General features: G+C 40.8%; 94 protein-coding genes (1 of these 94 running past the window's edge). 69 read left to right on the top strand and 25 right to left on the bottom strand.

What is annotated here, in order from left to right:
* Positions 1 to 471 precede the first annotated feature (471 nt).
* Positions 472 to 1,368, bottom strand: coding sequence for a diacylglycerol/lipid kinase family protein (locus A33I_RS07625; RefSeq protein WP_022627903.1), 897 nt, complete (start codon positions 1,366 to 1,368; stop codon positions 472 to 474).
* A gap of 172 nt (positions 1,369 to 1,540) precedes the next feature.
* Between A33I_RS07625 and A33I_RS07620 the strand changes: the two genes are divergently transcribed.
* Together A33I_RS07620 and A33I_RS07615 are read left to right on the top strand one after the other, a co-directional pair.
* Positions 1,541 to 2,596, top strand: a complete 1,056-nt coding sequence (locus tag A33I_RS07620; RefSeq protein WP_022627902.1) for a DUF3900 domain-containing protein — start codon at positions 1,541 to 1,543, stop codon at positions 2,594 to 2,596.
* Between the two features lie 164 nt (positions 2,597 to 2,760).
* Entirely contained in the window at positions 2,761 to 2,976 is a 216-nt protein-coding gene (locus A33I_RS07615; RefSeq protein ID WP_022627901.1) for a hypothetical protein, read from the top strand.
* 76 nt (positions 2,977 to 3,052) lie between these two features.
* On the opposite strand, the gene ymzB is transcribed toward A33I_RS07615, so the two are convergent.
* The 5 genes from ymzB to A33I_RS07590 form a co-directional block, all read right to left on the bottom strand.
* Positions 3,053 to 3,412, bottom strand: a complete 360-nt coding sequence (gene ymzB, locus A33I_RS07610) for a protein YmzB (protein WP_022627900.1) — start codon at positions 3,410 to 3,412, stop codon at positions 3,053 to 3,055.
* A gap of 198 nt (positions 3,413 to 3,610) precedes the next feature.
* The gene (locus A33I_RS07605; RefSeq protein ID WP_022627899.1) at positions 3,611 to 4,876 is read right to left on the bottom strand and encodes a glutamate-5-semialdehyde dehydrogenase; all 1,266 of its coding nucleotides are present in this window, start codon (positions 4,874 to 4,876) and stop codon (positions 3,611 to 3,613) included.
* Positions 4,877 to 4,900: 24 nt separating this feature from the next.
* Positions 4,901 to 6,028, bottom strand: coding sequence for a glutamate 5-kinase (gene proB, locus A33I_RS07600; RefSeq protein WP_022627898.1), 1,128 nt, complete (start codon positions 6,026 to 6,028; stop codon positions 4,901 to 4,903).
* Positions 6,029 to 6,055: 27 nt separating this feature from the next.
* A complete protein-coding gene (gene proC, locus A33I_RS07595; RefSeq protein ID WP_022627897.1) occupies positions 6,056 to 6,901 on the bottom strand; it encodes a pyrroline-5-carboxylate reductase in 846 nt (281 codons plus the stop codon).
* A 390-nt stretch (positions 6,902 to 7,291) separates the two neighbouring features.
* The gene (locus A33I_RS07590) at positions 7,292 to 7,774 is read right to left on the bottom strand and encodes a hypothetical protein (RefSeq protein ID WP_022627896.1); all 483 of its coding nucleotides are present in this window, start codon (positions 7,772 to 7,774) and stop codon (positions 7,292 to 7,294) included.
* A gap of 280 nt (positions 7,775 to 8,054) precedes the next feature.
* Between A33I_RS07590 and A33I_RS07585 the strand changes: the two genes are divergently transcribed.
* The 4 genes from A33I_RS07585 (at position 8,055) to wrbA (ending at position 12,310) form a co-directional block, all read left to right on the top strand.
* Entirely contained in the window at positions 8,055 to 9,077 is a 1,023-nt protein-coding gene (locus A33I_RS07585; protein ID WP_022627895.1) for an alanyl-tRNA editing protein, read from the top strand.
* Between the two features lie 6 nt (positions 9,078 to 9,083).
* Entirely contained in the window at positions 9,084 to 9,251 is a 168-nt protein-coding gene (locus A33I_RS21275; RefSeq protein WP_022627894.1) for a DHHA1 domain-containing protein, read from the top strand.
* Between the two features lie 157 nt (positions 9,252 to 9,408).
* Positions 9,409 to 11,334, top strand: coding sequence for an ATP-dependent DNA helicase (locus tag A33I_RS07580; RefSeq protein WP_022627893.1), 1,926 nt, complete (start codon positions 9,409 to 9,411; stop codon positions 11,332 to 11,334).
* Positions 11,335 to 11,644: 310 nt separating this feature from the next.
* Positions 11,645 to 12,310 carry an NAD(P)H:quinone oxidoreductase gene (gene wrbA, locus A33I_RS07575; RefSeq protein ID WP_022627892.1) on the top strand — a complete coding sequence of 222 codons (666 nt, stop codon included), beginning with the start codon at positions 11,645 to 11,647 and terminating at the stop codon, positions 12,308 to 12,310.
* Positions 12,311 to 12,588: 278 nt separating this feature from the next.
* On the opposite strand, the gene A33I_RS07570 is transcribed toward wrbA, so the two are convergent.
* On the bottom strand, positions 12,589 to 13,653 hold the full coding sequence (locus A33I_RS07570; RefSeq protein WP_022627891.1) for a M14 family zinc carboxypeptidase: 1,065 nt from the start codon (positions 13,651 to 13,653) through the stop codon (positions 12,589 to 12,591).
* Between the two features lie 376 nt (positions 13,654 to 14,029).
* Here A33I_RS07570 and A33I_RS07565 point away from each other — a divergent pair, with 376 nt between their 5' ends.
* The 9 genes from A33I_RS07565 to A33I_RS07525 all read left to right on the top strand — a co-directional run bounded on the left by A33I_RS07565 (position 14,030) and on the right by A33I_RS07525 (position 23,158).
* A complete protein-coding gene (locus A33I_RS07565) occupies positions 14,030 to 15,451 on the top strand; it encodes a sigma-54 interaction domain-containing protein (protein ID WP_022627890.1) in 1,422 nt (473 codons plus the stop codon).
* Positions 15,448 to 16,287 (top strand): putative beta-lysine N-acetyltransferase, encoded by an 840-nt coding sequence (gene ablB, locus A33I_RS07560; RefSeq protein ID WP_022627889.1) that lies wholly within the window; start codon positions 15,448 to 15,450, stop codon positions 16,285 to 16,287. Before A33I_RS07565 ends, ablB begins: the two co-directional genes overlap by 4 nt.
* 258 nt (positions 16,288 to 16,545) lie before the next feature.
* Positions 16,546 to 17,982, top strand: coding sequence for a lysine 2,3-aminomutase (gene kamA, locus A33I_RS07555; RefSeq protein ID WP_022627888.1), 1,437 nt, complete (start codon positions 16,546 to 16,548; stop codon positions 17,980 to 17,982).
* 4 nt (positions 17,983 to 17,986) lie between these two features.
* Positions 17,987 to 18,259, top strand: coding sequence for a YokU family protein (locus A33I_RS07550; RefSeq protein ID WP_022627887.1), 273 nt, complete (start codon positions 17,987 to 17,989; stop codon positions 18,257 to 18,259).
* A gap of 41 nt (positions 18,260 to 18,300) precedes the next feature.
* Positions 18,301 to 19,647: an aspartate aminotransferase family protein gene (locus tag A33I_RS07545; protein ID WP_022627886.1), complete on the top strand. Its 1,347-nt coding sequence runs from the start codon at positions 18,301 to 18,303 to the stop codon at positions 19,645 to 19,647.
* A gap of 21 nt (positions 19,648 to 19,668) precedes the next feature.
* A complete protein-coding gene (locus tag A33I_RS07540) occupies positions 19,669 to 20,364 on the top strand; it encodes a CoA transferase subunit A (RefSeq protein ID WP_022627885.1) in 696 nt (231 codons plus the stop codon).
* Positions 20,349 to 21,032: a 3-oxoacid CoA-transferase subunit B gene (locus tag A33I_RS07535; protein WP_022627884.1), complete on the top strand. Its 684-nt coding sequence runs from the start codon at positions 20,349 to 20,351 to the stop codon at positions 21,030 to 21,032. The genes A33I_RS07540 and A33I_RS07535 overlap by 16 nt, the downstream gene beginning before the upstream one ends.
* Entirely contained in the window at positions 21,029 to 22,309 is a 1,281-nt protein-coding gene (locus A33I_RS07530; protein ID WP_022627883.1) for a peptidase, read from the top strand. Before A33I_RS07535 ends, A33I_RS07530 begins: the two co-directional genes overlap by 4 nt.
* A gap of 93 nt (positions 22,310 to 22,402) precedes the next feature.
* The gene (locus A33I_RS07525; protein WP_022627882.1) at positions 22,403 to 23,158 is read left to right on the top strand and encodes an exodeoxyribonuclease III; all 756 of its coding nucleotides are present in this window, start codon (positions 22,403 to 22,405) and stop codon (positions 23,156 to 23,158) included.
* Positions 23,159 to 23,190: 32 nt separating this feature from the next.
* Here the strand turns inward: A33I_RS07525 and A33I_RS07520 are convergent, their stop codons facing one another.
* Together A33I_RS07520 and A33I_RS07515 are read right to left on the bottom strand one after the other, a co-directional pair.
* Positions 23,191 to 23,910: a YebC/PmpR family DNA-binding transcriptional regulator gene (locus tag A33I_RS07520; RefSeq protein WP_022627881.1), complete on the bottom strand. Its 720-nt coding sequence runs from the start codon at positions 23,908 to 23,910 to the stop codon at positions 23,191 to 23,193.
* A gap of 165 nt (positions 23,911 to 24,075) precedes the next feature.
* Positions 24,076 to 24,909: a Cof-type HAD-IIB family hydrolase gene (locus A33I_RS07515; protein ID WP_022627880.1), complete on the bottom strand. Its 834-nt coding sequence runs from the start codon at positions 24,907 to 24,909 to the stop codon at positions 24,076 to 24,078.
* 192 nt (positions 24,910 to 25,101) lie between these two features.
* Here A33I_RS07515 and A33I_RS07510 point away from each other — a divergent pair, with 192 nt between their 5' ends.
* Entirely contained in the window at positions 25,102 to 26,253 is a 1,152-nt protein-coding gene (locus A33I_RS07510; protein ID WP_022627879.1) for a GNAT family N-acetyltransferase, read from the top strand.
* A gap of 539 nt (positions 26,254 to 26,792) precedes the next feature.
* Here A33I_RS07510 and A33I_RS07505 read toward each other — a convergent pair.
* From A33I_RS07505 to A33I_RS07495, 3 genes are all read right to left on the bottom strand, one after another.
* Entirely contained in the window at positions 26,793 to 26,999 is a 207-nt protein-coding gene (locus A33I_RS07505; RefSeq protein WP_022627878.1) for a hypothetical protein, read from the bottom strand.
* A gap of 89 nt (positions 27,000 to 27,088) precedes the next feature.
* The gene (locus A33I_RS07500) at positions 27,089 to 27,904 is read right to left on the bottom strand and encodes a hypothetical protein (RefSeq protein ID WP_022627877.1); all 816 of its coding nucleotides are present in this window, start codon (positions 27,902 to 27,904) and stop codon (positions 27,089 to 27,091) included.
* Between the two features lie 106 nt (positions 27,905 to 28,010).
* The gene (locus tag A33I_RS07495) at positions 28,011 to 28,316 is read right to left on the bottom strand and encodes a hypothetical protein (RefSeq protein ID WP_012959113.1); all 306 of its coding nucleotides are present in this window, start codon (positions 28,314 to 28,316) and stop codon (positions 28,011 to 28,013) included.
* Between the two features lie 145 nt (positions 28,317 to 28,461).
* Between A33I_RS07495 and A33I_RS07490 the strand changes: the two genes are divergently transcribed.
* A complete protein-coding gene (locus A33I_RS07490) occupies positions 28,462 to 28,950 on the top strand; it encodes a GNAT family N-acetyltransferase (protein ID WP_012959112.1) in 489 nt (162 codons plus the stop codon).
* Positions 28,951 to 28,969: 19 nt separating this feature from the next.
* Here the strand turns inward: A33I_RS07490 and A33I_RS07485 are convergent, their stop codons facing one another.
* Positions 28,970 to 30,115 carry a glycosyltransferase family 2 protein gene (locus tag A33I_RS07485; RefSeq protein WP_022627876.1) on the bottom strand — a complete coding sequence of 382 codons (1,146 nt, stop codon included), beginning with the start codon at positions 30,113 to 30,115 and terminating at the stop codon, positions 28,970 to 28,972.
* Positions 30,116 to 30,210: 95 nt separating this feature from the next.
* A complete protein-coding gene (gene safA / locus A33I_RS07480) occupies positions 30,211 to 30,837 on the bottom strand; it encodes a SafA/ExsA family spore coat assembly protein (protein ID WP_081457657.1) in 627 nt (208 codons plus the stop codon).
* 152 nt (positions 30,838 to 30,989) lie between these two features.
* Here safA and A33I_RS07475 point away from each other — a divergent pair, with 152 nt between their 5' ends.
* The 8 genes from A33I_RS07475 (at position 30,990) to A33I_RS07440 (ending at position 40,502) form a co-directional block, all read left to right on the top strand.
* The gene (locus tag A33I_RS07475; protein ID WP_022627875.1) at positions 30,990 to 31,649 is read left to right on the top strand and encodes a hypothetical protein; all 660 of its coding nucleotides are present in this window, start codon (positions 30,990 to 30,992) and stop codon (positions 31,647 to 31,649) included.
* Between the two features lie 198 nt (positions 31,650 to 31,847).
* Positions 31,848 to 32,996: an acyl-CoA dehydrogenase family protein gene (locus A33I_RS07470; protein ID WP_012959108.1), complete on the top strand. Its 1,149-nt coding sequence runs from the start codon at positions 31,848 to 31,850 to the stop codon at positions 32,994 to 32,996.
* A 2-nt stretch (positions 32,997 to 32,998) separates the two neighbouring features.
* Positions 32,999 to 34,075, top strand: coding sequence for a CaiB/BaiF CoA transferase family protein (locus A33I_RS07465; RefSeq protein ID WP_022627874.1), 1,077 nt, complete (start codon positions 32,999 to 33,001; stop codon positions 34,073 to 34,075).
* Positions 34,072 to 35,226 carry a thiolase family protein gene (locus A33I_RS07460; protein ID WP_022627873.1) on the top strand — a complete coding sequence of 385 codons (1,155 nt, stop codon included), beginning with the start codon at positions 34,072 to 34,074 and terminating at the stop codon, positions 35,224 to 35,226. Before A33I_RS07465 ends, A33I_RS07460 begins: the two co-directional genes overlap by 4 nt.
* 51 nt (positions 35,227 to 35,277) lie before the next feature.
* Positions 35,278 to 36,045: a 3-hydroxyacyl-CoA dehydrogenase gene (locus tag A33I_RS07455; protein WP_012959105.1), complete on the top strand. Its 768-nt coding sequence runs from the start codon at positions 35,278 to 35,280 to the stop codon at positions 36,043 to 36,045.
* Between the two features lie 788 nt (positions 36,046 to 36,833).
* A complete protein-coding gene (locus A33I_RS07450; protein WP_012959104.1) occupies positions 36,834 to 38,138 on the top strand; it encodes a globin-coupled sensor protein in 1,305 nt (434 codons plus the stop codon).
* Between the two features lie 106 nt (positions 38,139 to 38,244).
* Positions 38,245 to 39,588 carry a cell wall-binding repeat-containing protein gene (locus A33I_RS07445; protein WP_022627871.1) on the top strand — a complete coding sequence of 448 codons (1,344 nt, stop codon included), beginning with the start codon at positions 38,245 to 38,247 and terminating at the stop codon, positions 39,586 to 39,588.
* Between the two features lie 17 nt (positions 39,589 to 39,605).
* The gene (locus tag A33I_RS07440) at positions 39,606 to 40,502 is read left to right on the top strand and encodes a F510_1955 family glycosylhydrolase (protein WP_022627870.1); all 897 of its coding nucleotides are present in this window, start codon (positions 39,606 to 39,608) and stop codon (positions 40,500 to 40,502) included.
* Between the two features lie 17 nt (positions 40,503 to 40,519).
* Here A33I_RS07440 and A33I_RS07435 read toward each other — a convergent pair whose 3' ends face one another.
* Positions 40,520 to 41,107: a hypothetical protein gene (locus tag A33I_RS07435; RefSeq protein ID WP_022627869.1), complete on the bottom strand. Its 588-nt coding sequence runs from the start codon at positions 41,105 to 41,107 to the stop codon at positions 40,520 to 40,522.
* Positions 41,108 to 41,257: 150 nt separating this feature from the next.
* Here A33I_RS07435 and A33I_RS07430 point away from each other — a divergent pair, with 150 nt between their 5' ends.
* From A33I_RS07430 to cobT, 3 genes are all read left to right on the top strand, one after another.
* Positions 41,258 to 41,950 carry a response regulator transcription factor gene (locus A33I_RS07430; RefSeq protein WP_022627868.1) on the top strand — a complete coding sequence of 231 codons (693 nt, stop codon included), beginning with the start codon at positions 41,258 to 41,260 and terminating at the stop codon, positions 41,948 to 41,950.
* The gene (locus A33I_RS07425) at positions 41,951 to 43,336 is read left to right on the top strand and encodes a sensor histidine kinase (RefSeq protein WP_022627867.1); all 1,386 of its coding nucleotides are present in this window, start codon (positions 41,951 to 41,953) and stop codon (positions 43,334 to 43,336) included.
* 61 nt (positions 43,337 to 43,397) lie between these two features.
* A complete protein-coding gene (gene cobT, locus A33I_RS07420) occupies positions 43,398 to 44,438 on the top strand; it encodes a nicotinate-nucleotide--dimethylbenzimidazole phosphoribosyltransferase (RefSeq protein WP_022627866.1) in 1,041 nt (346 codons plus the stop codon).
* Positions 44,439 to 44,518: 80 nt separating this feature from the next.
* Here the strand turns inward: cobT and A33I_RS07415 are convergent, their stop codons facing one another.
* Entirely contained in the window at positions 44,519 to 45,928 is a 1,410-nt protein-coding gene (locus A33I_RS07415) for an LVIVD repeat-containing protein (RefSeq protein ID WP_031311500.1), read from the bottom strand.
* Positions 45,929 to 46,217: 289 nt separating this feature from the next.
* Here A33I_RS07415 and A33I_RS07410 point away from each other — a divergent pair, with 289 nt between their 5' ends.
* The 5 genes from A33I_RS07410 to A33I_RS07390 all read left to right on the top strand — a co-directional run bounded on the left by A33I_RS07410 (position 46,218) and on the right by A33I_RS07390 (position 53,616).
* On the top strand, positions 46,218 to 47,588 hold the full coding sequence (locus A33I_RS07410) for a hypothetical protein (RefSeq protein ID WP_022627864.1): 1,371 nt from the start codon (positions 46,218 to 46,220) through the stop codon (positions 47,586 to 47,588).
* 366 nt (positions 47,589 to 47,954) lie between these two features.
* Positions 47,955 to 49,418 (top strand): DEAD/DEAH box helicase, encoded by a 1,464-nt coding sequence (locus tag A33I_RS07405; RefSeq protein ID WP_022627863.1) that lies wholly within the window; start codon positions 47,955 to 47,957, stop codon positions 49,416 to 49,418.
* 171 nt (positions 49,419 to 49,589) lie between these two features.
* Entirely contained in the window at positions 49,590 to 51,323 is a 1,734-nt protein-coding gene (gene cydD, locus A33I_RS07400) for a thiol reductant ABC exporter subunit CydD (RefSeq protein WP_022627862.1), read from the top strand.
* The gene (cydC, locus tag A33I_RS07395; protein ID WP_022627861.1) at positions 51,320 to 53,029 is read left to right on the top strand and encodes a thiol reductant ABC exporter subunit CydC; all 1,710 of its coding nucleotides are present in this window, start codon (positions 51,320 to 51,322) and stop codon (positions 53,027 to 53,029) included. Before cydD ends, cydC begins: the two co-directional genes overlap by 4 nt.
* 128 nt (positions 53,030 to 53,157) lie before the next feature.
* Positions 53,158 to 53,616, top strand: a complete 459-nt coding sequence (locus tag A33I_RS07390) for a 2-thiouracil desulfurase family protein (protein WP_022627860.1) — start codon at positions 53,158 to 53,160, stop codon at positions 53,614 to 53,616.
* A 350-nt stretch (positions 53,617 to 53,966) separates the two neighbouring features.
* On the opposite strand, the gene A33I_RS07385 is transcribed toward A33I_RS07390, so the two are convergent.
* Entirely contained in the window at positions 53,967 to 55,784 is a 1,818-nt protein-coding gene (locus A33I_RS07385) for a DNA ligase D (RefSeq protein WP_083477610.1), read from the bottom strand.
* A gap of 130 nt (positions 55,785 to 55,914) precedes the next feature.
* Between A33I_RS07385 and ku the strand changes: the two genes are divergently transcribed.
* A complete protein-coding gene (gene ku, locus A33I_RS07380; protein WP_022627858.1) occupies positions 55,915 to 56,745 on the top strand; it encodes a non-homologous end joining protein Ku in 831 nt (276 codons plus the stop codon).
* 253 nt (positions 56,746 to 56,998) lie between these two features.
* Here the strand turns inward: ku and A33I_RS07375 are convergent, their stop codons facing one another.
* Both A33I_RS07375 and A33I_RS07370 read right to left on the bottom strand, forming a co-directional pair.
* A complete protein-coding gene (locus tag A33I_RS07375) occupies positions 56,999 to 57,403 on the bottom strand; it encodes a secondary thiamine-phosphate synthase enzyme YjbQ (protein ID WP_022627857.1) in 405 nt (134 codons plus the stop codon).
* 122 nt (positions 57,404 to 57,525) lie between these two features.
* Positions 57,526 to 58,038 carry a hypothetical protein gene (locus A33I_RS07370; RefSeq protein ID WP_022627856.1) on the bottom strand — a complete coding sequence of 171 codons (513 nt, stop codon included), beginning with the start codon at positions 58,036 to 58,038 and terminating at the stop codon, positions 57,526 to 57,528.
* Positions 58,039 to 58,215: 177 nt separating this feature from the next.
* On the opposite strand from A33I_RS07370, the gene A33I_RS07365 reads away from it, so the two are divergent.
* Together A33I_RS07365 and A33I_RS07360 are read left to right on the top strand one after the other, a co-directional pair.
* Complete coding sequence (locus A33I_RS07365; RefSeq protein WP_022627855.1) at positions 58,216 to 59,505, top strand: glycoside hydrolase family 18 protein; 1,290 nt, start codon at positions 58,216 to 58,218, stop codon at positions 59,503 to 59,505.
* Between the two features lie 145 nt (positions 59,506 to 59,650).
* The gene (locus tag A33I_RS07360; RefSeq protein WP_022627854.1) at positions 59,651 to 60,739 is read left to right on the top strand and encodes a hypothetical protein; all 1,089 of its coding nucleotides are present in this window, start codon (positions 59,651 to 59,653) and stop codon (positions 60,737 to 60,739) included.
* A gap of 18 nt (positions 60,740 to 60,757) precedes the next feature.
* Here the strand turns inward: A33I_RS07360 and A33I_RS07355 are convergent, their stop codons facing one another.
* Positions 60,758 to 61,264: a DUF2798 domain-containing protein gene (locus A33I_RS07355; protein ID WP_041203430.1), complete on the bottom strand. Its 507-nt coding sequence runs from the start codon at positions 61,262 to 61,264 to the stop codon at positions 60,758 to 60,760.
* A gap of 172 nt (positions 61,265 to 61,436) precedes the next feature.
* Positions 61,437 to 62,345: a VanW family protein gene (locus tag A33I_RS07350; RefSeq protein WP_022627852.1), complete on the bottom strand. Its 909-nt coding sequence runs from the start codon at positions 62,343 to 62,345 to the stop codon at positions 61,437 to 61,439.
* A gap of 137 nt (positions 62,346 to 62,482) precedes the next feature.
* Here A33I_RS07350 and A33I_RS07345 point away from each other — a divergent pair, with 137 nt between their 5' ends.
* The 14 genes from A33I_RS07345 (at position 62,483) to A33I_RS07280 (ending at position 77,872) form a co-directional block, all read left to right on the top strand.
* Positions 62,483 to 62,791: a YhdT family protein gene (locus tag A33I_RS07345; protein ID WP_022627851.1), complete on the top strand. Its 309-nt coding sequence runs from the start codon at positions 62,483 to 62,485 to the stop codon at positions 62,789 to 62,791.
* Complete coding sequence (panF, locus tag A33I_RS07340; RefSeq protein WP_022627850.1) at positions 62,788 to 64,224, top strand: sodium/pantothenate symporter; 1,437 nt, start codon at positions 62,788 to 62,790, stop codon at positions 64,222 to 64,224. Before A33I_RS07345 ends, panF (A33I_RS07340) begins: the two co-directional genes overlap by 4 nt.
* A 157-nt stretch (positions 64,225 to 64,381) precedes the next feature.
* The gene (gene purT / locus A33I_RS07335) at positions 64,382 to 65,581 is read left to right on the top strand and encodes a formate-dependent phosphoribosylglycinamide formyltransferase (RefSeq protein WP_022627849.1); all 1,200 of its coding nucleotides are present in this window, start codon (positions 64,382 to 64,384) and stop codon (positions 65,579 to 65,581) included.
* A 117-nt stretch (positions 65,582 to 65,698) separates the two neighbouring features.
* Positions 65,699 to 66,004 carry a hypothetical protein gene (locus A33I_RS07330; protein ID WP_022627848.1) on the top strand — a complete coding sequence of 102 codons (306 nt, stop codon included), beginning with the start codon at positions 65,699 to 65,701 and terminating at the stop codon, positions 66,002 to 66,004.
* Positions 66,005 to 66,131: 127 nt separating this feature from the next.
* Positions 66,132 to 67,928 carry a sigma-54 interaction domain-containing protein gene (locus tag A33I_RS07325; RefSeq protein WP_022627847.1) on the top strand — a complete coding sequence of 599 codons (1,797 nt, stop codon included), beginning with the start codon at positions 66,132 to 66,134 and terminating at the stop codon, positions 67,926 to 67,928.
* A 152-nt stretch (positions 67,929 to 68,080) separates the two neighbouring features.
* Complete coding sequence (locus A33I_RS07320; protein WP_022627846.1) at positions 68,081 to 69,535, top strand: aldehyde dehydrogenase family protein; 1,455 nt, start codon at positions 68,081 to 68,083, stop codon at positions 69,533 to 69,535.
* A gap of 39 nt (positions 69,536 to 69,574) precedes the next feature.
* Positions 69,575 to 70,657, top strand: a complete 1,083-nt coding sequence (locus tag A33I_RS07315) for a tartrate dehydrogenase (protein ID WP_022627845.1) — start codon at positions 69,575 to 69,577, stop codon at positions 70,655 to 70,657.
* A 22-nt stretch (positions 70,658 to 70,679) separates the two neighbouring features.
* A complete protein-coding gene (locus tag A33I_RS07310) occupies positions 70,680 to 71,441 on the top strand; it encodes an SDR family oxidoreductase (protein ID WP_022627844.1) in 762 nt (253 codons plus the stop codon).
* A gap of 115 nt (positions 71,442 to 71,556) precedes the next feature.
* The gene (locus A33I_RS07305) at positions 71,557 to 71,847 is read left to right on the top strand and encodes a YhdT family protein (protein ID WP_022627843.1); all 291 of its coding nucleotides are present in this window, start codon (positions 71,557 to 71,559) and stop codon (positions 71,845 to 71,847) included.
* Positions 71,844 to 73,295, top strand: a complete 1,452-nt coding sequence (gene panF, locus A33I_RS07300; RefSeq protein ID WP_022627842.1) for a sodium/pantothenate symporter — start codon at positions 71,844 to 71,846, stop codon at positions 73,293 to 73,295. Before A33I_RS07305 ends, panF (A33I_RS07300) begins: the two co-directional genes overlap by 4 nt.
* Positions 73,296 to 73,321: 26 nt before the next feature.
* On the top strand, positions 73,322 to 74,545 hold the full coding sequence (locus A33I_RS07295; protein WP_022627841.1) for a M20 family metallopeptidase: 1,224 nt from the start codon (positions 73,322 to 73,324) through the stop codon (positions 74,543 to 74,545).
* A 131-nt stretch (positions 74,546 to 74,676) separates the two neighbouring features.
* Positions 74,677 to 74,973 carry a hypothetical protein gene (locus A33I_RS07290; protein ID WP_022627840.1) on the top strand — a complete coding sequence of 99 codons (297 nt, stop codon included), beginning with the start codon at positions 74,677 to 74,679 and terminating at the stop codon, positions 74,971 to 74,973.
* A gap of 35 nt (positions 74,974 to 75,008) precedes the next feature.
* Positions 75,009 to 75,968: an SDR family NAD(P)-dependent oxidoreductase gene (locus tag A33I_RS07285; RefSeq protein WP_022627839.1), complete on the top strand. Its 960-nt coding sequence runs from the start codon at positions 75,009 to 75,011 to the stop codon at positions 75,966 to 75,968.
* A gap of 83 nt (positions 75,969 to 76,051) precedes the next feature.
* The gene (locus A33I_RS07280) at positions 76,052 to 77,872 is read left to right on the top strand and encodes a UbiD family decarboxylase (RefSeq protein WP_022627838.1); all 1,821 of its coding nucleotides are present in this window, start codon (positions 76,052 to 76,054) and stop codon (positions 77,870 to 77,872) included.
* 261 nt (positions 77,873 to 78,133) lie between these two features.
* Here the strand turns inward: A33I_RS07280 and A33I_RS07275 are convergent, their stop codons facing one another.
* Positions 78,134 to 78,631, bottom strand: a complete 498-nt coding sequence (locus tag A33I_RS07275; RefSeq protein WP_022627837.1) for a GNAT family N-acetyltransferase — start codon at positions 78,629 to 78,631, stop codon at positions 78,134 to 78,136.
* 335 nt (positions 78,632 to 78,966) lie between these two features.
* Positions 78,967 to 80,349: an N-acetylglucosamine-specific PTS transporter subunit IIBC gene (nagE, locus tag A33I_RS07270; protein ID WP_022627836.1), complete on the bottom strand. Its 1,383-nt coding sequence runs from the start codon at positions 80,347 to 80,349 to the stop codon at positions 78,967 to 78,969.
* 172 nt (positions 80,350 to 80,521) lie between these two features.
* Here nagE and nagA point away from each other — a divergent pair, with 172 nt between their 5' ends.
* The 6 genes from nagA to A33I_RS07240 all read left to right on the top strand — a co-directional run bounded on the left by nagA (position 80,522) and on the right by A33I_RS07240 (position 85,349).
* Positions 80,522 to 81,733, top strand: a complete 1,212-nt coding sequence (gene nagA / locus A33I_RS07265) for an N-acetylglucosamine-6-phosphate deacetylase (RefSeq protein ID WP_022627835.1) — start codon at positions 80,522 to 80,524, stop codon at positions 81,731 to 81,733.
* Entirely contained in the window at positions 81,730 to 82,467 is a 738-nt protein-coding gene (gene nagB / locus A33I_RS07260) for a glucosamine-6-phosphate deaminase (RefSeq protein WP_022627834.1), read from the top strand. The genes nagA and nagB overlap by 4 nt, the downstream gene beginning before the upstream one ends.
* 25 nt (positions 82,468 to 82,492) lie before the next feature.
* Entirely contained in the window at positions 82,493 to 83,215 is a 723-nt protein-coding gene (locus tag A33I_RS07255) for a GntR family transcriptional regulator (RefSeq protein WP_022627833.1), read from the top strand.
* A 13-nt stretch (positions 83,216 to 83,228) separates the two neighbouring features.
* Positions 83,229 to 83,951 (top strand): SIS domain-containing protein, encoded by a 723-nt coding sequence (locus A33I_RS07250; protein ID WP_022627832.1) that lies wholly within the window; start codon positions 83,229 to 83,231, stop codon positions 83,949 to 83,951.
* Positions 83,952 to 84,164: 213 nt separating this feature from the next.
* Positions 84,165 to 84,782: an FMN-binding negative transcriptional regulator gene (locus tag A33I_RS07245; RefSeq protein ID WP_022627831.1), complete on the top strand. Its 618-nt coding sequence runs from the start codon at positions 84,165 to 84,167 to the stop codon at positions 84,780 to 84,782.
* A gap of 12 nt (positions 84,783 to 84,794) precedes the next feature.
* The gene (locus A33I_RS07240) at positions 84,795 to 85,349 is read left to right on the top strand and encodes a GNAT family N-acetyltransferase (protein ID WP_022627830.1); all 555 of its coding nucleotides are present in this window, start codon (positions 84,795 to 84,797) and stop codon (positions 85,347 to 85,349) included.
* Positions 85,350 to 86,091: 742 nt separating this feature from the next.
* Here A33I_RS07240 and A33I_RS07235 read toward each other — a convergent pair.
* Positions 86,092 to 86,391, bottom strand: coding sequence for a TIGR04104 family putative zinc finger protein (locus A33I_RS07235; RefSeq protein WP_022627829.1), 300 nt, complete (start codon positions 86,389 to 86,391; stop codon positions 86,092 to 86,094).
* A 15-nt stretch (positions 86,392 to 86,406) separates the two neighbouring features.
* A complete protein-coding gene (locus A33I_RS20825) occupies positions 86,407 to 86,580 on the bottom strand; it encodes a hypothetical protein (RefSeq protein ID WP_022627828.1) in 174 nt (57 codons plus the stop codon).
* 156 nt (positions 86,581 to 86,736) lie between these two features.
* Between A33I_RS20825 and A33I_RS07230 the strand changes: the two genes are divergently transcribed.
* From A33I_RS07230 to A33I_RS07170, 13 genes are all read left to right on the top strand, one after another.
* Positions 86,737 to 86,997, top strand: a complete 261-nt coding sequence (locus tag A33I_RS07230; protein WP_022627827.1) for a hypothetical protein — start codon at positions 86,737 to 86,739, stop codon at positions 86,995 to 86,997.
* 81 nt (positions 86,998 to 87,078) lie between these two features.
* On the top strand, positions 87,079 to 87,273 hold the full coding sequence (locus tag A33I_RS07225) for a DUF3953 domain-containing protein (RefSeq protein ID WP_022627826.1): 195 nt from the start codon (positions 87,079 to 87,081) through the stop codon (positions 87,271 to 87,273).
* A 28-nt stretch (positions 87,274 to 87,301) separates the two neighbouring features.
* The gene (locus tag A33I_RS07220; RefSeq protein WP_022627825.1) at positions 87,302 to 87,715 is read left to right on the top strand and encodes a DUF4181 domain-containing protein; all 414 of its coding nucleotides are present in this window, start codon (positions 87,302 to 87,304) and stop codon (positions 87,713 to 87,715) included.
* Positions 87,716 to 87,783: 68 nt separating this feature from the next.
* Entirely contained in the window at positions 87,784 to 88,209 is a 426-nt protein-coding gene (locus A33I_RS07215) for a DUF4181 domain-containing protein (RefSeq protein WP_022627824.1), read from the top strand.
* Positions 88,210 to 88,224: 15 nt separating this feature from the next.
* Positions 88,225 to 88,527, top strand: a complete 303-nt coding sequence (locus A33I_RS07210) for a hypothetical protein (RefSeq protein ID WP_022627823.1) — start codon at positions 88,225 to 88,227, stop codon at positions 88,525 to 88,527.
* Positions 88,528 to 88,539: 12 nt separating this feature from the next.
* The gene (locus A33I_RS20820) at positions 88,540 to 88,692 is read left to right on the top strand and encodes a hypothetical protein (protein ID WP_022627822.1); all 153 of its coding nucleotides are present in this window, start codon (positions 88,540 to 88,542) and stop codon (positions 88,690 to 88,692) included.
* 130 nt (positions 88,693 to 88,822) lie between these two features.
* Entirely contained in the window at positions 88,823 to 89,530 is a 708-nt protein-coding gene (locus A33I_RS07205; RefSeq protein ID WP_022627821.1) for a cytochrome c biogenesis CcdA family protein, read from the top strand.
* Between the two features lie 29 nt (positions 89,531 to 89,559).
* The gene (locus tag A33I_RS07200) at positions 89,560 to 90,291 is read left to right on the top strand and encodes an AAA family ATPase (RefSeq protein WP_022627820.1); all 732 of its coding nucleotides are present in this window, start codon (positions 89,560 to 89,562) and stop codon (positions 90,289 to 90,291) included.
* Positions 90,292 to 90,307: 16 nt separating this feature from the next.
* A complete protein-coding gene (locus A33I_RS07195; protein WP_022627819.1) occupies positions 90,308 to 90,595 on the top strand; it encodes a hypothetical protein in 288 nt (95 codons plus the stop codon).
* A gap of 13 nt (positions 90,596 to 90,608) precedes the next feature.
* The gene (locus tag A33I_RS07190) at positions 90,609 to 91,064 is read left to right on the top strand and encodes a DUF4064 domain-containing protein (RefSeq protein WP_022627818.1); all 456 of its coding nucleotides are present in this window, start codon (positions 90,609 to 90,611) and stop codon (positions 91,062 to 91,064) included.
* A gap of 277 nt (positions 91,065 to 91,341) precedes the next feature.
* The gene (locus A33I_RS07180; RefSeq protein WP_022627816.1) at positions 91,342 to 91,797 is read left to right on the top strand and encodes a hypothetical protein; all 456 of its coding nucleotides are present in this window, start codon (positions 91,342 to 91,344) and stop codon (positions 91,795 to 91,797) included.
* A gap of 29 nt (positions 91,798 to 91,826) precedes the next feature.
* Positions 91,827 to 92,366: a DUF1572 family protein gene (locus A33I_RS07175; protein WP_022627815.1), complete on the top strand. Its 540-nt coding sequence runs from the start codon at positions 91,827 to 91,829 to the stop codon at positions 92,364 to 92,366.
* 16 nt (positions 92,367 to 92,382) lie between these two features.
* Positions 92,383 to 92,533: the beginning of a GNAT family N-acetyltransferase gene (locus A33I_RS07170; RefSeq protein ID WP_022627814.1), read on the top strand. The gene runs 638 nt beyond the window's last position; the window shows 151 of its 789 coding nt (coding positions 1-151); its start codon is at positions 92,383 to 92,385; its stop codon lies off the right edge, out of view.

Raw genomic sequence — 92,533 nt, 5'->3', positions numbered from 1 at the left:
CTGAAATATGCTTCGCTTTTCGTGGGGAGCCAGTGAGCTTCCTCGGGCTAAGCCCTGTGGGATCTCACTCCTGCTCTAGGTCCCACAGAAGTCTTCACATATTTCATCCGCTTGGTTGCTTGCATTTTGTACTTATTACGTGGAGTGAGGTATTTATGTCTCAGTTAAAATGATAAACCCTAGCTTTCGTTTGTTTAAATCATTGAACTGCTTCTTATAGTTAGGGAGCATCTTCAATATCTTTTCTCCGTTGATTGGAGCGGAAGGTGGGGGAATTCAGCGAGATGTGAGTGAACAGGGGGACCCCACAGGGCGAAAGTCCGAGGAGGCTCTCGGTCCGCTCGCGGAAAGCGTGTACCTGCAGTAGAAATCAATTAGTACTGTAGGATGTACGTTTCAGTTTAATATCACTTGCTAGTTAGCGCTTCGTTAGTAAAATTTTTAGTTATGTCTCAGCCTTCCTAAAAAACCTTATTGGTATATTGGGAAAGATAAAAATGGTAATGTTTTTTGATCTATACGAACGATAGCTGGTGTTTCTAAATAAATTTCCCCGTCTATATCAACTTCTTCTTTTCGTTTAATTTCTAATTCGAACGAGCTTGTCTGGATATAGTCTATTCCCTCCATTTCATCAGGGAATGTTGGGGAAGTAACCTTATTAAACAAATTTTTTAACAAAGATAATCCCGCTTCTCTTATAAGATAGATATCTAACAAGCCATCTGTCAGGCTGGATTTTTCGTGATATAAACTGGTGGTACCTAGAGAATGACCGTTCATAGCAAGGATCATTACAGCTTCATCGTTTTCTATACCTTCCTTTGTTTTGAGTGTATAGGAAAAGGGAGCTGCCTGTTGCATCGACTGCAGTGCGCTGACAAAGTAGCTGAACTTTCCTATGCTTTGTTTAAGATCAGCATTTGTCCCTTCAGATGCTTTCGTAATTAATCCTACCCCAAAGAAATTGGAGAAGGCACGGCTATTTACTGTACCTATGTCTGATTGGATCATTTTTGTCTCTTCAAAAGCTTCACATGCTGCATCTATTTTAAGTGGAATGTTCAAGGATCTAGCAAAGTCATTGCATGTGCCTGTTGGAAGAATAAAAATAGGCGGGGATTCCTTAAGTTTGATTAGTCCATTTACACATTCGTGTACCGTTCCGTCACCGCCCATAATGATAATAAGATCAAATTGAGATGCACGCTCTAAACAAAAGGTTTCCGCATCTCCTTTTTTTAGTGTTTTCATTAAGGTTAATTCATTGATATAAGACTCAAGTCCTTCGACTGCTTCAGCCAGGGAGGCTTTAATATCATTGCTTCCGGCAGAGCCGTTATAGATCAGCATCGCTTTGTTATACATTTCCATCCCTCATTTCTATACTGTGTATAGTACCCCTTATTCCCTCATTAAATGAGTTCAACACATAGGATCCGTCCTTTTTTAAATGATCGGATTTAGTATGACATTGTCTAAAATGGTTTGTTATAATACGGAAGAATACTTGGTCAGTTGACGTGAAGGAGTTTACCTAATGGATTTTACGATACAGTACTTATCATTTTTTGTGATCAATGTGGAAGGGCAAGGAGAGCAAGCTAACAAGACATATAAGCATTATCAGACACTCGATCATACATCTTATGAAGGCCATGCGTTAAAAGATTTCTTAGATGGGGAATTAATGAAAGTGGCGAAGCGAAAAGTAGAACAAAATCCGAAATCAGAGCAGGTGCCGACTAAAATTGGACGCTTTGTCGTAGAACCGGGTTATGATCTAGATACTAATCCTAATTACAACCAATTTAATCGAATTCGTTTAGCCGAGACATCTGAGGATTTTAAACGCCATAGTGAGCAGCTCGTTCATGCTTATATGGATACGAGTGCGATTCGCGGCGGTGCTTTGCTTGTCATTAGAGCTAAATTGAATAAATACATGGATGACCCTTTTGTCTTTGTTTTAAAATGTGATTTTGAACAGAAGGTAGCAAGCATTACAGATGAGAAAACGTTGATCCATCATGTTAATCGTGCGATTACTACAAAGAATATGAAGTCTATTCAATACCCGTATATGCCGGAAGAAGGGATGGTGGTGGAGTGGGAGCTTAAGGTTCATCAATCCTCACATGCAAGGTATTTCGAAGATTTCTTAAAATTTGTTGAGTACAATAAATCGATGCCTGAACTTGTGAAGCATCAAATGATTGAAATGGCCCAGCAGCATATTGCCGAAACGTATCAAGAAGCAAGCCCTGAGAGGGAGCAGGAAGAAGAGTTTATTGAAGCTTGGTCCAATACTCCCGTTCGTGAAATGCAGGAGAAGTGGACGCCCGATCAGGTGGTAGAAGCTTCTGCACCGATTATTGAGCATCAACCAGAGATTGAATTGAAGCTAAAGCTAGACCATATCGATGTGAAGGCGATGTTATCAGATTTCGGTGAATGTCTGCATATTGCTAAAGTAAACGGTAAATACATTATTGTTATAGAAGGAGATTCCTTTACATTTGAAAAAGGCGTGTCGCCAGTAGAATTTTTGAAGCCGGATGATTTAGAGGAAGTGTTGAAGAGGGTAAGGAGATAGTTTTATATAATTAATACGTAAGCATAGAGGCCATTGATCGTGTGGCTCTATGCTTTTTTATGATGTGAAAAAAACCATTTTTACGCCCCTTTAAATAGAAGGAGGACAAGAGTCTTTGCACTAACAAATTTTTAACATATGGTGGAAATAAAGGGGGTGTAAAAATGTCAATCAGCAGAAAAAAGTTACGCAAAGCATTAAGAGTTGTAGCCAGCCTGCCTTTAATTCCTCTGTATCAGCCGCCGGCAGAAGGGAGCTCTGGCAGCTGCTCAAACTTCTGTTCTAACGTGTGCAGGACGCTTTATCCGTTTCAGTTTAACCAATGTTTTAATGACTGCATCAACTGCCAACAAGGCCCCGCAGAAACAGAAGAGGACTAATTAAGAGAAGAGAAGCAGGAAAAAGTTGAGGCTGACATGCCTCAACTTTTTTTCATTTCCTATCATTAATTTCGTATCAATTAGTGCTTATTCGGTAAAGTGCTTTTTCTGTCTCTACTTTGATCTCGTTTCCATCTGAATGAAATTTGAATGATTCATCAAGAGGAATTTCAAAGTGATTTTCAGGGAGCGGGGTGCGAGTATCATCTCCATGTATGTAGCCTTCGCCGTATAAAATCACTTCTTCGCTAGGAAGGTAATCATCTATAGTGTCTTGATTGGCAGAACGGACCACAGCAGATTGTAATTCTAGAGAAATTAAATCGATATCGAGCACATCTTTGCTTCCTGTTTCGTGTTCGCCTTTTTGAATGGAAAGGGTTTGACCCTTATGTTCATCAAGCCATTGGGTGAATTGATCGACATTTGTGTTCATACATATCAGCTCCTTACTTTAGTGTGTGCAACTTAGTATGGTTAAGAACCCTTTACTTTATAAGGGGTGAAATCACTTTATAACAAAAAGCCATGAAAGAAAGAGCCTTTCATGGCTTAATTAACCTAAATTTTATGGTTTTAAACCTAAACAAAGAGATAGAAGCAATTTTCAGCTTCTATCTCTTTTAACTCTCTTTTATCTCACTTGTCCTGAACCTGAAATTTTAAGCTTTGTGGTTGTTAGTGCAGGGAGTCCCATAGGTCCTCGTGCGTGAAGCTTTTGAGTGGAAATTCCAATTTCCGCACCATATCCTATTGCGCTTCCATCCGTAAATCGTGTAGAAGCATTATGGTAAACCGCTGCTGCATCCACTTGATTTTGGAAGAGATCAGCTGCCGCTTGGTCCTCTGTCACAATAGCCTCTGAATGTTTGGTTCCATATTGCTCAATGTGATTGACGGCTCCTGTTATGTCATCGACGATTTTCAGCGCAATATCGAGGCTTAAATATTCTTCAGCCCAATCCTTTTCTTCTGCAAGAACAGCGCCAGGAATCGTATCAACGACCTCTTGTTCGCCGTGGACCGTAATGCCGTATTCCTTAAACGTTGAAATAAGTGTGTCTTTGTGAGCTGTAAACCACTCACGGTCTACAATCACTGTTTCAAGGGCATTACACACAGCAGGGCGGTCTGTTTTCGCATTGATAATGATATCAAGGGCTTTTTTAAGGTCCGCTTGTTTATCAACATACACATGCACGTTTCCAACACCTGTCTCAAGCACCGGAATCGTTGCCTTACGTACAACCGTATCAATTAATGAACCGCCGCCACGAGGGATAAGCACATCTATATGCTCTTTCATCGTAAATAACTGCTCGGTTGCCTCACGGTTTGTGCTCGCGATAAATTGAACAGCATCAACGGGAATGCTTGTTTTTTCAAGTGCTCGATGAATAACGGAAATAATCCCTTTATTTGAATGTAGGGCAGATGAACCGCCTTTTAACACGATCGCATTCCCTGATTTTAGGGCAAGTCCTGTTGCATCCACCGTTACATTCGGACGAGCTTCATAGATCATTCCGATTACACCCAGCGGAACACGCTCATTTTTAACATTCAGCCCGTTCTCAAGCGTCCATTCAGAAACGGTTTCACCTACAGGATCTTTAAGTTTAACAAGCTCTCTCAGGCCGTTTGCGAAATCTTCAATTCGTTCTTTTGTTAAGAGCAGGCGATCCATGAAGGCTTGCTCATAGCCTTTGTCACGGCCAAGCGTTAAATCTTTCTCATTCTCTTCTAAGATAAATTCATAGTTGGCTTCAAGTTCATCGGCTATAACTAAGAGTGCGTCATCTTTTTGCTTTGTTGAAAGAGCAGCAAGTGATTTGCTCGATTTTTGAGCCTTTTGTGCTTGTTCTCTCACATTTATAGTCGGTTTTGTGATCGTAGTCAATTCGATCCTCTCCTTATATCGGTTTTAGGACATTGTTACGCTTGGAACACAAACAAATTCATCTTGACGAATTGCTTCACTTTTCGTCACTTTTATATCAGCAGGTATATCATTAAGCTTCAGTCGTTTAATTTTACGTAATTGTTCAGCCGAATAGTTAATGACGCCGCGGCCTACTTCCTCGCCATTCAGGTGACGTATAACGACGACATCCCCGCAGTCAAAGTCTCCATTTACTTCACGTACGCCTTGAGGAAGGAGGTGGCTTTGTTTTTCAGTAATCGCAACGCGTGCACCATCATCAATGATGACTTCCCCTTTAGAGCCTGAGTTAAATGCGATCCAGTGCTGAGTGACATCAAGCCCCTCTTCTTTTTCATCCGGTTTAAAATAGGTGCCTCTGGCTGAATGGTGGACAGCATCAGAGAGGATATTCGACTTGTTCGCATCACCGATAAACGTTTCAATGCCTGCAGCTAAAGAGATCTTCACTGCATCGATCTTAGAGCTCATGCCACCTGTACCTACATCACTGTTGGAATCTCCGGCAGCGGCCTCAATTTCAGGAGTGATTTCACGCACTTCTTCTAATAGGGTAGCTTTAGGATTAGTCTTAGGATTGTCATCATATAAACCGTCAATATCAGATAGAATGATTAGCTCATCCGCTTCGACAAGACCGGCTACTTTTGCTGATAAAGTATCGTTATCGCCGAATTTCAGCTGTTTAATGGTAATCGTATCATTTTCATTAACAATTGGAACGACACCTCGTTCAAGCAAGACCTGAATCGTGTTGCGTGCGTTCATGTAACGCATTTGATCAGAGAAATCACTGCGCGTAATTAATATTTGCGAGGCGATATACCCGTGAGAGATAAAACGTTCAGAGTATGCCTCCATTAATAGACATTGGCCGATTGAAGCGGCTGCTTGTTTTTCTGCAAGCTTGGTAGGGCGCTCAATTAAGCCAAGCTTCCTGTAACCTGCTGCAACAGCCCCTGAAGAAACTAATACGACCTCATGACCCTCTTCTTTAATAAGCGCGATTTCATCGACTAACCGATCAAGCTTACGTAAGCTGATCTCTCCGTTACGGCTAGTCAATGAACTGCTTCCGATTTTTACCACGATACGTTTTGTGTCTGTCAATTTCTTCACTCCAGTATATCTATAAAATTAGCTAAGTGTTTTCTCAGGTATAGTTGATAATTCTTTCGTAATATCACGAGAGCGTTTAGCTGCTCCTTTAATACACTCGATAATAATGTCTTGATAATCATGGTCTTCTAGAACATTTAATCCGGCTTCTGTTGTACCGCCTGGGCTTTTTACATTTTGATAGAGTTCACGAGGAGACTTATCTGTTGATTTCATTAAATCAATTGCCCCTTGCATCATCTGTAAAATGACTTCTTCTCCTAAATCTTGATCAAGGTTAAGCTCCTCTAAAGATTGCTGCATTCCTTCAACAAGATAGTACATATAAGCAGGACCGCTGCCTGCGATCGCAGTAAGGCTGTCAATATCATGTTCAGGCACTGTTTTAACCATGCCGACCGATTTAAATAATCCTTCTGCAATTGTCAGTTGATGCTTTGTCACGCCATCGCCCGCTGCAATCATTGTTGCAGATGAACCAACAGCAGCTGAAGTGTTTGGCATAATTCGAATAACTGGCGCATCGTGACCTAGCAATTCTGAAATATATTCAGTTGTTATACCTGCAAGTACCGATAAGAAAAGTTGGTTTTCTGAACTGAATGAACGAATTTCTTCTAATGAATCCTTCACACCCACAGGTTTCATCGCAAGAATAACAACATCTGCCATCTTTAATATTTCTTCTTTATTCGTACTCGTTTGTACACCATACGTTTCTTTTAAGTGGTTCAGGCGATCAAGATTTGAGCGGTTTGTTACATAGATATTTTCCGCTGCGACCATTTTTTGTTTAATCAATCCTGCAAAGATCGCTTCTGCCATCGATCCTGCACCAATAAATGCAACATTCTTTTGTATCACGTAGTATCATCTCCACAATTCGTTTTTGGCCGTTAACCATTTGATATCTTTGTTTTCATGTAAAGCTTACATTTGGTCAAAATCGCTTAAATAAGCTGATGAATGAATCTCACAAGTAATAATGCTAAAGGAATTATTTGTTCGATTCAACTCGCGTAAGGGTTCATTATATGTATTGACGCATTCTAACAAAGATTGTGAAAAAACTGAGGAAGGGTAAGGTTACATATACGGCATTATGTGAGCTTATGCTCTTCTTAACGAAGAGTAGATAATCATTTTCTTAATTCTTCCATATAATAGTGATGAAAATATAAAAAGGAACTATCAGATGAGATAGTTCCTCAGAGTGACTCAATCACTATTGAGCCACCAATAAGAGATATTCTTTTAGAACATCATCATACCATTAGCAACGGGTGCAAAGCTGCTAACCTTCTCACAATCAACAATTCTAGTGAAAGGAGCTCCACCAGGGAATAACTCTTCAATAGTTAGACCTAGTAAAGCTAATAGTGCTCCTAAAAGGCCTAAAATTGCAGCTGGAATTGTCGTTCCTAAAAGTGGTGTAAATTGGAATGTTACACAGCAATTATTTTTCTTAGGACAGCCCACTAACTGAATGCTGCCTACTAACACTCTAGTACCTAAAAGGTGAGCAATGATATTCTCTAAAGTGATATCAGTTGTATACTCAGTCCCGTCGATAGTCACACTGCTAAAGCTAGCCATTTTTGCTTTTCTTGCAAATTTACAAAAACATCCTTCACATTGAGCTGCTTCTTTCTTCTTCTTCTCAGGTTTTGTGAAACCAGTTCCTGCTACTGGGCCGCATCCACAATGAGAAGATGGTTGAACTCTAAAATATCCCATTCTAAATTCCTCCTAATATAGTTGAATTCCCTTTTCATCAGGGTTACTATACTCTATGTAGGTGGGATAAAATGGTATAGGTGAGTGGCTAGTACAAGCAAAAACAGGCTAATAGACTCTATGCTTTGCCTAGAATTGATAGACTATTAGAAAGGGAATTTTTAAACATAACAGGATCAGACAAAAAAGATGCAGATACCGTCTGCTTCCGTCGAAATATGCGCTTACCCGGGAAATTTATATTTTCCCCATGGAAATAGGGGAATGAAAGGAGTCTATCATGACAACAAAACTCTATTATGAATCAGCTTATTTAACTCATTTCGAAGCAAGTATTATCAAGGTAGATACCGACGAACTGGGGGATTACCTCGTATTAAACCAAACCGCTTTCTATACTACGGGAGGGGGCCAGCCTTGTGATAGGGGACTGCTAGATGATGTGAAAATAACATTAGTAGAAGAAGTAGAGGGAGAAATAAGACATTATGTACAATCGCCTTTACTAGTAACTGGTCAAGCGGTTCATGGGCAAATAGATTGGAGTAGAAGACTTGACCATATGCAGCAACATGCAGGGCAGCATATCCTATCAGCCGCTTTTGCTGAACTGTTTGGGTATCAAACAGTGGGATTTCATTTAGGCACAGATGAAGTCACGATTGATTTAGAGGTTCCCCTGCTGACAATAGAAGAGGCGGAGAAAGCAGTCCGCTATGCAAATGAAATCATCCAAGAAAACCGAGCGATCGAGGTAAGATGGGTGAGTGAGGAAGAGGCTAATCGTTATCCGCTCCGCAAAGCACTCTCAGTTAAAGGGGATATCAGACTTGTGATCATTCCTGAGTTTGATTATAACGGCTGCGGCGGTACCCATCCGAAACAGACGCTTGAGGTGCAGGGCCTATCGATTACCGGCTGGGAAAAGCAGCGAAATAATATCCGAATTAGCTTTTTGTGCGGTAATCGGGTGTTTAAGCAGTTCGCTCGGCACAATCAAATTCTTCAGCAACTGTCCCAAACGCTAAATGCTCAGTACATTAAATTACCTGAAAAAGCATCAAGTCTTATCATGAAACAAAAAGAGTTGGATAAAGAGCTGGAGCAGTTAAAGGGTGATTTATTAAAATATGAAGCAATCAAATTACTGGATAGCTGTGAAGTGGTGAGCAATCAATCACGATTATTTATACGCTTCGAAGACCGTTCAATCAAGGAACTACAGCAGCTTGCGAAAGATGTTGTCGAAGAAAATGATCAGGCTGTGGTCTTTTTTGTATCGGAAACAGCTGAAAAAACTTAACTCGTTATGGCTGTCGGAAAGGCAGTAGAATCTGTTCAAGCGAATATGATGATCAAAAAGGTGCTGCCTTATATAGATGGAAGAGGCGGTGGAAATCAACATTTTGCTCAAGGCGGAGGAAATAAAGGGGAGGACGTCGAATCATTATTTGAGCTTGTTAAAGAGTTATTATAAAGAGGGACGAGAGAGGCTGCAGCTGTAGTCTCTTTATTATGTAAAAGTTCACATTACATATCGCATCAGAAGGTATGTTCTGCTATGATAAGGAGTGGACTTTTACAGAAAGCCTACTAGATAAGGCTGATAGACTGTATAGTAAGGAGATTATGATTTGATTAAACCATTACCATTTACCATATCAAAAACAGAAAATTTCTTTGATCAATTAGGCGATTATGTCGGTGATGTCTTTTATGACATATTGCCTGAAAAGGGCTATGAGCTGCGTGATGAGCAGATATTTATGGCTTTTCAGGTGGAGCAGGCATTTAAACAGAAGAAAACGATCTTTGCAGAGGCTGGAGTAGGGACTGGAAAGACGTTTGTTTACCTGCTTTATGCGATTTGTTACGCACGCTATATGCGTAAGCCTGCGATTATTTCCTGTGCGGATGAGACGTTGATCGAGCAGTTAGTGAAAGAAGGCGGAGACATCGAGAAGCTGCAAAAGGCGTTAGGACTTCAAGTAGATGTTCGCCTAGCAAAAGCGCGTGAGCAATATGTCTGTATGAAGAAGCTCGATCCGCTTTCTAACCAAACTGATGATGAAGATATTTTGCGTGTGCATGATGAGATTCCTAACTTTGTGTATGATCAGTCAACCTCAATGAATGCGTTTAGAAGCTATGGTGACCGTAAAGAGTATCCGTGGGTGCCAAACGATAAATGGGAGCAGATTGCATGGGATCCCCTGCAGCAATGTTCCACCTGTGATTGGCGTCATCGCTGCGGCCAGACGTTAAATCGTGAATATTACCGTCATGCTGGTGATTTGATCATTTGTTCACATGATTTTTATATGGAACATGTGTGGACGAAGGAGTCAAGAAAACGTGAAGGACAGCTGCCGCTTTTGCCTGAGGCGAGCTGTGTTGTGTTTGATGAAGGTCATTTATTAGAATTTGCGGCTCAAAAAGCACTAACGTACCGCTTCCATTCTGAGACGTTAACAACTGTACTTACCGGTTACATGAGCCAAGATGTACGCGAGGAATCATTATTTGCGATTGAAGAGCTCCTTGCTCTTCATGATGAATGGTTTGATGTGCTTAGAGATACGGCTAAGCAGGTAGAAGGCTCACAAAGACGTGAGGTACCGCGTACAAAAGAAATGCAAGCTCTAGCTTCTCAAATGGATAAGCAGGTGCAGATTATTTTAGAGCAGCTTGTTTTTGATTCTGAGTTATTTGTGCTTGAAGATTATCACATTAAAATGATTGAAGAGTACTTAGAGTTCTTCTCTTACGGATTATCGATCTTGTTAAAAGAAGACGAGGGGATTTTCTGGCTTGAAGAGAATGCCACAGAGACCTCCTTTGTTATCATGCCGCGGCTGGTTGAAGATATCTTGAAAAAAGAAGTCTTTACTCAAAACATCCCGTTCGTTTTCTCTTCTGCGACATTATCGCGTAATAAAGATTTTTCATATATGTCTAACAGTCTGGGAATTGACGAGTCTCTTTCGTTCTCTGTCGAATCACCATTTGATTACGTGGAACAGATGAACATCTATGGCCATATTGACCAAGATGAAGAAAAGAAATGGGAAGAGATCGGCAGTAAGCTTGTTGAAAATGACGGCCGCTCGCTCATCCTATTTTCTTCTGTAGAAGAAATGAACCGATTTAGAAGCTTTACAGAACAACAAAACTGGTCGTTTAAGATGATCTATGAAGGTGACGGAGAAATAAGTGAAGCGGTGAAAGAGTTTCAATTCAATGAAACAGCTGTCTTATGCTCGTATCATTTGTGGGAGGGACTTGATGTTCCTGGGCAGTCACTAACACAAGTATTGATCTCATCGCTGCCATTCCCGCCGCAAGACCCAGTATTTAAAGCAAAGCGAATGCATGCGCTAGATCCTGTTGAAGAAGTAGATGCACCATACATGCTGCTGCGCCTTCGTCAAGGTATCGGCCGTTTGATTCGCAGCAGTGAAGACAAGGGAGCTGTGCATATTTGGATGAATCGAGCTCAGAAAGAAAAACATGAAGCAAGTATTCAAGAAGTGTTTCCTGTATCACTGAACTGGCAATAAACCATATTGGAAGCCGTGCGTAAATAATCGCACGGTTTTTTCACAAAACAGTTGACAGCGAATACAATAGCGAGTAAGATTATCTTAAATTCAAGACAATCGCACCGACAGACAAAGTCGGTTAATTATTCAACTAATATCTTAAATCCAAAACACTTTGTATTAAGATATTTTATTTTAGAATAATATCTTGAATTTAAGATAGTGTGTAAGATGAATGGAAAATGGTAACAGTAAAGCAAGAGAATGTTGCTTATCTCAGTTTACCGACTGATCACATAAACAAACAACATATGCTGAGGTGAGATGGATGGGATTTTTAGAAAAATTATTCGGGAAACCAACCCAAAAGGAGAATGAAACGATGTCAAACGTAAAAGTAGCAATCATTTATTACAGTTCAACAGGTACTAACTACAAGATGGCGAAGTGGGCAGAAGAGGGTGCAAAAGCACAAGGAGCAGAAGTAAAACTAGTTAAAATTCCTGAGCTTGCTCCACAAGCAGCGATCGATTCAAATCCAGCGTGGAAAGCTCATGTTGAGGAAACAAAGGACGTACCTGAAGTAACGCTTGATGACCTAGAGTGGGCAGATGCATTTATCTTCAGCGTACCTACACGCTTCGGTAACATTCCTGGCCAAGTAAAACAATTCCTTGATACAACGGGCGGACTTTGGTTTAACGGGAAGCTTGTTAATAAAGTAGCAAGTGCGATGAGTTCGGCTCAAAATGCACATGGTGGTCAAGAGGCGACGATCTTAGCACTTTATACTACGATGCATCACTGGGGAACGATTGTGGCATCACCAGGTTACTCAGATCCAGTAACATTCGCATCAGGCGGGAATCCATACGGTACAAGTGTAACTGTTGACCAAGATGGAAACATGAAAGAAGACGTAGAAGAAGCAGTAAAATACCAAGCAAAACGTACAATCGACATTGCTTCACGTATTAAAAGAGGAAATGAGTAAGATTCGTTTCAATCGTTAAAAAGCAGCTGCCCCTCGGGACAGCTGCTTTTTTAATAGGGTTGAAGGAAGTGACGCAATTTTCTTTTCAAATAGTACAAATTCTCTAATTCATGACGCATATGTGAGTTGAATAGACGCAATTGAGTGAGATAAGCGCAATTGTGCTCCCAACTGACGCAATACTTCTAAACAAAAGCGCAATCAACCTGCAAAGAAACTCATACATCGCTTGAAAAGATACAATCAACATCCTCTACAACAGCCCAGAATAAAAAAAACTATTCTTCACTAGATGGTCTAGTCGTTTGGAAAGGAAGTGTTTCCCAGAAGCTAGTGTCGACCGTATCAATGGAACCATCAGCAATTGCTTTTACTGTTGAATCAAGTGTATTAACTGTTTGTCTGATTAAGTAGCCGTTACTTTTTTGACCAAGAACAGCTGTCGGATTCGTATGATCGCTCATCCCGCGCATTTCAAATAATAGTGTAGCGATGTCATAACGCAGGGCGATTCCGTTACGGCCGATATTGTCGCCGCTGCCACCATTATACTTGCCAAGATGTCCCCAGCCTTTTGATTCAATTTCATGGAAGACAACCGCGCCTAGTTTTTTAGAATCCTCCACAATAGCAGGATCTACATTTGGATTTGTAGGATAAAGAATAGACCCTGATACAAGCTTTCCATCACGCTCGCTTTGAGTGCCTTGGTGGTGAAGGTCAATTAAGTAATCGATTTCATATTTTTCAAATACGTTTTCATAGAGAGCGCGAGCTTCTGGCTCCATTTCATCGATTGGCTTGTTATGCTCACGGTTTAAATCCACATTATTTGCATTTGCACGTGTTAAGTTGCGGCCTCCGCTTGCAATATAGTCATCGGTTGAGAAGTTTACATCACCCATTGCTCCATCTGCATTTAACATTGGAATGATTAAGATGTTTACGTTATCTAAAACAGAGCTTGTCTTGCCTGTCCCTAGATGTTTAATGAACTCCATTGCGCCCTCAGTCGTCAACTGCTCATTTCCATGCTGCTGTGTTAAGAATAGGATGGTAGGATTTTCTTCATTCGAAATATATTTAGCCATATAAATGTCACGGCCTTTAACTGTTTCACCAATAACTTCAAGCTCCATTGCTTGTTGTCTTTGTTCTTGCTTCTCTAAGTAATCGACTAATTCTTCATATGTAGTAAGGATGGAAGTTTGAATGGATTCATTCCCATTATAGTTTGGACCATTTCCCACCGCTCCAACAGGAAGGCCTGCCGTTGTGAGTGCACCAAACGTCATAACACCTGATAAGGATAATGCTAGCATTGTCTTTGTGATCTTTTTCATTCATTTTCCTCCTCTAAAGAAATATGGGTAACTTACTAAAAATAACTATATTTTAATAATAAAGAAAAGTGAATAATCTGTGAATAAGGAAGAAAGACTGTTTTGGGACTCGAAATATTAGGGAGGATAGAACTATTAGTATGAGGTGGTCTATCAAGGTTTGATTCAAAAGTTTGGGATAAGTAGATAAAAGATTCCTATATTATGAGTATACTAATATATTTATGATGAAGGCAGGTGGGAAAGGGCTTTCTCCAATGAAAAGAACTAGAATCTATTGTTTCCAATAAAGACCAGCGCTGTAGAAGAGGTTTTTTTGTCATCACTCGTGAATATAGTAGATACATAAGAAAACAACCTAAAAGTGGTGATGCTCATGTTTATTGAAACCATAAAACGACCAGAATTACTAGAAGCCATTATTCATAGCATTGATGAAGCCATTCATGTGGTAGATGCAAGTGGGATCACGATTTTTTATAATGACAGGGCTGCCCAGAATGATGGAATCTCCATACATGATGCCCTCGGAAAACATGTGCTTGATATTTTTCCTTCGTTAAATAAAGAAAATAGCACCTTACTCAAGGTCATTGAAAGCGGCCAGCCTATCTATCAGCAGCATCAATCGTTCACAAACATACGGGGGAAGCTTATAGATACCGTGAATACAACGGTCCCGATCTATTCTGGAACAAAATTAATTGGTGCGGTCGAGATTGCCAAAGACCTGTCTACAGTTAAACAGCTCTCACAAAAATTAATCGACCTGCAGTCAAGTGTGGTGAGTCAGCAAAAACCAAGTCTAACAACAGGTGCCACCTATACATGGGATGATCTTATTACACAAGATGCACAGATGTTGAAACTGATTGAGCGAGCCAAAAAAGCGGCAGCCACTTCTTCACCTATTATGGTCTATGGTGAAACAGGGACAGGGAAAGAGCTGGTTGTCCATTCCATTCATCAATCTTCAAAAAGAGCCAAGGAATCACTGATCGCTCAAAACTGCGCTTCACTGCCATCCACGCTTTTAGAGAGTATGTTATTTGGAACGAAGAAGGGGTCGTACACAGGAGCAGTGGACCGGGCGGGTTTAATTGAACTAGCACATGGTGGCACCTTATTTCTAGATGAATTAAATACGATGCCGCTTGATTTTCAAAGTAAATTATTGCGTGTATTAGAAGATGGAGTGATTAGAAGACTCGGAGGCTCACAAAGCTATCAAACGGACGTACGCTTTGTTGTAGCGCTGAATGAGCATCCTCATGTATGTATGGAAAAAGGGATCCTTAGACGGGATCTTTATTACAGACTGAATGTATGCTTGCTTGAGATTCCACCTTTACGCGAGAGAAAAGCTGATATACCCTTGTTAATGGAGCATTTTAGAAAGAAATATAATTATACGTTTCAAAAGCTTGTTACTCAAATTGACGAAGATGTATTAGAGCTTTCTAGCAGGTACTACTGGCCCGGAAATGTGCGAGAACTTGAGCATGTTGTTGAATACGCGATGATGATGACAGAAGGAGATGCGATTCATCTAGACCATCTCCCAGCTTATCTAAAACAAGAGTTGATGAATCATTCAAGCGTAAAACGAGAGCAGCCAGAGCGAAAGCGTTCATTGCGTAAAACGCTTGAGGAGACAGAGCGAACGTTAATTAAAGAAGCGATTCAAGAAGCAAAAGGAAATGTCTTGCAAGCAGCCAAACGGCTTGAGATACCAAGACAAACACTTCAATACAAGCTGCAAAAATTACACATTACGTACGAGGAGGGCAGAACATGACAGAAACTGTGCAAAAACCTTCATTTACAATGGAGCTTACAAAAGATGATTTTAATAAGCGGCTTAGAGTGGAATCGTTTAGAGGCAATGTAGATGATATCGCAGCCTTTCTTTTAACAGTGGCCAAATCAGGTAACTATGAAAAGGTGATTGTTCAATCTGCCGCTAGCCAATGGCAGGCATTTATCAGGCAGGGGTTTGAATTAGAAGGTGTGCTAGAAGGATTTTTTAATGGAAGCGATGCGCATGTGATGACTTTTTATACAACAGATGCAAGGAGAACAAGTGCAGCATGGCAAGAAGAGCAAGATATTTTAAAAGCGGTTCAACAGAAATATGTAAAGCCCCATCTAAATGATCTTCCACTATTATACCAATTGCGAAAAGCGACAGAAGTGGATGCAGAAGCATTGGCCCATCTATATAAAACGGTGTTTCCTGTATATCCTACGCCGATGGATCAGCCAGAGTATGTCCGCAAAATGATGGCAGGCGGCAGTCTTTTCTGTGTGACCGAGTATGAAGGAACGATTATCAGTGCCGCGTCGGCTGATGTAAATAAAACCTTTCATCATGCTGAACTTACGGATTGTGCAACCTTGCCAGAGCATAGAGCACATGGATTGATGAAGCATCTACTCATGAAGCTAGAAGAAGAGCTTAAAGATAAAGGTATTTACTGTGCCTTCTCTCTTGCGCGAGCGAAATCATTTGGGATGAATGATGCCTTTTTCCAATTAGGCTATGCATATGGAGGTCGGCTGACAAATAATTGCTACATTTTCGAGGATCTGGAGGATATGAATATTTGGGTGAAAGATTTATCACAAAATTAATACCTGCTACAAAACGAGCTGCCAATAATTAGTCGAGTGCTGATTATTAGGCAGCTCTTTTTTGGTTGGTTCTCCTGCTCGAGTGCCGGAAAATTGGCAGATGTTTTCATTCAAGTAAGACCCAGCCCAGTTGTTTTACGTCTCGGCATAACCAAAAACATTGATAAACCAGCCTTGGGTGCCCAATTTAGGTAAGAGAGGAACAATTGGCACGTTCCTTGCTTTTACTATTAGGGAGTAGATAAAGGGGGAGATCATATGTGGATGGACTTATACAAACCTGATCGTCATTGGAAAGAGATTTCTTTATGGAAAGATGTCACTGATGAGCAATGGAACGATTGGATTTGGCAGCTCACCAATACCATTCGTACGTTAGATGACTTAAAACAGGTGATCAATCTGACACCAGAAGAAGAAGAGGGCGTGCGGATTTCAACAAAAACGATTCCGCTAAATATTACTCCTTACTATGCTTCATTAATGAATCCAGATGACCCGAGATGTCCGATTCGGATGCAGTCGGTGCCGATTGGAGAAGAGATTTACAAAACGAAATACGATATGGAAGATCCATTAGAAGAAGATGAAGACTCTCCAGTTGCGGGCCTGACGCACCGCTACCCTGATCGTGTGTTATTCCTTGTAACCAATCAATGCTCGATGTATTGCCGCTACTGTACACGTCGCCGGTTTTCAGGACAAATCGGCATGGGGGTTCCAAAAAAGCAATTAGATGGGGCAATTGATTATATCAAAAATACGCCGGAGGTTCGTGATGTCTTAATTTCTGGCGGGGACGGTTTATTAATTAATGACACGATCCTTGAATATATTTTAAAGAATTTACGCGCTATTCCGCATGTAGAAATCATTCGCATCGGTACTCGTGCGCCGGTTGTATTCCCGCAGCGAATAACTGAAAATTTGTGCAATATTTTAAAGAAATACCATCCAGTTTGGCTGAACACGCATTTTAATACGTCGATTGAGATTACTGAGGAATCAAAGAAAGCCTGTGAAATGCTTGTCAATTCAGGTGTGCCTGTTGGAAATCAAGCTGTTATTCTTGCTGGTATTAATGATAGCGTACCGATTATGAAAAAGCTATGTCAGGACCTTGTGAAAATTAGAGTAAGGCCGTATTACATTTATCAGTGTGACTTATCAGAGGGGATCGGACATTTCAGAGCCCCGGTATCAAAAGGACTTGAAATTATTGAAGGCTTAAGGGGGCATACCTCTGGCTACAGTGTACCAACCTTTGTTGTCGATGCTCCGCATGGCGGGGGGAAAATCACCTTGCAGCCAAATTATATGATCTCACAAAGTCCAGAAAAAGTGGTCCTCCGAAACTTTGAAGGCGTAATTACAACCTATCCAGAGCCGGAAAATTATACAGCAGGTACAGCTGATGAGTACTTTAACGGCGTTTATCCAGATACGGCTCTAAAGCATACAGATGTAGGCATTGCTTCTCTCTTAAACGACAGTCAGCCAACATTAACACCGAAATCATTAAAGCGTCATGAGCGTCGCGTGGCATATCAGTCTACCGCTGAACATACAACTTTAAAAGATAAACGTGAAAAGCGTGACCAGCTGAAAGAAAAGAAGTACCAAGCAGAATTAAAAAAGAACACGCCGAAAGAGGAGCAGCCAGAACAACCAGATAGTAAAGAGAAGGAGGCGTAACAGAATGCAATGTGTTTGGTGCGAGGAGGAGAGTGCAAAAGAAACGACGTCCAGTGTGTATTGGGAGCTTCCAGATGGCACAAGGGCGATTGAAATAACTGATACTCCGACCATTGAGTGTACGGAGTGCGGGATGATGTATCAGGATGATCAATTAATTGAAGAAGTTGAAGACCACCTTGTATTAATTAATATCAAAAATGTACCGAACTGTATCTCTTATGATGCACTAATGGCAGAGCCAAAATTGTTAAAGCGCAATTACTTCCGTTTTTAAATCGGCAGCAGCAACGAGTGTGCGGAGGGGTGGGGAGGTTTGTGAAAAAAGATCAGTCGCTTGTCATTAAACCGCTGTTAGATGGAAATTATCCAGTCATTTCACATGGTGAGGGCATCTATTTATATGATAAGGACGGAAAAGCTTATATCGATGCCGCCTCAGGTGCTGTGACTGCAAGCATTGGACACGGCAACGCGGAGATTATTGAAGCGATGAATGAGCAGGCAAAGAAAGTCTCTTTTGTGTACCGGTCTCAATTTACCTCAGATGCTGTAGAGGAGCTTGCGCGTGAGTTGAATGAATGGGCAGGTGGAGACGAGGATTATTATACTTTTTTTGTTAACAGCGGCTCAGAGGCAACAGAAACAGCGATGAAAATAGCGATTCAGCATTTTCAAGAGAGAGGGCTGCCTCAAAAAAATATAATTATCTCCCGCTGGACCAGTTACCATGGAATTACGATCGGAGCACTGTCAATGTCTGGTCATAAAAAGCGGCGAGAGCGGTTTCACAGCTTATTAGCCGATTATCCAGTCGTCGCCCCTCCCGCGTGCTACAGGTGTCCATTCGGTGAAACGTATCCTGCTTGTCATTTAAAATGTGCAGAGGATCTTATTACTGCAATTGAAAAAAACGGTGCAGAGCATATCGCTGCTTTTATCGCTGAGCCGATTATCGGAGCGGCTGGGGCAGCGATTGTTCCGCCTCCGGGCTATTACGAGCGCATCATGGAAATTTGCCGGGAGCATGACATTTTGTTTATCGCAGATGAAGTGATGACCGGGATTGCGAGATGCGGTACACCGCTTGGAATCAATCATTGGAACGTATTGCCTGACATTATTGCATTAGGGAAGGGGTTAAGTGCTGGCTACACCCCGATGGCTGCGGCCTTATGTACGGAGACGGTTCTCGAGCCCATTAAAAACGGCTCCAATTTCATCATGAGCGGACACACATATAGTGCCAATCCGCAATCTGCCGCAACGGCCTTAGCAGTTTTGCGCTATGTAAGGAAGCATGGTCTGATTGAGAGATCAAAAGAAAATGGGACATATTTGAAAAAAAAGTTAAAGTCGCTGTTTAACCACTTCGCATGTATTGGCGATGTACGTGGTGCGGGAATGATGGTCGGCATTGAATTTGTGCGGCACCGTTCATCAAAAAAGCCGTATGACAGCCTATTAGGATTTACGCAAAAGCTGGTTAAAGCCGCACAGAACAATGGATTATTAATATATCCCGCTGGCACAGCACGGACAAAAGGCGACGGTGATGCTGTAATCATTGCCCCTCCTTTAATTACTACTGAAGAAGAAATAGATGAGATTGTTCACCGGTTAAAACAATCGATAGATGAGGTTCTACTAGAAATGCCTAGCTGAGAAAAGATGGGAGGAGTGGAGATGGAGGCGAAAAGGTCGTTAAATAAAATAGGCACCTTATCAGATGCCCTGTCTGTGATTCACGATGGCTCAACTGTGATGTTTGGCGGATTTGGAGGAATCGGTAATCCGCCGACCATTATTCGCGGGATGTTAGAAAAAGGCGTGAAAGATCTTACCTTAATAGGAAATGATTCGGCCTTTCCGCATATTGGAATCGGACAAATTATTAAAAATAAACAAGCAAAAAAGTTGATTGCTTCCCATATTGGCTCCAATCCAGTGGCAGGTCAGTTGATGACAGAAGGCGAATTAGAAGTAGAATTCTCTCCACAAGGAACGTTAGCTGAACGCATCAGAGCCGGCGGTGTCGGCATTCCAGCATTTTTAACGGATGTGGGTCTTGGCAGCATGATTGAAGAAGGAAAAGAGAAAGTCATCTTAAATAATAAAGAATACTTACTTGAAACAGCCTTAACAGCAGATGTTTCCATTGTATATGCCAAAAAAGCAGATACATTTGGCAACCTTATTTATGAAACGAGTGCCCGCAACACAAATCCGCTCGTCGCAATGGCTGGTACATTTACAATAGCCGAAGTAGAGGAGATTGTAGAACCAGGAGAGCTGGCGCCAGAGGAAATTACAACTCCTGGTATTTTTGTGGACCTCATTATTAAGACCGAGGGGGTCGATTGGAAGTGGGTATGGGAGTAGATATCAGAAATCAAATGGCCAATCGTGCGTCTAAAGAAATACAATCAGGCATGATCGTTAACCTTGGCATCGGCATCCCTTCGCTCATTCCAAATCATATTTCAAAGGAAGTAGAGGTTCTATTTCATGCAGAGAACGGGGTGCTTGGGATGGGGCCATCACCGAGAAAAGGAGAAGAAGATCCTACTTTATGTAATGCGGCAGGCTATCCGGTAACGACGGTTCGCGGAGCTTCTTATTTTGACAGCGCGATTGCTTTTGGAATTATTCGTTCAGGCTATCTCGATATGACCTTCCTTGGCGGCCTTGAAGTCAGCGAAGAGGGAGACCTTGCCAATTGGATTGTTCCCGGTAAACGAGTGCCAGGAATTGGCGGAGCGATGGAGCTTGCGCAAAAAGCAAAAAAAGTTGTTGTGTTGATGAATCATTTGAATAAGGACGGTGAGCCGAAAATTGTGAAGCAATGCTCCTTCCCTCTTACCGCAAGGCGATGTGTATCATTGATTATTACTGATATGGCAGTGATTGAAGTGACGTCTTCTGGACTACTATTAAAAGAGGTGATCGCTCCCCACACGATAGAGGATGTGATCGCTGCAACAGGCGCAGAGCTTACGATCGCTGAATCCGTTAAAGTCCTTGACCCGAGGAAGGAGGAACATTCATGAAATCGTCTGTCAATAAGGCTCAAGTGATTAAACAAAGTATTGATTCAAAGAAGAACGAGATTATTCATTTGCTTAGAGTTTTTGTTCAAGCAGAAAGTACTCAAGGGAATGAACGAGGGGCTCAAAGTCTCGTCATTGAAACCCTGCAGCAGATGGGACTTGAAGTAGATGTGTGGGAACCTGATGCAAAGGAAATTACCAGCCATCGTTATTTTGCCTCATCTAGAACAGAGTTCAGGGGCAGCCCGAATGTAGTCGGGGTGTTGAAGGGAACGGGGGGCGGCAGGTCAATTATCCTTAATGGACATATTGATGTAGTTCCTGCAGGTGATGTCACGCAATGGAGGGATCACCCTTACAGCGGGGTTGTGAAAGACGGGAAGATGTATGGCCGTGGTGTGACGGATATGAAAGGCGGCAATGTTGCCCTCCTCCTAGCCATTCAGGCGATCCAAGAAGCGAATATCGCTTTGAAAGGGGATGTCATTTTTCAAAGTGTCATAGAAGAAGAGAGTGGAGGGACGGGGACACTTGCTGCTCTTTTGCGCGGCTACAAAGCAGATGCAGCAATTATTCCGGAACCTACCAATATGAAGTTTTTCCCTAAGCAGCAAGGCTCGATGTGGTTTAAGCTGCATGTAAAAGGCTTATCTGCCCACGGCGGCACGAGGTATGAAGGAGTCAGCGCGATTGAAAAAAGCATGACCGTTATTAATCATATAAAAGAGCTGGAGAAGATTCGAAACGATAGTATTACGGACCCGTTATATCAAACGATTCCGATTCCGATTCCAATCAATATAGGCAAAATTCATGGAGGTGACTGGCCGTCTTCTGTACCTGATCTAGTGACGGTGGAAGGCAGATTTGGAGTGTCGCCTGAGGAGACGATTGAGGAGGCGAAAGAAGAAATGAAGCAATGGATCCGAAGGCTTGCCGAGAAAGATCCTTGGTTCGAAGAGTTTCCTGTAACCCTTGAGTGGTTCGGGGCCAGATGGCTTCCTGGCTCACTTGATCCAAATCATTCATTTATGCAGTTACTCGGGGATAAATATAAAGAAGTAATCGGGGCACCACCTGTGATTGAGGCCTCACCATGGGGCACAGATGGAGGTCTTTTAACTGAAATTGGCAGCATTCCAACAGTTGTATTTGGTCCAGGTGTAACAGAGAAAGCACATTTCCCTAACGAATATATTGAACTTGAGAAAGTTTTCTCTTGTGCTGAAGTGATTGCGCACACAATTATTGATTGGTGCGGCGACGAGAAAGGATGAGCAAGTCACTCTCATTCTATTCGGTCTTAAAATATGCTAGGATTTAAAAGGTAGATTTATTCGATCGCATAGAAAGGGAGATTGTGAGTAGGAATGAAGTTGATTTCATGGAACGTAAATGGCCTGCGAGCTTGTGTGAAAAAAGGATTTCTTGATTTTTTTCATGAGCAGAATGCAGATATCTTCTGCCTGCAAGAGACGAAGCTGCAGGAGGGACAGATTGAATTAGAGCTTGACGGCTATCATCAATTTTGGAATTATGCATTGAAGAAGGGGTATTCCGGCACGGCTGTATTCACGAAACAAAAGCCGATCTCCGTCAGGTACGGAGTAGGTGAGCTAGAATCAGAGGATGAGGGCCGCATTATCACTTTGGAGTTTGATTCGTTTTATTTAGTTAATGTGTATACGATTAATGCAAAACGTGATTTATCTCGTTTGCCAGAAAGGCTGGAATGGGAGGATGCATTAAAAGAGTATCTTCTAGATCTCGATCGGCATAAACCCGTTGTCTACTGCGGAGACTTAAATGTTGCCCATGCCGAGGTTGACTTGAAAAATGCCAGATCAAATCACGGCAATTCTGGGTTTACTCTAGAAGAGCGAGGAAAGATGACGACTCTCTTAGAATCTGGTTTTATTGATAGTTTCCGTTATTTATACCCTGAGCGGACAGATGCGTTTACATGGTGGTCTTATATGAGAGATGTCCGTGCAAGAAATATTGGCTGGCGGATCGACTATTTCATTGTCTCTAATCAGCTTAAAGAACAGATTAACGAAGCATCGATCTATGCTGAGGTTTTAGGAAGCGACCACTGTCCAATTGGCTTAGAACTTAATATATAAGGAAAACCACGCAGCCGCGTGGTTTTTTATCCTTATTCACCTAAATCCACATTATGGTGGACATGCTGTACATCTTCTAAATCTTCTAATGTGTCAATAATCTTTTCAAATTGAACTAGATCATCACCAGTCAATTCAACTTCACTTTGTGGAAGCATCGTAATCTCAGTGACAGTAAAGTCTTCAACTCCTGCTTGCTTGAACGCTTCAAGTACAGTGTGGAATTGATCAGGTGCTGCATATGTAATGACTGACTCGTCTTCTTCAATGATGTCACGAACATCTACATCTGCTTCCATTAGTAGTTCAAGTGCTTCATCAGCCGTTTTACCTTCTAAACCAATAACAGCTGTTTCATCAAACATATACGCAACCGAGCCGCTTACACCCATGTTTCCGCTGTTTTTACTGAAAGCTGCACGAACTTCCGCCACGGTGCGGTTTACATTATTCGTCAAGGCATCAACGATAATCATAGAACCGCTCGGACCGAAGCCTTCATAACGAAGCTCATCATAGTTTTCTTCTGTTCCGCCTTTTGCTTTTTCGATCGCGCGTTCAATAATATGTTTTGGAACATTGTACGTTTTAGCACGCTCAAGAACAAATTTTAATGCCTGATTTAATTCAGGGTCAGGCTCGCCTTGTCTAGCTACCACATAAATTTCACGGCCGAATTTTGCATAGATTCGGCTCGTATTTTTATCTTTTGCCGCTTTTTTTTCTTTAATATTGTTCCATTTACGACCCATCGTGAACACTCACTTTCCGAAATAAGTTTCTTCTTCTTAATACGTCCTCTATTATACATCATCCTTTTATGAAGGAAACAAGGAATGTCTAATTTTAGGTGAAAGGACGTGAATGAAGAGGCCGGCCGCATGATTTGTGGCAGCCTCTAAAATCTCAAAACCTATTTATTTGGTAACTTTATTAAGTACAAACTCTTCAACCACTTTGGCTACACCGTCATTCATATTCGTGTCTGTTACATAATCGGCAATCTCTTTAATGTCATCTGGGGCGTTGCCCATTGCGACACCAAGTCCTGCAAACTCAATCATCGTCTGATCATTGTAGCTGTCGCCCATTGCGATAACCTCTTCTTTCTTAATTCCAAGCTTTGTGATCAAGCTGTGTAAGCTCGCTCCTTTTGTCACACCATCTTCTGTAAATTCAAGAAAATAAGGCTTTGAGCGCATCACACTAAGCTGGCCGCGAAACTCTTCTTGAAGCTTCTTTTCTACCTCTACTAAACGATCGGGATGACCGACCATTAATGCTTTTACACAAGGTTCATCAACGGCATCAACAAAACGCTCGACTTCAATTACTGGCATTCCTGTAATTTCGCCTTCAATCATCGTATATTCGTTATTAGCCTCCGTAACAATGTCATTTTCCATATATGTGTGGATCCCGACATTTTCACGCTGGCTGACATGATACAACTCATGGAGCTGTTCGGGAGATAATGTGCTGCTATACATTTCTTCATTCGTTTTGGAGTTAATGATTTTAGCTCCGTTAAACGATAGAATAAAGCTTCCGTAATCAGCAAGTTTTAATTCGTTAGCAATAGGAACCATCCCGTATGTTGGTCTGCCTGAAGCAAGTACGACTTTTACCCCGTTTTTCTGTGCCTCCATTAATGCTTCTTTCGTACGGCTGGAGATCGTGTGGTCGTCTCTAAGCAACGTATCATCTAAATCTAGGACAATCATTTTATACTCTTTATTTATATCAGTCATGATGAAAAATCCTTTCGTCCTTTACTATTATGCTACTTTAGTATTATGCTACTTTACTTTCTGTGCTAGTTTACTATAACGGAATGTTGTCTATTCTTGCAAGGGCAGGACTTGGTAAAGCTAAGAGGAGTTGTGAGGCTGTATCTAGAATTAGTAAGGGTACGGCATAATTTAACCAGCGGAGGATTTAGAATGAACATTAAGATTTTACAAAGTGAGCAATATATAGAAGCTATTAATTTATCAGAATATGCATTTCAATACAAAGTATCAAAGGAAAGAATAGAGGAACTAAAGCAAAGGATGAACCATCATCATATTGTATATGGAATCAATGAGGACGAAAAACTGGCATCAAAGCTTCATCTTCTTCCGCATCATATCTATTTGCAAGGTAACAAGTGGAAGATGGGAGGGGTAGCTGGGGTTGCGACTTATCCTGAATATCGTAGAAGCGGTCATGTGAAGGCGCTGTTACTTCATTCGCTAAAAGAAATGAGAGAAAAAGGCATGACGATCTCGATGCTTCATCCGTTTTCGGTCCCGTTTTACCGGTCTTACGGGTGGGAACTTTTCACAAACCGTCTAATGACCACCCTCAAAAAGAGTGATCTCAAAAGGATCGGCAATACTGCTGGGAGCATCAAACGATTCACTACAGAGGAAGAGCATCCCGACCTAACACAAGTGTACAATACCTATGCGAGCCAATTCTCAGGCATGCTGATCCGAGAGGCGTACTGGTGGAAAACGGTTGTAAAGGATATGAATATCGCTATGTATTTCGATAAAGCAAAAAGCCCAAAAGGTTATCTTCTTTATACAGTGAAGGACTCAAAGATGGACGTTGAAGAATTTATCGCTCTTGATGCGGAAGCAAGAACGGGGTTATGGAATTTTATATGCCAGCATGATTCGATGGTAGAGGAAGTGAGCCTCACTACTCATGAGAAGGAACCGCTCTTTTTTGCTATAGACGAACCAAGAGTAAAAGCTGAAGTGAAGCCTTACTTTATGGTGAGAATTGTTGATGTAGAAGCATTCACCAAAAACTATGAGTGGGATCACACTAATTTAGCAGAGCCGCTCACTATCCATGTGACAGATTCATTTGCCGAGTGGAATTATCAATCATTTCTATTCAATAAAAAAGGCGTTAAATCACAAAAGCCGAATAAAGAGGGTGTCACGTTAACGGTTCAATCGCTGGCAGCGCTTTGCTTTGGATACAAGAGCCCCGCTGAGTTAAAAGCATGCGGTCTGCTTGATGCAACAGACGAACAGCTAAATCAGCTAGAGCTACTCATCCCACAAACAACACCTTACTTTTATGATTTCTTTTAACGCTTAGAGGATTAGCTGAGAGAAAATAAGCATTTTAAGACGAGCTCGGGAGCAGGTATTCTAACTTATATGGGATCAACACATTATAGAAGTGTCTAGACACGCCGCTCCTGAAATATACTTCGCTTTTCGCGGGGAGCTGGTGAGCTTCCTCGGGCTATGCCCTGTGGGATCTCACTCCTGCTCTACTCCCTGCAGAAGTCTACGTATATTTCATCCGCTGTTTTTCTGCTTTTTCCAGGAATGAAGTGAATAATGTAGGTAATGGGCTCAGTGCTAAAATATACTTTTACATTCATCTCCCGCTCCGATTTTAAGGTCCCTAAAAAGCTAATTATAAAGAGGGAGGACCTTCACAACATCCTTCCTCTGTTGATTGGAGAGGAAGGCACCGACTCCAGCGGGATGTGCGTGGCCAGGGAAGACCCCACAGGAGCGTAGCGACGAGGAGGCTTCCGGACCGCCCGCGGAAAGCGTGTGCCTGCAGCGGAAATCAACTACTACTATAGGAAGAGGATGTATCTTTTCCAGCTACGTCTTTACTCATTATTCTCTTGGAGGGTTTTGATGAGTTCTTCAAAATTCTCGTTGAATCTATTTAATTCATAATAATATGTGTCATTGCCTGTGTAGTTTGGTTGAGTGTCTCTAATTGCACTTGATATATTACATGAAGAAAATATTATCGTAATACTTAATAAAACGATTGCGCCTGTCAAAGACAATCTTGGTTTTTTCTCCTCCAAAAATACTTCCCCCTAGCAAATTTTTTTATTGTATATCACACCGTATTTTACATTTGATTACAATTGATCCACTGAATAGTCCAGGTGCTTCAATCATAAAAATGGTCAAATTCATAGTCTTCATACGGATATATCATACGTGTATGTTTTTTGCCATTTCCGTACGTAACCTCTAATTTAATTTCTCTTATTTGCAACCCGCTAATTTGAAGTTTCCATTCTTCTAAGTTTCCATTCTTATTCTTAGTAAGCGGCACCTTAGAAATCTCACCACCTTTATCGGTCACAATGGCCTGGGCTTTGGTTGCTTTAAAATAGTCTGGCTGATTAGCAGGTAAAGAGAACGCAGCCTCGTAAGCTGAGATGATATCATTATTTGTATGAGTATAAGAGCTAAACTCCATGGTTAACGGCTGTGGTCGATAAAGGTCAGTAGGCACATAGTCAATATCAGAACTTCTGGTCATGGCTCCCTTTGATACAACTTGGTATTCATATTCTAGGTTAGGCAGGACATCAAAGCTTGCTTTATAAAAGAGCTCATCTGACTGGATTGCATCTACTGTGTGCCATTCGGACTCACCAACGGCTCTGCTTCTTAAAAAGACCGAGGACTCAGATTCATTTTCTGAAAAAGACCAGCTTATCGTAATCGTAACCGGAGGCCCATATGTTTCAGGGTAGGCTGCTGTAAAGTCCGTGTACGACAGCCATTTAGTTTCTTCTCTTATTGTGTAGAGTTCGGAATGTAAATACGACAGTTCTGACTGAGTGTTTTGCAGCTCATTTTGAACATGGTACAGTGCCGCTTTGACTGAGGTTACGACATACATTTGATACAGAGAGAAGATGAGTAAGCAGGTGATAAGGAGGATGTTTACATAGAGAAGGCGTTTGAGCTTCATGGATTTAGTCCCCTTCACTTGAAGTAATGGTGTTTTCTTCCTTATTATATTCCGAGGAAGAGGATGGAGGCATGTCATTCACTCGACAAAAAACGCAAATAGCTGTCTATTTGCGTTTCTTTAAGTTATTCATTTCTTCCGTAACGACAAAGGCTAAATCATCATTACCGAATAAAGAGAGTACTCCAAGCAAGGTCTGATCATTTATTTCACCTGCTTCTTCTTTAGGTACTGTTAATTCTAAGGCATGCTTAAGGGCTGGATTATCTCCTTGATTGGGGTAAGCACGCTTATAAAGGTCAGCAGGGTCTAGGTCGTGATTGACACACCACTGTGCAAAGACGAGGATCATCATGCTTTCTTCTTGTTGATATTGTCCAATAATCTTATCTTCTATCTCTTTTTTGTTCATCTTAATGACTCCTTTTTTAAAGGTATATGTTGCTAGTATAACGAACATAGCATGAAAATCCTATAAAAGACTATGAAAACAGCAGCTTACATAGTAAAATGTAAGAATTTAGAAAGAGTAAATGTGTAAGGGGAGCAGATAGAACATGAGTGTAGACATCAAGGAATACGAAGAAAAGATTAAAGAACAAATTATAAATTTAATCCTGCCGATCCAGCAAGATGAATACGGGGTTTCAATTACCGCGGCTGACCAGCCAGATTTATTAGATATCCATAGCCACTACATCAAAAAAGGCGGGAATTTTTGGACGGCTGCTATTGAAGATGAAGTGGTAGGGACGGTCAGTTTTCTTAAAGTAGAAGAAGGAGTGTTGGCCCTTAGAAAAATGTTTGTAAAAAAAGAATATAGAGGATCTCGTTACAACATTGCAGCCAGGCTTTTAGAGTATGCGCTTGAATGGGCAAAAGCGAACGAATTTGACGTAATCTATCTTGGAACGACAAACGAATTTAAGGCGGCACATCGTTTCTATGAGAAGAATCATTTTCAAGAGATCACAAAGTCAGACTTGCCCTCGTCATTTCCGATTGTGCATGTCGATCGAAAGTTTTATAGACGTAAATTAAACTAGCCATGCGTTACTCGCACGGCTAGTTTTTTTGACGAAGCTCTTTGATCGAATAGAACGTTCCTCTCCATACAATCCCGCCGCGATAGGCAGTAAGAAAGGCAGCACGGGCAATACAGTAAATAAAAAGAAGAGCAGTAACCGGGAGGACGGGAAGAGACTTAAGGGCCCCTTTAGTCATCTTATGAACGGTCTGCATGTACACACCAGCAATCAACACGATACTAAGAATAGATAACATACGGACGAGTTCAGAGTTTGAAAATAAGGTCAAGAATGGGAGAACATGGGTGATAAACACACCGCTTACTGCAAGAGCGACCATGGAATATCGATAATAGAGTCCTGCTAATGTGTTTTTCTCAAGGCCTACAAATGCCTCTTTTAAAGTCGCATACCATTCTACTTCGAGGTGATTGAGTGCCGTGACCATCCTCTGCTTATATCCTTTTTGTTTCAAAAGGACCCCAAGCATCAAATCATCGTCAGGCCGCTCTTTTATTGCTTGATGACCACCGATTGATTCGTAAGCCTTCTTTGAAACTAAATTAAAGGCACCAATCCCGATGGCGGATTTACTTGAATCAACATTGGCCATCCACGGTCTTTTAAAGAAGGAAAATCCAAATAAGAAAAACGAAATAAACGCCTTAGGCCAAAATCGTTTCACATTCATGTTGGGTGCGAGCGTGAGATGATCGATATCGTTTTTCTTCACGTAGTTCATCGCCTTTTCAATCGTATCAGGCTGATAGATAATATCCGCATCCGTAAATAAAAGATAGTCTCCTTTTGCTTTTTTGTACCCCTGATACAGCGCATGATTTTTACCAAGCCAGCCTTGCGGAAGCTCCTTTATATGGATAGAGGTTATTCTCGCATCTTTTTTACGAATAGATTCAATATGCTCGCGGGTACGGTCAGTAGAACGGTCATTCACGACGATCCATTCTAGTGCGGGGTAGCTTTGTTTTATCTGTGAATAGAGACTCGCAGATATACCTGTTTCTTCATTTCTAGCAGCAATAATAATGGATATAAGGGGAGCGTCATCGAACATTTCCACACTTACATCTTCTAATCGATCAATCTTTCTCATTCCAATCACTGCATCTATTAAAATGATCAGCCAAAAAAGGCAAGTAAATAGAAGAAGCCACATAATCATATAGTAATCACTCCTTACCTATGATCTTAGCCTTTTTTTGTTTCGATGAGAAGCGAGATGTTCAAACAAAAAAAGCGAGGGAAATCCCCTCACTTTTAGCGGCCAATGAACATTTGTGTCCAATAGTGACCGTACGAACCTCCTTTTGCATAACCTACACCAATGTGCGTATAGTTAGAAGAAAGAATATTCTGACGGTGGCCTGTGCTGTTCATCCAAGCATTGAACACAGCCTGTGCAGAAGTTTGACCAGCAGCGATGTTTTCACCTGAAGCGCGGTATGTAATCCCGAAATTACGGATCATTTGATGCGGACTTCCGTATGTTGGTGATGTATGGCTGAAGTAGTTTTTATCACGCATATCCTCTGACTTGAATCTAGCAACACGTGATAATTCCCAGTTGCTTTGTAGTGGATTTAAGCCGTGTTTCGCACGTTCTTGGTTCACAAGACGAATGACTTCTTCTTCCATTGATACAAAGCTTGATGCGCTAGGGATCGTTAGGCGCTGGCCAGGATAGATCACATTAGGATTAGATACTTGCGGGTTTGCTTGGATAATTTCTGTCACACCCACTTGATAGCGGACAGCAATTTTCCACATTGTATCTCCTTGTGAAACAGTGTGTGTGGTAGACGCTTCGGCATCTGTTCCACCAAAACCAAAGACTAAGGCAACGGACAATAAAAAGAGTGAGGTAAATCGTTTGAAATGTCTCATAAATCTATAATAAAAAGGTTTACTATGTAAGTATAGCGGTAATTGCTGCCTCTAAAGGGTAGTAATTGGCTCGTTTACTAGTGTTAGGAAGTTTAGTAGGTCCATCGTTTTTATATGAAAAAATGAACTAAGGCGAATGGAGGGATCTAGTAATGAAAATGTTGCTGCTTATTGGGATGTTGTTACTAGTTTTGGCCGCATGTCAAAATTCTGCAAATGAAAGGGAGGATTTACTACAAGAGGAAGTACCTGGTGAAAATGTAGAGACTGATCCAGAAGAAGCAGAGGGTGATGCAGAGCTCACGGAAAAAGAAAAACTGCTGAAAAAAGCAGATACTGCGCTTCTTACACTTTCAAAGCAAGATTGGCAAAGCCTCTCTAAAATGACTCATCCCAAAAAAGGCTTAACATTTTCCTTTTATGCCGCTATCGGAACAGATGAAGATAATGATGTAACCTTTACAAAAGAAGAGGCAGCCAACCTCGGTAATGACACGGAGTATATATGGGGATATGATCACGGCGATCAGCAATTTATAATGACAGCCCATAATTGGGTGACAAATTACCTCCTTATGCATCAAGGAGTATCGTCCGTTGATTACACTGAAGTGACCTATAACGACTCCATTGTAGAAAGTGGGGGAATGATAAATACGATTGCTGATGAGTATCCTGAAGCAAAGTATGTAGAGTATTACTCACCACCTTCTGACATTGAGTTCGATTGGCAGGCGCTTCGGTTTGTATTTGAAGAAAAAGAGGGCGAGTGGTATCTAGTTGCCATTGTTCGTGATGTCTATTCGCCATAAAGACCTTTAACCCCCATGAATGAATTATCATTCATAGGGGATTTTTGTTGAATAAGCAGGAAAAACCTGTTTACTAGACGAATGTAAAAGTATAGTAGTAAGAATATTATGTTAATGAGAATGGTGAGCGTTGCATAAAGTAATAGCGATAAGATAGTTAATAAAGTAGAAATGAAAGCGTTTTAAAGGGGGATATGCATGGGTACAGCATCTTTTTTAAAAGAAGAGCATATGATTTTTCGTAAAGCGGTTCGGAGTTTTCTAGAAAAAGAGATTAAACCTCATTATGAAAAATGGGAGAAGGATGGACTCATTCCTAGGGATATTTGGTACAAGCTTGGAGGTGAAGGACTTTTATGTCCGTGGCTTCCTGAAGAGTACGGCGGAATGGGAGCTGATTTTGGCTACTCCTTTGTCCTGATCGAAGAACTAGAACGCATTGGTTCAAGTCTAGTAGGAGTTCCATTGCATAATGATGTGGTTGTTCCTTATTTATGGCACTATGGTAATGAAGAACAAAAGGGTCGGTGGCTTCCTAAATGTGCTACAGGGGAGGCAGTGACAGCCGTTGCGATGACAGAACCAGGGACAGGTTCTGACCTGCAGGCAATTAAAACAACGGCAATATTAGATGGCGATTCCTATGTATTAAATGGCTCTAAAACGTTTATTTCAAATGGCCTTCACGGGGATCTGTTTGTCGTCGTTTGTAAAACAGATCCAAGAGCAGAGCCAGCTAGAGCAGGAATCAGTCTTTTAGTCGTAGATGGAAATTCTGAAGGATTCATTAAAGGGAAAAAACTCGATAAGGTCGGACTCAGATCTCAAGACACGCTTGAACTCACATTTGAAGATGTCCGTGTACCAAAGGAAAATCTATTAGGAGAGGCCGGGAAGGGTTTCTACTACTTAATGGAGCAGCTGCAGCAGGAGAGGCTGATCGTAGCGATCGCAGCTGTTACAGCAGCAGAAGTGACGCTTGATTCTACTCTTACGTATGTAAAGGAAAGAAAAGCATTTGGAAAACCGGTCGGATCGTTTCAACATAATCAATTTACTTTAGTTGAACTAGCAACAAAAGGGGAAATTGGCCGTACCTTCCTTCACTCCTTAGTAGAGCGGCATATGAGAGGCGAGGATGTGGTTAAAGAAGTGTCTATGGCAAAGTGGTGGCTCACTGATCTTGCGAAAGAGACAGTCAGTACGTGTGTCCAGCTGCACGGAGGGTATGGATACATGGAAGAGTATGAAGTAGCAAGACGTTCTAGAGATATTCCTGTATCAGCAATTTATGCAGGGACAAATGAAATCATGAAAACGATCATTGCGAAAAAAATGGGGTTATAGAGATGATTCTGGCTAAACAAGGAATGCTTGATTCAATAAAAATCATTGATTTCACAAATTATCTCCCTGGTCCTTTTGCTTCTTTACGACTTGGAAACATGGGGGCACAAGTAATTAAAGTAGAACCTCCGCATGGTGATCCTGCCCGGCACCTGTCCACGATGCATGAAGGCGTGGGAGTTATTTATGCCGCAACGAACTGGAATAAACAATCGATTCACCTTAATTTAAAGGACCCCGCAGATCAAGAAAGAGCCCTGCAGCTCATTAAGAATGCGGATGTTGTCATTGAGTCATTCAGGCCTGGTGTGATGGAGAAATTCGGCCTTCATTACGAACGGCTGAAAAAAATGAATCCTGGCTTAATATATTGTTCAATCTCTGGCTACGGGCAGCATACAGATCATCAAAGCGGATTTGGCAGCCATGATATTAATTACATGGCAGAGAGCGGGATATTATCTTTGTTATCTGATGAAAATGGGAAGCCTGTTCATCCCCATATTCAATTTGCCGATTATATGGGCGGAATGTATGCTTCTGAGCAAATTCTTGCGGCCCTAGTCAGCCGCGGTGTGAATGGATACGGGCAATATGTAGATATCAGTCTTGTCGATGCCTTATTTTCAATGCTTGGTGCCTATGAGTTAATTTACAGGGAAACTGGACGTACTGCCGGAGTAGATGAACTGAACGGTCAGTATGTATGTTATTCCATTTATGAGACGAAGGACGAGCGCTATATGGCAATAGGGGCGCTTGAGGAGAAATTTTGGAGTAACTTTTGTACAGCTGTTCACCAGCCGCACTGGAGACATAGAGGACAAGACCGGCGGGATGAGGTGCATTCAATTGCAAGTGAAGTCACTGCTCTGTTTAAAAGCAGGACGTTAGATGAATGGACGCAATTTGCTAAGAAAGTCGATTGCTGCTTGTCCCCAGTCCTGACCATAAACGAGGCAGTTTCTTCTCCGCTTATACATGAACGAGGGCTGATTGAGATGCTTACAGATGAGAGAGCAAGAATTCGCACATTACCAGCTAACCAACCTAACAAAAGAAAGGAACGATCAATATGAGAGAAGTAGTCATTGTAGAAGCAGTAAGAACTCCGCTAGGAAAGAGAAAAGGTGCCTTATCAAACCTCCGTGCAGATGAACTATTGGCGCTGCCTTTAAAAGAGCTTGTTGAGCGGACGAACATTGATCCCGCAGATATTGAAGATGTAATTGCCGGCTGTGTCTCGCAAGTAGGAGAGCAGGCACCAGATATTGCACGGCTCGCAGCGCTTATTGCAGGCTATCCCATTGAAGTACCTGGTGTGACGATCGACCGTCAATGCGGCTCAAGCCAGCAAGCCGTTCATTTTGCTGCGCAAGCGATTGCTAGCGGTGATATGGATGTCGTCGTTGCAGCCGGAGTTGAGCATATGACGCGGGTTCCAATGTTTTCAAATGTTCAAGGAAGCTCTTACAGTAAAAAGCTAAGCGACAAATATGAACTCCTGCATCAGGGAGTATCATGTGAACGGATGGTCGAAAAATGGGAATTAACAAAAGAAGAATTGGATCAGTTCTCGTTAAACAGTCATAAAAAAGCAGTAAGTGCTTGGGAAGCTGGACATTTCGACCGTGAAGTGATGCCGATTCATTGTACGGCAGAAGACGGATCAGTTATTGAGCTGACAAAAGATGAAGGTCCAAGAGCAGATACAACATTAGAAGCTTTGCAATCTTTAAAAACAGTGTTCAAAGAAGAGGGTGGCACCATTACGGCGGGAAATGCAAGTCAAATGAGCGACGGGGCGGCAGCAATTCTACTTATGTCACGTGATAAAGCAGACGCTTTAGGTCTTAAACCCCGCTGTAAAATTACAGCACGGAGCGTAGTCGGCTCTGATCCAACACTTATGCTGACCGGACCAATCCCAGCTACGCATAAAGTATTAAAGAAAGCCGGCTTAACGATTGAGGACATGGACCTTTATGAAGTAAATGAAGCGTTCGCTCCCGTTCCGCTTATTTGGGCGAAGGAAGTAGGGGCGGACTTAAATAAACTAAACCCTAACGGTGGTGCGATAGCTCTTGGCCACCCGCTTGGAGCAAGCGGGGCACGTGTGATGACGACTTTGCTCCATGAGATTGAACGTACAGGAGGACGCTACGGCCTTCAAGCTATATGTGAAGGTTTTGGCATGGCGAATGCGACGATTATTGAACGACTAGACTGATCTTTTCGATGGATTAACTCGATTGATTAACTTAGAGGGGGGCGTGAGAAAATGAGAGTAAAGAACAAAACGTTTCTAGTGTCAGGAGGCGCATCAGGCCTAGGCGAGGCGACGGTACGGATGATCGTTTTAAATGGAGGTCAAGCGGTGATTGCTGACCTAGATTCGACGAAAGGCGAAGACTTAGTAGCTGAACTAGGAGAAGCAGTCACATTTGTCAAAACAGATGTGACAAACGATGAAGATGCAAAAAGTGCAGTCGCTCATGCTGTTTCCCATTTTCAAACGTTGCACGGTCTCATCAATTGCGCAGGCGTAGGAATCGCCAAAAAAGTGCTAGGTAAGAGAGGGCTTCACGGGGTCGAAACATTCCAAAAGGTCATGCAGGTGAATTTAATCGGTACTTTTTCAATGATTCAACATGCAGCAGAAGTGATGAAAGAGAATGAGCCGAACCGTGAAGGAGAGCGGGGAGTCATTATTAATACAGCATCTGTTGCTGCTTTTGACGGACAAATTGGGCAAGCTGCCTATGCTGCCTCAAAAGGTGGAGTAGTCAGCATGACATTGCCGCTAGCTAGAGAGCTTAGCGCATTTGGCATCCGAGTGATGTCGGTAGCACCAGGAATATTTGAAACGCCGATGTTTGCTACGCTTCCAGAGGCCGCTAAGCAATCACTAGGTCAAATGACCCCATTCCCCAATAGACTCGGTCATCCGAAAGAGTATGCCGATCTCGTTCAGCATATTATCACAAACCCGATGTTAAATGGGGAAGTGATCAGGCTGGACGGGGCCATTCGAATGCAGATGAAATAATGTCTTGAAAGCCGCTAAAACAAAACTCATGACTAGGTCCAGTCAACGCACTTGATGTTCTAAAATTCCTTTCTGCATTAGTTGTTGATTTCCGCTGCAGGCACACGCTTTCCGCGGGCGGCCCGGGAGCTTCCTTGTCGTCACACTCCAGCGGGATCTCCCCTGGCCACGCACATCCCGCAGGATTCGGTGCCTTCCGCTATAATCAACGGAGGAAGGATGTTTTATAATGCTCCCATTTTATTAAGTAGCTGTTAAGTAATCCTTACAATCAACTCAAGGATGTCTGCTTTAATATAATTTGAACTTCTCCATAACTAAATCTCTCCACACAATAATTACATAAAGCAACACCCCAGCGGATGAAATATGCGTAGACTTCTGCGGTGCCTAGAGCAGGGCTGAGATCCCACAGGGGTATAGCCCGAGGAAGCACAGCAGCTCACCGCGAAAAGCGAAGCATATTTCAGGAGCGAAAACTATGCTAAAAACCGTGTTTAAGGCACTTAAAGTTTTGAAGCTATAACCACATCACTTTGCATAATAATTACACATCAATAACCCGGCACACTTTCTGTTAGGGCAGTTAATCCCTTCTAACCCCCTTTAGTTAACCCTGCTCTATCCAAATACTCTATTAATCCGCAAATAATAAAAAGACTTATTTCCAAATGGATAAGAATGGTGTAAGATGAATGAAGTTTAGGTCTAATGTATTGTGAAAAATGTCTGTTATATGTTTATGAGGGTATGTATATAAAAAAGGGTGATAAGGGGAGAGAATGACGTTGAAGCTGTTATTTAAACAACGTAAAAAGCAATCTGAATTATTAGAAGAAATGGATACACTTACCTATGATGATGTAGTGCTAGATGTATCACCAGAAGTGGCACTCCAATTAAAAATGATTCATTTAACAAAAGAAGATTTAGTTCGAATTAAAGCAATCCAACCGCTTATTCATGAGCATATTGAAGAGATTGTCGATAATTTTTATAAAAATCTCTATCAAAATCCTGCACTTACAACGATTATTGAAGATCACAGTTCAGTAGACCGGTTAAAGAAAACATTGAACAGACATATTGAGGAAATGTTCGCTGGGAAAATGGATGCAGCGTATGTAGAGCAGCGAAATCGAATTGCTCATGTTCACGTTAAGATTGGTTTAGAACCAAAATGGTATATGTGTGCATTTCAAGATTTGTATACATCGATTGCAGTGATGATCAAAGAGCATGCGGTGGATACTTCTGAATGTCTGGATGCAATGCTCTCTGTATCCAAAATTTTAAATATTGAGCAGCAGCTCGTACTTGAGGCTTATGAAAATGAAAATGAGCGTAACCGTCAGAAAGATCTTGAAGAACGCCACGAGCTTCAGTTGAAAGTGAATACGACTGCTGAAGAGCTTGCAGCGATCTCAGAGGAAACGAGTGCGTCGATTGACGAGTTGAAAGCAAAGTCAGAGGATGTGCATCGTTACAGCACGGAGGGGACAGCTGCCTCATCTCAAGTGGAGAGCCTATCTAAAGAAGGAAAGGATAAGCTTCAAGAACAGTATTTAAAAGTAAAAGAAGTCGATCAATACATGGAGAAAATTTCATCTGAAATGGAATTATTAAAAGACGTTTCAGAAAAAATTAATGATATTGTAGGGCTTGTCCAATCGATTGCTGATCAAACGAATTTGCTTGCACTAAATGCAGCGATTGAGGCAGCACGTGCAGGAGAAATGGGTAAAGGCTTTTCAGTTGTAGCAAGTGAAGTCAGAAAGCTTGCTGAGCAGACAAAAGCATCCGTAAGTGAAGTGTCTGGCTTAATCGTCTCTACAAAAGAACGGATAGGTTCTGTATCGTCCTATATGTCGACCATTGATGAACTTGTTAAAAATAGTGCCAATGGTTTATCTAGTACGAATGAATTTTTCGACCGTATTGTCACTCAAACAGAAACGACGAAAGAACAGAACAGGAATGTCGATCAAGAAATTAAGAAGATCGCTCATGTTATTGAAGAGATTAATGATGCAGCCTATCAGCTTGCAACAACTGCTAATGAATTGAATATGATTACGCATCATCTTGACTAACAGAACGCACCTGAAGTGAAAAACTTCAGGTGTTTTTTTCGTTCTTAATTAAATTTTAATATTTATCTTGTACATTATAATCAACTACTTAGAGAGGATGAAAATAATGAAAAAAGCAACTTTTCTAGCATCTGCCTTATTAGGTGCTTCCATATTTGTAGCAGGCTGCAGCGAGGAAACGCATACGGACCATGAGCCTGCTATGGAACAAGAGATGGATGAGAATATGAACGAAGAAATGGAAAATGAGGGAATGGATCACGATGATATGGATCATGATCAAATGGACAGTGACGACTCCACTGAAGATGCCCATCAAAGTCATAATAATCAAGGTGGAAAAACGGATTATGCAGACGAACCCCATTCATTTAACGAGGCTGCAACCGAACAGTTACTCGTATCAAACACAAAAAATATTACAAGGTTAAATGAAGATAATCCGATAACATTGTCTATTCATGTATCTCAGATGATCTGGCCTTCTACACATGAGGAAAATCAACCGGGCACCGTTATTTTAGCTCCAGTTAATAATTGGCAGTATTCTTTAGCTGCTTTAACTTTAGTACATCATCCAAATGACGGCCCTATTCTTTATTATGATGAGGAAATAAATGATGATGTATTAGATGAATTAAACCGTCTAAATCCAAAAGGTAATAATGAAGGAATTGAAGTATTAGCTGTCGGGGAGCTTAGCGAGTCTGAACGAAGTAAATTAACTGCATTTGAAGTGAAAACGATTAACGAGAACAACCCAGCGGCGTTCGCACAAATGGTAGAAGAAGAGTTTTCAAAAACAATTGATACTGTAGAAGAGGCAGTAATCATTGGTTCGATGGAAGACTCTGCAAAAGAATATACGCTCACTGCAGCGAATTGGATTTCTCATATGAATGAATCACTTTTGTATGTGAATAGCGACACGATTCCAGAAGAAACAAAAGAAGCCTTAGCACAAAGAGAAGGTTCGGCAAAAATATATGTGTTAGGACCCGAAAAAGTTATTAATCAAACTGTAGTAAGCGAACTAGAAGAGTATGGTGATGTTGTACGTATAGAAGGTGAGAATGCGGTCAGTCAATCAATTGAAATGGCTTCTTTTAAAGACACGGAGACTGGTTTTGGGTGGGGGATCACAGAACCAGGACACGGTTTAGTGTTTGCATCGACTGCCTCACCAGAGCTCGCCATTGCAGCGGCACCATTTGCCCATTTAGGCAAACATGCTCCAATGATCTGGCTCGATGAAGGAGAACTTACTCAAGATCTTTTCAATTATTTGGCTCAAATAAAGCCTGAATTTCAGGAAGATCCAACAGAAGGACCTTATAATCATGGATATCTGATAGGTACCTTTGATACAATATCATTTAATACACAAGGAATATTAGATGAAAAATTAGAGATTGTCTCAGCTGATGGAGACGGTCATGGTCAACACTAAGCAAAAGGAGAAATAAAATGAAAAAATGGTTGTTACTAGGAGCGGGTTTTGTAAGTATCCTTGCCGGATGTCAAACTGCAGGAAGTGAAGTAGAAGAGTTTTCTCACCTCCATGGTCTCGAGTTTGCTCACAATGAAGATGCTTTTTATGTTGCTACTCACCACGGGTTAATTAAGCATGCAGATGGGGAGTGGATAGATGTAAATAAAGAAGCAGAGAAACATGATTTTATGGGTCTTGCAATTCTGGATGAGAATACAATGCTCTCAAGTGGTCACCCGAGTCACTCGTCAGATTTAGAAGATCCTCTTGGGGTGATGAAAAGTACCGATCAAGGAGAAACGTGGGAACCGATTGCTCTTTATCCAGAAGTGGATTTTCATCTTCTTCATGCAAATAAAGGAGACTCAAACCAAGTTTATGCTATAGATGCGTACAACTCTCACTTTTATCACTCGGAAGATGGTGGTTATTCATGGGAACAGGTTGAAACAGAAGGGTTGCCAGAGCCAATTGGTCACACGTACAGTTTAACGTCACATCCTCAGTTTCCTAGTCATGTACTTGCTGGTACTGAAGAGGGAGTGTATATGTCATTAGATAACGGTCAGACCTGGGAAGAAATGGAGAGCAATTCTACAGCGACTGCACTTGAATCATTAAACGGGGAGAACGAAGAATTAATGGCCTACTTTGTAGGTGAATTAGAAGGGTTATATTTTAGTAAAGATTTTGGACAAACATGGGAGTCCCTCGATTTCACTTTAGAAAATGATATGATTTCTTATATTAGTCAACATCCAGGCCAAGATAATGAAATCATCTTAGGTTCCATGCAAGAGGCGATCTATCATACAAGTGATTTTGGAGACACTTGGACGCAATTAGCGGAAAATGGAAAATTTCTTCCGTAGAACATTAAGCTGACCATTTAGAAGATATCTAAATGGTCAGTTGTTTTTATAGCATGATGATGATTGGAATGGGGATCTTCATTTGGAGCGATACTTGGAGCTTCGATAAAATGAATACAGATAAAGCTTGCACAAATGAATAAGAAATACCAGATAGTCTTGAGAGATAAGGTCTTTTGGGTGTTGTTTTTTATTTCTTGAGCCAGTGCTAAATAAAGAATAAACAGGGTGCCGACTAAAAGCAGCAGCATGACTTGAGTGAGTGGCAAATGATGCTGTACTGGGACCATCACAGCAAGCATAGTGCCCATCATACCTCCCATTAAACCTGAGATAAATCCGTCCATTACAGCAATAAGTGAGAATGGATAGCCAAATAAAACGCCTATTAAAGCGCCGATAAACATGCTGATGATGGTCGTCTCAAAAAAGGCATCTGAAAATAATATTCCAAGGACAACACCCGATGAAAGTCCTATCATCATACCAATTGCCATAGCTGCGCACATTCCGAGCATATTTGATAAATAAGATTTATAAACAAAGACAATAAAACCAATGATGGCCAGTAAAAGGACGAGGAGACATAGTAAATACCACTGCATGACGAATTCTCCCTTCTATTTCAAAATGTACATTTATGGACTATGTAAATACAACGATTAACCCTTTATTCAAAAGGTAGTTTGTACACTAGTATTAGTTTGTCTTAATAAATATGTCTAAAAACGAAAAGAAGAGATTGGTGAGAATAGATGAAGAAAATAATAATTATTGATGATGAGAGGGAAATGCAAAAGTTACTTGAACTCTGCATTCAATCAAGCAGCTATGATATTAGAACGTTATCAAGCGCCATTGAGGCAGAGTTTTATTTAAACAAGGAGGATATCCACCTCATCTTATTAGATATTATGATGCCAGAGATGACGGGTTTTGAATTTTTGAAGCTCATAAATGAATTACAAAAAGAAATTCCGGTCATTTTAATTACCGCTATGGATGATACAGAAGCTGTTGTTAAGGGTCTTGAGCTTGGCGCTTATGACTTTATCACAAAACCGTTTGAGCCTAGAGAATTAAAGGCTAGAGTTCAATCAGTTATCAAAAGAACAGAACACTTATTTGAGAAAGATACAATTATTAGCAGGTTCGGAATTAATAGGAACCCATCTCAAAGAATTTTCACATATAATGAACAAGTCATCCCGTTTACAAACAAAGAATATCAATTATTCTCTAGGTTCTTTCAATATCCAGGAAGAGTATATACCAGAGATCAACTCCTAACACTTGAATGGGAAGAGGAAGAAGAACGCTTCAACCGAAATGTAGATGTCCATATCAAGCATATTCGAGACAAGTTAGTACAAGCTGGCATAGAAAGACCCTTAATTGAAACCGTGTGGGGTGTGGGGTATAAAATGCCATTAGAGGAGCTGGACTAGGTGAAGCTGGCTACAAAATTATTAATAGCTATTTTCTTCTCTATTGTTTTTGTCATCATCGTAATGAGTCTATCTTTTTATCATTTTTCTAAGTCCTATTATAAACATCAACTTCAAGAAGACGTGGAAAACCGGCTGCTTTCTCATGCCGAAATAATAGGCGCGCACTCTGATGAGACAACCTTAGCGCATGTCATGATGATGGAGGCAGGGCAAGAAGAAAATACATTCATTATTTTTGATGAATCACTACAAGTCATCAACAGTTCGAGGTATTTTTCTGATGAGGTCTTAGCTAATTACCAATTATGGATATCAAAGAAGATTCATCAGAACAGCAAAACTGAATTTATCGACACAATGGAAGAACATATCCCTCATGCTTGGTCTTACACTTCCTTTGCGACAATAGATGGAGAAAGAGGGTATTTGTTTATTGATCAAGATACTGGAAGCTTCGAGAAGACGAGAAAACATATCTTCTTATTAACATTAGGCATAGGTTTCCTTGCCATGTGTTTAGCTGTCATCGTAAGTTTCTATTTATCAAAGCGGCTGACCAATCCTATTATGAAGGCTCAAGAACTAACTAGAGAGATTGCCTCGGGTCGATTAGATGTAGACGTACCTATATCGACTAGTAAAGATGAGGTCTCCATATTGCTTTCCGATATTTCAATTATGGCTATAAGTTTAAAAGAGTATCGAGATGAAAGGCAGCAATTTTTAACGAATATCTCTCATGATCTTAGAACCCCCTTAACTTACATAAAGGGCTATTCCGCGTTATTAAAAGATCAGCAGCTTGAACCACCTGTAGTCAAAGAGCAATCAAACATTATTTATCAAGAAGCCTCCCGGATGGAGCATTTAGTTCAAGATCTCTTTCATTTAATGAAATATGAAGAGGGTTCATTCCATTTGGATGTTGAAAGAACGGATCTGAAAGGTTTTTTTGATCAAATACAAACAAAATTGAAGCTTGACATCCAATCAAAACAGCTAAATTTAAAGGTTCATGCAGCTAATGATGATATGTATGTAGCTATTGACAGAGGACAGTTTGAGAGGGCGGTAATGAATCTTGTATCTAATGCGATTCGTCATACTCAACCTGGGGGAGAAATTAATGTTGCTCTAACTCGGGAAAGTCAGAGGTGTATGATTGAAATACGCGATAATGGCACAGGCATACCTGAAAAAGATCTTGATCGCATTTGGGAAAGGTTTTACCGAGTAGATTCTTCTCGTTCTACTAAACTTGGCGGCAGCGGTTTAGGTCTTGCCATTACGAAAGAGATCATTCATCTCCACCACGGGTTGATCTCCGTTTCTAGTAAAATGGGGGAGGGGACAACGTTTATAATCGAAATTCCTGCTGAATAGAACGCTTTTATGATATATTTCAATTATATGAGTCTTTTATACAATTGGAGAGGGGCATATCATGAATACAATACATCCAACAACAATCCCAGCACTAAATAAAGAATTAGGCGAGCAGGTTTCAGGTTATATTAACACTTTAACGAAACCGCCAGGAAGCTTAGGAAGATTAGAAGAATTAGCGATTCAGTTAGCCGAAATGAAAAATAATCCATTTCCTAAAGTATCCCCTGCGGGCGTTCTAGTGTTTGCGGCTGACCATGGAATAGCCGCTGAGGGGGTCTCTGCATTCCCGCAAGAAGTGACCGAGCAAATGGTCATGAATTTTCTTAACGGCGGAGCTGCGATTAATGTATTTTCAAGACAAATTGGTGCTGCATTGAAGGTTGTAGATATTGGTGTAGCAGGAGAGATCGAGCATGAGGCGTTAATTGTGGATAAGGTACGAAACGGCACTCGTAATTTCTTTGAAGAAGATGCGATGACATACGACGAAGCAGTTGAAGCCATTGCGGTCGGAAGAAGGCAGGCTGAAAAACTCATTGAAGAAGGCATTGAGAGCATCATTCTTGGAGAAATGGGAATTGCCAACACAACATCAAGCAGTGCGCTCCTAGCTGTATTGACTGGCAAGCCCGTTAAAGATTTAGTTGGATATGGGACGGGTATCACAAATGAACGCCTGCAGCATAAAATAGAGATTATTAATCAGTCAATCGAGAATAGAAAAGCGGATGCAGCAGATCCGATTGATATTTTGAGGAAGCTAGGGGGTCTTGAGATTGCAGGCATGACAGGAGCTATGCTGTTTGCGGCTGAACGTCGCGTTCCGATTATTTTAGATGGGTTTATTTCCACGGTCGCAGCACTGATTGCTGTCCGTATGGCACCAGTATGTGCAGAGTACATGATTGTCGGGCATCAGTCGGTTGAGCCAGGACACTTAACAGCAGTGGAAGCCCTCGAAAAGAAACCGCTAGTTAATTTGGGATTAAGGCTTGGTGAAGGTTCTGGTGCTGCGGTAGCTTTTTCAATTATTGAATCTGCATGTAGAATGGTGAGTGAAATGGCTACCTTTGAATCGGCTGGTATCTCGAAATAATTATCACACAAAAATGATCTCGCCATAAAAAATCCCGGTAGACACAGCTAGTCGCTGTCCACCGGGATTTATTTTTACAGTTATTCAGTACGTGTATTACCGCCATTATTCTGCCCATTTCCACGAACTAGAACTTTTAATCCTTGTCCCATATCAGAAGCTAGTACGTAATTTCGGTCAACGAATACGCCCCATACATCGCCTTGATCTGGTACATACTGACCGATTTGCTCTGGGTTAGCTGGGTCTGAAATATCTACCATGTACACGCCGCCAGCATAGTGGCTTAAGTAAAGCGTATTTCCTTGGACTTTAGGGTCATGAACAGTATTAGCAAATGTCGTACCATCTTCTACTTTTTCCGTTAAGTCCGTTTTGAACTCACTTAAAAGCTTTGGATTGGACTTATCCTTCACATCGAAAATACGAGTATAACCATAAGACTCTTCATAGCCCGCGCGTACAGGAACATACACTTCTCTTGTTTCAATTAAGACGTTGCCGCCACGAGCAAGTGCAGCGGAGTGAGCAGAACCTTGCTGCTCAGAAGAGAAGTCTGTGCGCCCAAGGTATACAGGGTTTTCAGGGTCACGTACATCGAAAATGACCGTTCCTAAATCCCACATAGACACATATGCATATTGTGTATTATTGTCTGTAATGACTGAATGATTAAATACTGCTCTAGTTTTACCGTCCGGCGCGTTCCAGTGGTATCCATTAAAGGAATCGTCTACTTCAGCAAGATCACGAGGGTCAAACTCCCACAACTTTTCAGGGTTTGCAGGATCAGTGACATCAATAATTTGGAAGTCTTTTTCTTCACCCCCACTATAGTAGTCAGCATACGGGTTTGAAGTGAATACTAGGGCGCGATTTCCTTGAGTCGCTAAATAAAGCTCATGTGTACCTGCTGTATTATCATACACTTCATAGAATCCAAGTTTTTCTGGGCTGTATGGATCGGTTACATCATAAAGCAAGAATCCTCCTGCAGTGTCGGCATTGCGGTTCCGCTGCTGAACACTTACAACCGCAAGATCTCCTTTGAATTCTGGTGTATTCACTGATTTAACAATCACTTTCTCCTGCCATGTACCAGGGACGTCATCGTGAGCAAATGCAGCTACTTCAACAGGGTTGGAAGGATCTTTCATATCAAAAACACGAACCCCGCCGTTCGCACCGCCAGCTGTATGTGTTCCTAAATAAGCAAATCCTTTATGGGCATACACATCAGCGGTATTGTTTTGAGCATCTCCGTTAATTTTCTCGATTTGTACAGATGCTGCTTCTTGTAAGCTTGACACTTTGCCTGTCCCTTCATTTTTCGCCTCACCTAGCGTGGCTAACTCTTCATTTGAGAAGACGATACGCTCACCCTTTTGAAGTCCAGACTCATCTAGTGCATCATGTGCAAGTACTGCAGGTGCTGCAGCCGATAATACTAAAGCGCCTGCTAATGTAGATTTAAGAACAACATGTCTCATTTTTTTCAATCGAATAACCTCCAATAATTTTTAGATTATTTCACCTTTTCACAATTCAATATACTAAAGCAGAAACCTTTATTAGTATACTAATTATTTCGGTTATTGAAATAATTAATGCTATTTTCCTAACGAGCAGTAGGTATGTAGTTGGATATTTTTTCTAGGATGATAGCTGCTGAATAAAAAAGAACTAGAATAGTTCTACATGCGAAACATTCTCATTGCTTCTATTATTAAATAGGAGTAAAGTGGAGGAATGGAAAAAAGAGAGTAAGAGGGGAAACCAATGAATCATTTTTTGAAGCAACATTTATATGTTGTTTATTCTGTCATTTTACTTATGTATATAGCCAATACGTTTATAGGCAGTGAACCAATTCATTATGTAATCGGAATCCTTGCCATTCCGATGCTTCTCATATCCTTTTTAGGGGCGAGTAAACTATTTCGTATTTTAGGCAGTATTTTTATTACTGTCGGTACGGGGATGTATATCTATTCTGGACTGCCGCTCTATCAAGTCCCGCTGTATTTTACATCCACTATGCCGTTACTCGCCTTTTTAACCGTGTTACCTTGGATGAACAGCATCGTTCGTGCAGGACGTTTTGACCGTCGTATTAATGAATTAATGAAAGCAAATGTGTCAGACTTAGGGAAGCTGTATGTCAGAAGCTCGTTTACGACGTACACTTTATGTTCGTTCATTAATTTATCCGCCTTATCGATTTCTCAAGAAGTGCTCCTAGAGAATATGGCTAAAATGAAGAAAAAAATCAAGGATTCTTTTATAAGTCAAACGACGCTGCGAGCATTTGCCGTTGCACTCTGCTGGAGTCCGATGGAGATTATGGTGGCGATGACAGTGGATGCGACAGGTGTCAGCTATCTAGCTTATCTTCCTTGGCTCATTCTTTGTTCATTCATTGTGTTAATGGTGGATTGGTTATGGGGGTCCAGGCGATTCAAGCCGGTACCTTATGAAGCAGCTGTCTACCATCCCGAACGAACGATTGAACCTGGCATCATTGCATGGAAAATCACCAAACTGGTAATTGCATTAACTGCTTTTTTGCTCATTGTGGTGACATTAGGGAATGCCTACAACTTAAACTTTATTTTATCTGTTACGCTTGTCATCTTGCCATTTAGTTTCTGCTGGGCTCTTGTTATGAACAGGATGCGGAGTTTTCTTGCGATTGGATGGGGGACTTGGAAATTTCGAACAAATCACATGCAAAATTTTGTTGTGTTGTTCTTATCACTTGCTTTTTTCTCTTCTAGTTTAAACGAAACACCTTTTCTAGGAATGATCCAGCAGCCGTTTTTAGCTGCCTCTGAGACACCTTTAGTCATTTTACTGCTAATTCAAGGTACTTACTTATTGATGAGTATGATCGGAGTCCATCCTGTAGCTACAATCGGCATACTAGCTGAGGTAATGCAGCCTTTATATTCAGTCATTAATCCAATGAGCGTCGGAATGGTATTAATTACAGGTGCACTAGCAACAGCTACAGTTGGAGCTTACGGGATCACTGTCACGATGACCTCGATGAACACGATGCAAAACCCTTATCGCATTACGTTGCGGAATATGCCATTTGCTATATTGTACGGAGGGGTTGGCACGTTAATCGGATATTTGCTTTTATAAATTAAAAAAGGAGATGACCAGCGCATTGGCGGTCATCTCCTTTTACCTTACCCTAACAACTTACAATCTGGGGTCGTAACGATTATTATCTGCCACAGACACCTCATTTCATTCTTGTTAAAAACAATCTTGAAATTTCTGGTTACTGTACAATGCAATCACCTCATAAAAGGGATAATCGAAAAACATCCAATTTGTATAGCTAACATCATGTTAAAATGATGGGGTATGGTTGTTGAGAGCACTGCTGCCCTCAAAACTTATTATAGCCAGAGGATTATTTTCTATACAAAAAAATAAAAAACATTTAGGTGCCTACAAAAGTGCAACCTAATCATATGGACAAAAGAAAAGATGAGGGATGTTATGGAGAATCGAATAAGCAAGGGAATTCAAATAAACAATGAAATTCAAATAAGTAAAGAAGTTCAAAAAGCGCTTGACCTCTTGAATTATAAAAAGCTGACGAACGTTCAGGAAAAAGTTGTACCGGTCGCTATAGCTGAAAAAGATGTCATCGTTAAAGCACAAACAGGAAGCGGAAAGACAGCTGCTTATGCCATTCCTTTATGTGAGAAGGTCATTTGGGAGGAGAATAAACCGCAAGCATTAGTATTAACACCGACAAGAGAATTAGCGGCCCAAGTGAAAGAAGAAATCATCAATATCGGCCGATTTAAAAGGGTGAAAGCAGCAGCGGTTTATGGAAAGCAATCCTATGAAAGACAAAAAATAGAGCTGAAGCAGAAAATTCATATTGTCACAGGCACTCCAGGACGAGTTCTTGACCATATCGAGAAGAATTCACTGGATACAACAAATATTCGATTTTTGGTTATTGATGAAGCAGATCAGATGCTGAATATGGGATTTATTGATCAAGTGGAGGCCATAATCGCACGGATACCAGCTAATCGAGTGACAATGTTATTTTCAGCTACGTTTCCTTATGGAGTAGAGGAGCTTTCTAAGCGCCATATGAGTCTGCCTGAATATATCGAAATTAACTCAACGGAAGCAAGCCGGCCAAATATTAACCACGCTTTAATTGAAGTAGAGGCTGATGAGAAAACAGACGTTTTAAAAAAGGTATTAATTACAGAAAATCCTGATAGCTGCATCATTTTCTGCCAAACGCAAGTAGAGGTAGATAAGCTTGAAAAATCCCTTTTAAGAAGCCAATATCCTGTAGAAAAATTACACGGGGGAATGAAGCAGGAAGACCGTTTTGATGTAATGGATCGGTTTAAAGAAGGTGCTTTTCGTTATTTAGTCGCAACAGGGGTAGCGGGCAGAGGGATTGATGTCGCTGATATAGACCTTGTCATTAACTATGATGTACCTGCCGAAAAAGAAAATTATGTGCACCGAATTGGGCGGACAGGCCGGGCAGGAAAAAAAGGAATAGCGAGAACCCTTGTTACTCCGAGAGAACATGGATACATTGATGATATTGAGGATTTTATTGGTGAGCAAATTACACGAGTACCACGTCCTGGAAAAGAAGAAGTAAAGAAAGCTATGAAGGCGTTTCAGATTAAATTGAAAAAGAAACCTCAACTAAAAGAAAATAAGGCAAAAAAACTGAATCAAGATATTATGAAATTGTATTTTAATGGGGGAAAGAAAAAGAAATTACGTGCGGTTGACTTTGTAGGAACTCTCTCTTCCATAAATGGCATACAGTCAGATGATATCGGGATTATTACCATTCAAGAAAGAGAAACCTATGTTGAAGTTTTAAATGGAAAAGGCCCGCTCGTTCTTGAAGAAATGAAACATCGTACGATTAAAGGCAAGCAATTAAAAGTTCACCCGGCGAAAAAATAAGCGAACTGCCAGTCTAGTACTGGCAGTTTTTTCTATAAAAATGTTCACGTTTCGTTCAATCAGATTAAGTGCATTTTACTAATAGATTGTTTATAATAGACATCAATAAAGATATTGTGAATCATTTCACTAACTCCAGCTATACAAGTTAAAAAACAGGGGAATGAAACGATGACTGAACTTAAGCAAATCGCAAAATCATATAAAATGACTAGGCTTGCTCTTATTATCACAGCGATTTTAACTGGTGCAACAGTGATTGCCCAAGCCTATTTCATTGTCACGATTGTCGATGAAGTATTTGTACAGGGCAGCGCATTTACAGAACTCATCCCACTATTCGGCTGGCTTCTTGCGGCACTTATTGGGAGAGTGGTCCTGACTCATATAAACGGATTACTTGGTGTTAAAATGGCTGCATCAGCTAAAGCCAAGCTTAGAAAAACATTAATTGACAGGCTGGCAGCGAATCCGCTTCAAGCATCGATGAAAGGACAGTCTGGAAGAAAAGTCAGTGTGCTGATGGATTCAGTGGATGAGGTGGATAGTTATTTCAGCAAGTATATCCCGCAGGTCATCCAGACCTCTGTTATTCCGCTGATGATTTTGATTGCCGTTTTTCAAGCGCATATCTATACCGCGCTGATCATGATTATAACAGCACCATTTATTCCATTGTTCTATGTGATCATTGGGTTAAAAACAAAGCAAAAATCAGAAGAACAAATGGATAAGCTTGCTGCATTTTCCGGACGTTTTTTAGATACACTCCAAGGGTTGACGACATTAAAATTATTTGGTCAGGCTAAAAAACAAAAAGAGACGATTCGAGAGAGCAGTACGGGGTTTCGCGAAGCGACAATGGATGTATTAAAAATTGCTTTCATCTCCTCATTAATGCTCGAATTTATCTCCATGCTGGGGATTGGCTTGATCGCGCTTGAAGTAGGATTACGTTTGATCATTTTTGAGAGCATCACGTTTCATGCAGCCTTCTTTGTTCTCGTATTGGCACCGGAATTTTATATGTCGCTAAAAGACCTCGGCAGTGCCTTTCATACAGGGCGAGGCAGTCTAGGGGCTGCTAAAAAAATTACCGATGAACTAAAGGAAGAAAGCGGGAAAGTAAACTGGGGTGACGCCCAAATGAAGAGTGATGAAGTGCCGCCTCAAATTGAGCTGCAACAGCTCGAGGTCACATATGGTGATGGAGAATTCACTTTACAGAACATTAATACAACAATTAAACCATATGAAAAAGTAGCCATTATTGGACGCAGCGGATCGGGCAAAACCACACTCCTCCATGCTATTGCAGGACTGTTGCCACGCACTGCGGGAGAGATCATGATCGACGGTTTGCCTCAATCAAAATATAAGGAGTCAGAATGGTTTGATCAGGTTTCCTATATTTCTCAGAATCCTTATTTGTTTGCTGGCACTATTGCTGAGAATATTGCGATTGGAACAAGTGCTGAGGTGACTCGCAATGATATTGTTGAGGCATGTGATAAGGCAGGCTTAACTGAGTTAATCAACGAGTTAGAAAATGGCTATGATACAGAAGTCGGTGAAGCCGGACGAGGACTTTCTGGCGGTGAGAAGCAGCGTCTCGCAATCGCTCGTGCGTTCTTAAAGCAGCCTAAAATTATTCTGTTTGATGAGCCTACGACTGGCTTGGATCTGAAAACAGAAAGAATCCTGCAAGCGTCAATCGAGGAGCTTTCTAAAACATCAACGGTAATTACTGTAGCTCACCGTCTTCATACGATACGCCATGCAGATCGCATTATTCTCTTAGAAAAGGGTGGAAAGATCGCAGAAGGTCGTCATGAGGAGTTATTACAAACGTCTCGCGAGTACCGTGAGATGGTTCAGATTCAACGAGGAGGGGAGACTCGATGAAAGAATTAGCGAATGTGGCGGCTTTATTGCTTTCACAAAAAAGAGACCTTGTCTATTCAGTTCTTTTAGGTTTTTTAGCGGGTCTTGCTGCCATAGGGTTATTTTCTGCAAGTGGATATTTAATCTCAAAAGCAGCCCTCGCCCCTCCGCTTTATGCATTATCCATCATGATTGCGTTATTGAAGTTGTTCAGTATATCAAGAGCAGCAGCCAGATACGGCGAGCGGCTGTTCTCACACCGAGCAACATTTACTATGCTAGGGGATTTGAGAGTTTCCTTTTATGAGAAACTTGAACCGCATGCTCCGAATTTATTTACTAAATACCGGAGCGGAGACCTGCTTGCGCGAGTTGTAGGTGATGTGGAAAGCCTGCAGAACTTTTTCTTACGAGTGTTCTATCCACCGCTTGTGCTTGTGCTCGTTTTTTTAGCTACAATTATGTTTTCCATGTTCTACTCATTTTACATTGCTTTATTGCTTCTGTTTGGCTTGCTGTTAACGGGCATTATTCTCCCTGCTCTTTTTGCAGTCAGCTTGAAGAAAAAGAAACATGCCGTAAGAGAAGAGCGCGCAAAACTATCAACCGATGCGACAGAATTCATACATGGGTACCGCGACTTGAAAATTTATCAAAAGCTTGATGAGAAACAAGGTCTGCTTGAGAAATCAGCTGCCTCCTATGTAAGAGAACAACAGACAGAAGGCAATGTGGCAATGGTCAATCAAACGATTCATCAAGCTGCCTCTCTTATGATTTCATGGGGTGTCCTCCTATTAGGAGCCTTTCTTGTAAGCGGCGGACAGTTAGATGGAGTGTTTCTTGCGATGCTCGTGATGATTTCATTAACAGCATTTGAAAATGCAGCTCCAATGGCCGTTTTTCCGAACCATTACGAGGAAAGCCGTAAAGCTAGCAGCAGATTAAATGAAGTGGTGAAGGATGAGGCGCAAGAAAGGTCAATAAAGCCATTGTCACTTTCTAGCCCACCATCCATTGAAGTGAAAAGTCTACAATTTTCATTTGAGGGAGATTTTAGACCGGTATTAAGAAACATTTCAGCGGTCTTTCCAAGAGGATCCAAAACAGCGATTGTCGGTGCAAGCGGCTCTGGAAAATCAGCCTTGATGCAGCTTTTACTAAAGGTACAAAAAGCAGACTCAGGTGATGTTGCTTTTAACGAAACATCGATTAATGATGTATCAGATGAGAGTATATGGACACATGCAAATGTTGTTCTTCAAGAAAATCATTTCTTTTACGGCACAATTAAAGATAATCTATTAATCGCTAAAGATGATGCATCAGATAAAGAGCTGATTGAAGTCTTGCGCAAAGTGGAACTAAGCGGGTTTCAGCTAAAGGATCAGGTATATGAAAAAGGAGAAAACTTATCTGGCGGTGAGAAGCAGCGTCTGGCCATTGCAAGAGCGATGTTAAAAGGGGAGCACTTGTGGCTGTTAGATGAGCCGACCTCTTCACTCGATGCTCTAACAGAAAAGAACATCTATAGCCAGCTATTTCAACAAGCAAAAGACGATACGATGATATTCATCACACACCGCCTGACAGGTCTTGAACACATGGATCAAATTATTGTGATGGACCATGGGGAAATCGTGGAATCAGGAAGCTATGAAGAGCTTATGGCGAAAAAGGGTTACTTCTATGAGATGAAGCAAGTGGAAAGAGAGATGGTTGGATAAACCTATATAAATAAACCGAGTGAAGGATGCTCGGTTTATTTTTTTATGATCGTCTTTGGGATTGAGTGGTATAATTAGCTATTCGAACATACGATGTCATTTAAATTTCTTTTTGAGGGGTGACGTTCATGATCTTGGTTAGCTCTTGTTTGGCTGGGTTAGAAGTGAGATATAACAGCAAACATAGTTTAGATAATAGAATAAGAAAATTAGTTGCGGAGAATCAAGCTATTACTATTTGCCCTGAACTGCTTGGTGGATTTTCAACACCTAGAGAACCAGCCGAAATATTAGGAGGCGACGGTGAAGATGTGCTTGATGGAAAAGCTAAGGTGATCAATAGATGTGGTGAAGATGTAACAAGTCTTTACCTAAAAGGAGCTTATGCCACTTTAGAAACAGCTAAAGATATCAATGCAACATTAGTGGTTCTTAAAGAAAACAGCCCTTCCTGTGGTAGTACAAAGATATATAACGGTGAATTTAAAGGTGAAAAAATTCCAGGAAATGGGGTTACCTCAGCTTTACTTAAAAGAAATGGTTTACGAGTGATTTCTGAAGAACAATTTGTTGAAAATATACTGTAGTTTTTCAAAATGTTGTGATTGCTTATTATTCAGAGATAAGGTTTCGAGCCGTTTGTGGGAGAAGAACAGAGATTTATATTTATTGTATCTTTCGCTCATGAGAATGACCTAACCAGTATAAAAGAACCTCTAGTACTAAACGGAAAATAAACTAGCGGATGAAAAATCCGGAGACTCCAATGGGAACTAAAGCAAAGCTGAGACCCCACAGGGCATAAGCCCGAGGAGGCTCAGCAGCTTCCCATGGAAAACGTAGCATATTTCAGTAGCGGTATCCACGGGCCGCATCTGTAATGCTTAGTTACTATTAGAGTGAAATACTGTTCCCAGCCTCTTTTATTAAATACTTATTATTTCTTCCCCAGCTTCTTCAACTCTCTAAGCACTGCCGCAAACGCTTCTCCTTGCTCATCAAGATTTTCACGCATGTTGCGGAATGGATCACCTTCCGAACGTAACCGCTCGATTACTCGTGGAATCGTAAAGTCATCAGGTGTAAGTTTGTCACCAACCTCCTCCCAATAAAGTGGAGTAGCCACAAGTCCCCGTCCATGCCCTCTGGTTGAGTATGGAGCAATGATTGTTTTGCCAGCATCATGCTGAATGTAATCAATGTATAAACGACCGCCACGATTTTTCTTCAGCCGTTCAATTGTAAATGTCTCAGGGTTTTGTTCGCATAAATAAATACTGACAAACTCACTAAATGCTCTAGTTTGCTTATATGAAAACGCTTCTACTGGCAGCGGGAGATAAAGCTGAAGTCCTTTATTCCCTGACGTTTTCACATAAGAGGTGAGATGAAACTGATCAAAAATCTCCTTCATCTGTAAGGCTGCTTGAACAGCTAGTTCAAATTCATCTACACTGGGCGGATCAAGATCAAATACTAATTCTGCAGGCTTGGTTTGATGAATCGTCTGATACGGGATGTGAAACTCAAGTGCTAATTGATTACCAAGCCACATTAAGCTTTTAAGGTCATTGCAAAGTATATATTCAATATCCTCATCGACTGCCGTTTGAATAAACGATGGGGCATAATCAGGAGTGTTTTTCTGGTAAAATGACTCATCATCTGCTCCGTGTGGAAACCGGATAACAGTTAACAGTCTGTCTTGTAAAAAGGGCAGTAAGAATGGAGCTGCCTTTTGCAAATACAAAAGATAATCATCTTTCACTAGATGAATAGATGGCCAAACTGGCTTGTCAGGATGAGTGATTTCAACTTGTTTAGGGATAGGGTGGAGCTGTCTTTGTAGAGAATTCCATGTGCAATCATCCGGTTCTGCCTCCATCAAAAATGAATTAAACTTAGGTTCACGAAGCTGTTTTCCATCAAAGCCGATACAAGCTATACTCACCACGATAGAAGGAGTCAGGGTCCACGTTTCTTTCCCTCTCTTTTCGCCATTCTGCTTAAATAATGCAGTTAGAGTTGTGTACTCCTCATCTTTCATTCCGTGTTTAAAATGAGTTACAGCAGTCAATTCACCATCTTTTAAAACGCTGCCTTCAAAATATCCGTTTCTTTTATCATAGGCGGTTACTATTAATTGAACATAGCGCCAGTTTTTAATTTTCAACCAGTCTTTTGAGCGGGTAGAACGGTACGTACTCGTCTTTTTCTTTGCTACAAGACCCTCGCCATTATGATCTGTAACAAAGCCAAACAGTTCCTCTCCTTTCTTAAATGTTTCGATGATCTGCAGGGGAGACGTATCTGTTGTTATGCCTAATGCTTTGCATAGCATATCTAACTGTTTTTTTCGAGTGGAAAGTGGATTCTCCATAAGAGATGTGCCGCTGATTTTTAGGAGGTCAAATATGATAAAATTCATCGGGTGAATCCTGCTGTGCCGGGTGATGGTTTCTTTTGTTCGAAATTTCCCCCGCTGCTGCACTAATGTGAATTCACTTTTAAAAGGGTTCAAAAGGTGTACCAACTCGCCGTCTAACATAAGAGGGAGATATTCTTTTACTTGCTCATATATAGTGCGGCACCATTCAATGACTTCTGGAAAGTTTGCAGTTAATTCTTTTTCGTTCCTGCTATAAAGCCGCGGTGTTTCATTTTCCCAAACCAACAGGCAGCGATAACCATCGTACTTTGCTTCGTAGAGCCATTGGCTGCCTCGGGGTATGGTTGGATTAGAGTGAAGAAGCATCGGTTTCAAGTGTAAAACCTGCCTTTTCTTTTTGATTAGGATCGTTTGATAGTATCGTTTGATAAATGCATTCTTCTATACATAATTCGAGACAAACTTCTGCATAGTAAGAAAAAAAGCAGGTGAGAAGATGCATACAGTATGGAAAGGCAGCATTAGTTTTGGACTTGTCAATATACCAGTGAAACTGCATACAGCAACTGAAAACAAAGATATCAAATTAAGACAGCTCCATAAAAAATGTCACACACCGATCAATTACCAAAAAAGGTGCCCCGATTGTGAAGAGGAAGTAGCTCAAGAGGATATCGTCAAAGCTTATGAATATGCCAAAAATAAATTTGTCGTCCTTGACGCAGAGGATCTTGAGCAATTAAAAAAAGAACAGGAAGAAAAAGCGGTAGAAATTATTGACTTTGTGAAGTTAGAGGAAATAGATCCGATTTATTTTGAAAAAAGTTATTTCATGGCACCCGATGCAGGCGGGGCAAAAGCGTATAGTCTTCTAAAAGAAGCATTAAATGAATCAGGAAAAATTGGCATCGCCAAGATTATCATACGTTCTAAAGAGCAGCTAGCTGTTGTGCGTGTATACAAAGAGGGTCTGATTATGGAGACCATTCATTTTCCAGATGAGGTCCGAAAAATAGAAGATGTACCGAATTTGCCTGAGGGGCAGAAGATTGTGAAGAAGGAATTAGACACGGCCTTGTTGTTAGTTGAACAGCTGACGACCACGTTTGACCCTGAAAAATACCACGATGAGTACAGAACCGCATTGATGGATCTTATAGAAGAGAAGAAAACGGGCAAGAAGACCGTTACAGCAACAGATAAAAAGCCGAAAGAATCGAATGTCACTGACTTAATGTCGGCGCTGCAAGCATCGATTGATAAGACGAAAAAGAAAAAGCCTGCTGCAAAGAAGCGGACAACGGCTAAAGCTAAGAAAAACGCATAAGGTTGGTGCTGGCAAGGTAGGGGCTAGGGAACAATTGTATAGATTCAGACGATTTATGCGTCAGTGTCTGCGCTGATTGCGCGGGTGTTATAGATATTTGTATTCGTACACCATATTATTACGTCGCTTCAAGTGTATTGCGCCTGTTCAGCCAGGATATGCGTCAGTGATAAGCCTAATTGTATCCATTCACCTTATGATTGCGTCACTTCCAACATCAAAAAGAGAGCTGCGAAAATGCAGCTCTCTTTCCTTATGAAGAAATAACTTTAAGATGTATTTTCCTGTTTTTCCTCGGGCCGTCAAATTCACAGAAATATACACCTTGCCATGTACCAAGAACAAGCTCTCCATTTGAGATAATGAGAGTTTGTGCGTGGCCGACAGTGCTTGTCTTTAAGTGAGCGGCCGTATTTCCTTCTGCATGACGATCAAGTTCATGCTCCCACGGATACACTTCATCTAGTCTTCTTAGGAAATCTGTTTTCACATCAGGGTCCGCATTCTCATTTACCGTAATTCCTGCTGTTGTGTGAAGAGATGAAGCGATCACAATCCCGTCACCTACTCCAACATCTTTTAACCAATGTTCAATTTGCGAGGTGATATCAATCATCTGATCTCGGCTGTTCGTATCGATATGTAAGGTTTTCTCCATTGCTACCCTTCCTTTCTTCTCCTTTAACGCATCATTATCGTATCATTCATATCGTACCCTTACTACAGAAGACAGAAACATGAATAGAAAAAAGCCGCTGCACGAGGCTGCGGCTTTCTCTATTAATAAAAGTAAGGGAAGAATAGACTGCTTAATAAGAAGAAGGGAACGAATTGACGTCTGAAGCGGCGGAATCTTCTAGGGTATCGGCCATAGTAGCCAAATTGACGCTGATTATTTTGCATGTTGTTATCATAATCATCATTATCGCCGTCAGGCATCAGCATTGTGACACCTTCTTGATTTACATCTTCAATGATTCCATCGTACACATTTCCATCATTGGTACCAAATTGGACAAAGTACTGCATGAATTGAGTACAGAAGTTATACATTTCTTCTTGAGAAGGTTGCTCCATCTGTCCATTTCCATTCATCATTTCAGGCGGCATTTGCCCATTCATGCCCGGCATCTGCATCTGTCCATTTCCATTCATCATCTCAGGCGGCATTTGCCCATTCATACCTGGCATCTGCATCTGGCCAGTACCATTCATCATACCTGGCATCATCTGTCCATTCATACCGTTTTGCATATGGTGATCTCTCATTGTGTTTCTGTTCATGTGTAACATAGTTAATTTAACCTCCTTGTTTTGCTCTCATCGTTAGCCTATTCAAGACCTAGTCAAATGACACAAAAAATTGCAAGAGATATTTAGAGTGTCCAGGCATTAAATTTCATTTTATGAATACCGTTGTAGAGGAGCAAAGCACGGCACAGAAAAGATAAGATAAGAGGGGGCGGGATTTTGCAAATTCATGTGGTGGTATCGGGAGATTCGGTCTGGTCAATTGCTAGACAATATGAGATCCCTTATCAGATGATTGTAGATGCAAACCAGCTTGAAAATGCCGATCAGCTTGTTGTAGGGCAAGCGTTGGTCATACCATCAGTTGGGAGATTTCACTGGCTGCAGCCTGGTGAGAATATTTGGGAAGTGAGTCAACGGTATCACATTCCGCCAGAGCTGATAACTCAAGTTAATCAAATTCATTCTACTCGGGATGTGCATGTGTGGAAGAGGTTGTATATTCCGACCGAATACCGGCAAAAGCCTGCTATTGATGTCGGTGGTTATATTGATTTAAATATTACAGGGGAAGATTCTGCAAATGTTGTAGGGGATAAGGCCCGCTATTTAACATTTGTGATGGTATTTAGTTACGAAATGAACTACGATGGAACGCTTCGTCCGATTGATGATCAAGCGATTATAAATACTGCATACAGTCAAAATGCGATTCCGCTTATGGTTATTACAAATATAGAAGATGGCGGGTTCAGCACCGAACTTGCTACAGCTATTTTGCAAGACGAACAGCTGCAGGACCGGCTGCTCGACGAAGCGATCGCAATCATGGAAGAAAAGGGCTACTTAGGACTTGATTTTGATTTGGAGTATTTAGGATCAGAAAATCGAGAAGCCTATAACAACCTTATGAGAAAAGCGAAAGAAAGACTTGATGAAAAAGGGTTTTACTTATCAAGCGCGCTAGCACCTCAAGTGGAAGAGGGGATGGAAGGGGTCTTATATGAAGGGCATGATTACCGGACGCATGGTGAGATCGCTGATTTTGTCTTTTTAATGACGTATGAATGGGGCTGGACAGGAGGACCTCCTCGTGCCGTTGCGCCAATTGACCAGGTAAGGCGAGTGATTGAGTTTGCCGCGTCCCAAATGCCTAATGATAAAATTATGATGGGCATTCCGTTGTACGGCTATGATTGGACTCTGCCATTTGTCGCAGGTCAATCACGTGCGAGGGCCATTGACCATCAAGAAGCGATCAGGCTTGCTGCCACATACAATGCAGCCATTGAATATGACCAAACCGCTCAATCCCCATATTTCAGGTACGTGGACGAACAAGGCCGCCAGCACGAAGTATGGTTTGATGATGCGAGAAGCATTCAGGCTAAATTCGATCTTGTCAAAGAATTTGGGCTGCGTGGTTTATTTTACTGGGTGCTTGGCTGGGATTTTCCACAAAACTGGCTCTTGCTTGAAGACAATTTTACGATTAATAAACGAGTGTAAGTATTTGACCTCTAAGTCTTCTGGTTTAGAGGTTTTTTGATTTCCAACAACACCCTGATTGATGGGGGGCTGTTTTGCAAATAGTTAAAGAATGCAAGTTAAACTTAAATAGCAAGTTAAACTTCAATAAAGGATGGGAAAGAAAATGACACGACTTTTAGTAAGTGTACTACTATTCATGGCCATTATGATGCCCCATTCTGCCTTAGCAAAAGAGGAAGCAGCGCCAATCATGCTTGTGGTCAAGTCATCGAGTGATGCTGTTCATCAAACAGAGCTTGAGATTCGGTCTTCTCTTGTCAATCGAGCACTGCAAAACATAAAACCCATTCAAAAGGTTCAAGAAATCCCTTTCTCTACCCGAGCGATTTTAGTTGATCAAGGGTATCGTGTACAAGCTTTTACAATTGATGAAAGAGGGTATTTGTATGACCCCTCAACTATGACCAAATATCAATTTGAAAAAGAGGAGATATGGGAAAAGCTAAGTACGTTCTTTAACGGGCTAGAAGAAGAGCATTTTGGTGAATTGATGGAATGGGAAGAAGTGGATAAGCTCATCCCAAGGTACACGAGTTTTACGATTTTAGACCTTGAAACAGGACTAAGCTTTCGAGGACAACGCAGAGCAGGAGCGAATCATGCGGATGTGCAGCCTTTAACATTAGAAGACACAAAAATCATGAAAGAGATATATGGCGGAAAATGGAGCTGGGCGCGTCGAGCGATTCTTATCCAACATGACGGCCGTGAAATCGCTGCCTCTATGCATGGCATGCCGCATGGAGGCGGGGCCCTTGCAAATGGGTTTCCTGGGCACTTTTGTATTCATTTTGCAGGGAGTGTAACACATAAAACGAAGAATTTAGACTTGTCTCATCAAGTGATGATACACAAGGCTGCAGGGTTAGTTGTTCCTTTTGTAAAGCAGCAAACACCTGAAAATATCGTACATTTATTAGCAACAGCCTATAACCATAATGATACAGACTTGGCCAAATTAATTCATATACCAAAAACCGACATCCAAACGGAAGAATTAAAACAGATAGAGATTATGCGAATCACAAAAGAGTACACACCTAGCTTAGATAACCTTCTGTACCGGGAAATACCATTTACGTACAGGTTGTCTGAGAGAGGGAAAAAGGAAAGAGAACTCACAACCACATTCCGCCTACAAAGAGAATCTCCTCTAAGTGAGTGGAGAATGATTAGAACCGCAATCAACTGACATTGCGGTTCTTTGGCATTACTTTACTCTTAGAAGTAGTGGCTCAATGGGCTCATTGACTGGAGTTTTAACAAATTTAGTAAACAAACGGCGGACAGTCGGACCGACAATGAAAAGTTGGAGCGGGAGGGCAAACAGATAATTCATTAGAACGATCGAGAAATAGCTTTCGATTAAAGCTTTATCACCCAATCCAGTAAAATAGTACGCTGTTCCTAGCCCAAATAACGACATCACTAGAACCATTCCTGTTACCATAAAAAACGCTAAGGATAGGATTGAATATAGCTTCTTTGATTTATCATAAGGCAGAGCGAAAGCAAGCTTGTGAGCAGCTGGTCCGACAATAAAAGATTCTACGATAAATGCAAGGATAAATCCTGCAGCAAGCTGCAATACGATCGCTGATAAAGGTATTTTGCCTAGCATGTCATGGATAATCAAATTGTAAAATGTCATGAATATCACCATGCCCGTACACATCATTAATCCAAAATATAATTTTTCTTTTTTAGTTGTTGGCACTTTCATCATCCCTTCTTTTTAACACTTCGTCATTATAGCGAGGGAGAGCGATGCCGCATAAGTGAACAATTTGTGAACAAAAAAAGCTGCCGTTAATACGAAGCAGCTTAAGGTGTGATAAGAGACGAGGGCGCAATTATTTATTCAAAGGAGATGATACACAATTCCGTGGTCATTCGTCTACATTGACTTCAGGCGGCAATTTATTAGGAGCCCGAGGAACATCGCGCGGTGTATAATCAATTTCCTCAGATGAGAAGACTTTTACAAGCAAGGTTCCGTGATACGTTTTAGCGAGGATCAAAATCGGCTGATTATGCCTGTTAGTAAAGGCAAAGTCAGGGCCATACCAGCTGACTGTTGCATCTCTTCCTGGCGGCACGTACGTCAAACGTTTTGAATGCGTATAACGCTCAATGATGTTCATGCCGGCTTTATCTACGGCATTAAACAAGGTCGATGAAACCTGACAAATGCCGCCGCCGATCCCTTCCGTTAATTCACCGCGCACGATGACTGGTGCGGGAAGGTAACCTCGCTCAGCTGTCCTCTTGCCAACCGCTTTATTAAAGGAAAATCGTTCATTTGGAAAGACAACATAATTATTAATCGCTTCAGCTGCGAGGGTAATATTATGGGCACGTTCTTTGTTGTGCGAATTAAAATATGTAACATAGGCACCCATCTGAACAGCGCGGATCTCTTTTAACAGTTCTTTATCTACTTTTGCAAATAGAGTAAAGGTCGGCACGTCAGCTGAGACCCGCTTGTTTCCGTAAAAATACTCAAAAAATAACTCTCTAAACGCTCTGCGGTCTATGGTTATCCCAGTTTCTTCAGGGATAATCTGTCCAATTTCATCAAGCTTTGCATTTACAGGCTCCACGTACACCTGTGTGGCAATGGTGTTCTCAAGCTCTGCGTATTTATCCTCATCTACAGCAGCTTTGCCAAGAATGCCATCTGCAAATTCAGTGCGATGAATGGTAATGAGTGTTTCACCGTCATGGGTTAACGTTAGAGTTTCTTCACTTGGCATAAAAGAAAATAAAAGTATGATGGATAGTAGTGCACTTGACATTTTAATGGTAATCACCCCTCAAACTAGTATGAGTCTGGGTCTAGATTTTCATTCGAAAAAAATCGACAGTGCCGGGGTGTTCCGTTGTATAATGGACTGATGCAGAATACGAACAAGCAAAGAAAGGAGAGTAAGCGATGAAAGGTTCGTTTGAGCAAAAAAATAAGCCGGACATTGATCCAAAAGATCCACGATTTAAAATCGCTCATCGTGAGGCGTTGATTGGAGTCATTTTAGTCCTCATAAACTTCGGATGGTGGTACGGCTTTGCTTATGGACTTGGCTCTAAGCCAGTGAGTGAATATACATATATATTTGGACTGCCTGCATGGTTTTTCTACAGCTGTGTAGTTGGATTTCTCGTTATGGTTGTGCTCGTCATTATTGCTGTAAAGGGATTCTTCAAAGAGGTTCCGTTTGAGGATGAGGAGGGGGAGTCTAAATGAACTGGCCCGTCATCATTCCACTGATTATTTTTTTAGCTTCGATTTTTGTCGTTGGTTTTTGGTCTTCGAAGTTTTTAAAGCGGTCTGACTCCTTTTTACAAGAATATTTCCTAGGGAGCCGGGAGCTTGGCGGCTTTATATTAGCGATGACTATGATTGCTACATACGGCAGTGCAAGCAGCTTTATCGGCGGACCTGGAATCGCTTATACCCAAGGATTAGGCTGGGTATTACTTGCAATGGCGCAAGTGGCGACAGGTTATTTTGTCTTAATGGTGCTTGGGAAAAAGTTTGCGATCTACGCGAGAAAATACAAAGCGATTACGCTTGTTGACTTTTTAAAGCAGAGGTATCAAAGCAAGTGGGTCGTGCTGTTTTCTGCCTTCAGCATTATTATCTTTCTATTTTCAGCGATGACTGCCCAGTGGGTTGGCGGTGCTCGATTAATTGAGTCGCTAACTGGGTTAAGTTATACATCGGCTTTATTTATTTTTGCTGTTGCGGTCTTATTTTACGTTATTATCGGGGGCTTTAGAGCTGTTGCTTTAACAGATACGATTCAAGGTGTGGTCATGGTATTTGGAACATTGATCATATTAATTGGGACGATTATTGCAGGGGGCGGGATTACGAACATTATGCAGGATCTCGTCGCTGAAAATCCGAATTTGGTTACCCCTTTTGGGCATGACGGCGGATTGACGCCTGCTTATGTCTCCTCTTTTTGGATTTTAGTCGGGGTGGGAGTTGTAGCTCTGCCGCAAGTAACTGTTCGTGCGATGTCTTATAAAAATGCCAAAGCGATGCACCGCGCTTTAATTACCGGGACGATTGTTGTCGGTTTTATTATGCTTGGAATGCATTTGATCGGTGTATTTGCACGTCCGATTCTTCCAGGCATTGAAGTGGCTGACAGCGTCATGCCGCTTATTACATTAGAGGTGCTGCCGCCATGGCTTGCCGGTATTGTACTCGCAGCACCAATGGCAGCGATCATGTCAACGGTGGATTCCCTGCTTCTTTTAGTCAGCTCCACTGTTGTTAAGGATGTCTATTTAAATTACATTAAGCCCGATGCAGCGGATAAAGAGGTAAAGAAAATCACCATAGGAACAACCTCAGCTCTCGGTATTTTAGTGTTTATGCTCGCGTTAAGCCCGCCTGATTTGCTTATTTGGTTAAATTTATTTGCATTCGGAGGACTTGAAGCGGCCTTTATATGGCCTGTTATTATGGGACTGTATTGGCAGAGAGGGAACAAACATGGGGCTCTCGCTTCGATGATTGTCGGAGTAGCATCCTATATTCTTATTCATACCTTTGCTCCGAATTTACTCGGATTGCATACCGTGGTTTTCCCAATTGTATTATCCTTTATTTTCTTTGTGGTCGTCAGTTTACTAACAAAGTCTGCGAATGAAGCTGTCCTGTAGAGGACAGCTTTTTTATTTATCCAGCAAGTTGTAAAAGCGAATTATTTATGAACTTATATATATAAATGTTCGTAAATGATGCAAAATACCTTGATTATATCATCTGATTCGCGTTATTATTGTTAAAACCAATCATTTGATAAAGGGGTCGTTACATATGTATGGTGTGCCAAATACAGTAAATGCCAAAAAAATGCTGCTATTAGGATCAGGTGAATTAGGAAAAGAAATGATCATTGAGGCTCAAAGACTCGGAGTTGAAACTATTGCTGTTGACCGTTATGCGGGGGCACCAGCGATGCAGGTTGCTCACAGATGTCATGTGGTGAATATGCTTGATGCAGAGGAACTGCGCAAAGTAATTGAATTAGAAAAGCCAGATCTCATTGTTCCAGAAGTAGAGGCCATTGCAACAGATGCTTTGGTTGAGCTTGAAGGAGAAGGCTTTAACGTTGTTCCTACTGCAAGAGCCACGAAGCTTACAATGGACCGTGAAGGAATCAGACGTTTGGCAAGAGAAGAGCTAGGGCTGCCAACAGCTAATTATGCGTTTGCTGACTCTCTTGAAGAATTAAAAAAAGCGATTACTGAAATTGGTACACCATGCGTGATTAAGCCGCTTATGAGTTCTTCAGGAAAAGGACAAACACTTTGCAAAACATTTGATGATGTTGAATCCTCATGGAATGAAGCGATTGAAGGCGGCCGCGGGAAGAGCACGCGAGTCATTGTTGAGGAATTCATTCACTTTGATTCAGAAATTACCTTGTTGACTGTCCGCTCTGTATCAGGGACTTCTTATTGCGCACCAATCGGCCATGTGCAAAAGGGCGGAGATTACATACAATCATGGCAGCCGCACCAAATGTCAGCTGCTCAAATCGAGGAATCACAGCAAATTGCTAAAAAGATTACTGATGAACTAGGCGGATATGGATTGTTTGGCGTTGAATTATTCTTAACAAAGGATAAAGTATACTTCAGTGAAGTATCACCGCGACCTCATGATACAGGCCTTGTTACATTAGTCACGCAGAACCTTTCTGAATTTGCTCTTCATGTTCGTGCGATTTTAGGGCTGCCTATTACCGAAATTGGCCTTCACTCAAACGGCGCAAGCCATGCGATTAAAGCAACAGAAGCAAGTAACACGTATCAAATGACAGGAATGGAAGACGCTCTAAGGGTTCCTAACACACAATTACGGATCTTTGGTAAACCGAATGCTCTCAATGGAAGACGTCTTGCTGTCAGCTTAAGTACGGCTGATACAGTGGATGCGGCATGTGAAAAATCAAAGAAGGCTGCAGAGAAAATTGGCATTATTTATGAGAAAGAAGTCCAACCGATTAATTAATAATCATTCCATTGTTTGAAAGCTGGAAAACATTGAATCTACTCCCTTTATTCATCCATAGATGTCACTTAACATCTCACCTATAATGAGGGGAGCGAATAATAAAGGATGATCGGTATGGATAAAGAACAAGCGATTTCATTATGTGAGGACCTTTTGAGGAATGAAGAGGAAGTTTCAGAAGTGACCTATCTCTATCTATCTTGGAATATGAAACAAAACTATGAAACCAAAACATTCGAATGGCTCTTAGCTAACGCCACATTGCTCGCATCTCTTCAGGAACAAGCTGCAGCAGATGAGATTTTTATTGATATGCTAAAGAAAATGAAAAGCTATCAAGATGCTGTCAAGCTGATGAAGGATCCAGGGGAAGTAAGAGAATTTAACCGTTTTACGAATGTGGTGCCGTTGTTTAGTTGAGTTGGTGATGCCCTTAACACTTAGTGTTAAGGGTTTTTTTATATTTAAAGAAAGTCTTAGAGATTTAGAGAAAGAGGAACTTCACTCAAATTATAGAACTCTTTATAAAAGGGGTGTGAAGGTTCTAATGATTGTACTTTATAAAGTTGATGAGATGTACGTTGATGAGCTAGCAGCATTGTTCGAAAAGGAAAAGATAAAAGTTCAATATTTTTCCTCTCTTAATTCACTACTAGACCAAGTAATGAACCCAATGATCATAGTGACTCCTGCGATATACAAGAAAGAGTTAGAACATATTCCTTTGCCTATTATTCCTATAATGATTACTTCTTGGGACATTCAAGAATATGTAAATCAAAGTAAGGAAACAAGTTATAAAGTAATTGGAACTCAGGATGAAATAGATTGGTTGAAAAGGAGTGATTCAGCGTCTTCTTTTGTATTATTAAAAGATGCTTCCTCTATAGCAATAGATGATAGCACTGCATACATAGCACCTATTTGGCTGAAAAAAGAACTTGTTCATATACCGCTTCAACATCTCAATTTTGTCACACCAGGTAAAGCTGTTTTAATTAATATTGTTCAAATTGCAGCCTCCATGCTGACTTTTACTGAAGAGGTAATTAGGGACCGTTATCAAGTGGATGCCATACTTGATTCTGATCATGATGGGATTGTAACGGTTGATAAAGACGGGATAATAAAGCTGGTGAATCAACATGCTAAACGAATTCTTGGGTTAGATAACCACAGTATTGGGCAAAATATAACCTCTTATATACCTGATTCAGATATGTTACGTGTTTTGAAGACAGGTGTCGTAGAAATGGGGGATCTTGCAACAGTTCATGGGCGTAAGTTAGTGATTAATCGCTATCCCATTAAAATTGGTAAGAAAGTTATCGGTGCTGTTTCAAATTTTAAAGAAATCACTGATATTCAGAAAGCTGAGCTGAAACTTAGAAGAAGATTACATGAAAATGGGTTAGAGACGGTATATTCCTTAGAGGATATTGTTGGACGATCCCCCATTATCCACTCTACTAAAAAGCTTGCATTAAAGTATGCTGCAACAGACTCAACCGTATTAATCACTGGAGAGTCGGGCACTGGAAAAGAACTATTTGCTCAAGGAATCCATGCTTCAAGCAGGCGGTCATACGGGCCATTTGTAGGGATCAACTGCTCTGCACTTTCTGAAAATTTACTTGAAAGCGAGCTGTTTGGGTATGTTGAAGGTACATTTACTGGTGCGTTAAAAGGAGGAAAACAAGGGCTGTTTGAATTAGCTCATGGAGGCACATTATTTCTAGATGAAATAGGAGAAATACCTCAAAGAATTCAAACTCTTCTCCTTCGAGTGATACAGGAAAAAACGGTCAGGCGCGTTGGAGGAGATAAAATTATACCGGTAGATGTTCGCATTATAGCTGCTACAAATCGTGAACTTGAACTTGAGATCAAGGAACAGCGTTTTAGAGCGGATCTTTATTATCGATTAAATGTACTTGCGTTAGATATTCCTCCCCTACGAGAACGGTTAGATGATATACCAGACATCGTAGAGATATTTATGTCTGAGTTTAATAAAGAAAGAGGTTCTATTATTTTAGAGGTTGACGAAGGGGTTTATCGAAAATTAAAGGAGTATGAATGGCCGGGGAACATTAGAGAACTTAGAAATGTTGTAGAAAGAATGGCTGTCTTAGAAGAAGGTTCGGTATTAAAAGCGGATAATCCATTTATCCCTTTTATGAAAGAAAGGGAAGTGACTAGACAAGCAGGGCTCAAAGAAAATGAGCAGCATTTAATCGTACATGCTCTTGAGAAATATGACAATAACCGAGTGCTTGCAGCCCGCTCCTTAGGTATTGATCGAACCACTTTATGGAGGAAAATAAAAAAATATAATCTATGATGTTGCAATCTGCAACATCATTGTTGTTTCTTGCAACTGAATGCAACCTTTATCTCGAAATTAGTGCACTTTTATGTGGTTTAAAATTGGCACAGTTCTTGCATTTTATTTAGTACCAGCTCATTATTCAAGCAAAGCGGAGGGATAAGAAAATGGACTCTACACGGATTTGGGAAAAGATGTACATTGATGGTAACTGGCTGAACGCCTCGAATAAAGAAATGATTGATGTTGTAAATCCCGAAAGTCAGGAAGTCATAACCGCAATACCACGTGGGCAAAAACAAGATGTGGCACATGCAGTGACAGCAGCTAAGAAAGTGTTCGATTCTGATTCTTGGCAGTTATTAAAGCCTTCACAAAGGGGGAGAGCTCTTAATGAAATAGCAGCTAAATTAAGAGAGAATAAATCAGAATTAGCCAATATTGAAACAAGTGATACAGGCAAACCACTATCTCAATCAGAAAATGATGTAGAAAACAGCGCTCGTTATTTTGAGTATTACGCTGGAATGGCAGACAAGATGTTCGGGGAAACCATACCAGTGGAACCTGGAATTCTTGATTATACGATTAGAGAGCCTATTGGGGTAAGTGCACAGATAATCCCATGGAATTACCCGCTTCAAATTGCTTCTAGAAGCATAGCGGCTGCAATCGCCACAGGTAATACAGTAGTTGTGAAGCCGGCTGAAGATGCTTCACTCTCTATCTTAGCACTAGGGAAGCTGATTGCTGATAATGAGACATTGAAATCAGCTTTGCAAATTGTTACTGGTTACGGTCATGAAGCAGGAGATGCTTTGATTAATCACCCTGACATTGACCATATTACGTTTACCGGCTCTTACGATATAGGAGTCAAAGTGATGATGGCTGCAGCTAAACAAATTGTACCCGTTACATTAGAGCTTGGAGGAAAGTCACCCCATATCGTTTTCGAAGACTCTGACTTAGATGAAGTTGCTAAAGTAATTGTCCAATCATTTATTCAGAATGCAGGCCAAACATGTTCTGCCGGTTCTAGATTGATTGTAAACCATACAATCAAAGAACAATTACTGACGAAGCTAGTTAAGCTGATAGAATCTATCTCTATTGGTCCTGGAGCAGACAATAACGATTTAGGACCGATTATTACAAAAAAACAGTTTGACCGAATTCAAGCAATGGTTGAACAGGCTAAATTAGAAGGGGCCAATGTGATTACTGGAGGTAGACCAGCAGAGATCATTCATTCAAGAGGTTTATATTACCTGCCGACAATCTTAGATGGAATTTCTCCAAAAAGTGAGATTGCTCAAGAGGAGGTGTTTGGACCGGTACTTACTGTATTTGACTTTGAAACCGAGTCAGAAGCAATTGATCTTGCTAATGGGACAGCTTACGGGTTAGTGACAGGCATCTGGACAAAAGATATCTCGCGTGCTCACAGGGTTAGCAATAAAGTAAAAAGCGGTCAAGTATTTATAAATAATTACGGCGCTGCAGGAGGGGTAGAAATGCCTTTTGGCGGTTATAAGAAGAGCGGTATTGGCAGAGAGAAGGGTGTTGAAGCTTTGCAAAATTATACACAGCTTAAAAATATTGCAGTCAAAGTAACATAAAAATCTACTAAACTATGAACGTTTGTGAGGTGTGTGCGCTTGAAGCATTTTTCTATTTCTGTCATTGCAGGGGACGGGATTGGTCCAGAAGTCATGCGTGAGGGATTAAAAGTCGTTGAAGCAGCTGAAAAGCTTCATGGAGGGGTTCGCTTTTCATATGAATCATACGGCTGGGGGTGTGATTATTACTTAAAAAACGGAATGATGATGCCAAAAGATGGGCTTGATCAGATTAGAGATTCAGATGTCATTTTATTTGGTGCAGTTGGTGCTCCTGAAGTACCTGACCATGTATCAGTTTGGGAACTCATCCTCCCTATTCGGCGGACGTTTCAACAATATGTCAATCTTAGACCGGTTAAACTGCTTAAAGGTCTTGAGAGTCCATTACGTCATAAGACGCATGATGACCTAGATTTTCTAGTTGTAAGGGAGAATACAGAAGGTGAATACTCAAATATTGGGGGGAGGCTGCACGAAGGAACCCCTTATGAATTAGCAATCCAAAACAATGTTTTTACAAAATTCGGTACAAAAAGAATTTTAGAATATGCATATACTTTAGCCAACAAAAAACAAAAGAAAAACATGACGATTGCAACTAAATCAAATGCTATTAATTTTGCAATGCCTTTTTGGGATGAGATAGCAAAAGAAATAGCCGGTCATCATCCTGAAATAGAAACGAATATCTATCATATTGATGCTCTAGCAGCCTACTTTATCTCTAAGCCAGAAGAATTTGATATTGTTGTCGGCAGTAATCTATTTGGTGATATCTTAACCGACTTAGGTGCAGCGATCGTAGGAGGGTTAGGGTTAGCTCCTTCAGGAAATATCAATCCTGACTTTCATTACCCTTCTATGTTTGAACCGATTCACGGGTCTGCACCAGATATTGCAGGAAAAGGAATCGCTAATCCTATCGGACAGATTTGGAGCGTTGCGATGATGATGGATCACTTAGGTTTAACGGTACTAAGTGAGCTGATTATACAATCGATTGAAGAGGTACTTCAAGAAGGGCTTGTACGTACACCAGACTTAGGAGGATATTCCTCTACAGTTGAAGTAGGAGAGGCTATTGTCCATAAGTTTAAGCATTTAAGTCAATTCGTTTAATTAATCTAAGGTGGTGAGAGGTGTGGCATTACAATTAGCAGGTAAAACTGCAGTGGTAACTGGGGCAGGTTCTGGCATGGGAAAAGCTGTAGCACAGCTATTTGTTAGCGAAGGGGCCAATGTTGTGTTTGCTGATATTAACGTGCAGGCAGCTGAGAACGCAGCAAGTGTTTTTTCAAGCGATACGACTATCGCCGTGAAAGCAGACGTAGCAAACGCTAAGAGTGTCCAGTCTTTAATCTCTGAAACAGTTGAAAAGTTTGGAACCCTTCATATTATAGTTAATTGTGCGGGAATTCCTCAATCATTTACTCAGATAGAAGAGTTAGAGGAGGTAGAATGGGATCGTTTAATGGATGTAAATACAAAGTCAATCTTTCTAACAACTAAATATGCTGTACCCTATTTCAAAAAGCAGCATTCTGGATCTATTATTAATGTTTGTTCAATTGCTGGGGTTAGAGCTAGACCAGGTTTAAATGCATACTGCGCGTCCAAAGGTGGAGCAATTATGCTCACTAAAGCATTAGCGATAGAATTAGCTCCGTACAAAATCAGGGTGAACGCCATTAACCCTGGACCAACTGAAACACCAATGATTTCTCAATTCCTCGCTGATGAATCAAAGAATGAAGATATAAATGATATTTTTGTGAAAAGCATGCCATTAGGTGCGTTGATACAATCTGAAGAAATCGCTCAGGCCGCCCTTTATTTATCAACGGAAGCAGCCAGAAGTGTTACAGGAGAAATTTTAAATGTAGATGGGGGAAGAGGAATTTAGTTTTTTTTATATGAAAAAATAACAGAAAATTAAGAAAAGAGTAAATGTATCTATCCTCCTAGACCTAGTTAAGTATCTTTATTCCTTGATTTCTATTTGAAAGGAGCTATTACGTATGGCTAATAATCAAATTGATCCAAATGATCCTCGATTTAAAATTGCCAATCGTGAGGCATTAATCGGTGTGGGGTTAGTACTATTTAATTTTATCTGGTGGTTTGGATTTGCGTATGGGTTAGGGTCTAGGCCGGTAGAAGAATATTCATATATATTTGGGCTGCCTTCCTGGTTTTTCTATAGCTGTGTAGTAGGTTTTCTAATTATGGTTGTATTAGTAATAGTGGCAGTAAAAGGTTTCTTTGTAGAAGTGCCATTTGAAGATGAAGAAGAGGAGGAGATTCAATGAACTGGGCAGTAATGATTCCTTTAATCATCTTCTTGCTTTCGATCTTTGTAGTTGGTTTCTGGTCATCACGCTACATTAAATCTTCAAATAACTTTCTGCAGGAGTATTTTTTAGGAAGTCGTGAGCTTGGTGGATTCATTTTAGCGATGACTATGATTGCTACGTACGGTAGTGCAAGTAGTTTTATTGGCGGACCAGGTGTAGCTTATACTCAAGGGCTCGCATGGGTGCTCCTAGCGATGGCTCAAGTAGCGACAGGTTATTTTGTATTGATGATACTTGGTAAAAAGTTTGCCATTTATGCTCGTAAATACGAAGCGATTACATTAATTGATTTTTTAAGGAAACGGTATAGAAGCAAAGGAGTAGCTATTTTTTCTGCAATCAGTATTATCATTTTTCTCTTTTCCGCAATGACTGCACAATGGGTTGGCGGTGCAAGATTAATAGAATCACTTACAGGCCTTAATTATACGTCCGCATTATTTATTTTCGCGGTGGCAGTGTTAGTTTATGTAGTCATCGGCGGCTTTAGAGCGGTTGCACTAACAGACACGATTCAAGGTGTTGTCATGGTTGGTGGTACTCTCATCATTTTAATAGGGACCATTATAGCTGGAGGTGGGATTAGCAACATTATGTCAGACCTCATAGCTGAGAACCCGAATCTTGTAAGTCCCTTTGGTCATGATGGCAGCTTAACACCTGCCTATGTATCTTCTTTCTGGATTTTAGTTGGAGTTGGGGTCGTGGCCTTACCTCAAGTAACTGTGCGTGCTATGTCTTATAGAAGCTCGAAAGCAATGCATCGTGCCTTAATTACAGGAACTATTGTTGTTGGGTTTATTATGCTTGGTATGCATTTAATCGGGGTATTTGCACGTCCCATTTTACCAGGAATTGAAGTTGGAGATTCTGTTATGCCGCTTATTACATTAGAAGTTCTCCCTCCGTGGCTTGCAGGAATTGTTCTAGCTGCACCAATGGCTGCTATCATGTCAACAGTTGACTCCCTGCTTTTATTGGTCAGCTCAACTGTAGTAAAAGACGTTTACCTTAATTATGTCAAGCCAACTGCTTCTGATAAACAAGTGAAGCGTATAACGCTTGGTGTAACTACTTTACTAGGTGTGCTTGTCTTTGCTTTGGCATTAAGTCCGCCTGATCTATTAATCTGGTTGAATTTATTTGCTTTTGGTGGTCTTGAAGCAGCATTTATATGGCCGGTTATTATGGGACTGTATTGGAGTCGTGGGAATAAACATGGTGCGCTTGCTTCAATGGTGGTTGGGGTAGGTACCTACATTCTTATTCACACATTCAGTCCAAACGTTTTCGGAGTTCATACGGTTGTTTTTCCAATCATTCTTTCATTTATCGCTTTTGTGGCAGTTAGTTTAATAACAAAGGAGCAATCGATTTCAACGGAAAACCAAGTGAATGCTTAAGCTATTTTTTGAAGGGAGATGTAAAGATGCACAAATTGAGTCCAAAGCAAGAACAAAGGAAGATCCGTGATCGAGAAGAGGTTATAAGTCTCACGCAAAAGCTTGTACAAATACCGAGTGTATATAGGCCCGGAACGAAGAATGGGAACGAAGAGAAAGTAGCATTGTTTGTGGCAGATTATTTAGAGAAGCTTGGTATAAAAGCCCATATTGAGTACGTAGAGGAAGGCCGGCCAAATGTGATTGGGATCGTTGACTCAGGTAAGCCTGGAAAGATCTTGTTGTTTGAAGGGCATACAGATGTTGTAACAGAAGGAGACCCAGAAGCCTGGGATGCCCCGCCGTTTGCGGCTGTTATTAAAGAGGGTAGAATGTATGGTCGCGGTACGAACGATACTAAAGGGAATTTAGCATGTATGATTACAGCAGTGCATTCAATCCTCCGTGACAACGAATCGTTCACAGGGAAGATCCTCCTTTGCATCCCATGCGATGAGGAAGGAATGATGATCGGTATTAAGGATTTTATAAAGAGAGGCTGGGCCAAGGGGGTGGATGCGGCTATTATTTGTGAACCTGAAGAAAATCAACTATGCATCAGTCAAAAAGGTGCGATGAGAGTCATCGTGCGGACGTATGGAAAGATGGCTCATGGGGCGATGCCATTATCAGGAGTTAATCCTAATACGAGAATGGCTAAGGTGATTTGTGAACTTGATCGCTATGAGCAATTAGAAAAAGAGAGATTAGGCTGCCACCCCGAGCTAGGCTGGCCTAGTGTGACACCGACTATTTTACAAGCGCCAGTGAAAGGAGATCCACAAATTAACGTTGTACCAAATGAGTGTATGACTACTCTAGATATTAGAACCGTTCCCGGTCAAGACCATGAGACTATAAAAAGAGATATTCAATCTATATTGGATTATCTTAAGCAAGCGGATCATGATTTCAAAGCTTCTTTTGAAGTCATAGAAGACCGCCCATGGACCGAAACAAGCAGGACGGAACCTGTAGTCAAGTCGCTTGCTTTTGCTTACAAAGAAGTTACTGGAAAAGAACCGGTTTATAATGGTGTTCCTGGTGCTACGGATGGTACCTTCTTACATTTAGAAGGAATACCGATTGTAACCACAGGAGCAGGAGATCGGGAAGTTCCTCATCAAATAAATGAGTATGTTGATTTAGACGAATTAGCAGAAACCACAGAGATTTATCGTCAAGCAGCCTTACATTTCTTGAACAAATAAAGAGAGATATGAGTGCAGTTTCCTATGAGATTGCACTCTTTATCTTTTCTTTAGAAATTACGCCTAAATCATATGCTAAACTTTAGTTGTGTGTAATAAGTTATAGGATTGAGATTAGGAGGAAGGTACATATGGTTTGGGATTTTATCTTTATTGGAGCTGGGATTGCAGCTGCTGGGTATTTTATTGGGGAGGGGTTAAAAAACTTCAAAAATCCAAACTCGCCAAATTTTTTTGATTCACTAACTGAAGATGAAGAGTATGGATTAATAAAAGAAAACGAGATTCATTATTTTATGGGAATATCAAAAGAGGATGCAAAACATTTAATAAAAGAACATCCCCAAATTCCTCATTTAATAATTAATAATACAATCTATTATCCAAAAGCTAAGGTCAAAGCGTGGCTAAAGAGGGTTGGTGACTGAAACGGTTCTAGAAGTTGTTTCTGGGGGGAGTATGAATGAGCAAAGTCGTTGTAATAACGGGAGCTAATTCCGGCATTGGCCGCGCTGCTGCTTTTAAATTTGCAGAGCTTGGCTGTGAGGTCGTAATGGCTTGTAGAGATAAGGAAAGAAGTAAGCAGGTACAAGAGGAAATCATTCAAACGACCAACAACCGGCATGTACACCTCATGCAGGTGGATATGTCCTCATTTAGCTCAATTAAAGAATTTAACAAAGAGTATAAAGAACGTTTTAATAAACTTGATATCTTGATACATAATGCGGCTTATATTAATCATGGTTCCCCGCATCGTTTAAATCCCGATATTATAGAATTGACATTTGCCACGAATGTGCTCGGTCCGTTTTACATGAATGAATTATTGAGAGATGTTTTAAAGCGTGGAGAAAAGCCTGTCATTTTAAATGCATCGAGCAATATCGTTAAGCACTTCTTTGATCCGAAAAAGCACATTCATTTTGAGCACTTAAAGGGTGAGTGGAGGGCTAGCGAGCCATTTAGTGTGTATAAACAATACTGTGAATCAAAAATGGCTCTAGTGATATTAACCTTCTATTTAGCTGAAAAGTATAAAGAGGACGGCATCAGAGTAAACGCATTGCAGATCAACGGGGCACGAATGTCACCACAGACCCTGAATAAATTCACGCTTAAGTGGAGGCTTGCAGCTAGAGCTCAAAATGTATTCTTCCCGCCTCCTGAAAAAATGGCAAAATGCTATGTGGATATTTGTACAACACCACGCTTTATGGATGTAACAGGGTCATTAATGAATGATAAGCTAGAAACGATGGTGCGTGCAGATGTGGAGCCATCTGTCTTAAAGCAGGTTAAGCAGCTAACCGGATCACAGTTTTATCCGTATTATGCAGACAATCCAGAAGAGAGAAAAAAGCTGATTGATTTCTGTGAATCGATCATGACTTCCTATCAACAAGATGTTTCAACTCTTTGAACCTTCCTAGCTCACACAAGACACAACAGATGTGAAGAGTTATAATAGGGGTTGATGACGACATAGACATAGGAGTTTAGATCATGTACCAAAACCTTGAAGAATGTATTATTGACTTAGAAAAAAATGGACAGTTAATTCGTATAAAAGAAGAGGTTGACCCTCATTTAGAAATGGCAGCCATTCATTTGAAAGTATTTAATGAAAATGGACCTGCTATTTTGTTTGAAAATGTGAAAGGCTCAAAATTCCCAGCTGTGTCCAACCTGTTTGGCACAGTTGAGCGCAGTAAATTTATTTTTAGAAAGACATGGGATAAAACACAGGAAATCATCGGTCTTAGAAATGACCCGATGAGCGCACTGAAGAGCCCTTTTAAGCATGTCGGTTCAGGGCTTGCAGCAACAAAAGCTCTTCCGCAAAAGAAGTCTTCATTGCCTAGCACATTTAAAGAAGTGAAGATTTCAGATCTCCCTTTGATTCATCATTGGCCGGATGACGGCGGGGCCTTTGTGACGTTGCCGCAAGTGTACTCAGAAGATCCTGAAAAGCCAGGGATTATGAATGCCAATCTTGGAATGTACCGTGTCCAGTTAAGCGGTAATGAGTATGAGTTGAATAAAGAAATTGGACTTCATTACCAAATTCACCGCGGAATCGGTGTTCATCAAGCGAAAGCGGTAAAACAAGGGGAACCGTTAAAAGTGAGTATCTTTATCGGAGGACATCCATCACATACATTATCAGCCGTAATGCCGCTGCCTGAAGGCTTGAGTGAAATGACCTTTGCTGGAATGCTTGCAGGACGACGCTTCCGCTACAGCTATGAAGACGGCTACTGCATTAGTCATGATGCTGATTTCGTGATCACTGGAGAAATTCATCCTGGAGAGACAAAGCCTGAAGGACCATTCGGTGACCACCTCGGTTACTACAGCCTGACACACGAGTTCCCGCTGATGCGAGTGCATAAAGTGTATGCGAAGGACAATGCTATTTGGCCGTTTACAGTTGTGGGACGTCCGCCTCAAGAGGACACAGCATTCGGTGATTTAATTCATGAGCTGACTGGAGATGCCGTGAAGCAGGAGATTCCTGGGGTTAAAGAAGTACATGCGGTTGATGCTGCTGGGGTTCACCCGCTGTTATTTGCGATCGGAAGTGAACGGTATACGCCTTACCAGAAAGTAAAGCAGCCAGCAGAGCTTTTAACGATTGCCAATCGAGTACTCGGCACGGGTCAGCTTAGTCTTGCTAAATACCTGTTTATCGCAGCAGAAGAGGACAAGCCGCTATCTACTCATAAAGAAATGGAATTCCTATCGTATATACTAGAGCGGATGGACCTGCGCCGCGATATTCATTTCCAGACGAATACAACGATTGATACACTCGATTACTCTGGAACGGGCTTAAATACAGGAAGCAAAGTTGTGTTTGCAGCGTGCGGAGATAAGAAACGAGAGCTTGTGTCGAGTCTTCCAAGTGCACTTGAAGGCTTTTTGAACGCCCGCTTTGTCATGCCAGGAGTCATTGCTCTTCAAGCGTCTAAGTTTGAAGACTATACGAAGGTCGAGCAGGAAATGAACGAAATGACCGCTCTATTAAAGCAAAAAGGGGACCTCTCAGGTTGTCCGCTATTTATTGTGTGTGATGACAGTGAGTTCATGAGCGCCTCTCTCAGCAATTTCTTATGGGCAACATTTACTCGCAGCAATCCATCTCATGATATGCACGGAGTAAACAGTTCGATAGAGCACAAGCATTGGGGCTGTGACAATCTAATCATTGATGCAAGAATTAAACCGCATCACGCACCGCCGCTTATTCCCGATGCGACAGTTGAGAAGAAGATTCAGCGCTTTTTTGAAAAAGGTGCAGTATTAGGGAATTTAAGTAAATAGATAGAGGTAGGAGCTGTCCCTTTTTGGGACAGCTCCTTTTAAGGTGTTGTGAAATCACGCAATAATTAACCAGATGAATACAATACCGCTCAGCACCGCCGCATATCCCTGCTCAACCGGCGCAATTAGAGTAGACTGACGCAATTAGTTAGTGAAACAATAGAATAACCAAGTGAACCAGCGCAATCCGCTCACCAACTAACACATATACCGCTTCAAAAGATACAATACATGCTGCCGGCCTATAGCAGCTGCTATTTACTATAAAGCTAACACCATTAAATCCTCATCATAATAACAGTCATCGATTTTCAAAGCATTTTGGTCGACACCGTATGTGGTGAACCCGAGTGATTCATATAATCGTTTTGCTGGGAGATTTGTTGAAGTTACTGTCAAATAGATTCGTTCCATCTCGAATTCATTTTTTGCTGTTAGAATCGCTTGCTTCACTAACGCTTTTCCTATGCCAGACTTTCGTTGCTCTGGTGCGACATACATGGCAACGATGGTTCCCCGATGTATGATTTTTTGTGTTTCCTCTTTGAGTAAACTGACCATTCCAACGAGTTGTTCGTCCACGTACGCGCCAAACGTTATAAAATGATCGAGTGTAAGGCGTTTTTCTGTTTTCTTTAGCGACCATTTCTTTTCTTCTTCATAACTCGAATTAAACGCTTCCGGATGATGTTTGAGTGCTCGTAGGCGCAAGCATTTGTAGTCATAAGCATTTGCAGCATCTAGTAAACGAATATCCATGTCAGAGCCCTCCAATCTATTACCACTCAGTATAACAATAGATTAAAGAGTACGAAATAAATAGGGTAGTGTATCTTTAATTCTGCTCACATGTGAAGTGACGCTATAATCGATTAAGTGAATACAATTCATCTCTCCACCGGCGCATATCTCCCCTGAACCAGCGCAATTAGAGTTAACTGACGCAATTAAGCCGTGAAGCAATAGAATAGAAGGTTGAACCCGCACATTAATCTACTTAATCGACGCATAAACGGTGTCAAAGGGACAAATGCGGTCACCCCTCTACGAAACAAAAAAAAGAGCATGATCCGCATCATGCTCTTTCTCTCATACTATAAACGATCTTTCAACATCTGTTTCATCTTATCACTGACAAACTCAACATCCGTTCCGACAATGACTTGAATGCTTGATTTGCTCATTCTCATCACACCGCGGGCGCCGCTTTTCTTAAGTGCATTCTCATTAATTAAGCTAGAATCAGCAATCTCAAGACGTAATCGTGTCGCGCAGTTATCAATGGAAGTGATGTTTTCTTTGCCGCCTAACGCATCAATGAATTGAACAGCCATCGTGTGATACTTATCGCCTGTCGCATGCTCGGCACTTGCTTCTTCAACGATCTCATCATCATCTTCGCGGCCCGGTGTTTTTAAGTTTAATACGCGGATTAATACATAGAAGATGACAAAATAGATGACCCCGTACACAAGTCCGACTCCTAACAATAAGAGAGGCCTTTGTGCTATGGAGAAGTTCAACGCATAATCTAGAAAACCTGCTGAGAATCCAAACCCATGCCGTATCTCAAGTAAGTAGGTAACGGACATCGCGGCTCCTGTTAAGAGTGCATGAATCACATAAAGTAATGGAGATAAGAACATGAACGAAAATTCAATCGGCTCTGTAATTCCTGTTAAGAATGAAGTAAGCGCAAGACCGATGAACATTCCTGTCACTTGCTTTTTCTTCTCTTTTTTAGCCGTTAAAATAATCGCCAGACACGCTGCAGGAAGACCGAACATCATGACAGGGAAGAAACCAGTCATAAAGATTCCGGCACTAGGGTCGCCTGCGAAGAAACGATTCAGGTCACCTGTCGCTCCGTTAAATTCTCCAAATACAAACCATACTAAACTGTTTAATACATGGTGCAGTCCAATTGGAATAAGTAAACGATTTAAGAAACCATATACTCCGGCACCTAATGCACCTGCATCAATGATCCATTGCCCAAGGCCGTTAATCATTTCTTGAATCGGCGGCCAAACGACACCGAAAATACCAGCTAATATGACCATCGTCGCTGCAGTAACGATCGGGACAAACCTCCGGCCGGAGAAAAATCCGAGCCATTGCGGGAGCTGGATGTTATGAAAGCGGTTGTATAAAAGTCCAGCAATAATCCCTGAGATAATTCCTCCTAAAATCGCCATTTCAATGTTGTCGTTAATTGCCTGTGTTCCATTCACTAAGACAAAATATCCGATCGCCCCGGCAAGAGCAGCTGATCCATTATTATCGTGGGCAAATCCAATTGCCACACCCATTGCAAAGATCAACGCCAAGTTGTCAAAAATAGCAGCTCCAGCTCCGGCCATAAATGGAATGTTTAATAAGTCCTCTTGCCCAAGCCTGAGCAACAGTGCAGCTGCGGGTAAAACTGCAATTGGCAGCATTAATGATTTACCAATCTTTTGTAAAAATGCAAGCATGTACCTCATCTCCTTATCGAATAATAGGGTAGTAAAGATGAAATTAGTGTAGCATTAGAAAAGTATAGATGTCTATACCTATTATTTAATTTTAAAACTTATGACAGTCGTTTATTGAATTAACAAAGAAAATAATATAGAATTGGTATAGACAAATAAAAGTGGTTTTGTTTTGAAGAAGGATGTGAGAGAAGCTATGAAAGAGAATCTTTTTATTACAAATGTGGAGATTTATGAGGAGATGAACCTGATTACAAACGGGTTTATTAGAATACATGACGGGAAAATTGCAGAGGTTGGATCTATGGATGCGTTTAAATACGCTGAAACGGACACGGTTTTGGATTATACCAATGAGTATTCGCTGCTTCCTGGCTTTGTTGATATTCATATTCACGGGGCCAATGGGGCTGATACGATGGATAGCAGTGTTGAGTCGCTAAGAGTGATTGCTGAGTATCTTCCGAGCGAAGGGACGACAAGCTTTTTAGCAACAACAATCACCCAATCTGAAGAATTAATCGAAGAGGCTTTAAAACAAACGGCTCTCTATAAAGAGGTAAACGCCTCAAATCTTGGTGCAGATATGGCAGGTGTACACCTAGAAGGGCCTTTCATTTCGGATAAACGAGCAGGAGCACAGCCTCTTCACCATATTAAAGAACCTGATATCGAGCTTTTTAATCAATGGCAAGAATGTTCAAATCATCAAATTAAAATAGTAACGATGGCACCAGAAGAAACGAATGGACTCGCTTTTTTAGAAGAAGTGCAGAAAAATGGCACGGTCGTATCGATCGGACATTCGGATGCCACTTATCCGGTCATTGTGGAGGCGATTGATAAGGGCTTATCGCATGTCACCCATTTATATAACGGCATGAGAGGTCTGCACCACAGGGAACCAGGTGTTGCGGGTGCAGCAATAGCCCATTCTGAATTAATGGTCGAAATGATTGTGGATGGCGTGCATATTCATCCGACAGTCGTGAAGAGTACCTATAGAGCAAAAGGGGCGGATGAGATTATTTTAATTACAGATGCCATGAGAGCGAAAGGGCTTGGAGAAGGAACATATGACTTAGGAGGACAGGAAGTAAAGGTAGAAAACGGCAAAGCATTATTAGCCGATGGGACGCTCGCTGGAAGTATTGTGAAAATGGATGAGGCTGTAAGAAATATGATCGCTTATACTGGCTGCTCACTAAGGGACATAACTAAAATGACGGCGGTGAACCCAGCGAAACAGACAGGGATTTGGGATAACACAGGCAGTATTACCGTTGGAAAAGATGCGGACCTTGTGCTTATAGACAAGCATAATCAAGTTGTATTGACCATTTGTAAGGGACATATTGCTTTCCAAGAAGGAGTGGAATCATGAATATTGTAAGAGTAGATAATTATGAGGAAATGAGCAAGGCTAGTGCTCGTTATATTATAGATAAAGTAAAAGCTAACCCTAAGATGACGCTAGGTTTAGCAACTGGAAGTACGCCTAAGGGCACCTATCAATATATCATTGAAGATCACAAGCAAAAAGGGACGTCATATCAGCAGATTTCAACGTTTAACCTTGATGAATACATCGGGCTTTCGTCGGAAGATCCAAACAGCTATCATTTTTATATGAAAGATGTGTTATTTAATCATATTGATCTTCCTTTAAATCATACGCATATTCCAAACGGAGATGTATTGGATAAGGAGGAGGAATGTGTTCGTTATGAGGCAAAAGTGAAGGAATCTTCTATTGATTTACAGATTCTTGGAATTGGTGCGAACGGGCATATTGGATTTAATGAGCCAGGTACATCCTTTCAAAGTGAAACGCATGTTGTTGCGCTTGCTGAATCCACTAGAGAGGCCAATGCACGCTTTTTCCCGTCAATTGATGATGTGCCGACACATGCAATTACAATGGGGATTGCTTCGATTATGGCAAGTAAAGAAATTCTGCTCCTTGTCTCAGGAGAGGCAAAAAGTGAGGCGCTCGAACGATTGTTATCAGATCAATTACCAAGCGAGGACTTTCCTGCTTCTATTTTAAAAACACATCCTCGTGTTACAATTATTGCTGACAACGAAGCGCTCATGGCGACAGGAATCACTCGTTAACAGAAAGGAGACTGGTTTTATTTTGATGATAGATAAAAATTCACCTCTGCCAATTTACAGCCAGATTGAAGAATATATAAAAGAACGAATTGAAAAAGGGGAATTAAAGCCAGGAGACGTTCTCCCGCCAGAGCGAGAATATGCGGAGCAGTTTGATGTGAGCCGTATGACAATCAGGCAAGCCATCAATAACCTTGTGAATGACGGCTTGATTTATCGTAAAAAAGGAAGCGGAACATTTATTGCGGAAAAGAAATTTGAACAGCCGCTTCAAGGATTGACCAGTTTCACGGAAGATATGAAAGGAAGAGGTCTTACTCCAAGCAGCAAACTTCTCTCGTTTGAATTAATCCCAGTTTCTGCTAATATTGCGGCTGTATTGCACATCTCTGAATATACACCTGTATATGAAATCAAACGAATACGGATGGCTGACAATACTCCGATGGCTCTTGAAACGTGTTATATCTCTGCCAACCTGATTAAAGGGCTGACTGAAGAAATAATTAACCAATCATTATATCAATATATAGAAGAAAAACTTCAGCTTGAGATCGGCGAAGCGACACAAGTAATAGAGTCAGCTCTTGCCAATGATTTAGAGGTGGAACTGTTGAAAATAAATGAGGGTGATCCGATCCTTTTAATTGAAAGATGTACGTACTTAAAAAATGGCACCCCATTTGAGATCGTTCGTTCTTCGTACCGGGCCGACCGTTATAAATTTACATCTAAATTAAAACGCTAAATGAGGGGTTTTATTGATTACGAACTATTTTGAGCAGATTGAAGCACTATTAAAAAAGGTAGAAGTAACCGAAGTTGAGTCTATCGAAAAAGCGGCTTCTAACATCGCTCACGCCATAAAAAGTGGAGGGATTGTACACGTGTTTGGCTGTGGGCATTCTCATATGCTTTCAGAAGAAGTGTTTTACCGCGCTGGCGGCCTTGTACCTGTACAGCCGATTTTTATCGAAGAATTGATGCTGCATAAAGGAGCCGCTAATTCTTCTAAACTGGAACGAAGTGAGGATTATTTTCAGGAGATAAAGGGACAGCTCGATATTAGAAGCGGGGATGTGTTGCTTGTTGCCTCCACCTCTGGCAGGAATCCAGTGCCGATTGATCTTGCCCTTTATGGAAAAGCGCAAGGGGCATACGTGATTGGCATAACGTCTCTCTTATATAATCGATCTCAAGCATCCAGGCATAAAAGCGGGAAGCTGTTAGCGGATGCGGTTGATCTTGTTTTGAACAATCATACAAAACCAGGCGATGGCGTACTGCATAGAGGGGAGCTCTCGTTTGGCCCCACGTCCTCTGTGATTGGACTGGCCTTAATCAATGCGCTAATGGCAGGTGCGGTCGATAATCTGATTCAATCAGGCAAGACACCGCCTGTATTTAAAAGCGGAAACATAGATGGGTCTGATGAGTATAATCAAAAACTGATGGATCAATATTCGGACCGCATTCGCTTTTAAAAAGTTTACAAAAAGCTTTTGCAAAAATGTAGATTCGCCCTAGACTTTGTCTGGGGTTTTTAGTATGGGAGAATAAGGAATCTTTAAAAGACGTTGAACAACAGAATTTCTAACGTCATCCGAGAAGTTCACCTCTTTCTTATTTTTATTTTTGGAAAATTACGTTAATATAAATGGTATTAGATAAGCAGTAAAAAAGAAAGGGGAATCCCTATGTATATCCCAAAAGCTTTTAAGCTGAATGATCAAGCAGTAATAGAGAAAGTCATAAACGAGAATGGTTTTGCCACCCTGTTCAGCCAGCATAAAGGAAGACCAAATGCAACACATTTACCGTTAATGCTAGATGAGGATAGCTGTTATTTATACGGCCATTTCGCACGTCCTAACTCACAATGGAAGGACATTGAAGGGCAAATGGTGCTCGCAGTATTCCAAGGTCCGCATAGTTATATTTCACCAACTTGGTATGAAACAGGAACAGCTGTTCCAACGTGGAATTATCTATCAGTACATGTGTACGGCAGCGTTGAATTAATCGATGAAGAAAAGAGCACAATGGCAGCTCTTCTTCAATTGATAGATAAATATGAAGGCCCTGATAGTACATACAATCTTAATGAAATTGATGCTGATTATATAGATGGACTAAGAAAAGGAATCCAAGCGTTCCGAATCAAAATCACAGAAATTGAGGGGAAAGCCAAGCTTAGTCAAAATCATCCAAAAGAACGCCAAGAACGGGTAGCAGAACAGTTAGCGAAAAGTGAGCATACCAATGATAAGCTGATTGCTGAGTGGATGATGGCACAGCTTATGAACAATGGTTAGGAGTGAAGTTAAATGAATCAAAAAAAAGGCGCCTTTCCTGTGCTCGAAACAAAACGACTAAAGCTGCGCGAAGTTACATATGATGATGCAGCCGATATGTTGAACTACATGTCTGATCCTGAAGTAGTTAGGCATATCGGTTTAGAACGGTTTAAATCTTTAGAAGATGCCAAAAGTGAAATTGATTGGTATCATACGATCCATAAAGAAGGTTCAGGAATGAGATGGGGCATCACCTTGAAGGGGAAGGATCAGCTAATCGGAAGCTGCGGGTTCCTTAATAGAGCAAAAAAGCATTTTCGAGCAGAAATTGGAACAGAGCTTAGCAGGGAGTATTGGGGGCAAGGAATAGCAAGTGAAGCATTCCAAGCTGTGATAAGTACCGGGTTTCAAGACATGCAGCTTGAAAGAATTGAGGCATTGATTGAACCTCTCAATATTGCTTCGCAGCGACTAGCAGGAAAACATGGGTTTGTTAAAGAAGGCCTGCTACGCAAATATGAATACACGCAAGGGAAATTTGATGATTTGTATATGTATTCATTGTTGAAAGAAGAGTGGGGTTAATAGGGCGGGATAAATAATCGCTTTATCATCTAAACAAAGAATGCTATTAAACATTAAGTGCCTTAAACAAGGGTTATTGCATAGTCTTCGTTACTGAAATATGCTTTGCTTTCCTCGGTGAGCTGGTGAGCTTTCTCTAGCTAATGCCCTATGGGATCTCACTCCTGCTCTAGGCCCCTTCTACGCATAGTTCATCCGTTACGTTTTTGTATTTTGTAATTATTATGCGGAGCGATTTAGTTATGGCTTCAAAGATTATTTATCTTGAAATACCTTAAACAAGGGTTATAGCATAGTCGCCGCTACTGAAATATGCTTCGCTTTTCGTGGGGAGCTGGTGAGCTTCCTCGGGCATTGGCCCTGTGGGATCTCACCCCTGCTCTAGTCCCCACAGAAGTCTACACATATTTCATCCGCTTGTTTACTGTTTTTTGTAATTATTATGTGGTCCGATTTAGTTAGGTTCTGTTCAAATCATAAAAACTTAAATACGGTACTTCGTTTTACTAAAATCGCTGAACAGCTGCTTATATGAGGGATCAGCTTAACAATATCTTCGCTCCGTTGATTAGAGCGGAAGGCGCCGACTCCAGTGGGATTAGCGTGACCAGGGAGATCCCACAGGAGCTACTGCGACGAGGAGGCTCCCGGGCCGCCCGCGGAAAGCGTGCGCCTGCAGCGGAGATCAACAATTACTGCAGGGAAGGTAAATAATTTTAGTTGTTTTAACCGTTTATGGGACCTAAAACAACGGTTCATTTTCATCTGTAAATTTAAATGTGAATGGGCTGAGTGATAATCCTATTAATAAGAAAATGAGGCCGTAAAGAATAATCCCAGAAAATCCTATGTCAAACATATTTAAGCCAATAACCATGAGAATGATAAGAATCGGTGTATACCAAGCGCCCTTTTTTCTTGATTCTGGGGTTAAATAATTTGTTTTTTCGCAGAGAGGGCAGATAGTCCTTCCTCCCCAAAACAGTAACAGTTTTCCGTAGATAAACTGTTTTTTACAGCTCCAGCATGCAGGTAATTTCAAGCATGATCCCTCCTTCTACCGATGATTCATATTATTCAGCTTTTCTTCAATAGCTTGCAAACGTCTATTTATCTCTTTACGCTGTTTAGACGCATTCACCAAATATCGAATAATAAAAAAGATGATCGTAAACAAAATAATAAAATTAAATACTTGAAAAATCATTGATGGAATATGATAGCCATCCATATGTAAACCTCTCCTAACGTAGCTTTCAAAAGTTCTCTATCTAGTGTAACAAATAATAAAAAGAAGATTTTGGATAAAGCGACAGATTTTATACTTATTTCACATTTCTATGTTAAGGTGTGGGTATCCGTTGAAAGATAGAGGAGTTGAAGCTATATGAACTTATTTTTTGAAAAACGAAACAGCGATGTCATTATAGAAGCAGATACAAAAGTGATGGCTGAGATTAATGGCAATCTCACGGTTTTACCAGGTGCCAAATTAGAGTTAACGGCTCCAGTACAAGGTGATCTCATTTTAAAAAAATACTCAAAAGCTTCGATTGGAGCAGAAGTAAATGGGATTGTGTATGACGAAGGAGCAAGTCTTGAAGTTGCAAAAAATATAGAGATTCAGTACCAGAAAATGAAGATATAAGCAGGAACGTTTCTGTAGGAATAGGAGGAGATCTAGATTTTACATGTACTACGGTTTGTCTTAGCAATAGCTGTTGTTGGCTTGGCTTCTTTTGGAAAGTTCACGCAAAACTTTGATTATATGAATCTTCTTATGTTCCTTTTAGGCATGATGCTTCTCACAACAGGTGTGATTGAATTACGAAAAAATACAAAAGCGGCTGCAGGGTATTTAAGTGTTTTTGCGGCGATGTTTGTTTTAATTGTGGGTGTGCAGAGTGTGATGCTAGGAAGCTAGTTGATTAATGATGTCAGGAGGAAATGGATTGCAAGCAGCGATTATCGTGTTAATTTTAGGCACTATCTTCATATTAGCAGCTTTTTTGATCGTTTCAGAATATCTTTTTAAACGTAAATGGGGCATTCCAAGAGGAAAGGTAACGATGTTTTCTGAGGAGAGAAAATTAATTTATACGGGTGTAGAGATAGGGTTGTTAGTGTTGTTTATTCTAACTGTATTCATTATGCTTGTTATTGTATATCAAGCGAACAGTGTACTGCTTCCTCTATTTAATAGCTTCGTAATGACCCTATTTTTTGCGCTTCTATCTGTAGTGCGTGCAGTTGAAGGGTGGAAAGAAAATCGAAGTGAAAGAATGTACTATCATGAAATCGCCACAGTAGTGATGTGCCTAGTTATGTCAGCATTCTTAGGTCTAATAAGTATCATTTATTTCTAATGAATGAGCTAAAATGCAATCAGTTTGTGAGTTTGGAATTTACATTAAGTATTAAAGGAGGAAATGGATTGCAAGCAGCGGTTATCGTGTTAATTTTAGGCACTATCTTCATATTAGCAGCTTTTTTAATCGTTTCAGAATATCTTTTTAAACGTAAATGGGGCATTCCAATGGGGAAAGTAAGTATATTTTCCGTAGAAAGAAAGTTAATCTATACTGCTGTTGATATTGGGTTGTTTTCACTATCGATATTGATATTTATAATATTGCTATTTGTCGTTCTTATTACCGAATCTGTTGACTTGTCACCTGTTTTACATATATTAAGCAGTGTAGTGTTCACTTTGTTTTCGGCTGTTCTAAGTACATTTCGAGCTTTTGAAGAGTGGAAAGAGAATAAGAGTCAGAGAAGGTATTATCATGATATAGCGGCCGCAGCGACATTTATTTCCATTGCGACGCTTATGGGACTAACGCACATTATCTATCTTTAACAAAGGATGTTGACCATGCAAACATACCATTTCGTAATCCTAAGCTTATTATTGCAGACGACTTTTTTTGTTCTTTTCTTAAGCGGGAGTCTTTCTTATTTAAATCCAGTTATTGGCTTTACCACCTGTCTATTATTAATTTCTGTCAGTCTAGTCTCAGGAATGAAAGCGATTCGAAAAGCTTATCCAGACTCCTTATGGCTGACTATTAGTTCGCTAGGAGCGGTTGTTACCTCTTTGTTTATCATCCTTTTTACTGTATATATTTATTTATCAGTGGAAGGAGACGGTCTCGGACCGATCCTTTTTCAATTATAAAGGAGAGATGAGATGTTTATTTTTGCACTTATAGCCTTTGCTTTACTAATGGCAACGTTATTTGCCATTGAGAAGAAAATAGCTAAGATGAACGAGCAAAATGAAGAGATCATAAACTTATTAAAGCAGCAAAATGAGACTGATAGGAAAGATGGAGATCAATAAAATAAATGTATAGATTACCTACATAAAGTAAAAGAATGTCAGTAAATATCCATATCCTCTCCATTTTTTTACTGAATTGGATGATATCATTTAATCAGCTTGTAAGACGACATAAGAGAGGAAGCGGAATATGGAAGAGATTACGATTTATTTAGCGTTTGCAGCAGGGGTCTTAGCCTTTCTATCGCCCTGTACACTGCCTTTATATCCATCTTTTATATCTTATATCACCGGAGTCTCGGTGCACGAATTGAAAACAAATAAGAAACTTTGGAAAATCACCCTTACGCACTCAAGTTTGTTTTGCGTAGGATTTTCAATCATTTATTATGTCCTTGGCTTTTCAGCAAGTCTGTTTGGCAGGCTGTTTATTGAAAATCAAATGTTAATCCAGCAGCTCGGTGGTATTTTTCTTGTATTAGTAGGGCTTTTTTTAGTTGGAGTGATCGAGCCGAAATTACTGATGTCTGAATGGAGAATGAAGTATCGTCCTAAAAAAGTCTCCTACATCAATACCTTTTTAATCGGATTGATCTTTTCAGCAGGATGGACGGCTTGTATTGGGCCGATCTTCAGTGCAATTATGTACTCATCTGTTGCCAACCCGGCAGGTGCATTTATCAATGTAACAGCCTTTTCCCTCGGTTTTTCGGTTCCTTTTATAGCGATGGGATTTGCAATTGGAAAAGTTCGTTTTCTTACCAAGTACTCAGCCGGTTTAATGAAAATTGGCGGCGTGATCATGATTATATTAGGTGTAACGATTTTCTTTAATAAGATGTATTACGTCAATATATGGGGTAACCAGATTCAACAGTTTTTCAGAGGTTTATTTTAATTAAATAGTTAAAGGTGAAGGTGATGCACATGTTTCTAAAAAGAATAACCCTTCTTCGTGAAGATATTCCCACTTTCACAGCTTTTCCTTTTACGATTCCTGCTATTAAGAATCTTGAGGAGATAGAGTTAGACAAGAATGTGACGTTCTTTGTGGGGGAAAATGGATCTGGTAAATCGACGTTATTAGAAGCGATTGCGGATAAATGTGAATTTAATACAGCGGGCGGCAGCCGGAATAATCTTTATGAGACGCATGCTTCAGAATCTGCGCTTGGGGAGTATATCAGGTTGTCTTGGATGCCGAAAACGACGAACGGCTTTTTTCTTCGCGCGGAATCGTTTTATCATTTTGCCACTCATATTGATGAAGTAGATACGACGGGCTTTCAAGCATATGGAGGCAGGTCTCTTCATGAGCAATCACACGGGGAATCATTCTTATCTTTATTTTTAAATCGTTTTAATGGGAAAGCGATTTATTTACTTGATGAGCCCGAGGCAGCATTGTCGCCGCAACGACAGCTGACATTTTTGAGAATCATTCATGACTTAGCTTCATCAGGAAATGCTCAATTCATTATCGCCACTCATTCACCGATTTTATTAGGATATCCAAGAGCTGACATCTTTAGCTTTGATCAAGATCGCATGGAGAAAGTAGAGTATGAGACGACCGATCATTATCTCATCACGAAATCATTTTTGCAAAATAGAGAACGTATGCTAGAAGAGCTTTTTAAAGACGATTCATTAGAATAGTTTTGGGAGGTTGATAATGAAGATTATAGGAGCACTATTATTACCATTCTTTTTCTATGCTTTGTATGTTCTTTTCACCTTTATAAGAAGCGGTGAAGGGAAAAGTGAACGAGGGCATAAAATCCTCAATCATTCTTATAAGGCAGCTCTACCAATTATGCCGATTGGGTGGCTGTTGATTGAAGTCACCCACTCATTCATAAATTATTCGTTTGAAACGTACCGTGATTTGATGTGGATTCTTATTTTAATCACATTTCTCGTACAAGGTTTCACAGTTCATACATACAAAAATAAACAGTAAATTAGGTGATGAGATGAATAAGAAACACATGATGATCCGTTTTATCTCAGTGATTTCGTTAGGACTGTTAGTTGGTGGCATCGTTTTTTTGCTTTCGATTGGACCGTTAGAACAACATCAAGGTATACGTTCTGTGGTGATTGACTTGTATCAGATGGATCCTAAAGTACAGCGCGATACCTTATCTGGGACCTTGCAAATCCAGCCAGATGAATTTGCAACAGATACTTTGCACTACATAAATCAATATATGTACCTGCCGATTGGAGCGCTAATCCTTTCTGTCGCTTTAACTATAGTGAGCTTATTCATATTAACTAAAAACAGCAAAATGTCTGGCAGTCTCTTTATGTTTGCAGCGGCTGCATCCTGCTTTACTGTCATTCCACCGATCATGCAGGTGATTTCAGGATCACTGCTTTTAAAAGGAGAAAGCGGGGGAAGGGAATTAAAGGTTGAGTCTAGATGAAAAAACGAGAAATAGTTGGGAACTTTTTATCTAGCAGCTCGTATGAAAGGATGGGGAAAGAGTGCGAGTGGTGAACTTCCTTTTTGGCATACCAATTATTCTAATTGGAGCTTTCTTATTGAGTTTGACTGTTAATAGCTTTGGTACCTTTGGAAACATCATTATGAATATAGCAGGTATCGCCATTCTAAGTTCAGGAGCTCTTATAATTAGAGGAGGGAAAGAAAAACATACTCCATAGTTCATTAATGTTATCACTAGTCAGGGAGGTGAGGGTATGGGCGTATTGAAATATGTCGCCGTCTTTGTAGGGTTGGCTGTTAGTATGTGTTTTTTTTCAGGCTGTGATCAACAAACGGAAAAAGCATTTAACGCCGGAATGTTATCAGAAGAACAACTTATCTTAGTAGATCAGGCTAAAGAGTATTTAAACGAAGAAGAATACACAGAAGTGATGTTAAAAACAGATACACGTAACGTTTTACAAAGCGGAAGTTATCAGACCTACTTATATACCGCAGCCTCCCTTTCAGAGGAACAATTTAATGAAATTCAATCAACATATTTTGCCTCCTTTGTTGATTACAGCGTCTATCTACATTATGCAGATTCACTAAAATCACCACAGGAGTTATTTAGATTTGATAAAGAACAGGAGCTGCATTCCCTTCATACCCAGCAATACGCCTATTATATTGTAGGGTTAATGGAAGTGTTGTCGCCTCGAAGTTAGAGGATGTCTATGTTATCTAGGGGGTCTAAATGAACATTAGTGAAGAATACATAAGAGTTGTCAATGCACGTTTTCAAAGTGTGAAAGATCTGGGTGACAAAACGTTAGAGCAATTATCGGATGAAGAGCTGCTATGGTCGTTAAACGATGAATCGAATAGTATAGCGGTAATCATCAAGCATATCAGTGGGAATATGGTTTCAAGATGGACAGATTTTTTGACCTCAGATGGGGAGAAGGAATGGCGTAACCGTGATGAAGAATTTACAGTGACTACATATTCAAAAGTGGAATTGATCGAATATTGGGATAATGGATGGGCTATCATGCTTAATTCAATTACACATTTAAAAGAAGATGATTTATTAAAGACGGTATACATCCGCGGAGAAGGTCATCTTGTTATAGAAGCAATCGAAAGGCAGTTATCCCACTATTCCTATCATATTGGGCAAATCGTATACATAGCCAAACAAATTAAGGGAAGCGATTGGAGCAGCCTGAGTATTCCAAAAGGAAAATCAGAAGAATTTAAGAGAGAACTGATGGAAAAATACCGAGATCAATAATGGAGATGAAAGACGAATGGTAACACATGAGCTCCTTGCAGAAGAAACGATTAATCAATTGATCCAACAAATAAATAAAGAGAAGAACCTGCTTTTTTTCAGCTATTTAACACAGCGAAGAGATAGTGCATTATTTATTGGTCAATATGTCGAGGGGCATTTGACAG

Source organism: Alkalihalophilus marmarensis DSM 21297 (assembly GCF_000474275.2).
In the GTDB taxonomy this organism is placed as follows: Bacteria; Bacillota; Bacilli; order Bacillales; family Bacillaceae_D; genus Alkalihalophilus; species Alkalihalophilus marmarensis.
The sequence above is the reverse complement of the archived record's forward strand: the minus strand, read 5'-3'. Positions and strand labels throughout refer to the sequence as shown.

Excerpts from the sequence above, each read along its gene's own strand:
- A33I_RS07230 (WP_022627827.1), top strand. The coding sequence starts at position 86,737 with ATGAACTTATTTTTTGAAAAACGAAACAGCGATGTCATTATAGAAGCA.
- A33I_RS07240 (WP_022627830.1), top strand. The coding sequence starts at position 84,795 with ATGAATCAAAAAAAAGGCGCCTTTCCTGTGCTCGAAACAAAACGACTA.
- A33I_RS07285 (WP_022627839.1), top strand. The coding sequence starts at position 75,009 with ATGAGCAAAGTCGTTGTAATAACGGGAGCTAATTCCGGCATTGGCCGC.
- ku (WP_022627858.1), top strand. The coding sequence starts at position 55,915 with ATGCATACAGTATGGAAAGGCAGCATTAGTTTTGGACTTGTCAATATA.
- A33I_RS07585 (WP_022627895.1), top strand. The coding sequence starts at position 8,055 with ATGACAACAAAACTCTATTATGAATCAGCTTATTTAACTCATTTCGAA.
- A33I_RS07410 (WP_022627864.1), top strand. The coding sequence starts at position 46,218 with ATGAATCATTTTTTGAAGCAACATTTATATGTTGTTTATTCTGTCATT.
- A33I_RS07465 (WP_022627874.1), top strand. The coding sequence starts at position 32,999 with ATGATTCTGGCTAAACAAGGAATGCTTGATTCAATAAAAATCATTGAT.
- A33I_RS07570 (WP_022627891.1), bottom strand. The coding sequence starts at position 13,653 with ATGAAAAAGATCACAAAGACAATGCTAGCATTATCCTTATCAGGTGTT.
- ymzB (WP_022627900.1), bottom strand. The coding sequence starts at position 3,412 with ATGAACACAAATGTCGATCAATTCACCCAATGGCTTGATGAACATAAG.
- cydC (WP_022627861.1), top strand. The coding sequence starts at position 51,320 with ATGAAAGAATTAGCGAATGTGGCGGCTTTATTGCTTTCACAAAAAAGA.
- A33I_RS07590 (WP_022627896.1), bottom strand. The coding sequence starts at position 7,774 with ATGGGATATTTTAGAGTTCAACCATCTTCTCATTGTGGATGCGGCCCA.
- nagB (WP_022627834.1), top strand. The coding sequence starts at position 81,730 with ATGAATATTGTAAGAGTAGATAATTATGAGGAAATGAGCAAGGCTAGT.
- A33I_RS07485 (WP_022627876.1), bottom strand. The coding sequence starts at position 30,115 with ATGATTATGTGGCTTCTTCTATTTACTTGCCTTTTTTGGCTGATCATT.
- A33I_RS07565 (WP_022627890.1), top strand. The coding sequence starts at position 14,030 with ATGTTTATTGAAACCATAAAACGACCAGAATTACTAGAAGCCATTATT.
- cobT (WP_022627866.1), top strand. The coding sequence starts at position 43,398 with ATGAATACAATACATCCAACAACAATCCCAGCACTAAATAAAGAATTA.
- A33I_RS07385 (WP_083477610.1), bottom strand. The coding sequence starts at position 55,784 with ATGCTTCTTCACTCTAATCCAACCATACCCCGAGGCAGCCAATGGCTC.
- A33I_RS07440 (WP_022627870.1), top strand. The coding sequence starts at position 39,606 with ATGAAAAAATGGTTGTTACTAGGAGCGGGTTTTGTAAGTATCCTTGCC.
- panF (WP_022627850.1), top strand. The coding sequence starts at position 62,788 with ATGAACTGGCCCGTCATCATTCCACTGATTATTTTTTTAGCTTCGATT.
- A33I_RS07305 (WP_022627843.1), top strand. The coding sequence starts at position 71,557 with ATGGCTAATAATCAAATTGATCCAAATGATCCTCGATTTAAAATTGCC.
- A33I_RS07460 (WP_022627873.1), top strand. The coding sequence starts at position 34,072 with ATGAGAGAAGTAGTCATTGTAGAAGCAGTAAGAACTCCGCTAGGAAAG.
- A33I_RS07615 (WP_022627901.1), top strand. The coding sequence starts at position 2,761 with ATGTCAATCAGCAGAAAAAAGTTACGCAAAGCATTAAGAGTTGTAGCC.
- purT (WP_022627849.1), top strand. The coding sequence starts at position 64,382 with ATGTATGGTGTGCCAAATACAGTAAATGCCAAAAAAATGCTGCTATTA.
- A33I_RS07180 (WP_022627816.1), top strand. The coding sequence starts at position 91,342 with ATGGGCGTATTGAAATATGTCGCCGTCTTTGTAGGGTTGGCTGTTAGT.
- A33I_RS07280 (WP_022627838.1), top strand. The coding sequence starts at position 76,052 with ATGTACCAAAACCTTGAAGAATGTATTATTGACTTAGAAAAAAATGGA.
- A33I_RS07195 (WP_022627819.1), top strand. The coding sequence starts at position 90,308 with ATGAAGATTATAGGAGCACTATTATTACCATTCTTTTTCTATGCTTTG.
- A33I_RS07190 (WP_022627818.1), top strand. The coding sequence starts at position 90,609 with ATGAATAAGAAACACATGATGATCCGTTTTATCTCAGTGATTTCGTTA.
- A33I_RS07475 (WP_022627875.1), top strand. The coding sequence starts at position 30,990 with ATGAAAATGTTGCTGCTTATTGGGATGTTGTTACTAGTTTTGGCCGCA.
- ablB (WP_022627889.1), top strand. The coding sequence starts at position 15,448 with ATGACAGAAACTGTGCAAAAACCTTCATTTACAATGGAGCTTACAAAA.
- A33I_RS07445 (WP_022627871.1), top strand. The coding sequence starts at position 38,245 with ATGAAAAAAGCAACTTTTCTAGCATCTGCCTTATTAGGTGCTTCCATA.
- A33I_RS20820 (WP_022627822.1), top strand. The coding sequence starts at position 88,540 with ATGTTTATTTTTGCACTTATAGCCTTTGCTTTACTAATGGCAACGTTA.
- A33I_RS07320 (WP_022627846.1), top strand. The coding sequence starts at position 68,081 with ATGGACTCTACACGGATTTGGGAAAAGATGTACATTGATGGTAACTGG.
- A33I_RS07525 (WP_022627882.1), top strand. The coding sequence starts at position 22,403 with ATGAAGTTGATTTCATGGAACGTAAATGGCCTGCGAGCTTGTGTGAAA.
- A33I_RS07245 (WP_022627831.1), top strand. The coding sequence starts at position 84,165 with ATGTATATCCCAAAAGCTTTTAAGCTGAATGATCAAGCAGTAATAGAG.
- A33I_RS07330 (WP_022627848.1), top strand. The coding sequence starts at position 65,699 with ATGGATAAAGAACAAGCGATTTCATTATGTGAGGACCTTTTGAGGAAT.
- A33I_RS07430 (WP_022627868.1), top strand. The coding sequence starts at position 41,258 with ATGAAGAAAATAATAATTATTGATGATGAGAGGGAAATGCAAAAGTTA.
- A33I_RS07550 (WP_022627887.1), top strand. The coding sequence starts at position 17,987 with ATGCAATGTGTTTGGTGCGAGGAGGAGAGTGCAAAAGAAACGACGTCC.
- A33I_RS07290 (WP_022627840.1), top strand. The coding sequence starts at position 74,677 with ATGGTTTGGGATTTTATCTTTATTGGAGCTGGGATTGCAGCTGCTGGG.
- safA (WP_081457657.1), bottom strand. The coding sequence starts at position 30,837 with ATGAGACATTTCAAACGATTTACCTCACTCTTTTTATTGTCCGTTGCC.
- A33I_RS07530 (WP_022627883.1), top strand. The coding sequence starts at position 21,029 with ATGAAATCGTCTGTCAATAAGGCTCAAGTGATTAAACAAAGTATTGAT.
- A33I_RS07625 (WP_022627903.1), bottom strand. The coding sequence starts at position 1,368 with ATGTATAACAAAGCGATGCTGATCTATAACGGCTCTGCCGGAAGCAAT.
- A33I_RS07415 (WP_031311500.1), bottom strand. The coding sequence starts at position 45,928 with ATGAGACATGTTGTTCTTAAATCTACATTAGCAGGCGCTTTAGTATTA.
- A33I_RS07510 (WP_022627879.1), top strand. The coding sequence starts at position 25,102 with ATGAACATTAAGATTTTACAAAGTGAGCAATATATAGAAGCTATTAAT.
- A33I_RS21275 (WP_022627894.1), top strand. The coding sequence starts at position 9,084 with ATGGCTGTCGGAAAGGCAGTAGAATCTGTTCAAGCGAATATGATGATC.
- A33I_RS07325 (WP_022627847.1), top strand. The coding sequence starts at position 66,132 with ATGATTGTACTTTATAAAGTTGATGAGATGTACGTTGATGAGCTAGCA.
- A33I_RS07255 (WP_022627833.1), top strand. The coding sequence starts at position 82,493 with ATGATAGATAAAAATTCACCTCTGCCAATTTACAGCCAGATTGAAGAA.
- nagE (WP_022627836.1), bottom strand. The coding sequence starts at position 80,349 with ATGCTTGCATTTTTACAAAAGATTGGTAAATCATTAATGCTGCCAATT.
- A33I_RS07490 (WP_012959112.1), top strand. The coding sequence starts at position 28,462 with ATGAGTGTAGACATCAAGGAATACGAAGAAAAGATTAAAGAACAAATT.
- A33I_RS07390 (WP_022627860.1), top strand. The coding sequence starts at position 53,158 with ATGATCTTGGTTAGCTCTTGTTTGGCTGGGTTAGAAGTGAGATATAAC.
- A33I_RS07210 (WP_022627823.1), top strand. The coding sequence starts at position 88,225 with ATGCAAACATACCATTTCGTAATCCTAAGCTTATTATTGCAGACGACT.
- A33I_RS07520 (WP_022627881.1), bottom strand. The coding sequence starts at position 23,910 with ATGGGTCGTAAATGGAACAATATTAAAGAAAAAAAAGCGGCAAAAGAT.
- A33I_RS07175 (WP_022627815.1), top strand. The coding sequence starts at position 91,827 with ATGAACATTAGTGAAGAATACATAAGAGTTGTCAATGCACGTTTTCAA.
- A33I_RS07295 (WP_022627841.1), top strand. The coding sequence starts at position 73,322 with ATGCACAAATTGAGTCCAAAGCAAGAACAAAGGAAGATCCGTGATCGA.
- A33I_RS07455 (WP_012959105.1), top strand. The coding sequence starts at position 35,278 with ATGAGAGTAAAGAACAAAACGTTTCTAGTGTCAGGAGGCGCATCAGGC.
- A33I_RS07435 (WP_022627869.1), bottom strand. The coding sequence starts at position 41,107 with ATGCAGTGGTATTTACTATGTCTCCTCGTCCTTTTACTGGCCATCATT.
- A33I_RS07370 (WP_022627856.1), bottom strand. The coding sequence starts at position 58,038 with ATGTTACACATGAACAGAAACACAATGAGAGATCACCATATGCAAAAC.
- A33I_RS20825 (WP_022627828.1), bottom strand. The coding sequence starts at position 86,580 with ATGGATGGCTATCATATTCCATCAATGATTTTTCAAGTATTTAATTTT.
- A33I_RS07500 (WP_022627877.1), bottom strand. The coding sequence starts at position 27,904 with ATGAAGCTCAAACGCCTTCTCTATGTAAACATCCTCCTTATCACCTGC.
- A33I_RS07360 (WP_022627854.1), top strand. The coding sequence starts at position 59,651 with ATGACACGACTTTTAGTAAGTGTACTACTATTCATGGCCATTATGATG.
- A33I_RS07495 (WP_012959113.1), bottom strand. The coding sequence starts at position 28,316 with ATGAACAAAAAAGAGATAGAAGATAAGATTATTGGACAATATCAACAA.
- A33I_RS07375 (WP_022627857.1), bottom strand. The coding sequence starts at position 57,403 with ATGGAGAAAACCTTACATATCGATACGAACAGCCGAGATCAGATGATT.
- A33I_RS07200 (WP_022627820.1), top strand. The coding sequence starts at position 89,560 with ATGTTTCTAAAAAGAATAACCCTTCTTCGTGAAGATATTCCCACTTTC.
- A33I_RS07275 (WP_022627837.1), bottom strand. The coding sequence starts at position 78,631 with ATGGATATTCGTTTACTAGATGCTGCAAATGCTTATGACTACAAATGC.
- A33I_RS07405 (WP_022627863.1), top strand. The coding sequence starts at position 47,955 with ATGGAGAATCGAATAAGCAAGGGAATTCAAATAAACAATGAAATTCAA.
- A33I_RS07350 (WP_022627852.1), bottom strand. The coding sequence starts at position 62,345 with ATGTCAAGTGCACTACTATCCATCATACTTTTATTTTCTTTTATGCCA.
- wrbA (WP_022627892.1), top strand. The coding sequence starts at position 11,645 with ATGGGATTTTTAGAAAAATTATTCGGGAAACCAACCCAAAAGGAGAAT.
- A33I_RS07515 (WP_022627880.1), bottom strand. The coding sequence starts at position 24,909 with ATGACTGATATAAATAAAGAGTATAAAATGATTGTCCTAGATTTAGAT.
- A33I_RS07540 (WP_022627885.1), top strand. The coding sequence starts at position 19,669 with ATGGAGGCGAAAAGGTCGTTAAATAAAATAGGCACCTTATCAGATGCC.
- cydD (WP_022627862.1), top strand. The coding sequence starts at position 49,590 with ATGACTGAACTTAAGCAAATCGCAAAATCATATAAAATGACTAGGCTT.
- A33I_RS07620 (WP_022627902.1), top strand. The coding sequence starts at position 1,541 with ATGGATTTTACGATACAGTACTTATCATTTTTTGTGATCAATGTGGAA.
- A33I_RS07205 (WP_022627821.1), top strand. The coding sequence starts at position 88,823 with ATGGAAGAGATTACGATTTATTTAGCGTTTGCAGCAGGGGTCTTAGCC.
- A33I_RS07345 (WP_022627851.1), top strand. The coding sequence starts at position 62,483 with ATGAAAGGTTCGTTTGAGCAAAAAAATAAGCCGGACATTGATCCAAAA.
- panF (WP_022627842.1), top strand. The coding sequence starts at position 71,844 with ATGAACTGGGCAGTAATGATTCCTTTAATCATCTTCTTGCTTTCGATC.
- A33I_RS07470 (WP_012959108.1), top strand. The coding sequence starts at position 31,848 with ATGGGTACAGCATCTTTTTTAAAAGAAGAGCATATGATTTTTCGTAAA.
- kamA (WP_022627888.1), top strand. The coding sequence starts at position 16,546 with ATGTGGATGGACTTATACAAACCTGATCGTCATTGGAAAGAGATTTCT.